Origin of the sequence: Cytophaga aurantiaca DSM 3654 (genome assembly GCF_000379725.1) — a bacterium.
Lineage (GTDB): Bacteria > Bacteroidota > Bacteroidia > Cytophagales > Cytophagaceae > Cytophaga > Cytophaga aurantiaca.
In genome coordinates this window covers 57,672-173,014 of the sequence record NZ_KB903620.1, presented here as the reverse complement: position 1 = coordinate 173,014, position 115,343 = coordinate 57,672, and the positions used below count along the sequence as shown (strand labels likewise).

Sequence of the window (115,343 nt, the reverse complement as noted above, 5' to 3'; positions counted from 1 at the left end):
AGACGTGAAAGATATTCTTTCGAATCCAGCCACTCCTGATATTCCTGTATTAAAGAGGCATCACTGCTGGAAAGAATCTGCTGACGAATTTTCGTACTTGCATTTAACAACAGCGCCTTCGTTGACAACTGGTATGTATATAATTGTCCCGTTAATTCAGGAATAGATTGATAAGCATCTGCAACAAAGGATGCGTAATGATCAAAGTGCGGATGGATCTTATCCCAAAAACGTGCTTTCTCTGCTTCGCTTAATGCAGAAAAATATTCGTTGATCAGGATCATATCCTGATCCAATACTGTCTGAAAGCCCGACGCAGCAGCTGTGTAGTTTTTTGCTTGCCAATCCAACAAAGCAATAGACTCTTTTGTTTGAAGCGCATCCGGATGTTTGTCGCCCAGAGCAAGAACACGAATGGTTAAGGCTTTATTTAAATTTGTATATGCAGGTGTTTGTTGATTTTGAATGCGGTAATAATTTCCAAGATTGTGCAGCACTCCTGCATAGGAAGGGTGATTCGCTCCGAATTTTTTTAAATAAATGTCCGATGATTTTTTTAGCAGCGCTTCTACTTCCGTAGTCTTCTTCATTAACATGTACAGCTCTGCCTGAAGATTCAATAAATGGGCATAGTCCGGATGGCTCGTTCCTAACTTCTTTTCTTTGATGCTAATGGCTTTTTTATAAATCTCGTCGGCTTTGGTGTATTGTCCCATGCCTTCATAAAGCAGGGCCTGATTAATCAGTAAGCGTTGATAGTTCGTAGATTTCTCCGTCATTACTTCCGAAGCAATTTTGATCGCTTCAGAAAGAAGTTGATCGGCTTGCTGAAAACGTCCCATCTCTTCGTAGAGCATAGCCTGATTGTTTAAGGTAATGGCATAGGCTGCAGATTGTTTGCCCGGGCTTACACTATTTAATTTTATGGCTTGATTTAAAAAAGATTCAGCTTCTGTATATCGGCCCATATCTTTATAAAGCACACCAAGGTTGTTGATGGATGCAGCATAAGCTATGCTTCCTTCGCCTGCTTGTTCTTTGCGCAGTGCGATTGCCTGCTTTTCTAATTCTTCTGCTTTTATATAGCGACCGGTTGTGTGATAGAGCAAGCCAAGGTTTGAGATTACTTTGCTGTAACTTGTTTCACTGGTTAGTGCATTCGCTTCGAATTTTAATTTCGAAGCACGGAAAGCGTTTTCGGCAGAGGTATATTTATTTGAGGCATACATCATTTCCCCAACTTCATTTTCCTGTTCGGCCTGCTGAAGCGGTGTTGAACTTGTACCGTCTGTTTTCTTCAATACATCTGAAAATAATTTTTGATTGCGCAGCCACTTTTCTTCGTTTTCATATAATCCAGCATTGTCGCTTAATGAAATAGCATAATTAAAACTGGTTGTGTCGTATTCGGCTTTACTTTTATCTAATTGCGTAATCAGTAAGTCTTTTGTTTTATTAAGAATCTTGGATGTAGAAACACCGCCAATAGATCCCGGAATTTTCGGAATTTGAGAAAATCCTAAAATTGGAAGTAGGAAGCAGAAAAGTAGAAAATGCCTGTTCATCTCTGATAAAATTTAGATTGAATCTAAATTTAACAGGTAATGAGTGGAAAACGCATTAAAAAGCCGTTTTTCAGTCAAAAAAATTACTGAAATTAAAAAGAACATTACATGGAGCCGATTTTCAAACTATTTTAGGTTTCATAAGTTTATTTTTTCGCAAATAATATGTAAATTACAAGTCGATTTCCGCTTTAAACCTACTAAAACAATGTATTCTGGTACTATTCCAAGAATAATTAGGTTGAAGTTTTAGAAAAACCCCGATTCTGAATAAAAACTGAAGATTTTGTAAAAAGGCGATAAGTCAATACAAATGTTGGAAGAACAGAATTTCAAAAAAATTTGTTTAGGGTCTTTAAAGCAATAACAACATAGTATCTGTTCTAATAATAATATAACAATAGCGTAGATGAGAGAGAACAATCAAACCGGCCTGTACGATTCTAGTTTCGAGCATGATTCATGCGGAATTGGTTTCGTAGCCAACCTGAAAGGCAGAAAATCTCATGAAACAGTTGCAAATGCCCTACATATGCTTGAGCGTATGGAACACCGTGGTGCTTGCGGTTGCGAGACTAATACCGGCGATGGTGCTGGTATCCTTCTTCAGGTTCCCCACGAATTTTTCGTGGATGAATGTGTCAAGAGTGGCATTAAGTTGCCAGCCTTTGGCGAGTATGGTGTCGGTATGTTATTCTTACCCAAGGATGAGAAGCTGAAGGAAGAGTGCAAGAAGATCTTGAGCCGTCAGGCAGAAAAGCTTGGCTTAGCGGTTTTAGGCTATAGACTTGTTCCTACAGACGGTTCAATGATGGGCGACAGCGCAATTGCTGTTGAACCTTCCGTTGAGCAATTCTTTGTTAAGCGTCCGGATAGTGTTAAAGATGTAGAAACATTCGAAAGAAAGTTATATGTGCTTCGTAACTATGCTACACGTATTGTTAAAGAAACATTAAATAACGAGGTAGTGAATCAGCGTTTTTATTTCGCTTCATTCTCTTCCAGAACAATCATATATAAAGGTCAGTTGATGACTGCTCAGGTAAAACAGTTTTACCTGGATCTGCAAAGACCTGAAATGGTTTCAGCATTAGCAGTTGTTCACTCACGTTTCTCTACCAATACATTCCCGTCATTTAAGTTGGCGCAGCCTTTCCGTTACATCGCACACAATGGTGAGATCAACACGGTAAAAGGTAACGTAAACTGGATTCGTGCACAGGAAGCATTATTAACTTCTACTGTATTTACAAAAGAAGAAATTGAAATGCTGTTGCCGATCTGTGATCCGGGCAACTCAGATTCAGCACACTTAGATAACGTAATTGAATTACTTGTATTAAGCGGTCGTTATTTACCACACGTAATGATGATGCTTGTACCTGAAGCATGGGACGGCAACGAGTCTATGTCTGAAGTAAAACATGCGTTCTACGAATACCACGCTGCAATGATGGAGCCTTGGGATGGTCCGGCTTCGATCTCATTCACGAATGGTAAAATTGTAGGTGCTACATTGGATCGTAACGGTCTTCGCCCTTCACGTTGGTGCTTATTAGATGATGATACGGTGATCATGGCATCTGAAGTTGGTGTTATCGATGTAGATCCTTCTAAAGTAGTTACAAAAGGTCGTTTACAGCCTGGTAAAATGTTCGTTGCTGATTTAGAGCAAGGACGTATCATCAGTGATGAAGAACTTAAAAATGATATTTGTACACGCAAACCTTACGGTGAGTGGTTAAAAAACAAAATCAAATTAAGTGAGCAGCCTGAACCACAAATCATATACAATCAGCCGGATGCTGCAGCCTTGTTGAAAAAACAACAAGTGTTTGGTTATTCGTCTGAAGATTTACGTGTGATCATCGGTGAAATTGCAACAACAGCCTACGAGCCGCTTGGTTCAATGGGTATAGATGCTCCGCTTGCAATCTTGTCTGATCAGGCGATGCACTTGTCTGCCTACTTCAAACAATTGTTTGCGCAGGTAACAAACCCGCCAATTGATCCGATCCGTGAGCGTATGGTTATGTCGCTTGTATCGTATGTAGGTGGTTCGTTAAACTTATTGGATGAATCTCCATACCACTGTCGTATGGTTGAGTTACACCAGCCGGTTTTAACAAACAACGATTTAGAAAAACTTCGTCAGATCGATGATAAACATTTCCAGACAAAAGCGTTGGAAATAACTTTCAAAGCAGACGAAATGCCGGGCAGCTTAGAAAAAGCATTGACTCGCATCTGTAAGTATGCTTCAGATGCTGTGAATGATGGCTACTCTATTATATTATTAACGGATCGTAAAGTTGATAGCGGTCACACACCAATTCCTTCGTTATTAGCAACTGCTGCTGTACACCATCACTTAATTCGTGAAGGTCAGCGTGGTAAAGTTGGTATCGTGGTAGAGTGCGGAGATGCATGGGAAGTACATCACTTTGCAACATTGATCGGTTACGGTGCTTCTGCAATTAACCCGTACTTAGCATTTGAAACTGTAATTGGAATGAAACGCAGCGGCGAACTTCAAACGGAGTTGGCTGAAGAGAAGTTGATCTACAATTACATCAAAGCTGTTGACAATGGGTTGTTGAAAGTATTCTCTAAAATGGGAATCTCTACACTTCAGTCTTACCAAGGCGCTCAGATCTTCGAAGCATTGGGTATCAGCACAGAAGTTATTGAGAAATACTTTACAAATACCGTTTCAAGAATCGGTGGTTTATCCTTAGATGGCATCGCAAAAGAAGCGTTGATCAAACACGCACAAGCATATCCGAAAGTACCTGTACCGCGTCCGAAATTGGAAGTGGGTGGTATCTACCAATGGAAACGTCGTGGTGAATTCCACTTGTTCAATCCGCAAACGATCCACTTGTTACAACAAGCGTGTCGCAAAGGGGATTATCAGGTATTCAAGAAATATTCAAACCTGATCGATGATCAGAGTGTGAAAGCAATCACATTACGTGGTTTATTGAAATTTAAACAAACAAGAGAATCTATATCGATCGATGAAGTAGAGCCGGCAGCAAACATCTACAAACGTTTTGCTACAGGTGCAATGTCATTCGGTTCTATTTCTCACGAAGCGCACTCTACACTTGCAATTGCGATGAACCGCATCGGTGGTAAATCAAATTCAGGTGAAGGTGGTGAAGATGAAATTCGTTTTGATCGCAAGCCAAACGGCGATTGGGAGCGTTCTGCAATTAAGCAGGTAGCTTCAGGTCGTTTTGGTGTTACAAGTTACTACTTGGCAAATGCCGATGAGTTGCAGATCAAAATGGCACAAGGCGCAAAGCCAGGTGAAGGTGGACAGTTACCAGGCCACAAAGTGGATGACTGGATCGGTCGTGTACGTCACTCTACGCCGGGTGTAGGTTTGATTTCTCCTCCTCCGCATCACGATATTTATTCGATTGAAGATTTAGCACAATTGATTTTCGATTTGAAAAACTCAAATCCGAAAGCACGTGTAAGTGTTAAGTTAGTGTCTGAAGCAGGTGTTGGTACAATTGCAGCAGGTGTTAGTAAAGCACACGCGGATTTAGTATTGATCGCTGGTTACGATGGTGGAACAGGAGCTTCTCCGATCAGTTCTATTCGTCACGCAGGTTTACCTTGGGAACTTGGTTTAGCTGAAGCGCATCAGACATTGGTTAAAAATAAATTAAGAAGTCGTATCACGGTTCAGTCCGATGGACAGATCCGTACCGGTAAAGATTTAGTAGTAGCAGCTTTATTAGGTGCTGAAGAATTTGGTGTTGCAACTGCAGCGCTTGTTTCTGTAGGTTGTATCATGATGCGTAAGTGTCACTTGAATACATGCCCGGTAGGTGTTGCTACACAGAATAAAGAGCTTCGTGCATTATTCAGCGGTGAGCCTGAACACGTAGTGAACATGTTTACGTTCCTTGCAGAAGAAATGAGAGAGATCATGGCTGAGCTTGGTTACAAAACAGTTGACGAAATGGTTGGTCAGGTTCAGAACTTAGAAAAACGTACGGACATCAATCACTGGAAATTCAAAGATCTTGACTTAAGCAAAATCTTATACAAAGAAGAAGCTGGTCCGGAAGTTGGATTATACAAAACGGAAGAACAGGATCACGGCATGGATGCCATCCTTGATATCACGCTTGTACGCGATGCAAAAGCTGCTTTAGAAAATAAAACTCCTGTTAAAGGCGAATATAAAATTGAAAACATTGATCGTTCTGCGGGTACGATGTTGTCTTATGAAGTGTCTACAAGACACAAAGGACAAGGCTTACCGGATGCAACGATTCAATATAAATTCAATGGTTCTGCAGGACAAAGTTTTGGTGGTTTCTTAGCACCAGGTATACAGTTTGAATTAGAAGGTGAAGCGAATGATTATTGGGGTAAAGGTTTATCCGGTGGTCGTTTGATCTTGTATCCTTCGAAACAAGCAAAGTTCAAACCAAGTGAAAACATCATCGTTGGTAACGTAGCATTCTATGGCGCTACAAATGGTGAGTCATACATCCGCGGACAAGCTGGTGAACGTTTCTGTGTACGTAACTCAGGAGCGAAAGCAGTTGTTGAAGGTGTCGGTGATCACGGTTGTGAATACATGACAGGTGGTATGGCTGTGATCTTAGGAGAAACAGGCCGTAACTTCGCAGCAGGTATGAGTGGTGGTGTTGCTTATGTGTATGACAAAGCAAGAACATTCCCGGCACGTTGCAACATGGAGATGATCGAGTTTGATGTGCTGGATGCAGAAGACAACCAGGCGTTGAAAACAATGATCGAAAACCATTTGAAATATACAGGTAGCGATGTAGCGCAGTCTATCCTTAGCAATTGGGATAATGCAGTGAAGGATTTCGTTAAAGTAATGCCTTCAGATTACAAAGCAGTTTTGTTAAAAAGAAAAAGTCAAGGAAATAAGGAGGCCGTAATCAATGGGTAAACCAACCGGGTTCATGGAATTCGCTAGAGAATTGCCAGGAAAAAGAGATCCAAAAGCACGTCTTACAGACTACAAAGAACTCTATTTAGATTTCTCTGCAACGCAAATAAAAAATCAGGCTGCACGCTGCATGAACTGCGGTGTACCGTTCTGTCACAGCGGTTGTCCGCTGGGTAACATCATACCTGAATTCAACGATGCGGTATACAGAAACGATTGGGAAGAAGCTGCAGAGATCTTATTCTCTACAAACAATTTCCCTGAGTTTACAGGAAGAATTTGTCCTGCACCATGTGAAGCATCTTGTGTACTTGGAATCAACAAACCGCCTGTAACGATCGAGAACATCGAGAAGAGCATTGTTGAAACTGCATTTGAAAAAGGTATCTTAAAAGCAAACCCTCCGAAGAAACGTACTGGTAAAACAGTTGCGGTTGTAGGTTCTGGTCCTGCTGGTTTGGCTGCTGCTGCTCAATTGAACAGCGCCGGTCACACAGTAACGGTATTCGAACGTGCTGATCAGGTAGGTGGTTTATTGCGTTACGGTATTCCGGATTTCAAATTGGAGAAATGGGTAATCGACCGTCGTATTAAATTGATGGAAGAAGAAGGAATTATCTTCAAAACAAATGCGAACGTTGGCGTTAATATCAAAGCAAAAGATATCGTTAAAGATTTTGATGCAGTTGTATTAAGCGGTGGTTCAACAGTTGGTCGTGACTTGCCGATCCCGGGAAGACAATTCAAGGGTGTACATTTCGCGATGGAATTTTTGAGTCAGCAAAACAAACGCAACGCCAACATCAAAACTGAAATTGATCATACAGGTGAAGCGTATAAAAACGGCGACTTATTAGCTACTGCTAAAAATGTAGTAGTAATCGGTGGTGGTGATACAGGTTCGGATTGCGTAGGTACTTCAAACCGTCACGGTGCGAAAAGTGTATTGCAATTTGAATTGATGCCAAAACCACCAAGTGATAAAAACGAAACAACACCTTGGCCAAACTGGCCGATGATCTTGCGTACGTCTACTTCGCATGAAGAAGGCTGCGATCGTTTGTGGTCTATTACTACAAAAGAATTCATCGGTGATGCAGAAGGAAACTTAACAGGTTTAAAAATTGCTGAGATGGGCTGGGTAACTGCACCGGACAGCAAGCTTCCGAAGTACCAGGAATTACCGGGTACGGAACGTGTGATTCCATGTGAGTTGACATTGTTAGCGATGGGCTTCTTACATCCACAACATGCAGGCATGCTGAATGAATTGGGTGTAGAATACGACGAGCGCGGCAACATCAAAGCAAATGGCAAGTATCAAACAAACGTAGATAAAGTATTCACAGCAGGTGATATGCGCAGAGGCCAGTCATTGGTAGTTTGGGCAATCTCTGAAGGTCGTGAAGCTGCACGCAACGTAGATCTTTTCTTAATGGGTGCTACAAGCCTTGAAGCGAAAGACCACGGCATGCTGGATACGGTTTATGCGTAAGCAAAAAGTTAAAATTGTATATACTGAAAATGCCCCGAAGAAATTCGGGGCATTTTTTTTGTCAGTCTGGAGTAGGATTTATTCAATTTAAAAAATAAAAATATACAGACAATAGAATGTTTTCTGTACGCCTTTAATGGCGGCAGATTTGTGAGGATGATAAAAACGGATTTTATTCGTTCAATTGAAACAACTAATAAAATAATTTATTAGATTCATTTTTGAAACTTATCGATTAGCTTATGAATAGTAGATTATTTTTATTGACAGCATTTTTATCCATCGGATTTTTTTCATGTAAAAAAGAAAAAATCATTGAAGTAGAAAAACAACACGCCTGGAAAAAAGTTGGCGGATATGATTTTGATGAAAAGATCACTACAAACTCAGCTGTTTCTGGCGACTACCTGTTTATTATGGGTAAAGATTACAGTCAAATAGGGATAGGAGAAACAAGTAATAATTTATTCTCTGGCGTGCAGTCTGATCTGTATCCAGACAGACAATATCCTATAGGGGAAAACTATGCAATGGGCGTTACTGATGAGGGTATGATTTGTTTAAACAACTTAATATATCATTCGTTAGATTACTTTTTATTGCCCAAATATACCGATACTGCTTTTGGAGGATTAAATCATTATAAATATACGAATAGCCCAATGGCATCCGGTGCTATAAATGAAAACGATGATTTATTAACGTTTTATCAAAAGAAAGATCTCAAAACACGGATGTTATTCGTTTCTGTTAAGGAGAGTTTTTCTGGAATGGAAATTGACACTTTTTTTACAAAAAAAATAGATATCCCTTCTCCTTACATTACTTCAAGACCAATCATGTTTGGGTATGATGATTGTTTTTTAATTTCGTATGCGAATGGCATATATAAAATTTTGTCTGATGGATCTTATTCGCAGAAGTATACATTCACATCATTCCCTAGGCAGTTTTTTTCTAAAGGAGATAGTGTGTATGCAGTGTCTGACAATTACATTTATTTTTCTCCCGACAAAGGAGAAACTTGGACACCTAAATTTAACAGTTCATTTGAACGATCAGTTATAAAACCGTACCAAACAAATGGTAAAATTATAGGCAGCTATAATGGACAACTCTTCCATATTCAAATAAAAAATAATGGAATAGATTATGTCGAACTTATTAATGATGGCTTAGAAACATCTGTGATAAATTCTGTTACCTATTTTGATCACAAATATTTTGTAACAACGAATAGCGGTGTGTTTTATAGGGGGGAGAGTGAGTTTTTTAGTTATAAGTAAAATTTTGGCTTTTATTCGAGAATAAGAAATGAAATCTATGTAGTTAATAGTCAAATGAATTTCGGCATTTCGCAGAAATTCCTTGATTTTTTTATTTAAACCAAATATATTGCAACTATAATTCAGTTGCACACGTTTATTTTTTAACAACCAGCTAAGTGAGCAAAATAGAAAAACTTATTGCCCGGTTGAAATCCGATCCAACAGATTTCACCTGGGATGAACTTGTAAAAGTACTGGCATATTATGGATACGAGGAATTAAAGAAAGGAAAAACAGGAGGTTCAAGAAGAAAGTTTTGCAATGCTCAAAACCAAATAATCAGCTTGCATAAACCACATCCTTCAGATATTCTTAAAGCGTATGTGATCAAGCAAATAATAGATCATTTAGGAATTTAAAGTAAATAGCAATGGAAAATGTTTTAACATATAAAGATTATATAGGGACTGTTTCATACAGTAATGAAGATGAAATTTTTTACGGAAAAATTCATGGCATTAATGATTTGGTGACTTTTGAAGGAACAACTGTAAAAAAATTAAAAGCTTCTTTTGAAGAAAGTGTAGATGATTATTTAACTACCTGTGAAGAACTCGGGAAGCAACCGGAGAAGACTTTTAAAGGTAGTTTCAATATTCGTATCACAAGTGATCTGCATCGTAAGGCTTCAATCATTGCAAGTCAAAAAAGCATTTCATTAAATGATTTTATAAAAAAGGCAATTGCTTATGCAGTTAATCATGAAAATGAAATCGATTGTGTGTAGCTAGGAAATAAAAGTAATAATTCAATAATTACTTTTTACTCTTCACTTTTGTAGTGTTGGATTTTTTTGCAGGAAGTACTGCTTTAAGCGTACTAATTTCTTTGGCTAGTGATTGTATCATTTTTGCCATTTCTTCAATATCTTTTTTAGTGGCAAATCCATATTCGTCTTTTGGATCTCCAGCTGTGTTTTCGGGATCTTTGAAAAAATCAACAATATCAACTTCTAATATTTTAGCAATTTCTGCTAGTCGATTAATTGACACATTGGTTTCACCTCTTTCAATCTTAGAATAAGCACTTTTTGTAATGCCTAGCTCATAAGCAAGATTATCTTGAGTAAGGTCTAGGCTTGCTCTTATTCTTCTGATTTTTTGTCCTATTGAACTTTTCACAGAACGAATTTATTCAACTCCAATTTTCAAATGTTTCATTTAATGGTATAAAAGTGTCATTATATGATACTTTAGTATCTTTATAGTATATTTATAAAGCCTTAAAAGCATCTTTTAAGATATTTTGTGTAGTACAAAGTGATTTTAGATGCAGAAGGTCTGAATCAATTTCATATATGTGCTTTAAATAACAAATGCCAACATTACACTGGATAGGGAAAGAAAAGGTAATTAATCATCACATGGATGTGCCATATAAAGTTTTGGAACATTCATATGGATTTAAGGATGCCAAGCAATCAGCAGAAGAAACAAAGAGCGGAAATAAAATCATTCATGGCGATAACCTGGATGCGCTGAAAGCTTTATTGCCCGAATACGAAGGGAGCATAAAATGTATCTATATAGATCCTCCATACAATACAGGAAATGAAAATTGGGTATACAACGATAGTGTTAATGATCCTAAAATAAAAAAGTGGTTAGGTAAGGTTGTTGGTAAAGAAGCAGAAGATTTAACACGTCATGACAAATGGTTGTGTATGATGTATCCTAGATTAAAGTTACTACATAAACTTTTAGCAGATGATGGAGCAATTTTTATTTCTATTGATGATAATGAGCAAGGAAATCTAAAGTTGATATGCGATGAAATTTTTGGTAGTGGAAATTTTATTTCAAATATAATTTGGGAAAAAAATTATTCTCCAAGAAATGATGCTAAGTATTTTTCTGCTTCACATGATTTTATAATTGTCTATTCAAAATCTAAAAATCAATGGCAACGTAATCTATCACCAAGAACTGATAAACAAAATAAATTCTACAAATATAACGACAATGATGGAAGAGGCCTTTGGAGGCCTGACAATGTTTTAGTTAAATCATTTTCTGAAACTGGTGTATTTGGTATAAAAAACCCTAATAATGGTAAAGAGTATTTTCCTCCTAAGGGAAATTGCTACAGATTTAGTGAAGAGAAGTCAATACAGATGCTTTCTGAAAATAGATTTTACTTTGGAAAAGATGGAAATGGTAAACCCCAACTTAAAAGATATTTATTTGAAGTTAATGATGGCGTAGTACCACAGACGATATGGAAATATGATGAGGTATCACATAATCAGGAAGGCAAAAAAGAATTAAATAAAATTATTGAAGGAAATGTTTTTGACAGTCCTAAACCTTATCAATTAATTGAACGGATTTTACAAATTTCTACAAATTCAGGCGATATTATTCTTGATAGTTTTTCAGGCAGTGGAACAACTGCACATGCTGTTTTAAATCTCAATAAAAGAGATGGGGGCAACCGAAAATTTATTCTTGTTGAGATGGAAGAATATGCTGAAACCATTACAGCAGAAAGAGTAAAAAGAGTTATTAATGGATATGCAGGCAATGAAGGAACCGGTGGCAGTTTCGATTTCTATGAATTAGGCCCTTCTCTATTCATAGAAAATGGAATATTGAATGAAGAAGTTGGTGTGGACAAAATACGCAACTATATTTTCTATACTGAAACAACGCAGCCACTTATTGAATCTGCGCACAATGATAATGAGTCCTTTTTAGGCAAGTATAACGAAACTTCTTATTACTTCTATTACAAGCCAGAAGAAATTACAACACTTGATCATACATTCTTATCAAGTATGAAAACAAAAGCAGAGCAGTATGTTATTTATGCCGACAATTGTTTGCTCACAAAAAACTTGATGACGAAATATCATATCATCTTTAAAAAAATACCAAGAGACATAACACGATTTTAATGGAACTTAAGCCATACCAACAACAGGTAATCAATGACCTTTCATTGTTTTTAGAAAACATTCAGGAAACAAAAGATGTGCGTGATGCCTTTTATAATTTTTGGTCGCAGCACCCTAAGACTCCATTGTTCCCATCTTTAGGTAATGCAATTGAACCCTATAAAAATAATGTTCCGCGTGTTCCGCACATTTGTATCAAAGTGCCTACGGCTGGCGGTAAAACATTCATAGCCTGTAATGCAATCAAAACTATTTTCGATGGTTTTAATTATGATAAGCCTAAAGCAGTTGTTTGGCTTGTGCCTTCTATTACTATTTTAGATCAAACAATAAAAAATCTCAAAGATCCTTCCCATCCCTATCGTCAAAAAATTAATGCGCATTTCGGTAATAAGGTAGAGGTTCTAGATAAATCAGCATTGTTGCAAGGCAATGGATTTAATGCTACGTCAGTTAAAGAGCAGCTGACGATAATGGTATTTACTTTCGATAGTTTGCGAGCTAAAAATAAGGAAGACCGGAAAGTATTTCAGGAAAATGGAAATTTACAATCATTTGAAAATTTATTGGGTAGAGATAAAGAAATTACTTTAGGTGGAGTTATAAGTTATTTGAACCCTTTAGTAATAGTAGATGAAAGCCACAATGCAGAGAGTGATTTAAGCGTTGATATGCTTAAAGAAATTAATCCATGCTTCATTCTTGATTTAACAGCAACACCAAGGAAAAACAGTAACATTATCAGTTTCATTGATGCACTTGAATTGAAAAAAGAGAGTATGGTGAAACTACCGGTCATTGTTTACAATCATCAGGATAAAACAGAGGTAATTAATTCTTCTTTGCAATTGCAAAAACGTTTGGAATTACAAGCTATAGAAGAGGAAAAGCAAGGTGGTAAATACATTCGTCCGATTGTATTGTTTCAGGCACAACCCAAGAATGGAAAAGATTTTTCAAATGAAGAAGAAGAAAAATCCAATGTTCAGAAGTTGAAAGAAAAATTAATTGAGTTGAAAATTCCTGCTGAACAGATAAAAATAAAAACAGCTAATATCAATGAACTAAAAGGAATCGACTTATTAAGTAAAGAGTGTGAAGTACGTTATATTATCACTATCAATGCCTTAAAAGAAGGCTGGGATTGCCCCTTCGCATATATACTCGCGTCATTGGCTGATAAAAGTTCAGCTGTAGATGTAGAACAGATTTTAGGTAGAGTATTGCGTCAGCCTTATGTAATGAAGCACAATTTTCCATTACTCAATTTGAGTTATGTATTAACAGCTTCATCAAAATTTCTTGACACATTAGACAATATTGTAAAAGGCTTAAACAAAGCTGGCTTTAGTGACAACGATTATAAAGTTGCAGATATAACAAACGAAGATGGTTTAAAAAAGCACGATCCATTAGAACAGCTCACAGTTTTTAAAACTCTAGATAATGATTTGGAAGATATTGTTTCAGATATTGATATAAGCAGAATAAGCATTCCTTCTGAAGAAACAATTGCTAACAATTCAATCTTAGAAATTGAACAAACGGCAATAGAACAAAATGCTGCATTTGAAAAAGTAGTTTTGGAAATGGAATCAAGTAATTCAGATATTCTACCTCATGCACTCAAACAACTTGTGAAGACACACAGTATCAAAACTATTTTTCAAGAATCAGCTTCAAATTTGCAATTGCCTCAATTTTACTTAAAGATTCCGGCAAATGATTTATTTGGAAAAAAAGAAGAAGATGTTCCGCTCGAAAAAGAAAATTTGTTAGAAGGTTTTGCATTGGGCAAAGCAGACACAAATATTGCATTTGATAGCATTACATCTGAACTTTATAAGGTAGATCTAGATGAAACTAAACAAGGCCATACACCTACGTTTATAAAGCTAGACGGTGATGTAAAAGAAAGTATAATGACTTATATTCTAGATCCATCAAGAAAGGAGAGTAGAATACGAAATTTGACAAAACGATTGATGGATTTAATTGGGAATATGTTTCCAATTCCGGATAAAGAAATTGAAAAATACATCAATCGAATTTTAGAGGACTTTAAAGATGAGCAGTATACTGATTTAGCAAATAATGAATATACTTATAAAGATAAAATCAAAGCAAAAATAACTGCGTTGTCTGAAATTCATGCCGAAAAGCAATTCAAAGAGTTTTTAGATACAGATAAAGTATTCGTTAAATCTTCATTCACATTGCCGCAAAGTATTTCACCTGGAGAAACATCCAAAGATATTACAAAGTCTCTTTATGAGAAAGAAGGTAGTATGAATGGCTTTGAAGAGCGTGTTATTAATGAAATCGCTAACATGCCTAATATTGCTTTTTGGACAAGAAATATTGAACGTAAAGGATTTCGCATAAATGGTTTTGTAAACCATTATCCTGATTTTATTATTCAAGCAAAAAGTGGAAAAACGATTTTATTAGAAACGAAAGGTGATCATTTAGATGCTGAACAAAAAATTAGATTAGGTAGTCTTTGGGTAAATAAAGCTGGGAATAATTATCGTTATTTTATGGTTTATGAAAAACGTAATGTAGATGGCGCATATAAGTTAGATAATTTCTTAAATATGATTAAGGAAATATAAGTATAAGATTAGTTTCTATTCATTGTATGAAAACCGAAAAAAAGAAAACCGATTTTTTACTTGCCTTTTTTAGGGGAGTTGCTATTTTCTTAGTTATCATTGCAATTTCGTTCCCTATGCTTATTTTTAGCGATATCATCCCTTTAAAAATTAATGGCTACAATGAAGTAGGCGATGCATTTGGTGGTATAGTGAATCCACTAATAGCTGCAGTTGGTGTTGCGGTAACATTCCTTGCCTTTTATATTCAGTATCAAGCAAATCAACAGCAGTTAGAGCAAATCAGCCAAAATAAGAAAGAGCAGAATGATTTATTAAAACAGCAAATGTTTTTCAAGTTGATGGATAATCAACAACAGCGAATTTTTAATCTATCAAAAATGAATTACGGAATTAGAGGTGCAAGTCCGGACATAACAGGCACGGCTGCATTAGATTCCATCTTAAAAAATGATAATGAAAATTTTAAAGAAACTGGAAAAGAAATACTTTCTTCAAATGAAAATATTATAGAATATGATATTATAGATAAGATATTTCAATATAATTTTAATGCTGTATTTGATGCGTACATAGATTTCCAACCTCTTATTGAAAAAGTTATTGAAGCTAATACTTATCAAAATAGAGTAAAAGCTATTGAGGATTATATTCCTATTAATAAAGAACAAGTATTGGAAAGTATTTTAAATAGTATTGGTCGATATTATTTTTTCTATACCTCAAATAAAACCAAGCTAGACTTTTTTAAAAGGCGTTATCATTCAATCGCATCAAAAAATCAAACATTTATTGATGGTTATATCAAAGGATTCGAACATATAATCAATTTACTAAAGGACAATGGGCTTAATAAAGATGATACGTTTATAGATTACTTAAAGTATAACCTTACTATAGGTGAGCAAAAAATACTGTTTTTGTATTTTGCATCCGGCAATGGGAAGACTGAAACTAAAACATTTGTTCTTGAGAATGGCTTGTTACTTGATTTATGCAATGATACTTTTTTAAGCAATCATGAAAACCATGATTCTTTAATGAAAGAAGAGATAAGGGCAATCCTTTCAAAATAAATATTATTCAGATCTATCTCTTCCCACCCCAAACACATACCTACTCATTCTCTTATCACCCGACTTCTTTAATAACCCTTCGTCAACGGCAGCCTTCAAATCACGACTGGCGGTGGCTGGAGAGATCTCTTTGAATCTGCGTAGATAGTCCTGGCGGGTAAAAGATGTAGTGTCTATAAAGTCCCGCATGATCTCCATGCGGTCAAGAGCAGTCAATGCGATGTTCTGTGATTGCAACAACACTTCCAGCGCTTCATTAATCACACCAAGCATGTATGCAACAAAGGGCGTTGAGTTACCCAGTTTATCAGACTTAGATAAAGCATTATAATACTCCTTTTGCTTTTCTTTAATGATTGTTTCAATCGGCAGATATTCAAACATGGGATAACTGTCTTTTAAAATAACCGTCTGCCACAAGCGTCCCATACGTCCGTTGCCATCAAGGAAGGGGTGAATGAATTCCAGTTCATAATGAAAGACACAGCTTTTGATTAGTAGCAAATCAGAGTCTTTTTTCAGATATGTAAACAAATCATTCATCAAGGATTTTACCATGTTTCCTGAAGGCGCAATATGCTTCACAACCGAACCGGTTACAATGCCTACATTCTTTGTTCGCAATTTACCTGCGTCTGCTATAAGACCAGTCATTAAAATTTTATGCGCATCGCAAAAAGATTTTAACGAGTATGCATTAAATGAATGCAGCTTATCATATACTGTAATTGCATTTTTTACTTCTAAAATATCTTTCTGTGGTCCAACAACTCTTTTGTTTTCAAGCAGAGCAGTGATCTGCTCAATCGTTAATGTATTGCCTTCAATTTCCAGAGAAGACTGAATCGTTTTAATGCGATTTTTTTTGCGTAGTTCGGGTGGGAGTTTTGTTAAATGCGCTGCATTCACTTCGCCTATTTTCTCAAAAATAGATGCTACAAGCTGTAAAATCTGAGGCGTAATGTTGTATGGCGGTTTCACAAGCGATATTTGATAGTATCATATGATACTATCAAATGTACGAAAATTAGAGTAATTAACTCAACTTTTCTTGTCTTTTAGAAGGATACCCGCTGGAATAAATTGTGTAAAAAAACGGTTTTAAGTGCAATTACTAATACATATACTTGCACTTAAGCGATTAAGTGCAAACAAGAAATTTTATAATTGCACTTGCGCAAGTATGGATGTGGAAATTTTTTTGACCCTATAAAAACTTTCTACTAAATGATTTCAGATAGCCTAAAACGCCAGCCCCACCGAAAATCCATACGGCGCATCAAAATCATTCCCTTTTTCAGATCTATAGAAGATCGGATTGTAGGTCAAAGAGAACATCATGTGATCTTTGTGCTTGGGTTGATAGCGTAGTCCAAAGTTGCCGTTGATGTTGTAATAGAATTGCTTTCCGTAATCGTGCACGACAAAATCAACACCGGATTCTATATAGAAATTTTTTATTCCGAAGAGAAGATATCCGCCATGATATAATGTTAAGTCTGAAGGAACATTTTTTTCAGTTTCACCTGGAATGTATCCTGTACCCACATGCGGATTGATCGTCATGTTTGGATTTAGTCGAAAGGGGCGTTCGTAGTTAATAGAAAGCACACTTTGTTTCAGTAAAGAAAAATACAAAAGATTATTTGCTACAGATGTATCCCTTGTTTGCTGTGCAGAACACATATGTGCAAAAAAGAAGAAACAGCAGAAGAATGAGAGCGTGTGTTTCATTCGATAAAAATATTTAATATTCAATAACATTTCAATAATAAGATCTATTATTCTATTTTCTTGTACGGTTCTTTAAAAGAGTGTAAATTAAGTTCCGTCTAAATTAAAAACTATTTTATAAATAGTACGCCCATGCAACCACAAAAAAACGTCACCAATAAAATTTCTATCCACGCATCACCTGCAGATGTGTGGGATGCATTGGTGAATCCGGCAAAAACGAAAGTATACATGTTCGGTTGTGAAACCGTTTCCGATTGGAAAGTTGGAAGTGACTTATTATGGCGCGGTCAACACGACGGCAAAGAAGTTGTTTTTGTGAAAGGAAAAATTTTAGCCATTGAGCCACCGAACAAGCTTGTTTATACTGTGATTGATCCGTTCGCCTCTTACCCCGACATTCCCACAAATTATTTGAACGTTACATATAAGTTAGAGCAGCAAGGAGACGATATCATCTTAACCGTACGTCAGGATGGTTTTGAAAGTGTTGCAGATGGAGAGAAACGTTATCAGGATGTATCCAACAAAGGAGAAGGCTGGAATCCGATTCTGGTTCAGATCAAAGCGTTGGTCGAAGGCAAGTAATCTGCAGATTACAGCTGATACTAAGTCATGACTTCACTCGGGGTGATATATTTATAGTATATTAGATTCAAACAACATACGCACAATACGAAGGTATTTTATTAGACAAATAATACCTTCGGTATTGTGCGTAAAAAACTATTATGTTATATGTTTGCTATAAATATGCGACCCCGCTGGGGTCGTAATCAGAAATAATTTTCAATGGATCTGATTGTAATAAATGGAACTAGAAAAATAATAATACTTATCAGCGTAGATCTAAAATTAAATTCATGAAGCAACTGTATTTTTTCACAATCGCATTTTTTCTTTCTCTTGCAGGTTTTGCGCAAACAGACAGCATCGAACATAAAGTCAATGCGTTGGTGCAGAAAATGAGTCTGGATGAAAAGGTCGGACAGCTGTGTCTGAAAGGAACTTCAAGCAGAAGCAAAGGCTTGTCGGATGAATTAAAAGATCAGGTGCGCAAAGGATTGGTTGGTGCAATCTTAAACCTCACCGATACAGCACTTGTGTTACAGATACAAAAAATCGCGGTAGAAGAAAGTCCGAATCACATTCCGCTGTTGTTTGGGCGTGATGTGATTCATGGGTACAAAACTATTTTTCCGATCCCGTTGGGCTTAGCTGCAAGCTGGGATACAACGCTGATCGAAAAGACTTCTGAGATTGCTGCAAATGAATCGTATTCGAGATGCATCAACTGGACGTTCGCTCCCATGGTAGATATCTGCCGGGACCCGCGCTGGGGGAGGATTGCAGAGTCCCCGGGTGAAGATCCGTACTTAGCATCTATTTTTGCCAAAGCATACATCAACGGTTTTCAGGGAAACAATCTGGCTGAGCCCGGCCGTATTCTTGCTTGTGCCAAACACTTTGCAGCATACGGAGCAGCTGAAGGTGGCCGTGATTACAATACGGTAAGCATTTCACAGAACACCTTGCGCAACATATATCTCAAACCATTTAAATCTTCTGTAGATGCAGGCGCTGCAACATTCATGACTTCCTTTAATGATCTGAACGGTATACCTGCTTCAGGCAATACGTTTTTATTAAAAGATGTATTGCGTACCGAATGGAAATTTAGAGGTTTTGTTGTAAGCGACTGGAATTCGGTAACCGAAATGATTCCACATGGATATTGCACGGATGAAAAAGATGCTGCTTTGAAAGCCGCTTCTGCAGGTCTGGATATGGAGATGACCAGTCAGGCATACGCCCATCATTTAAAAACATTGATTGCTGAAAATAAAATTACTATAGCGGAATTAGATGAAATGGTTAAAAACATTCTACGTATAAAATTCCGTGCAGGTATTTTTGAAAATCCCTATTTCGAAGGAAGAGAAAAATTTGCTCTGCTTGATCCTGCATCGCTTGCTCTTGCTAAATCTGCCGCCATTAAAAGTTTCGTCTTGTTGAAAAATGAAAAAAATATATTGCCTCTTACAGTTCAGAAAAAAATAGCAGTTATTGGTCCGCTGGCAAATGCACCGAAAGAACAGTTAGGCACATGGATTTTTGATGGAAATAAAAATGATTCGCAAACACCGTTAACTGCCTTACGCAACATGTATGGCACTGAAAACATAAACTATGTTTCAGGTTTAACATACAGTCGCGATGAATCGCAGGCCATATTTGATCAAGCATACAAGGCTGCGAAGAAATCTGAAGTCGTTTTATTTTTTGCAGGGGAAGAAGCCATTCTTTCCGGTGAAGCACATTCCAGAGCAGATATCCGTTTGCCGGGCGCACAGGAAGAATTAATAAAAAGATTATATAAAGCCGGTAAACCAATTGTGTTAATTATCATGGCTGGCCGTCCGATTGTTATAGAACATTTGTTGCCTTATATATCTGCGGTAGTGATGGCCTGGCATCCGGGAACCATGGCCGGTCCGGCGCTTGCTGATGTATTGAGTGGCAAGGAAAACTTTTCAGGCAAACTGCCTGTGACATGGCCAAAGACAGTAGGACAAATTCCAATCTATTACAATCATACCAATACGGGCCGTCCCGCAGATTCTACATCGTTTGTGGGAATTAAAGACATTCCGATTGAAGCGTGGCAGAGTTCACTCGGAAATACTTCACACTATCTGGATGCGGGTTACACACCGCAATATCCATTCGGTTATGGCTTGTCGTATACAAGATTTACGTATGCAAAAACTACGATTGAAAAAAATACACTTACAAAGGTGGATAGTTTAATTGTAACAACAACCGTTACGAATACAGGAAATCGGATCGGAACGGAAACTGTGCAGCTATATGTGCAGGATGTAACGGCAAGTCTGGTAAGGCCGGTTAGAGAGTTGAAAGCATTTGCTCAGGTTGAATTAAAAGCAGGAGAAACAAAGACAGTTCGGTTTGCAATAGCTGTTTCAGAATTGGGCTTTTACAACAATGAAGGCATTTATCTCATTGAGCCCGGAACCTTTAATCTATGGGTTTCAGCAAATGCAGCAGACGGATTCAAACAATCTTTTGAAGTGAAATAACGAAGCTCTCCAAGGGTTTCAAACCCTTGGAGAGCTTTAATTAAGACGAATCAATATAATATAATATGAGCGAGTCAACGAACAACCTCTCCTGGCACGACTTTGAAAAAGTTGATATTCGTGTCGGTACAATTATTCAGGCAGAAGTATTTGCTGAAGCAAAAAAACCTGCCTATAAACTTCACATTGATTTTGGTTCTTTAGGAATTAAAAAAACGTCTGCGCAGATAACGGTGTTATATTCTACAGAAGAGTTGATCGGTAAACAGGTTGTAGCCGTAGTAAATTTTCCATCCAAACAAATTGCAAACATACAAAGCGAATGTCTGATCCTTGGAGCGATTGGAGACAACAAAGCAATCACGTTGTTGTCTATGGATAAAGGTGTAGAGAATGGATTGAGAATCGGATGAATGTAATAAGTAGTAAGTTTTAAGTTCTAAGAATGCAAAGAGTAAGATTCGCTTTTAATTTTTAAAAATATTTATCCATTCATATTTCTAAACAGATAGAATTTATGTACGAGTTCTTAAAACATATTACTTAAAACTTACTACTTATTGTATTTGTTCCTATAATCCACCGGCGACATTCCCGCTACTTTTTTAAATACATCTCTAAAAGCTTTTACATCGGTATAGCCAACATCATACATCACTTCATTCACAGTCTTTCTGCCGGATTCCAGTTGTTTTTTTGCAGCTTCGATTTTTACTCGCTGAATGTATTCGATCACCGTATTCGTTGTAGCCTTTTTAAATCTACGTTCAAAGGTTCTGCGGCCGATGCCGAATTTATCTGCCAATTCATCTACAGTAATTTTTTCTGCATAATGCTTTTCAATAAACTCCTGCGCTTTCACAATCGGAAGATCGTCGTGATCTTTCTGGCCTTTGAACATCACAAACTGAGATTGCGTATTGCGATCCATTTCCAGTAAAAAAAATTTGGACGCCATGATCGCCATTTCTCTATTGGTGTATTTTTCTACCAGATACAACAACAAATTCCAGTAGGAAGTGGCGCCACCACTGGAGTATATGCCGTTCTGGTCGGTGATGATTTTGTCATCGGTAAGAATCACATCCGGAAACATGGTTCTGAATTCATTTGCAAACAGCCAATGTGTTGAGCATGTTTTGCCTTTCAACAAACCTGTAGAAGCAAGCACAAATGCGCCAATACAAAGACTGGCTACTTCCGTACCTTTCTTATAGTGCTCGGTGATCCAGGGCAGATAGGCAGCATTTAGCTTTAATGCTTCCTGAATATTTCCTCCAATGGCAGGTATAATGATCAGATCCGTTTTCTTAATGTCTTTTAAAGAAGCATCCGCATGAATAGTAATCTGACCGTTCTGAAGTTTTACGTCTTTATTAACCGCAACGAGTTTTACATCAAAGGCTGGCTGCAATTCTGCAATCTTCAAAAAATCGTTAATTGCAGTAAACATATACCTTGGATCTACGATGGCAGCAGGCACAGCGGTTTCAAGAACTAAAATGGACACGTGTTTCATGCTGTAAAGTAAAACAAAACATTTGTCGTAATCAACCCGTCAGTTTGTCGTTTTTGCACAACCGGGCATATGGAATTGCATGCTACATTTGTATTGTAAAAACGACAGATACAGATATGGAAGCAACAAACCGACTAGTAAGTCAGAAATTTTCCAACGGCGCTTTTGCTGCTGTATATACCTATTTTTGTGATGACATCGAATGGAACATCATCGGAAATCAGGTTCTGAAAGGTAAGGCGGATATCATCCATTTTTGCGACAAGATGTTAACGGAAATGGAGTCGTCTGAATTAACAAATAATAATATAATAGAAACAAATGAACAGATTGTAATTGAAGGGAAATGTCGTTATTTTGATGCGGAAGGAAAAGATGCTTTCGTGAATTATTGTGACATTTATCTGTTTGAAAATGATAAAATAAAAACAATAACTTCGTATTGCATTTAAATCAAATCATTTCAAAAATACATCATGGAAAATTATTTTTTAGAAAAAGATATTGTTGTATTTTATCTAGTTGCAAATGCTTTTCCGGATGGTGTTTTAGCGGCTCATCAAAAGTTGCATAAATTGATTCCGTATTCGGATAAGCGAAAATATTTTGGAATTTCAAACCCGGATAATACCGGAACTATAATTTACAGAGCGGCAGCAGAAGAATTAACAGATGGTGAAGCAATAAAACTTAAATTAGAAACACTTGTTTTGAAAAAAGGAACGTATACAAGCATTGTAATTGAAAATTATCAGAAAGAAATCTCTGACATAGGAAAAGCATTTGATACGCTCCTTTTAAATAAAAATATTGACCCCCATGGCTATTGTGTTGAATGGTATCTCAATGATACCGATGTGCGATGCATGGTTCGACTAACGAAATAATTCATTTACATATAAATAACGTACAAACATGAAAAATGAAATTACAATTGAAGCTACAGTAAATGCACCCATGGATAAAGTATGGAAATACTGGAATGAACCAGCCCATATTAAACAATGGTGTTCGGCTTCACCGGATTGGCATGTACCTGCAGCGGATAATGATTTAAAAGCAGGTGGAAAATTCACTACAACAATGGCTGCAAAGGACGGCAGTTTCAGCTTTGATTTTGGTGGTGTATACGATCAGGTACAATCAAATGAATTGATCGAATATACTATAGGTGATGGAAGAAAAGTAAAAATTGTTTTTACAACATCCGGTGATGCAGTAAAAATTGTTGAGTCGTTTGAGCCTGAATCACAAAACCCAAGAGACATGCAGCAAGCCGGCTGGCAGGCAATTTTAAATAATTTTAAATCGTATACTGAAAACAATTAATTTTATTAATGTCTGTTGTTCAAAAACTCTCCAAGGGTTTTAAACCCTTGGAGAGTTAAGTAATAAATCTAAAAATTTTAATCGACAAACTAATTCTAACTTAAACATTTTTAAAAAAATGAAAATTCTAAAGAAAATTTTAATCGGACTTGCAGCGTTTATTGCGTTGTTGTTGATTATCGCATTGTTTATTCCTAAAGACTATACTGTCTCTGTATCAACAACGATCAATAAACCACAGAAGGAAGTATATGAATATGTAAAATTGATTAAGAATCAAGAGAACTACAGTGTCTGGGTAATGGAAGATACCAATATTGTTATGACGTATACGGGTATTGATGGAACCGTTGGTTTTTTAGCGCAGTGGAAAAGTGAGCAAATGGGTGAAGGAGAACAGCAAATTACAAAGGTTGATGGCGAGCGTGTAGATGTAGCCTTGAGGTTTAAAGGACATGGAGATGAACAAAAAGCGGCGACAATTGTGAAAGCGATCAATGAAAATCAAACTCAGGTAACAAACGAATTTTACGGACATACCGGTTATCCTTTCAACATTATGTGTTTTGTCGGTAAAATGTTTATTACCGATGCGCAAACTAAAAACATGGCGAATCTGAAGGCCATTCTTGAAAAATAAATTTTGGTATAGATTCTTAAAACTGAGATCATGTTAATAATTTTCTTTATTGTTCTTTTCATAATATCACTTTTGATTTTTGCAGCGACTTCTGCAAAAGTATATTTTATCGAATCAGAAGTGGTTATCGATAAATCAAAAGATGAAGTGTTTAATTATGTTGTTCAGTTAAAAAATCAGATCTACTACAACAAATGGATGATGGCCGATCCGAATATAAAGCTGACTCATACAGGTGTGGATGGTACGGTTGGGTTTGTTACTGCATGGCAAAGTGATCTAAAGGATGTTGGAGTAGGCGAACAGGAAATTAAACGTATTGATGCAGGCGAATTGATCCATACAGAATTGCGTTTTGAAAAACCGTTCAAAGGAGTAAGTCAGGTATATGTCAAAATTGAATCGGTAAAACCGGATCAAACGAAAGTCCTTACGGTTTTTGATACACGTACGGAGTTCCCAATGAATCTGATGATTCCGTTGATCAAAAAAATGTTAAAGAAAGACATGAATCAGAATGCACAGAATTTGAAAGCGGCCCTTGAAAAAAAATAATATGATCGTAGAGGTTTTTAAAACGAATGTTACAGATAATGAGGTCGCTGATAAGATAATCAGCGACCTTTCTCTGATCATGCCGGAATCCAGAATAAATTTCGATCTTACAGATTGTGATAAAATTCTTCGCATCGAAAGCACTACTCATATTCACATTGAAAGCATTTCAGAGCGGATTTCCAATTGGGGTTATGTATGCGAAGTGCTGGAGCCTTAAAATTCTAAAAGAATTAAAACGATTAAATAGTCTAATTCTGTAAAAAATCACTGTTATTTTATAAGAGCTATTGTATTAAAAGACGTATCTTAATACTTGAAAAACACTCGTTTTTGATACGGATACAAATGATGGCATTAATTGACAAAAACACGTTAAAATTATTACGAATACCTTTCTCTCTTTTTTTAATGCCCTTGTTTTTATTGGCATTAAGTCAGTCAGGCGCAGAACTCTTCAGTTTCAATACCCTCGTTTCTTTTTGTATCATGCATTTACTGGTATATCCTTCAAGTAATGGATACAACAGTTATATTGACAAAGACGAAGAAAGTATCGGTGGCTTGGAAAAACCTCCGCTACCTACAAAAAAATTATATTATGTAACATTGGTTATAGACATACTCGCGATTACACTTGGGTTCATTTTTATAAATTCTGTATTTGCAATATGCATCCTCATTTACACACTGGCATCAAGAGCATATAGCTCGAGAGAAATAAGATTAAAAAAATATCCATACATTGGTTTTCTTGTCGTATTTATTTTTCAGGGAGGATTTACCTATTATATGTGTTATGCAGGGATTACAGATCATGGATTGGAACTAAATGGTCCTGTTTTGTATTTATTGTTAGGGAGCTCATTTCAGATAGCAGGCGCATATCCATTGACACAAATTTATCAGCATCAGCAAGACCTCAAAGATGGTGTTGTAACAATAAGCTATAAACTAGGTTATGCGGGCACATTTATATTCACCGGGTTGATGTTTGCTATTACAAATGTTTTGTACTTCTTATATTTTAATGCAAATGACCAAGTAAATCAATTTTATATCATACAGATTTTCTTTGTGCCGATCGTGATGTATTATTTCTATTGGTTTATAAAGGTTGTTAAAAATCAAAATGAAGCAAATTTTAAACATACCATGTTCATGAATATAATTGCATCAACGTGTATGAATAGTTGTTTCTTAGTTTTATACGTTATTAATAATTGAGTAAGTGAGTTATATATCAGCCATAGAAACGAGTGTTCCCGAATATTTTCATTCACAAAATGAATTTGCAGAATTCTATTCCAATTCAACGGATGACGATGAAATTAAAAGAAAAATTAAAATCATCTCATCTAAAACAGGCATAGAAAACAGATATTCGGTATTAAAGGATTATAGTCTTGCGCCAAAAGACTTTGAATTTTATGCTAAAAGTTCTTCGTTAATGCCTGAGCCTGGCCTTACAAAACGGATGGAAATTTTTAAAGAAGAAGCTGTAAAACTTTCTTTAAAAGCAGTAAATAAAATTCCTGAATTTGAAATCGTCAAAAAAACTATCACTCATTTAATCACTGTTACGTGCACGGGATTATTTGCTCCCGGTCTGGATATTGAATTAGTAAATGAATTGCAGCTTTCTCCATCCATAAATAGGAGTAGCATAAATTTTATGGGCTGTAATGCTGCAATACTTGCCTTAAAACAAGCTGATGCTATCTGCAAAAGCAATGGAAATGCAAAAGTGCTTATCGTTTGTACGGAATTATGCACCATTCATTTTCAGAAAAATTATTCGGATGATTATATTATTTCAAATCAATTGTTTGCCGATGGTTGTGCTGCGGTACTTGTAACCGCTGATCCAATAGAATTTTCGCAGAATGCATTAATAAAAATAAATGATTTTCATTCGTTACTGCTTCATAAAGGCTACAACGATATGGCTTGGCAATTGTCTGAAACTGGATTCAAAATGAATTTAACTACATATGTTTCCGATCTGATTAACGGCAATATCAAAAATATGTTAAGTGAAGTAAATGTACACCCCGATACGATTGATTTTTGGGCAGTACATCCGGGAGGGAAAAAAATTATCGATGAATTTTGTAAGGTATTAGATCTGGACAGAAATAAGCTTTCATCGTCGTACGAGATATTAAAAAATTATGGCAATATGTCTTCCCCAACGGTTTTGTTTGTTTTGAAGCATGTATTGAATAACAATCAACATGTTCAAAAAGGAAAATCTATTTTTACAGCTGCATTTGGTCCGGGATTAAGTATTGAAACTGTATCGCTTGTATATGCTTAATTGTAGAAGCGATAAAAATGAACTGCTGGATGGAGATAACATTCCTGCAGCAGATCTATTTCAAAACTTAAGAGAATTAGATACTATTAACACATTGCTGGGTGGCTATAAAATAAGCTTGTCTGCATTAAACACCGTTATTAAAAACAACAAACCGTATACTTTGGTTGATATTGGTTGTGGCGGCGGTGATACCTTAAAATATATTTTTAATTGGAATAAACGTGCGAATAAAAATCTTTCGCTTGTTGGTATTGATATTAAACCGGTATGTATTGAATATGCAAAGACAAATACCTCTGCATTAGCCATACGTTACATTTGCGATGATTACAAATGTTTATATGAGCACGAGCGTAATGTAGATATTATTCATGCAAGTTTATTTTGCCATCATTTAACAGAAGAACAACTTGTAGAATTGGTATCGTTTGCATTAACACATAAAGCTATTTTAATTGTGAATGATCTGGAACGGAATCCGATTGCATATTATTCTATAAAATGGCTGACGCAATTATTCTCTAAATCATATCTGGTTAAAAACGATGCGCCGTTATCTGTCGCGCGGGGATTTAAAAAGAAAGAATGGGAAACTATTTTAGATAAAGCCGGAGCTACACATTTTTCACTTAAAAATAAATGGGCGTTTCGCCATCAGGTAATTGTTTATGGAAATCAATAACAACTCATATCGATGTGCAATTGTTGGCGGCGGCGTTGCAGGATTGAGTCTCGCAATTCAGCTTGCAGATGCAGGCATTGAAGTGATTGTGTTTGAAAAAAATACCTATCCCTTTCATAAAGTGTGTGGCGAATATATTTCTATGGAAAGCTGGAATTTTTTGCTTTCGTTGGGTTTGCCATTGAACGATATGAATTTACCTTCCATCACGCAATTGGGAGTATCTTCTGAAAAAGGATTTATGCTGAACGCACCTTTAGACTTAGGTGGCTTCGGTATCAGCAGATATACATTAGATCAGGAATTATGTTTGTTGGCAAAAGCAAAGGGTGTAGTCATTTTAGAAAACTGCAAAGTGCTGGATGTTGAAAATGAAAACGAACATTCCTCTTTAATCACAACTACATTCGGACTTTACAGGGCCCAGATCGTTTGCGGGAGCTATGGAAAGTACACGCCGGTATTTGCTAAGTCTTCAACTGAATCAAAGAAGAAAAATATAAATTACATTGGTGTTAAATATCACATCAAAACAGATTTTCCGGATAATCGAATTGAATTGCATAATTATGAAGATGGCTACTGCGGCATTTCAAAAGTTGACAAGGAAACATATTGTATGTGTTACTTGTCAACGTCTGATAAACTAAAGCAATCAGAAAATAATATAAAACAATTAGAGGAAACAGTTTTGCATAAGAATCCTTTTTTGAAACGCATATTTTTAGAAGCAGAATTTATTTTCAAAGAACCCATTGTAATAAGTAACATTTCGTTTCATAAAAAAAGCGCCTATGCAAACGGAATATTTTTGGTAGGTGATGCTGCAGGTTCCATTACACCTTTGTGTGGCAATGGCATGAGTATGGGCTTCCGTGCATCATTTGTTTTATCGAGGCTGCTTGTTTCTTTTTTTAGAACAAAGACAAGTAAAACAGCTTTAATAGAAGCTTATCAAGATGCCTGGAACAACGAGTTTAATTTCCGGATTCAAACGGGATATTATTTGCAGAGCTTGTTCGGGAAAAAGACAACAACACATCTTGTTCTAAAAACGTTGGATAAATTTCCAGCGGTAACACAAAAAATAATCGGGCTTACTCACGGAAAGCCATTTTAAATAAATCAAAAAGCCTCATTTCAAATTGCGATAAGAAATTTTTACATTTACAATACTGGCAATTTTACATTTATCACTGAAAGTAAATAAATGTCTAGATTTTCGATATACATACCGACCGAATCCTTAAAACCTTTTATTAAGAGTTTTGCCGTTTCTGAAAATGAATATGAACAGACGTATAAAGTAATTCCGGATACATCTATTGTTTTAGGTTTTCAATACAAAGGCAAGTTGTCGCATTTAACGAATGCAGATGAAACGCTTCTTTCAAAATCCGGTGTGAGCGGATTAAGTGATCACTATAAAGTATTTAAAAATTCTGCAAATATAGGTACCGTATTGGTGTTCTTTACAGAAACAGGCGCTGCACATTTTTTTAAACAACCCTTACACGAACTTTTTAAAGAGAGTATTTCTTTAGACAATTTTATGTTGCAATCGGAGTTGTTGATTTTAGAAGAACAATTGTGCGCAGCACGTACAGATGCAGAACGGATTGTTGTTGTAGAAAATTTTTTGCTTGCCCGCATTCGTCCTGTAGAACAGGATAAGATGGTATTAGCTGCGTTGGCCTTAATTCATAAAAGTAAAGGAACCATTCGCATCACAGAATTGATGCAGCAATTAAATATCAGTCAGAGTCCGTTAGAGAAACGATTCCGGCAGGCCGTAGGAACAAGCCCTAAAAAATTTGCGTCTATTGTAAGGTTAAAACATGCCATTAGACAGCGAACCTATTCAAATTCACTTACAGAATTAAGTTATGAATTGGGCTTTTACGATCAGGCGCATTTTATAAAGGAATTTAAAACGTTTACCGGAGAAACGCCGGAAAATTATTTTTCTTCCGATAAGTCATAAAAACGATTTTTTACAATTGAACTACTAATTTTTTTTAAACTTTTGTATCAGTAAATCATTAAACACGTACAACTATGTTTACACTTGAACAAATTAAAACAGCACACGCAAAAGTAAAAAGCGGTGCAGATTTCCCTTCTTACATTAAAGAACTCATCACATTGGGTCTTACTCAATATACGCAGTTTGTGAGCGATGGACATACGGTATATTGGGGAGCAAATAATTATTCTATCCAATCGGATGCGAAGTATCCTGCTTTTACCATTTCAAATGAAGCAGATAAGGAAAAGTTAAAAATAGATCTAAAGATCCATCAGCAAGGCGGAACAAATTACTTAACGTTCTGTGAACAGGCAGCGGAAGCTGGCGTTGAAACATGGACCGTCAATATGGGGAAAATGACCTGTACCTATTATGATAAAAATGGGAACGAGATGCTTGCAGAAGCGATTCCTGAATAACAGTCTTTTTAGAGATAACTTAGCACGTTTCGGATTTTATTATCGCTGTAAACTGAATACTTTTGTAATGAAAAATCAGCACTATGGACGATAAGGAGCAAAGTAATTATAAGCGTATTGCTGAAGCAATAGAATACATCCGTGCAAATTATCAAGAACAGCCAAGTCTGGACGAAATTGCAGAGAAAGTACATTTAAGTCCGTCTCATTTCCAACGCTTATTTACAGATTGGGCAGGAGTGAGTCCAAAGAAATTTTTGCAATACATCAGTATTCAGCATGCGAAAGCATTGTTGAATAAAGCAGAACCTTCCTTGTTTGATGTAAGCAATAAGATCGGACTTTCAAGTACAAGCAGATTGCATGATCTGTTTATTCAGATCGAAGGTATGACGCCGGGTGAATATAAAAATGGCGGTGCACATCTTTCGATCGAATATAGTTTTTCAGATTCAGCCTTTGGAAAAGTAATCATCGCCTCTACGCCTCATGGGATTTGTCATTTAACGTTTATTGAAAATGAAGCCGATGGATTAACACAACTAAAATCTGTTTTTCCGAATGCAACTTATTTAAAAAAGATTAATGATGCACATAGTAATGCATTGCTTATTTTTTCAATGGATTGGTCAAAGTTAAAACAAGTAAAACTGCATTTGAAAGGAACAGAGTTTCAATTAAAAGTTTGGGAAGCATTATTGAAAATTCCGATGGGTGTATTAACCAGCTACGGCGATATTGCAGCAACCATTCAAAAACCTTCTGCATCAAGAGCTGTAGGCACTGCTATTGGAAGCAATCCAATTGCTTTTTTAATTCCATGTCATCGTGTGATACAAGCTTCAGGAAACTTAGGCGGTTATATGTGGGGAATAACAAGAAAAACTGCAATGATTGGTTGGGAGAGTAGTAAACAGTTGTCAGTGGACAGTGGTCAGTAAGTCTGAACCACTCATTAACCTGATGTATGTGATAAAAAATGAAATTTAAATCTGATCAGTAAAGAATAAAAAATACAAACGACAAAATCAATTCAATCAATTTCATCAGATTAATCTGTGGTTCTGACAAATTTCTTCTGACAACTGAACACTGACTACTAACAAATGAATCTCTTCGCTCCAGACCCTCAATCCAATCTTTTACCTTTCGACGGCATCGTAAATTACTATGGCGCAATAATGAGTCATGAACAAGCCACTTCATATTTGAATGCATTGCTTGAAAATATTGAATGGAAAAATGACGAAGCAATTATTTATGGCAAGCACATCATTACCAAACGCAAAGTTGCCTGGTATGGAGATCAAAATTTTTCATATACATATTCAAATACCACAAAGCAGGCATTAAGCTGGACAAAGGAACTATTAGAATTAAAACAACTTGCGGAAAAATTAACAGGCGATTCATTTAATTCCTGCTTATTGAATTTATATCATAGCGGAGAAGAAGGAATGGCCTGGCACAGCGACGATGAAAAAGCATTGGGCTTAAATACGTGTATCGCATCTATGAGTTTTGGTGCAGAGCGCAAGTTCTCTTTTAAACATAAAGTTTCTAAAGATACGGTCACTCAAACCCTCGAAAACGGTAGTTTATTGGTTATGAAAGGTGCCACACAAACAAATTGGCTGCATTCTCTTCCTAAAACAACAAAAGTGCGTGCGCCAAGGGTAAATCTTACGTTTCGAACAATTGTTCTATAAATCCCATAAATATTTTAATGCTTGATTTAATAGAACAAAATGCTGAAATTATAGATGTTTAAATTTTCAAGTGATTATGGATTACTATAAAATTCTTGGCATTGATAAAAGTGCTACAGAAGCGGATATTAAAAAGGCTTACCGGAAAATGGCGCGCAAATATCACCCGGATGTAAACCCGGATGACAAGGCAGCTGAACAAAAATTTAAGGAAGTAAATGAAGCGAATGAAGTATTAAGCAATGCTGAAAATCGCAAGAAGTACGATGCTTATGGTGATAATTGGAAGCAAGGAAATGCTTATGCCAATGCCGGACAGCAGCGTTACCAGAGACCACCGAACCAAGGTGGCTCAAGAGGAGGAAATTCGTTTGAAAATGATTATTCAGACTTCTTCGAAAATATGTTTGGCGGTGCGGCAGGCGGCGGGCGTGGAGGAAGAGGTGGTGTTAAATTTAAGGGAGCGGATTTATTTGCAGAATTGGATCTGGATCTGAAAGAGGTATACACTACACATAAAAGAGAATTAACGGTTAACGGGAAAAATATTCGTATTACCATACCTGCAGGAATAAAAGACGAACAGGTCATTAAGATTCCCGGTTATGGCGGAGATGGCTTGAATGGAGGACCTAAAGGTGATCTGCAAATTCAGATCAATGTACACAACAACACAAAATTTAAAATAGACAACAACGACTTGCATAACACGGTAGAAATTGATTTGTATAAAGCAATATTAGGGGGAGACCTGATCGTTGATACATTTGATGGAAAAGCCAAATTAAAAGTTGCACCCGAAACACAAAATGGCACCAAGGTAAAACTGAAAGGAAAAGGTTTGCCTGTTTATAAGAAGGAAGGTGAGTTTGGTGACCTGTACATTACATACAACATAGCACTTCCGACCAATCTTACTGAAAAAGAAAAAGAATTATTTACGGAACTCTCTAAACTTCGGAACCCATGAATGTAGAACAGTTTATTCCCGTACACACCATCTGCACCAGCTATCAGATAGAAGTTTCTTTTTTACATGAATTGAATGATATCGGACTGGTGGAAATTAATATCATTGAAGAAATTGCCTATGTTCATCAGGATCAAATACGGGCGATTGAAAAAATGATACGCCTGCACCACGATCTGGATGTAAACATTGAAGGCATTGATGTGGTATTTAATTTATTGAATAAACTTGATGCACTGCAGACAGAATTGGCTGCGGCTAAGCGCCGATTAAGAATATATGAAAATTAAATAAAGAATCGTTCAACAACATAACTTCCTGATGGTGTTAGCGTACAAGAATACGTTCTTGTACATATAGACTATGAATCGATTAGATTACATCATTACGCTTTCAAAAGGAATTTTAGAAGCACCGGAAGAAAATATAGAAGAGCTTCTAAACTATTTCGGAGCTATTTTTGAATTAAAGGAAATACAAAAGCCGGGTGCTGTTTCATTAGCAGCCGGACTGGATGATGGAACGGAAGTCTGTTTTGCTGACTGGGCTAAACAACTCCGGACAGAAAAAATTAAAAAATGTGTTGTACGTTCCGTTGCACAGGAATCAGATAAATTACCCGAACATATTTTAGCAGCTTTTGCAGGTACCCAGGAATATCTCTTTGAAGTACTTACTGAAAAGTCCACACACTGTTATGTGATCAAAACATTTTATTCACCTTCCTATGCCATCACAACAGAACTATTTGGCGAGTTAGTAGATGTACAAACTAATAGCGAAGCTCATTGGGAGTTGGTTGCAAATCTAATAACCGAATCCAATGAATTGAATGGTCGGAAAGCAGTAGCGAAAAGCGAAGCGCGTGCGTATCTGAACAGTAAAGAAGGGAAAGGCGAATTTAATTTTCTGGCAACTAAGTTATCCGAAGAGATGCAGATTGAATGCACGGTTGCAGGTACACCGTTTCTATTGCCGGGACATTTGAAAAATTTATTTTATCAGTCCGACTTTTCATTTTTTGGAGATGACAACAACAGAGAGATCGCATTTCTGTATGCATTAAAAGAATGTTCTGCGGAGCAGTTAATACAACTGGTACATGCGCAGCCATCCGTAGCTGCTGTATGGTCGGCCTGTGAAGCGGATATGCAGGAATGGCCATTACCTGATGTGCCTGTTTCAAAAGCTACAGAGCTTGAAGCATTCATTCAAAAACAAACAACAGAGCAGCTGAGTTTAACCGGATTGGTAAATGTTGTGTGCGGTGCAATACGAAGACTTTCAGAAGAAAATCATGTACGTCCAACAATTCCGGAATCGTTAAAAGATGTTTTTGGTCCTGATAAAACAGAGTATGACAAAGCTCTTGCACGCGGCAATTCCAAAGACAGATGGTATTTAAAATCAAATGAAACTCCATGGGAAGTTTCTTTCTTTGAGCCTTTAACAATTACAACCTTGCTGGAATCAAAAGGAAATGTTGAAGTTGTTAAGAAAGAGTTTTCACAGGCACTTTCAGAAATAGAACAGTTTGCGAAAAAGATTCAGTCTCCGTTTGAAGAGGCGTTTCGATTTGCAAATTATTTTTTGATTGAAACAGTTCCTGAAGGAAATTTTGATGCGGCTCATCTGGAAGTTATTTCTAAAGATCTAACAACAAAAGGATTTTCAGAACGTTCTCTAGAAGTTCTTAAAAATAATTTTCTGTATCTGGAAGAATGGTATAAATTGAACTATGATAGAGAAACTATTTTAGGCTTGTTTGCAGTTAAGAATGCTAATCAGTTTGGCGGCATGGGTTCCTGGAACGATCAGTATGTGGAAGAAGATCCGGAAACGTATGAGAAGGTTTCGGCAGAAACATTTTCTGCAATGAAAAAATATTTTGTTGTATTACTTTCAAAGTAGAAAATTCATTGAATGTTTAAAGAAAAGAATGCTGAATTTACTGTTTTTAATAAATAAAAATAACTTAGCAGTACTATATATTTCATTATATAAAATATGGAAACTCCTGGAATTATAATGTTACTTACAGCTTTGCTGGGTGCATTTTTTGTTGCCTTAAAGATTTATAAAGTATTGGATAAAAAAGGAAATCCTGCCGCAATAATAATTGCTGCAGGTAGTTTTATTGGTACATTTATTTTAATCTACATTGCTGCGGCAATTGTTTGGGTTGTTTTCCGTGACGGATTCAACAGAAGGTAACTTTACTTAATATTTGTTTCATTATACAAATCAGTAAAAATTTATGTCAATTTCTCTTGTACTATTAACCTTATTTGTAATTGCCTTAATTTCTTTTTTTATTTCCTGGAAAGTGTATAAGGCATTAAAATCTAAAAATAACGAGTATGCCTTGATATTTTCAATCGCATCTTTTATTACCAGCATTGTGATTATAATATTTGCCATACTCTTTCTTTGAATTTGATTGGCTGGTCAGTAGAGTATAAGGTAATTTATTTTGAATCGTTAAACTTTAAAAAACATGGATGCAAATAATATAGAAGCAGTCTTAGTATGGGTAGTTATATTTTTTATAATCTTAAGTAGCTTTTTTATTTCCAGAAAAGTATATAAGACGCTTAAAAATAACAACAATCCATATTATATCATATTTACAGCTTTATGTTTTATTACAAGTATTGCGGTAATTACGATTGGAGTGTTTTTTGTCTGGTTCGTTTTATTCGAAGAAGATTTCAGTAGGCGGTGATCCTTTTGGACAGTCAATGTATTCTAAAAATAAAACAGATTCGATTTAATCTTTCAGATATGGAACTAGTACTTTTATTTATAGGACTTATAGTAACGATACTAAGTTCTTTATATATTTCCCGTAAAGTGTACCGAACATTAAGTTATGATGGAAATAAATTTGCAGGATTCTTTTCTATTATATTCTTTCTTTTGAGCCTTTTTGTTATAGGCCTGGGTGTTCTGTATGTATGGGCACAATTAACGGGTGGATTCAGTAGAAGATAACTCTCGATTTTGCTTAACTTAATTTACGTATTATATGCTCATTGTTCTTTTAATAGGATTTCTGGTAGTTCTTTTCAGTTCGTTTGTTATTTCTTCGAAAGTATATAAAGAACTTAGAGGAAAGGGAGATGCAGTTGCTGTAAGTGCAGCAATTCTATGCTTTATTGTAAGTTTTTTATTTATGGGATTTGTTTTATTTCGGGTGTGTATCGGCGAAAGTTTTAGCAGAACATAATCATCCCTTATTTTTCATCCATATATAATATTCAGCAGCAAGTAAGTTGGGCACAAAGCCAAGCCAGGCATTGATCATGTATAAAGAATCCGGATCGATGTCTGTTGTACTTGATAAGATAAGTTTCCATGTACGAAGCGTGATAGCTGAAAATGTAAGCGCGTAACTTCGGATCATATAATTTTCATGACTTTTGAAATTTCTCTTTTTAACTTCAAGAAAAGCCTTTAGTGTAAACCAAAACCAAAGGCAATCCAATATGGTAAATGCAATTTTAGTCGGCAGCAGACCATTGGCATAATAGGCCATGATCAGCGCTGCAGGAAAATTGATTACAAGTATGTTAAACACATATACCTTCCCAATGAATCTGTGTAAGGCGGGATATTCTGTTTGCAGCGATTTTGAAAATTGCGTGAAGCCTGCGATCAGACAAAAAATACTTGTAAAGACATGTATGTAAAAAGCTATTTTCCAGCTTGTGATATGTAAGTATTCCTGTTTGTATTTAAGAAAGGCTGCTTGCTCATTGAAGCTGGTATATTCCAGTATGGTAGTAGATATAAGAAAGGTAGCTACACAAAGGATTGTATAAATGAAAATAGTTTTCAGCGCATCAAAAACAATTGCTTTCATTACACAATTTCCTTTTTTCTATTGATCATATACACTGCAGCAATTCCCAATACACCGCCAATGATGGTATGTATCTGTAATGCTTCACCTAAAAAAAACCACGAAGACACAGCCGCTGAAACAGGAACTAAGAAAATAAAGCTGCTTGCTTTCTCAGGACCTAAGGTTGTTGTTGCATAAAAGTAATAGGTTGTGGCAAGTGAAGTTGCAAACACAGCACTGAAAAAAATGTTCCACCAGAAATAGCCATCTGCAATAACAAGTGTTTCTTTTAAAGAACTGTAATCAACCAGCGGCAGCATAATAAGAGCAGTTGCAAGATACATCCACAAACTAAAGGTCATAGAAGAGCCGTAAGTCGAAGCTTTCGACGTAATCCGGCTCAGTACTGCCCAAACAAATGCAGCCAATAAGAAATACAAATTTCCTGAGGAAAATAATTCATCCGTGCTTCCCCATACCTTTAAGAGCGTTGCGCCTGCAAGTACACCCAATATCAATCCGATTGTTTCATTTCTTGAAGGCTTGTTTCTGTTGATTACTAAACCGATTCCATAAGCCATGATCGGATTCATCGTTGTAACCAACACACCACCTGCCCCGGCAAGTCCGTTCTTCAAGCCATAAAAAAACAAAAACGTATAAATGGACAAAAGCAATCCCGCGCCAATCAATGGAAGCAATCCCTTTTTGTTCATTGTTAAGGGTGCTTTCATAAAAAATACAATTGGAAGCGAACTAAGGAATACAACGGCATAGCGGATCAACACTATTGATATCGGGTCACCATAGGCTGCCGCAACTTTTCCGGAAGGCCAGCTTAAGCCCCACATAAACATGCTGAATACAATACCTATAAAAAGTATTTTTTTTGATATGTTATTTTGAGCATTCAATGGGCTAGGGGTTTGATACGGTTAACTAAAAATACTAATTTATTATGGAATGTAGTTTCATTTGAGTTGAATTTATAAAGATTCCGGAATCAGGCGATATGTCTTATAAGTATATTTGAATTAAGGTAATAAATGCACTTGATCCCGTAGGGATAAAAACTAATAGTTTTTCATCCTTCATGATTAACTGGTCTCAATCCGATAATATTTTTTTGTAAAACAAAAAAGCATCCCGCTGTTTTGCGAGATGCTTTTAATATGTAACGATATCTTAAAACCTATTACCTAAAACCTAATACTTACAGATTGTATTCATCAATCACTCTTAATACTTCCGAAACACCCCAGGCTTGTGCTACACAGCCGCGCGGATGATGAGGAGCATCACCATCAAAAATTTCAGAAACACTGCCGATGCAGCTTTCTTCTAAATGGTATGCAAAATTATAAATTACTTTCTGACTTAAACGGTACGCATGCTCTCCGCCTACACGCATCATAACATCTACATATGGTCCCAATAACCAGCTCCAGACTGTTCCTTGGTGATACGACGCATCACGTCTTCTCCAGTCGCCCTGATAAATGCCATAATAATTCTGATCGTGCGGACTTAAACTGCGCAGGCCAACCGGAGTATATAAATGTTCTTCAACACAATTAAATACGGCTTGCGCTTTTTCACCCTCAAGCAATTGGAACGGAAGGCTGATCGCAAACAACTGATTCGGACGGATAGAATTGTCCGGTTGATTGTTTTCATCAATCAAATCGTATAAATAATTTCCATCCTGATTCCAGAAGCGTGTTGCAAAAGTATCTTTCACTTTTTGAGCGGCTTCTTCCATTGCAGAAGCATCCTGCGATTGATAATTGATATCTAATAAATGCGCGAATATTTTTAAGCTGTTGTACCACAATGCCTGAATCTCAACCGGCTTACCCATTCTTGGAGTCACTACCCAATCACCAACCTTTGCATCCATCCACGTTAGTTGCTGACCAACTTCGCCTGCATACAATAAGCCATCTTCATCAACTTTAATGTTGTATAAGGTGCCTTTAAAATGATGATCAACGATATCTTTTAATACGGGTAAAATTTCATTCAATACAAAATTGCGATCTTGCGTTGTTTGCAGGTATCTATATACCGCTACAAAATACCAAAGCGTACCATCCACATTGTTGTATTCCGGTGCTTCGTCGCCGTCTTTGAAACGGTTTGGAATCATACCATTCTGTACACTTTCTGCAAATGCTTTTAAAATGCGTCGTGCATCATCAAACTTACCAGTTGTTAAACATAAGCCAGGCAATGCAATCATCGTATCTCTTCCCCAGTCTGTGAACCAGTGGTAACCGGCGATAACTGTTTTTAAAGATTCAGAACGCTGAACAACAAATTGATTTGCAGAAAGCGTTAATTGCTGAATGGTTGTATTTGTAGACTTTCCATCAAGCAATTGTACTCTTCTCAAACGTTCCTGTTCGTATAAATAAAATGCATCTCTGCCCGTTGGGTTTGCTGTTGAAAGAATAATGCCAAAAGAATCTCCGGCATTAAGTGTTAACGAGAATGTTCCATGATTGAACAGATCTTCTTCACACTCCAAGCCGCGGTAGCGATCAACTGCATAATCGAACTGATAGAACCAGTTTGGATCTTTGCGAAGGGAAGCGTTTGGTATAGATATGAAAATTTCGGGTGAAGAAGCGTAGGGCTGTGTTGTGAACAAACCATCTTCAAATGTGCATGTTGGATCAAATACATCATTTGCTTTGTGCAGCGAATGATAGTCTCTGCTGCTGATTAAAGGCAATAATTTAAATGTAAAGGAAGACGGGGCCTGCAATACATTGTAGATAATCACAGTTGTATTTTCTCCATGCAACATTGCAATTGTTTTTCTGATCACAACACCGTTTGCCTCAAATGTAAACTCAGGGAAAAGGTCTTTTTTAAATTCGCTCAGGTGCTGATATCCTTGCGGAGACAGGGCTTCACGAAATTTATTTGTGCTCAAATGTGTCCACTCATCATTCAATACTATGATTTCATCCAGCTTATTTACCAATACTGTTCGTTCTGTAGGTGGCTTGGTTGCTGCCACCAGCAAGCCATGATACCTGCGTGTATTGCATCCGCTTAAGGAACTGCCTGCCCAACCGCCAAGACCGTTTGTTTCAATCCATTCCGCACCTTCCCAGAGTTTTCCGGATGAAGAGCCATAAAAGAGTTTATGAACGTCGGTTTGAATCGCAGTATTGTCTAATCGTAGCATAACAATTTTAATATTAATGGAAGGAATCTATGATCCAGCTGTCTTGAATTATAGTATACTAAGGTAAACTATATTTTAGTAATACAGATTATACTTAAAGAAAAAAATACGAAGGAATTATATAATATTCAGTATACAGAATGGATGTTTAACCACGGATAAAATTGCCATACCACAACCCCGATTCTTTGACAACACGTTTTTGTGTATTAAAGTCTGTGTAAATCAGGCCAAAACGCGGGTGATAGCCTTCAGCCCATTCAAAATTATCCGTCCAGGTCCATACAAAATAGCCCTCAACTTTTGAACCTTCTGATCGTGCTTTTAAAACCTGCTCAATGTGATCCTGCAGATAAACCGTTCGCATATGATCGGAGATAATGGTCTCGTGATGTTTGTCTTCAAACGCCGCGCCGTTTTCAGTAATCAGAATTTTTTTCACTCCGGGATAGGTATCGAATTTTTTGATCATGTGGTAGATGGCTTCCGGATATACTTCCCAATTCATCAATGTATGCTGTACTTTGCGGCTAGGGGCGCTTATCAATCGTGCTTTTAGGTATGGAGTAAACCACGAGTGTTTTACAAACTCTCGGGTATAATTCTGAACGCCTATAAAATCGAATTCAAATTGCATTTTGTGCTCGTCGCCCGGAAGGATGTATTTATGAATATCACGTAAAGGTGTTAATACATCTACCGGGTATCCCATGCCCAGCGTGGGTTCGATGAACATTCTGTTTAACAGTGCATCTACTTTGATTGCTGCTAAATGATCTTTTTCTATGTTTCTGTAAGGCTCTATATGCGAACATGAAAATGTAGTACCCACTTCTGCGTTTGGCTGGAGAGCTTTGATTGTTCGCGCTCCTTCACACATGCTCAACACCGCATGATGGATAGCGGGCAGAAAGTTTTTCATTCCTCTTTTCCCGGGAGCATGTATACCTAAAAAATAACCTGCACCAACAAACACCATGGGTTCATTCATCACCATCCAGTTGCTTACGCGATCACCAAAATGTTTCACACAAACAGATACATAATCGGTAAACCAGTGTACGACTTCTCTGTTTGTCCAGCCACCTTTATTTTCTAGCGCTTGCGGCAGATCCCAATGATACAACGTTACCCATGGAGTAATGCCATACTTTAAGCACGTATCAATTAAACGATCATAAAATGCTAAGCCTGCCGGATTTATTTCACCGACACCATTTGGTATGATGCGGGCCCATGAAATTGAAAAACGAAAATGATTGATGCCTAATGCCTGCATTAGTTTTATGTCGTCTTCGTAACGCGAATAAAAATCGCATGCAATGTTCGCATTCTTTTTATCCTTTATTTTATTTTTATTTTCATTGGTAAACGTATCCCAGATAGATGGACCTTTCCCATCTACATTATACGCGCCTTCTGTTTGATAGGCCGAAGAAGAGACACCCCAGACAAATGTTTGATCCAGGTTTTTTTTATATTCAGAAAGAACAGACGTGCCTTTGAAAAGTGATTGTTGTGGTTCTGAAAGTATCATGCATCTAAATCAAGTTCTTTCTCCCATTTTTTTGCAATATCAATAGCTTCTTTGTTTGCGGTGTGTTTAGCAAAAATATGATCTAATATCCGGTCGGTAATATCCGGATAATCAACTTCCACACGTGTATCGCTTTTCAACCATTTTTCGATTGTCGGGAAGTGTTTCTTCTTTAAACTTTTAATTACCGGAACGCCCATTTCTGCAAGTGCTGCAGCATTGCAATGCTGTTCATACTGACCTTTCATCGGCACAACCAATACTTTCTTTTTCATGAACAAAGCCTCTGCCGGTGTTTCAAATCCGGCACCGCAAATTACACCTTCTGCAGTCGCAAGGCTTTTTATGAATAGTTCATTTTGAATTGGCAAAATGCGAACATTTTTTTCAATAATCGGAGTTTTATTATGCTTGGAAAATACCTGCCACTGTACATCTTCAAACCGCAGCAGATTTTTCAATATGCGTTCGTCGTCATAAGCAGGGAGATACACGGTGTAGTGACCAAGGTTCTCCACTTTTGCATTTCGAATCTGCTGACGGATCACAGGAGTAAAAATATTTTTATCGTAACGTTCAAAATGAAAGCCATACTGTTTTGTACTTGGCGCATAATAGCGCAAGATCGTATGGCCAATCAGATCGTAACTGGATGGCTTGGGGGCCTTCGGAGAAAGCACAGCCGACTGGTGACTCAGAGAGATGCATTCTTTGTTCACTGCATAGCAGGCCCAGGCGCTGATGGGTTCAAAATCATTAATCACCAGATCATATTCATGGATCGGCAATTGTTTTATTTCGTTATAAATCCTTTTTGATTTTAGTTTTAAAAACGTGTTGTACATATCTACACCACCTTTTTTTCCGAAGATAAAACTTAGTCCTTTGAATTGATATTTTACAGGAAAAGGCAAATTTAAATCGCCTTGTACGCCACTTACCAGCACATCTACATCGCCCCGTTTTTGTAACAACGGAACAATATCCATAGATCTGCTTAAGTGGCCATTACCAGTGCCCTGGATGGCATAAAGTATTTTCATCAATTATGAATTTCTGAATCTGAACGGTGAATAGAATTCAACCCAGATGCCGATAAGGAAGTTTTCAATCGCTTGCTGCAGGCGATTAAGGATGTTTAAAATCGAGTTCAACATACGCTTTTTTGGTTTAGTTGAATTGAATACAATAAAGGTAGCCTGTAGATGTTTCGTAGAGGTTATGCCGCTGTTATGTTATTGTTACACGGATACGTGATTTGTTAACACAAGCATAATGGATGTGTAATATTCAACTTATGTATAATGTGTTCATTTGTATAGTTTAAATAGAGGCAATGAATTGATATTGCCATAAAGTATTCATAACATGAAGACACATTACAGAACAATCGTGCTTTCGGATATTCACTTGGGAACTTCAGGATCAAAAGCGAAAGAAGTATCTAATTTTTTAAAGAATCATTCGTGCGACACATTGCTTTTAAATGGCGACATTATTGACGGCTGGCAATTACAAAAATATGGTAAATGGAAAAAGTCGCATACGCGATTTTTCAGAAGAGTCATAAAAATGACAGAGCAGCATAAAACAAAAGTATATTATCTGCGCGGCAATCACGACGATTTCTTAGATACCATTATTCCTTTCAGTTTTGGGAACATACACATTGAAAGAGAATACATTCACCAGGGAGCAACAGGTAAGTCATATCTGGTAATACACGGAGACGTCTTCGATGCAATCACTACAAAGCTTAAGTGGATCGCGAAATTGGGAGATGTTGGCTACACGTTTTTGTTGTGGATCAACAAGCATTACAACAATTACCGCGTGAAGAGAGGATTGCCATATTATTCGCTTTCACAAGTAGTGAAGCAAAAAGTAAAATCTGCGGTTTCCTATATTTCGGATTACGAAATGGAATTGGCAGAGCTGGCTCGTTCGCGTAAATGCGATGGTGTAATTTGCGGACACATACATCAGCCGGCAATTAAAGAATACAACGGTGTTGAATATTTGAACTCAGGCGACTGGGTGGAAACGCTTTCGGCACTTGTAGAAACCATACACGGTGATTGGAAGCTGATCTATTACAACGAGGCATTCGACGAAGATAAAGATGCGACAGAAGACGCAGATGATCCTCAGTTTGTATTTGAGAATATAACACGTTTTTCAAAAGATGTAACCATATATAAGCCTAGATACGCATCCTTTACGAAGGTAAATCCATTAGACAATTCACAGCCATCCTTTGAGTAATATGCAGCAGTTCGATATAAAATCTAAATTAGTAGAGATACTAAAAAAGCAGAAAAGCAAAAGACATCACATTGCTTTGGATATACATCTGCACAATGGAAATATATTGTTGAAATCATTTCGCTTGTATGATTTTGATAAGACTACAGATGTTATCAAAGGCATGACAATGCACGAAGAATATGCTTACTTAAGAGAGGGGCGTGATCCTGTATATGCGTATTTTAACATAACAGAAATTAAACAGCTGGATAGTGCAACGTCTAATTATCTGTTTTTAAGCAAGCCAGTGAATGCTCTAGTGTGAGTATAGCCTCTATTCTTAGAGGTAGCGAAGCGCTTGAAGGATAAACAAATGATATAGAGTCTTTGACTCGTTATTTATTTTGAAACGAGTCAAAGACTCTCATCTATTATTATAGATCCGTAGAGCCCTTCGGAACTCTACGGATAGAAAAGTTATTTCTTGGAATTTTACTATGGAGTAAATCTAAAGGTTGTGTCTTTTCGACCAACCACTTGCAATAATCAATACAACGTAAACCGCTCTTCTTTTAATTTTTCATTTAAATAAGAGATCTTCACTCGATACGTACCTTTCGCAAGGCTTGATACATCAATCACTAAATTGTTTGCCCCCTTTTTCAATTCCTCCCACAGAGATAATTTTTTTTCACCCAGAATATTATAAATTTTAATATTCACGAGTTGAATATCATTTGCAAATAGCTGTAGGTCGACAAAATGGCCGGTTGAAGTTATAATAGACATAATAAAAGTTGAATATTTTGATTGCTGCAAATGTATATATACTGTATTACGTCAGAATTATGCCCTTATTAATTGTATATGAATTGTTTACAAAAGTATGTATACAAAAAATAAGCTGCGTAACAATTTGGTAACATTAGAGTGATGCTGAGGTAATAATAGAACTGTTGTTTTGCATCCGAATAGCTCGTATTAAAAATGAAAAAACTTATTGTAACAGTAGCACTGTCACTATCTGGCATGCTATGCGCTTTTGCGCAAACTACTCCCTCTCAAAACTTTGCAGACCACCCAAGGGCCTATACGCAGAGAAAATCATTCTGGTTTGAGGCCAACATCAGCGGATCAATCGATTCATTACAAAGATGGCAATACCAGATTGATTACCAATACCGTAGAATGGCAGATGCCAGTTATATTCAAGGTGGGAATCAAGGTAATATTTTCAAAGATCCATACCAACAAGTAATAAGACCCTGGATCCACTATTGGGTAATTCCCCAAAAACTTCGTTTCTCATTATCACCTCTTGGATACTGGATCACCTGGACTCCTCCGCAAGAAGGAAGTGTGTATAAGGTAGATGGCCAGGATCAAGGACAAGCTGTTTTTCCCGAATTCAGAATTTGTCCTCAGGTAACTGTTAATAGCCAATTAGGCCGTTTGTTATTCTCTAACCGTTACAGATATGAATTCAGATTGATCGGCGACAGAAGTCAATCAACAACATTCATGGATGATTTAGGGGCTGGTTACAGTTTTTATCCAAATCCAAATGGTTCCGGAAACGGCAGCAGCCACCAAGGCAGACTTCGTTGGCAGATACGTGCTCAATTATTATTGAACAGTCCTAAAATGCAAAAAAATACAGTGTATATAAATGCTTGGAATGAATTGTTCATTGGAATGGGTAAACACGTTGATTATCAAAAAATGCTGAATCAAAACAGAACGGTTGCATTGTTCGGCTGGAAATTACCAACCCAATATCCGATTCGTATAGAAGCAGGTATTACATATCAGGTAAATTTCTTGTATAACATTGATCAAGTGCCGACACAACCAACCGTTTCTTATGGAAAAAGAAATGTTGAAGCAAACACAGCATATACGGTGTACATCATATTTGACGAATTCCATACGCTATTTAAGAAAAAAGGAAGAAAACCTCAGGATGAACCTAAATTCCCTCATCCGGAAAAATTATAAGGGTTGACAATTGAAGGGAACATTTCAACTTCAATTAGTTACAAATTATACAGTAGTAACTGATAAGGTTACAATTATTTAATGCGTTAAATAAAAATAAGTACTTAACTTGCAACTCGGTTTTGCATGTTAAGTACTTTCATGTTTTACACCTACTATATATTCCAATGAAAAAAATTGTCTTTATCGTATTCGTATCTGCTTTATTAAGCAGTTGTGGTAGTGGAAGCGAAAAAACTGCTGCAAGTGAAACAAAAGAAACAGCAATCAAATTAGATGGCTCGTCTACTGTTTTCCCAATTTCTGAAGCGGTTGCCGAAGAATTTGAACTTGAAAACAAAAACATTAAAGTTACAGCAAATGCATCCGGAACAGGCGCAGGATTTAAGAAGTTTATCCGTAACGAAATTGATGTTACAGGTGCTTCAAGACCGATCAAAGCTTCTGAAGATAAAGATTGCGCAGCTAACAAAATCCAATACCTTGAGATTCCTATTGCATACGATGGTTTAGCAATTGTTGTAAGCAAAGAAAATACATGGGTAGATTATTTGACTGTAGAAGAGTTGAAGAAAATCTGGGAACCAGCAGCGAAAGGTACAGTTACACACTGGGATCATGTACGTGCAGGCTGGCCACATGAAAAAATTAATTTGTACGGCGCAGGAACTGAATCAGGTACATTTGATTATTTCACTGAAGCGATTGTTGGCGAAGCAAGATCTTGCAGAACAGATTATACAGCAAGTGAAGACGATAACGGTTTGGTAAGTGGTGTTGCAGGTGACAAATATTCACTTGGTTATTTTGGATATGCTTATTTCTTTGAAAATCAAGATAAATTGAAATTGGTAGCAATCGATGATAAAAATGACGCGAACGGAAAGGGTGCTGTTTTAGCTACAAATGAAACAATTGTTAATGGCACATATCAGCCATTATCCCGTCCATTGTTGATCTATATCAATAAAACATCGTCTACAAAACCTGAAGTAGCTCAGTTTGTGAACTATTACATTGATAATGCACCAACATTGGTTCCTGAAACAGGCTATGTAGCATTATCTCCTGAAGCATATAAATTGGTAAAAGCACGCTTTAATGCTGGCACAACTGGTTCTCTTTTCTTAACTTTGAAGACGACTGTTGGAGTGAAGCTGGAAGAAATATTAAAAACAACACAACAATAATATTGTTGCCCCCTTTGAATGAAACGTTCAGAAAAAGTTATAGAATCATTCTTATTTGCCTGCAGCTTGTTAACCGTATTAACAACTGTAGGCATTATTTCTGTTTTAGTATTTGAAACAGCACGATTTTTTCAAGTAGTACCCATCTGGGATTTCCTAACGGATACAGAATGGTCTCCTTCTTTTTCAAAAGACCAACAGCATTTTGGCATCATGCCGCTTCTGGCGGGCACCTTCTTAACTACATTTATTGCCATGAGCGTGGCAGTGCCACTGGGGATTACCATTGCGGTTTACTTAAGTGAATATGCTAGTCCACGTGTTCGAAATATTGTAAAACCTATTTTAGAGATTTTAGCATCTATCCCTACAATTGTATATGGTTATTTTGCCTTAGCATTTGTAACACCAATGATTCAGGAACTTTTTCCAGGTTTAGGCTTAAACAACTTCAATGCATTGGCTCCGGGTATTATCATGGGAATTATGATTTTGCCACTGGTTTCTTCATTAAGTGAAGACGCGTTGCATGCAGTACCTAGAATGCTTCGTGAAGGTTCGTATGCTATGGGTGCAACAAAATTTCAAACAGCTTTTAAAGTAATTATCCCGGCAGCCTTATCAGGTATCGCCGTATCAATCATTCTTGCATTGTCAAGAGCAGTAGGTGAGACGATGATCGTAGCAATTGCTGCAGGAAATAAACCGACCTTAACGTTCAATCCGCTTAACCAGGTACAGACGGCAACTACATACATTGTGCAAACTGTAAATGGGGATGTTGCAAACGATTCAATTGAATACAAAACAATTTATGCCGTAGGTATGAGTTTGTTTGTGATCACATTATTATTGAACAACATCAGTTTCTGGTTGAAGAAGCGTTACCAACAAGTTTATAAGTAATTGTTATGGCCAAGAAATTAGGAAAGAGAATGCGCCAAAAACAAGTGCGCAAAAACAAGTGGTACGAATTTCAGGACAAATCATTTAAATATATAGCATTAGCAGCTACAGGTATTGGTGTACTTGTATTGTGTGTATTATTATACGATGTATTCTTTGACGGCTTTGGAAGATTGGATTGGAAATTTTTCTTAGACTCTTCATCCCGCAAGGCTAAAAATGCCGGTATATACGCAGCCATGGGCGGTACGCTTTGGATCATGGCATTAACAACAATAATTGCATTCCCTATTGGCATTGGTGCAGGTATTTATTTAGAAGAATATAATAAGAAGGGCAGACTTTCTAATATTCTTGAAGTAAACATTTCAAACCTTGCAGGTATTCCTTCTATCATATATGGGTTATTAGGCTTGGAAGTATTCTCAAGAACGTTGATGTTAGGTGATACAGCTATTACAGGAGCATTAACCTTGGCTTTATTAATTCTGCCGATTATTATTGTTTCTACCAGAGAAGCATTAAAAACCGTTCCATACAATTTACGTGAGGCTTCGTTTGCATTAGGTGCATCGCAGTGGCAAACGATCTGGCATCAGATCCTGCCGGCATCTATTCCCGGTATCGTAACCGGTGCGATCTTAGCTATATCGAGAGCAATCGGTGAAACAGCTCCGTTGATTGTAATTGGCGCTGCAACATATATTACCTCTGTTCCAAAATTGCCAAATGAATCGTTCACCGTATTGCCGATACAAATATTCTATTGGATCGGGAAACCTCAACACGACTTCCAGGTAAATGCAGCAGCGGCAATTATTGTATTGTTGGGTATTACATTTGTGATGAATGGTGCAGCAGTATATTTACGTTACCGTTGGCAGAAAAAAGTTAAGTGGTAATACACTTAATATAATAATCAGATCAGAAGAAAAATTGAATATAAAAGTTGAGAGGATGAATTGCTATTACAAACGATGCATTTCTTTTAACTAAAACCTCGAAAGATGAAAATTGAAGCTCAAGATGTACACGTGTATTATGGTCAGGACCATACGCTAAAGGGCGTCTCTCTTACTGTTAAGAAGAATACGGTTACTGCATTAATTGGTCCCTCAGGATGTGGAAAGTCTACGTTTTTACGTTGCATGAACCGCATGAATGACCTGATTGACAATTGTCATGTTAAAGGAAATATTTTAATTGACGGCGTGGATATTAATTCGCCATCGGTTAACATCAACGAATTGCGTAAGGCAGTCGGAATGGTTTTTCAAAAGCCAAACCCGTTCCCTAAATCCATTTTCGAAAACGTTGCATATGGATTGCGTGTGAACGGTGTTTCTAATAAAGAGTATATCAACGATAAAGTTGAATGGTCTTTAAAGCAAGCGGCGTTATGGGATGAAGTAAAAGACAAATTGAAAAAATCTGCTTTAGCTTTGTCCGGTGGACAGCAACAACGTTTGTGTATCGCCAGAGCATTGGCGGTAGAGCCTTCTATTTTGTTGATGGATGAACCTGCTTCTGCATTGGATCCGATTTCAACTTCTAAGATTGAAGAATTGATCTACAACCTGAAGGCTTCGTATACGATCATGATCGTAACGCACAACATGCAGCAGGCTTCACGTACAAGTGATAAAACTGCTTTCTTCTATATGGGTGAACTTGTTGAGTACGATGATACACGTACCTTGTTCACGAACCCTAAAAAGGAACGCACTCAAAATTATATTACCGGCCGTTTCGGTTGATCCATAACGAAACCGGAAAATAAACGTATTGTATTTTTACACAATTTGATTCAATAAAAATATGAATCTATTAGAAACAGAATTAGGAGAACTTAAAAGTGAGCTGATCGACATGACCCATCTTGTCAAAGAACAGATGGAGAAAAGCATCGCTGCATTTTATACATTCGACCACGATTTGGCGAAAGAAGTTTTAAAAAATGAAAAACGTGTAAACGGTATTGAATTAAAGATCGATAGTCGTTGTGAGCATATACTTGCCTTGTTTAACCCGGTTGCTATTGACTTACGATTTGTAGTAGCATCATTGAAAATGGTTTCGGATTTAGAACGTATAGGTGATAATGCAGAAGGTTTATGCAAGTTTTTATTAATGGCTGAAAAACCATTTGATCCGCAGCTTGTAGAAAAAATGCGTTTTAAAGAGATGAACGCAATTATTTTAGACATGCTGAATGTGTTGTGTGAATCGTTTGAAACAGACAATACAAAGCTTGCCCGTACGGTGTTTTCAATGGATGAAGCGTTGGATGAGATTAATTCAAATGCGAACGTTGCGTTGGCAGAATACATACAAGGTAACAACGATAAAGAAAAGATCATGCACGCAATTTATTTATTGTCCATGATTCGCAAAACGGAACGTGTAGGTGATTACATCACAAACATTTCAGAAGAAATTATTTTCTATGTAAAAGCGAAAGTATTGAAACATAAAAAAAATAAAGAATAAATATTTCAAGCTGAATGTTTGGGTTGCTTAGGTTTTTTTTAGCGTTAATTGTTTTATGGCATCACTTAGGTGACAATCCAGGTTCTCCGGCGTATCTCTCGGTATGGGGCTTTTATATGTTAAGCGGATTTTTAATGTGCTTAATCATGAACGAGAAATATGGATTTGATACAACCGGAAAAATAAAATATTTAAAGGATCGGGCGTTCAGAATATTTCCTGCGTATTGGCTTTCTATAATTTTATCCATCCTATTAATAAGTTTCATTCCAATAGATTTTATTAATGCATATCATGTTGCGTTAAAAATTCCGGCAGATATATTAACATGGTTTAAAAATATCTTTATTTTTGGATTGCGCCCGGGAATTTCTACAAGATTAACACCACCTGCCTGGGCATTAAATATTGAATTGATCTATTATATTTTAATAGGTTTCATTACATCAAGATCTTTTAAATTAACAGCGATAGCAACAGGTGTGTTTTTCGTTGTATGTTGCTATGCTTTGTTTAAATCTCAATCCCCTTATTCCAACATCCTTTGCAGCGGCCTGCCATTTATGCTTGGAGGATGCCTGTATTTTGGACTGAGAAAAATTAAATACAGGAATAATAATTATGTTATAGCCAATGCAATTATTTTACTGGCGTTAATACTCAGTTTTATTTTAATCGAGTTTTTTGATGCCATTCAATTCTCTATTTGGTTATTAATATTCCAGGTAGTATTCGCAATGTTTGTTGCCATTTTATTTTTTACGGCATCAGAAAAATTTAAAAGAACTGACAAGATTCTTGGAGACATGTCTTATTATATTTATTTACTGCATTGGCAGATCGGTTTAATAATAACGTATTGTTTCGGACTTAGTAAAGGAGATTATTTGGTTTGGGTAGCTATGCCCGTAGTAATACTACTCAGCGTTGCATTGGTTTTAACATTTGATCCTGTGATCTTAAAAATCAAAAAACGGTTGAGTTGATTCATACAGAGAAGCATCAGTAAATATTTTTTTAAATTGAACACTGCTGAAAAGGTATTTTTGTTTTTGTAGGTCAATGCGTATCTTGTATACATGCAAAAGTACCTGTTGTTTTTATTGATTGTGTGTTTCACATATAAAACTGTAAATGCACAGTCGAGTACAAACCAAGGCAATAATACCGTGCATAAGGAGTATCAGCAAACCTTATTTCAACTCTCGGGCAGGGTGGATGCTGTTATTGATAAACATAATCTTACCTTATACCTGGAAAGTTTATACAATACAAACGGTGTATATGCATCTATTATTGAACAAACCCGCTGGAACATAAAGCCGGGCTTTGATTGGGGCATTTCAGACAAATGGCATGTCGGCGCTTCAGAGCGGATCAATTCAAACAATGGCGGAATTTATAATTACATTACGCGGTTTTATATACAGCACCGAGGTAAGATCGGCTCCACAATTATTTTAACAGAGGCTTTGTACGAGCAGTTTAATTTTGTTGATGGAACATTAAGTAATACTTCTGTAAACGGCACTACGCTAACAAGGAGGCCGGCAGAAGGCAGAGTAAGTCTTGGTTTAGGAGTCGGGAGATTTATTGGTGTAAAGGAACATGATATTGGCATTTTCCTTTCTTATCGTCCTTATCTTCAATTTGATTATGTGCAGGATGGTGTAGCATTTTACAGCAACAGATTTATAGATTATACAAATCTGAGACTGGATGCAGGATTTTTATTTAATAAAACATGTTATACGGGTTTCTATGCGTGCAGAGATACAAACTTTTCATATGTCCCTGCTTCTGATCCGTATAATCGAAATGCGATAACACCATCGTTTGGTTTGGTATTGAATGTGCTTTTGTTTTCAAACAATATGGCCGAAAAAACGACAGACAACTTTAGTTATTTTTATACCAAACAGTAAAAATTATACCCAAACAGGGCTATAACCTAGGCTATTTTGTTAACTTTAACTTAATCTAAAATCATCCGATATGCTAAAGTTATTATTGCAGCTTTTTAATTCTGGAGTCGTTGTAGATACGGTTCAGTCGCTTTTTCAATCTAAGATTGAAAGTGTAAAAACAGATTTTTATAAAAAGCTGTCGAATGTATTGGCAAGTATTATTTTGATCATCATCATTTCATTCGTGGGTTTAATGATGTTGTTATTTTTGGGCTTCGGTTTGAGCTTTTATTTAAATCTGATCCTTGATAGCAGCTATTTAGGGTTCTTGATCGTGGGCGGAATATTTTGCATTGCCGCATGGGTTATGTCCTATACAATTCGCAAAGGGTATTTGCAGAAGAAGTTGTACGAAACAATGTTGAGTGTTCTTGAAAAAAGAAACGACTAAAAATAAATTGATCACATGCTTTCAATATACAATCAGTTAGTAGAAAAATCGGTTAAGGGAATTAAGTCATTTGCTGTATTATTAGATCCAGACAAATTAGATGCAGCTTCCTTAAAAAGAGTTATTGATCTGTCTCATGAAAGCAATGTCGATTATTTTTTTCTTGGAGGAAGTTTGCTTTCCAAATACAATATTCCGGAAATCATCAAAACAATAAAGCAGCACTCTTCTATTCCGGTAGTCTTATTTCCAGGAGGTCATCTTCAGGTGGAAGCTACAGCAGATGCAATTTTATTGTTGTCACTTATTTCAGGCAGAAACGCAGATTTTTTAATTGGTCAACATGTAGTTGCCGCACCGCTTATAAAGCAAAGTAATTTGGAAGTCCTTCCAACAGGTTACCTGTTGGTGGATTGTGGTAAGCAAACCACTGCTTCGTATATCAGCAACACAACACCGTTGCCGTACGACAAGCCAGGTATTGCAGCAGCTACAGCTATGGCTGGGGAAATGTTGGGTCTGAAGCTGATGTATCTGGACGGTGGAAGCGGCGCAATGCAGCCGGTAGATACCAATATGATTAAAGCGGTAAAAAAATCTGTAGCATGTCCGCTTATTGTAGGTGGTGGCATTAATAGCGTAGCGAAAGCAGCAGCAGCATTTTCAGCAGGCGCAGACGTTATTGTTGTAGGAACAGGTATTGAAAGTGATCCTGAGCTTATGGTAACCATTTCAAAACAGGTTGCAAATTCCAATCTTGAAAAAGCCCGTTAAAAAAAGAAGCCACTTATTTCTAAGCGGCTTCCCTAAACTGAACGGTATTTAATTAAACATAAACTTTCTAGATATTCATCAGAGACTCTCTGCGTCTCATTTTTCCTGCCGGTATTCCAAACATCATTTTAAAACGACGACAGAAATACGCAGTGTCTTTGTAACCTACTTCACCACCAATTTCACGGATACTTTTCTTAGATGTTCTAAGTAAGTCAACCGCTTTTTCCATACGTTGGTATTCAATGTAATCCTGAGGATTAATACCTGTCAGCATTTTGAAATATTGACCAACATAATCTTCAGAAACGTTTGCAACACCTGCTAATACTTTGTTTGACAAATCACCACCAAGGTATGTTTTGATGTAAGCAAAAATATCCAACAAGCGTGGATCTTTGAAGTATGTGCTGTTTGTAGCAAGTCTTTCAACAAATAAATTTTTACGAAGAATGAAACGGATGATCTCAACAACGATACGATCTGTATTGATATTGATCACACGGTCTTTGCCGGCTTCATCTGCAAGATCTTCCTCAACAGTGTCAAGAATGTATTGACTTAGTTTTGGAGTATCTGTAATAATGAATGGAGGAATATCAAGTGAGGTAAAGAAGTTAACAGAGTCAAATACTTTTGCTTCAAAAGAAACATAACTGAAAGAGTTTGCATCTGTACCAATCAATGTTGGGTCTGTTACAGAATTAAGAAACTTCTCTCTATTCGTAAGCAACTCTTCATTTGATAATTTAATTGTATTGCCTGAACCGTAAGAAATAGAAACAGATCTTCCGCCCGGTATAAATAACAATTCGCCTTCCTTAACTTTAGTACGCTCTTCTCCAAATGAGATCTCTCCTTTATGAAGAAGCACGATCATATTACTTACGTCATAATAATTATCTACCGTAAGAGATTGAACAATGCGTATGGATTTAGATTTGATGTAACGAACACCTAGTGATTCAATAATTTTATTATAATCTTCCATGACAGTCCACTATATTTGGATAATAACAAGAAAAAAGATTCGACAAAATTCCTTTTGTATTTGTACGAAACTAATACAAAAATTGAGTAAACACAATAAAAATGTAAAAAATATGGCTAACAATTAAACTTTTATAAGTTTTTGGAGTTTTTTAAATTATGGGTTAATGTTATTATTTGAATAATTCGCGTCCAATCACCATTTTTTGTATTTCTGAGGTGCCTTCATAGATCTGCGTAATTTTGGCATCGCGCATCATTCGCTCAACGTGAAATTCCTTTACAAAGCCATAACCTCCATGGATCTGAACCGCTTCAATTGTAACGTCCATAGCTACTTGAGAAGCAAATAGTTTGGCCATTGCAGCCGCTTCTGTATAGTCTTTATGCTGGTCTTTTAAATAAGCTGCTTTTAGTACAAGTAAGCGCGCCGCATCAATTTTTGTAGCCATATCAGCCAATTTGAACTGAATTGCCTGATGGTTAAAGATCTCTGTTCCAAAAGATTTACGCTCTTTAGAATAGTTAAGAGCCAATTCCAATGCTCCTGAAGCAATCCCGAGTGCCTGAGCAGCAATGCCTATTCGGCCGCCATTTAGTGTTTGCATCGCAAATTTGAACCCAAACCCATCTTCTCCGATACGGTTTTCCTTCGGAACCTTTACATCTGTGAACATTAAAGAATGGGTATCGGAAGCACGAATACCCATTTTATTTTCTTTTTTTCCTACCACAAAACCCGGGGTGTCTTTTTCAACGATAAAGACATTTATACCCTTATGTTTTAATTCAGGGTGCGTTTGTGCGATAACCAAATAGATAGATGCTGTACTGCCATTTGTGATCCAGTTTTTTGTTCCGTTTAAAATATAGTGATCACCTGACTCTACAGCAGTAGTACGTTGTGAGGTCGCGTCTGAGCCTGCTTCAGGCTCAGATAAGCAGAATGCGCCTATTAATTCGCCCGATGCAAGCGGCTTTAAATATTTCTGCTTTTGCTCTTGGCTACCATAATGTTCAATTCCCCAACACACCAGTGAGTTGTTAACAGACATACATACGCCTGTAGATGCATCTATTTTACAAATCTCTTCCATAGCCAGAACATATGAAACCGTGTCCATACCTGCACCACCATATTGTTCGGCTGTCATGATACCCATCAAACCCAACTCTCCAAGTTTTTTAACTTGTTCCTTAGGGAATTTTTGTAATTCATCGCGTTCAATCACACCTGGCAATAGTTCGGTTTGAGCAAAATCTCTTGCAGCAATTTGTACCGCTTTTTGTTCTTCTGTTAGTTCAAAGTTCATAGCATCTTCAGAATCTAAATGTATATTAATGTACGGTTAAATAAATCAATTGTTTGAACGAATACATAGAAATTACGTATTAAATCTTTATATTGATTATATACAACCGTTTATCTAAATAATCATTCACTTTTAAACAATACTTTTATGAGCACTTTCGATCAAGACAACAAAACAGGCAAAAACCACACCGGTGTAAATGCCAACTGGCCTGTAAAATTCTTAACGGCAACATCAATTATTGGAGACGATGTTTTAAATGAAAAGGATGAAAAGATTGGCGTTATTAAAGATGTCATGCTTGACATCCGCAGAGGAATTATTGAATATGTGGTTGTTGAAAGCAGTGGCTTCTTAGGCTTCAATGACAGACTATTTGCTCTGCCGTTTGCAGTATTGAAAATAAAGCAAAGCAAAAAGGCTTTCGTTATTGAAAATGGTTCAGAGCTATTGAAAAAAGCTCCTGGTTTCGATAAGGCACATTGGCCTGAAACAAACAGCCATAATTATGCGCAGGCAGAAGGTTTCTGGGACATCAGTTTCATGGGGCCAAATGCGGGATCTTCATTCTAAAATAAATAGCATTTATACAAAATAAAAAACCTTACCAACCCCGATCAGGGTTGGTAAGGTTTTTTATTTACAAGAAAGATAGATTAGTGCGTAGCGTCTTTAACATCTTCTTTCACTTCTTTCGACTTGTCTTTTGCTGCATCTCCTGCATCATCCGTGGCATCTTTAATATCTTCGCCAGCTTCATGTAAATGGTCTTTTGCTTTTTCAGCAGGAGTTTTTTCTTTGCAAGAGACTACGCCAGCGCCTAATATCGCTGCGAATAAAATTACATAAATACGTTTCATAAGGTGGTTGTTTTAGTTTGTATAATAAGATACAAACTTTCTTTGTAAAACAAAAAAGCCTTACCGTTGGATATAACGATAAGGCTCTTCATAAAATGATTGTTCTATTATTAGTCGTCACGACTTAATGAGCATCATCACCATTTTTGGTGGTTTTTTTGGACTCTTCTTTAATAGTTTTATTCACACTATCCGCAGCCTCTTCGATGCGATCTTTGGGTGTTTCAGAAGAAGTTTTGTTTTCACACGAAAACATAGATGCGCTTAATGCCGCAGTAAATAGAATCACATAAATACGTTTCATAGCATAGTTGTTTAGGTTATATAATAAGTTAGAAAGAATCTTTTAAATAAAAAACCCTTATCATTGAGATCAACGATAAGGGTTTTGAAAGAATTTTTCTGCTATGTTTAGTCGTCGCGACTCATACCCAAATACATCATTACATAATAAAGCAACTGAGCAAATGCGCCTATGGCAACAACAACGTATGTTCTGGCAGCCCATTTTAATGCGTCCTTTGCCATATCATGTTCTGCTGCATTTGTAACGCCTCTGCTTTCCATCCATGCCAGTGCTCTGTTGCTGGCATCAAATTCTACTGGTAGAGTTATAAGCGCAAACACCGTTAAGACAAGGTTGCATGCAATGATGATCAATAATACAATCGGTAGAGCTCCTGGACCTGCAAAGAACATACCGCCAAAGATCATAACCATCATAAGTACATTCAAAATAGTAGCACTAACGTTTTGAATGGGAACCAATGTAGAGCGCAATTCAAGCATACTGTATGCCTGTGCATGTTGCAAGGCGTGACCACATTCGTGCGCCGCAACTGCTGCTGATGCAGCACTTCTGCCATTATAGACATCCGTACTTAAGTTAACCGTTTTGTCGCTTGGATTGTAATGGTCCGTCAGTCTGCCTTCAACAGAGATTACTTTCACATCATAAATGCGGTTGTCGCGCAGCATTTGTTCTGCGACTTCTTTGCCCGACATTCCGGATAGCAAGGTAAATTTAGAATATTCTTCAAATTTACTTTTTAACTTATGGCTCACGTACCAGCTTGCCAGCATGGTCGCGATACTTATGACAACAATAACACCGAACATAATTTTATTTGGTTAAACTGTTTTTGATTTTTTCGATGATTCCGGTTGTTGAATAGCCTTCAACTAAGTCTATTGTTTTTACCGAACCTCCATGTTCAATAACAAAATCTGCACCAACAATTGTATCAACCGTATAATCACTTCCTTTTACCAAAACATCGGGCGAAATGGCAGTAATTAACTCCAATGGAGTAGGTTCATCGAACAAAATGACAGCATCTGTACAGGCTAAGGCCGCAAGCATGCGTGCCCGTGCTGTCTCATTGTTCAACGGACGCTCTGGTCCTTTTAAACGTTTTACAGAGGCGTCCGTGTTTAGTCCGACAACAAGCCTCGTTCCTAAATTCCTGGATTTCTCTAAATAATCGATATGCCCAAGATGTAGAATATCAAAACAGCCGTTTGTAAAAACAACTTCGCCTTCCTGCTTCCATTTTGCAATCAATGCTGCACCATCTTTTACCGAAACAATTTTATCTGCGTTTGCCATTTTATTATTCTGCTTTTAAATCTGCGTATTCTGTTTCTTTATTTTTACCAATCAACAATGAAATTACAAAACTAATTCCACCAAATACAACAACGGTCATTGCTTGAGAAGTGTGAAGTAGAAAAGCGTACGATACACCATTTTGTTCTGAAACTCCATAGATGACCAATGCAGAAGAAACCAATAGGTGAAATACTCCAATACCTCCTTGTACAGGCGCCGACATCCCCAATGCACCCACTACCAGCAACACAAGACCAGCACCCATTCCTAAATGAGCAGTAGGTTCAAATGCAAAGAATACAGTATAGGTCATAAAATAATAACAAACCCATATAAGGATAGAATGAAATAAGAACTGCCATTTCTTTTCCAGATCTTTTATTCCGATAACACCTTTCCATACACCGCTTATAAAGGCAGCGATATTTTGATATAAAGTGTTTTGTTTAATCTTATTCCGCAGCATCCAGATCACTGCGGATAGGGTAATCAGTACTACAACAACAATGAGTAACACCAGATACATGTGTTGCAGACTGGAAAAAAGATTGCGGAATTTATTGATAAATATATCGCTCAAAAAACCACTGATAAGCGAAAATTCGAATACGAATGTCAAACCAATCACAATCAATAATCCGATCAGATCAAAAACACGTTCTGCAACAACACTTCCAAAAGTACTGTTAAAAGGGGCTTTTTCCATTTTGTTTAATATCAGACAGCGTGCAACTTCACCTGCCCGTGGCAATAACAGATTTGCAAAATAACCAGACATCAACGCTAAAAATGTTTTATAAACAGGAGGCTTTATATCAAGCGGCTCCAGCAGTAAATTCCAGCGCACAGCTCTTGACCAATAGGCTACAATAGAAACCAAAACCGAAACAGCGATCCAGAAATAATTTGCATGTCTGAAGTCGTCCGCAATTTTATTCGGATCCTGATCTTTTAAAACGTACCAAAATAACAAGCCACCAAGACCGAGCATAAGCACGTACTTGATGGCGTTTTTTAAAATTGAGTTCATAATGTTTTAACTAAGTCGATTATTTTCATCTGGGAAAATAAGCGTTGGCTTCCATTTTTTTGCTTCTTCAAAATCCATTGAAGCATAAGCAATCACAATTACAATATCTCCGACAGCAACTTTACGCGCTGCAGGCCCATTTAAACAGATGGTTCCGCTATGCTTTTGACCTTTGATAACATATGTCTCAAAGCGCTCTCCATTATTGATATTTACGATCTGAACTTTTTCGTTTTCGATAATATTAGAGGCTTCCATTAAAGCTTCATCGATTGTGATGCTTCCAACATAATGCAATTCAGCCTGAGTAACTTTAACGCGATGGATTTTAGATTTTAATATTTCAATATTCATGACAATGATTTAATCGATCAAAATTATAAAATAATAACTAGATTATCGATAAGGCGAACACCTTCGATATGAGCGGCGATGCAAACAGCAACTTTCGAAACCCCTTTAATCTCGGTTATAGATTCAAGGGTATCGCCATTTACAACTTCAAGATACTCTATTTCAATTTCTTTAAATGTATTTAAATAATTTCCCCCTACGGTAACTAAGGTACTTGTAGATCGTTCTCCTTTGCTGATTGACTGCTTAATGAGAGAAAGTGCTGCAAATAAATTTGAAGCGACTGTTTTGCCGGCATTACTTAAACGCATATTGCGGGAAGACATTGCCAGGCCATTCTGTTCTCTTACAATAGGACAAGCAATTATTTCAATCGGAAAGTTCAATTCACGCACCAATTGATTGATCACAGCCACCTGCTGCAAATCTTTTTGTCCGAAATATGCTTTATCGGGCGAAACAACATTGAATAATTTCGAGACCACAATTGCCACACCGCTGAAATGGCCCGGACGATGCGTTCCTTCCAGGATCCGGTCTAATGCACCAATATCGATCGATAGTTTAGGCGGAGAAGGATAGAATTCCTCAACAGAAGGAATAAACAGAACGTCACAGCCTGCTTGCTCCATCAGTTGAATGTCTTTTTCCTGCTGAATGGGATATTTTTTGAAATCTTCTGCGTTGTTGAATTGCAAGGGATTCACAAAAATACTCGCAATACAAAGCGCATTTTCAGCTTTTGCTTGCTTGATAAGTGAAATATGGCCCTCATGCAATGCTCCCATGGTTGGAACAAATCCGATGGCTTTAGATTTACGCTTTTCATCGGCTATATGAAGGCGTAATGCGTTAATGGAACGAATACAAATCATTTGGGTGTAAAACTGCGCATTTTACACCAAAAATCAAGGCATCTACTAGCTTTTGACTTGAAAAAGTCACATATTTTTCGTAGTTTTGACCTGCCGTAATATGTCCGGTTTTATTTTCCATCTAAAAAAGGGTATATGTCTAAATTGAGAATCCTTTACGTTGCCAGTGAAATCAACCCTTTTTTACAGTATTCAGAAGTAGGTAAAATGCTACGCAAACTACCACAAGCCATGCAGGAGCGAGGCTTAGAGGTGCGTATATTGATTCCTCGTTTCGGATTGATTAACGAACGCAAAAACCGTTTACATGAAGTTGTTCGCCTTTCAGGTATCAATATTTCAGTAGGCGAAGAAGAGAAACCTCTTATTATCAAAGTTGCATCCATTCCAAATGCGAAATTACAAGTTTACTTTATCGACAATGAAGACTATTTTCAAAGAAAATACGTTTTCCATGACAAAGCAAATAAGTTTTACGACGACAACGACGAACGAGCAATATTCTTTTGCAAGGGAGTAATGGAAACAGTAAAAAAACTGGGCTGGGCACCGGATATCGTTCATTGCAACGACTGGATGACAAGTTTGATTCCGCTATATCTTAAAACACGTTATAAATTAGATCCTGTATTTAAAGATGCGAAGTCTGTATTTACAGTTCATAACAACCCGATCAAATTCAAATTCGGCAAAGACCTATTAAGCAAAGTTAAGATGCTTGATATTGAAGATAAAATGTTGTCTAATCTGAATACCGGAGATTACGAAGGCTTTATCAAGATCGGATTGGAATATGCAGATGCGGTTATAAAAACAGAATCTGATTATACAGAAAGTATCAGCAAGTTATTTGCAGAAACAGAAAAGAATAAAAAAGTTGAATTATTAGCAGCAACTGATGAAACGTTGGATGAAGAGAAGTATTATAATTTTTACAATGAATTGGTGGGCTAAGTTTTGCTCACCTGCTGTTTCAATAATTTGTTTAATATTAATAATCACCTCCTGTAAAAAGGAAGGTGATTTTAATTTAGGGGGTACCCCTGGTGGAGGATCTAATGTTGGTGTGCAATACACGGATACCATCACACTGACCAATCAGACTTTCCTGCTGAACGACTCACTGATTAGTGCAAGACCTGCGAACCTGTCTTTTGGAGCTTACTCAGATCCGGGTGTTACAGGAGTTACCTATGCTGAAGCATATTCTTCGTTGACGTTGGGCTCAAGCTATGTTGACTACACAGGGGTGACGATTGATTCATCTAACTTGTACTTGTATTATGATTATGCATATGGTGACACATTGAGTGGACAAGATCTTGCGGTGCATCAGGTAACAACTCAGATGGACGTTTCAGTACCTTACCAAACAACTACGGGTTTTGTTACATATGACCCAACAATCGGCGGTTCAAAGTCGGGCATTAAAGCTATCGCAAGTCAAAAAAATACAGTTACTATCCCATTGGCAAATACATTTGCATCAACAATTTTAGGTGCTGCAGATGATAGAAGCAACATCGACTTCAACAGCAATTATTATGGAATTGTTGTAAAATCAAACAACAATTCTACAGGCAGCGTTATTCGTGGTTCCTTTTCAAATACAGCACAAACAATAACAACCAGATTGATTGTTTATTTCAAAAGAGGTTCTGTAGCAGATTCCGCGGCGTTTTATTTAGTACAGAATACTGCTTCATTTAACCGGGTTATCACAGATCGTAGCAGTACACCGATTTCTTCGTTGGTATACAACACGGATAATCTTACAGATGCTGCAACGAATAATAAATGTTATATACAGGCAGGCACAGGCGTTGTTACGAAAGTAACGATCCCTTATCTGAAGAATTTAGCAACGATAGACGGCGCTTCGGTAATTATAAATAAAGCCGTGTTGATCGCGCCGATTGATGAAACAAGTAATCAACAAAGTTATTGGCCGGTCAGAGATTTAGGTCTTTTAGAATTGAATCCGGACAATACATATAAATACAGGAATGGCGTGTTGGCTTACGTGCCCGGCAGTTACCCGAATAATCTGGGTGCATATCCGAGTGTGACAGCGTCAGGAATAGATATTACAACAACGTCATATAGTTTTGATATTACACGATACCTTCAGTTTTTATTAAGTGGAAAGTATCCAAATGACGGGTTTATACTTAACCCTATTTTCAATTCGTATTATACAAACAGAGTTGTATTAAACGGCACAAATGCATCAACAAACAGGATGCGCTTAGAAATATATTATACCAAGGTAAAGTAGGTTTATTATGTGTGGAATTGTTGCATATGTAGGTCATCGTGAAGCATGCCCGATTATTATAAAAGGCCTGAAAAGACTTGAATACAGAGGCTATGACAGTGCCGGTATTGCATTGATGACAGGTGAGTTATCGGTGTATAAGAAAAAAGGTAAGGTTAGCGAATTAGAAGCATTCATTAAAAATTTACCGATCAGCAGTACGATTGGTATTGGTCATACACGTTGGGCAACACACGGCGAGCCGAATGATGTGAATGCCCATCCGCACTACAGCTCAAACAAAGAGTTGGCCATTATTCACAATGGTATTATTGAAAACTACGCTTCCTTAAAAACGGAGTTAGAAGCAAGAGGTCACGTATTTTTAAGTGAAACAGATTCAGAAGTATTTATCCATCTGATCGAAGATGTAAAGCAAAATAACGATTGCTCACTGGACGAAGCAGTGCGTTTGGCTTTGTCAATGGTAGTTGGCGCATATGCGATTGTTGTAATGAGCAACAGCGACAAGGAAATGCTTATTGCTGCACGTAAAGGAAGTCCTCTTGTAATCGGTATTGGCAAAAAAGAATTTTTCTTAGCTTCAGATGCATCGCCGATCATTGAATACACAAACGATGTAGTGTATTTAAATGATTATGAAATAGCGATCATCAACAAAGGTGAGTTAACAATCAAAAATATAAATGCGGTAACGCAGACTCCATACATTCAAACACTGGATCTTGAATTGGATCAGATTGAAAAAGGAGGGTACCCGCACTTCATGCTAAAAGAAATCTTTGAACAACCTAAGTCGATCAAAGATAGTATGCGCGGACGTGTGAATGCCTCATTAGGACATTTACAATTAGGCGGTATTCTTCAGTATGCGAATAAACTTACCAATGCAGAACGTATTATTATCGTAGCATGCGGTACATCCTGGCATGCAGGCCTTGTTGCCGAATATTTATTCGAAGACATTGCACGTATTCCGGTAGAAGTAGAATATGCTTCTGAATTCAGATACAGAAATCCGATCATCAGAGAAGGAGATGTTGTGATTGCAATCTCTCAATCCGGAGAAACAGCAGATACCTTAGCAGCTATTGAATTAGCAAAATCAAAAGGTGCAGTGATCTTTGGTGTGTGTAATGTGGTAGGTTCATCTATTTCAAGAGCATCACACGAAGGTGCTTATTTGCACGCTGGTCCGGAGATTGGTGTAGCAAGTACGAAGGCGTTTACAGCACAGGTTTCCGTATTGGCCATGATGGCTATTATTGTTGGAAATAAAAAAGGAACGATTACTGAAAGTCAATACATCGCATTGCTTACAGAGCTTGAAGCAATACCGCAGAAAGTTGAAAAAGCATTGCAAAGCAACGAACAGATCATTGAAATTGCTGAGAAATTTAAAGACGCTAAAAACTTCCTGTACCTGGGAAGAGGATATAATTTCCCTGTAGCGTTAGAAGGCGCATTAAAATTAAAAGAAATTTCCTACATCCATGCAGAAGGATACCCTGCTGCAGAAATGAAACATGGTCCGATTGCATTAATTGATGCTGAGATGCCGGTATGTGTTATTGCACCAAAAGATAATTCATACGAAAAGATCGTTTCGAATATTCAGGAAGTGCGTGCGCGTAAAGGACGTGTAATTGCTGTAGTTACAGAAGGGGATACGCATATTAAAAATATGGCGGAATATACTATTGAGGTTCCTGCTACACACGAAGCATTGATGCCATTATTGACGGTTATTCCATTGCAGTTATTATCGTACCACATTGCGGTAATGCGCGGCTGTAACGTAGATCAGCCGAGGAATTTAGCGAAGTCGGTAACGGTAGAGTAAGAAAAATATATAATCCATTAAAAGCCACAGATCATATCTGTGGCTTTTTTATTATTAGATTTTTTGGCAAAACAATTATCTTTAATCTATGAAACACACTTTGATAATTTTAATATTTTCGTTTCTGAGTTTTATAGTAACCGGAAAACCAAAAGTAGATTTAAGTACTAATAAGCATATTAAGGAGTTGTCAGACAGCCTTGCAATGTTAAAAAAAATCAATGCTGATCTTAGTATTGTAAAGGATGAGAAATTGGCACTTTTACAACAAAGACTTAATCAAGCGTCAGATACGATAGCCAATCAAAACGCTTTTGTAACGAGTTTTGGAGTGATTTATACTATTCTTACCATAATAATTGCCTTATTAGCTATAGGCATTCCATTAATCTCATATTTTTGGGGAATTAAGCCGTCTCATGATTTCATAAATGAGGTGAATAAAACTATTGATCTTAAGATAGTGGAATCTATCCAGGAAAGTAATGCAAGACAGTTTGAAAAGGCTATAGAGCAACTGAATCATGGAAATTCAGATGAAAAGAATGCTGCTAATAGATATTTTCAAACGAACCATAATATGGAGCTTACTAATCAGCAGGCTTTTGACATAGTTCATATTTTGGATAATGTCAAAAATAACACTTCGACAATATCCTTACTCAATAAAATTATTGGCAATGTAGAAACAGACTACGCAACTAAATATTTTGATAGAAGCCTTAATGATACTAATAAAAGTCAACAGCAAAAACAGGATGCTATTGTTTATTTGATTAAGAGTGGCACAATAAAGAATATTGTCAAATTAAGAAAAGCTGGAAAGGCTATTAAAGGAGGAGTTATAAATACTATTACGTGGACTTCTATTTGGCGTCATGCGGAAGTAATCCCTCTTTTAAATGACAAGGAAATGATGGATTTAGTTGATTCGAATAGTTTAGAGCAAATCAATTTAAACCCTACCCATTTTATGGAGACATGGCAGCTCTCAAAGGAAGATTTTGAAAAAACTTATCTTTATACTAGAGTTTTAACAATTCAATAAAAGCTCGTTAAAACAAAAAGACCTCGTTGATATTTTCCGTGGGCTTTGTTATTAATTAATAGTAGTTTGAAATATTATTTACAAGAAATATATTCCAAACTATCTTCTTTTAATTTCGAGCAACCAATATAGATGGGGCTGAATTCATATTTATATGTCAGTGAAAAAAATTTCTGAATGTTGTTTAGGTGTCTTAATGCTTTTGCTAAATGTTTTTCAGAAGTGAAATGTACTCTGATATCGGCTTTACTTATTGGATCGTCTTTATCACTACATAAATATCTAGACCTTCTTGACAATCCTTGAAGAGCTAAATATGATAAATAAGCTTCTTCGTTGAACATAGATGGATTCACAGCTAGATATGCATTTAATGCTTCACTTACTTTTCCATGGGTTCTATAATGTTGATTAATAGTATGGGCAATATGGGCATTTGCTAAATGCAATGCACTGTAAAAACTTATAGTAACTTGCCAATCCCAACTTTCGGGAATATTAGTATTAACTTTTTCTAAAAAATCAATATTCTTAACAGCTTGGTTAAGGTGTTCACTATGATTAGCCAAGTTGTATCGACTTTAAAATGTTTTGATAATGAGGGGGTGCTTCAATATGGTCAGCGTCTTCTAGAATTGTTGAGCTGATATGAAAACCATACTGATAATTCTTAGCATTAGCTTTAGCTTCAGCTTTGTAAAGTGCCATTTCAGTTTCTTCATCATCTTCTTGGATTTCAGCCCAAACTAAAACTTGAGAATCAGTATGATCTAGGTATAATTTTAATGGGTTAATATTTAAAGTTTTTAATTCTTTAATATAATCCATTACTAAATTACTTATAAAGTATTGTGTACTTTTTTCCCTCATTTCAAAAACAAAATTTGTAGGGTTTCCAAAAATTGCATTATTATAAAACCCTTTTGTTTCTTCAGATGCTATCCCCATTTCTAAAAAATCCCGATCAGTATTAATATGATGTATTAATAACTCAAACCATTGATTTCTTTTTTCATCAATTGATTCCTCTTCAGAAGAAGGCTTAGTTTTTTCGATCATAATTTAATTAGATAGCTTTTGGGAAGCCCTATATTTTTCAGTTAATAAAATACTCATTAATAATTTTAAGATTATATATACTAATGAATATTTGAATTTTTCACAAAGTTACGTTTTATATATAATATACGTATAGAATATGTACTAGTTATGAGAAAAATTTGAATATAGCAACAATTCAAAATTTTATATTTTTAAAGTCAACACAAGTTGAACTAAAATAGTGGCTCCGGCAGGAATCGAACCTGCATCTAACGTTTAGGAAACGTCTATTCTATCCATTGAACTACGATGCCAGTAAAATTATCTAAAACTCCCGCTGTTTATAACAGGTAATTCGGATAAATAGTGCAGTGTACGGTTGTTACTTTTTCAATTAAGATTGCTCGTAATTTATCCAGATTCAGATTCTGAGTAGCTGAAACAAAAACTCTGTTTTCATTATTGGCACCGGTGTACATTTTGTCGATCTCCTGTAATGAAAGGGCATCCGGGTTGTCTTTGATATTTTCCAGATATGCATCTACTTTATTAAACACAAGGATCATGATCTTGTCGCTTGCTTTAATTTCAGTAAGCGTTGTTTGCACCACATGCATGTGTTCTTCATACGATGTATGCGGCAAATCAATCACGTGCAATAAAATATCTGCTTCCCGAACTTCGTCCAGCGTGGATTTAAAACTTTCAATCAAACCATGCGGAAGCTTACGGATAAAGCCAACGGTGTCGGTTAACAGAAAGGGGATTTCATTTAATACAACTTTGCGCACCGTAGAATCAACAGTTGCAAATAATTTATTTTCTGCAAACACATCCGATTTTGATAAGCGTTGCATCAACGTAGATTTACCAACGTTGGTATAACCTACAAGTGCTACACGCACAATACCATCTCTGGATTTACGCTGTGTTTCGCTTTGCTTATTAATTTTTCCTAAGCGACCTTTTAATAAAGAGATCTGATCGCGGATAATACGTCTATCCGTTTCAATTTCTTTTTCACCCGATCCACCTCTTGTTCCTGTGCCGCCACGCTGGCGTTCCAAGTGTGTCCATAGGTTTGTCAACCGTGGAAGTAAATACTGCAAACGTGCCAGTTCTACCTGCGTGCGTGACTGTGCTGTTTGTGCACGTAAGGAGAATATATCCAGAATTAATAAGCTCCGGTCATAGATTTTGCAAACCAGCTCTTTCTCTAAATTTCGCAATTGAGAAGGACTGAGTTCATCATCAAAAATAATTACCGGTATGGAATGTTCCTGAATATATGCTTTTACATCGGCAAGTTTTCCTTTACCGATGTAGGTACGTATGTCTGGCTTGTCGAGCTTTTGCGTAAAACGATACTTCACTTCAAGGCCCGCTGTTCGGGCTAAGAAGTCAAGTTCGTCTAAATATTCTATTGTTTTTTCCTGTGGTTGATTTCTGTGCGACAAGCCGATCAGGATTGCTTTGTCTGCTGCTTTGTGTGTTGAAAAACCGGTTTCTTCCTGCATCATTATTTTCTCAAGCCTTCTGCGTAATCGGCAAGAGCATTCAATTGTTTTTCGTTAAATTCATCTTTAAAAGGAGGCATTATTCCTTTGCCGGACTTGATCATTTCTATAGCTTCAGATTTTGTTAATTTTGAAACAGATAAATCTTTTGCTCCGTTAAGCATCAATTTGCCATCTGCTCCATGGCATAACGCACACTTAGCTGTATAAATAATTTCGCCTTCATCTACAGCAGTCGGACCTTGTGCTGAACTAGAATCTACAATAGCCACAGGTGTTATATAGGCTTCTTTTTTTAATCTTAGGCTGTCCGTTTTAGCTAGTGCAAATACATAAACATAAATCAATAAAGCTGTAATAGCCATCGGCTTATTCGCTTTCTTCATAGCAATAATACCAATAGGTATAGAAGCTAATACTAAAATGATTTTCACAATCAAAAATGTCTCAATCGACGGCATTTTAACAGTCAAAAATACACCAGTGATAATGATCAAGCTTCCTAAGATCATATCTGCAATCTTCGTTTTGCTGCGAAGTTTTTCCAATGCTTCAGACTTGTTTGCAAGAAGTAAATATACTTTTGCAACGTATAAAAGTATGAAGATCGAAACGATGGTAACGTGTAAATGAAGAAATCCCTTTTCCATATAATTATTTGTATTAGAATCTCAAAATTAACGTTTTAACGCCGCAAATGCCAATAAATGGGTTATTATTACGTATATTTAATTTTGATAAAAGAAACTGATTCGTGAAAATAGCACTGGTTGCAAACACCTCCTGGAACATAGTTAATTTTAGACGCAATTTAATTTTAGGTCTTATTGATAAAGGATATGAGGTGATTTGTATTGCACCGGTAGATGAATTTACTGCGGATATCCAAAAGCTCCCGGTTACATTTATACCCATCAACATTCACGCAAAGGGTAATAATCCCTTCATCGATTTTTTGTTGTTGAGGCAATTCACACGAATATATAAAAACCAGAAACCGGATGTAATTTTTCAATACACGATCAAGCCGAACATATACGGAACATTGGCTGCCCGTATCGCTGGAATTCCAACCATTAACACCGTTACAGGCTTAGGTACTGTGTTTTTACATAACAATCTGGTTTCTAAAATTGCGAGAAAGCTGTATGCGTTCAGTTTTCAGTTTGCACGCTTCGTCGTTTTTCAAAACAAGGAAGATCAGTATGTTTTCGTTCAGAATAAAATTGTAGAAGAAAGTAAAACCTGCATTATTCGGGGATCCGGGGTAGATACTTCCATCTTTAAAGCAGCAAGTGTGAGTCCAGACCGTCATATTTTCAGGTTTGTGATGGCTGCCCGGTTAATCTTTGATAAAGGGATTACGGAATATGCAGTGGCTTCCAAATTATTACACCAACGTTTTGGACAAGCGGTTGAATGTGTGTTGATCGGAGCAATTGATTCAGATAAAAACTTAGGAATTCGAAAAGAAGAATTAGACTCCTGGATTGCTGAACATAAACTGATCTACAAACCGTTTTCGAAAGAAATTGTAGCGGAGTACCAACTGGCAACGGCAGTTGTACTTCCTTCTTATAGAGAAGGATTGTCTAAGAGTTTGCTGGAAGCGGCATCCTGCTCAAAGCCCTTGATTGCCACAAATGTTGCTGGCTGCAAAGATGTTGTTTTCGATAACAAAAACGGCTTCTTGTGCGAGGTGAAGAATGCGCAGGATCTGTTTATGAAAATGAGCGACATGGTAAAATTGCCCAAGGCCAGATTGAATGAGATGGGGAACTATAGCCGGCGATTGGTAGAAGAAAATTTTTCTGATAAAATAATATTCAATGATTATTTTTGTTTGGCAAATGAAATTATAACAAAAGACAGCAGATAATGACTTTCAAAGAATTAGAATTAAAAGATCTGATATTAATTACCCCGAATGTGTTTGGTGACGATAGAGGTTTTTTTATGGAAACGTACAACAAAGATGCTTTTTATAAAGCCGGACTGACAATGGAGTTTGTACAGGACAACCATTCTAAATCTGCGGCAGGCGTGGTGAGAGGATTGCATTTTCAAAATGCTCCCTATGCTCAAGGAAAGCTGGTTAGGACTACGAAAGGTTCCATTTGGGATGTGGTTGTTGATTTGCGCAAAAATTCTCCAACCTATAAACAAGTTGCCAAAGTATTGCTGGATGATAAAAACAAGTGCATGCTGTATGTACCTGAAGGCTTTGCACACGGCTTCGTGTCTATTGAAGATTGTGAAGTGCAGTATAAATGTACTAACTTATACCACAAAGCATCCGAGCTTGGAATTAAATGGGACGACAAGGATTTGTCAATAGATTGGACAATTAAGAACCCATTGGTATCAACTAAAGATCAGGAATTACCGTATTTAAGAGATATTGAGTCAATATTAAATTTTTAGAATGAAAAAAATAACCCCTTGGGCACTGGTTTTAGGTTTGCTGAGCTTGCTATCTTCGTGCAGTTCGTATTATCACTATAGAATGTTTAATACTGACTCCAGTATTTTAATCGATTCAATTGAACGATTGAGAAACTCATCTACAAGTGAATACAAAATTGAAATAAACGATGTTATTTCTATGGATGTATTCACCAACAGCGGAGAAAAACTTGTTGATCCGAATAATGCATTGACAGAAGGAGGAAGTGCAAGCGATTCAAAAGTATCAAAGGATCCCATTAAATATACCGTCTATTCAGATGGCTGTGCGCACCTACCCATGGTCGGCAATGTAATGCTGAAAGGATATACGGTCTTTCAGGCAGATAGCATCATCGCTTCAAAATTCAAACCGTATTATACTGATCCGTATGTAAAAGTAACATTGTTAAGTAAACGGGTTATTGTATTTGGTCCCGATGGAGGTAAAATTATACCGCTTGAATATCAGGATATGAATCTTATTGAAGTCATTGCAAGGTATGGTGGTATTAAGCTCGATGGAAAGGCAAATAATATTCGGGTTGTACGCGGAGATTTGAAAAATCCGGATGTACAACTGATTAATTTAAATACCATTGAAGGTTTGCGTGCAGCACAGACAGATATGGTGCCTGGAGATATTGTATATATTGAACCGAAGAGATTTATATTAAAAGAAACAGTTACTACCATTGTGCCGCTTGTGTCATTAACAATAAGCATTGTGTCATTAATCGTAGTATTTAAATAATTAAGGATCTATGGCAGTAAATGAAGAACGCAATAAATCCTTAATTGACAATACGGGACAGTTTGAAGAAGAAGTTCAAAACATACTTGATCCGTATAAACTATTAGTAGTTTTTAAAAGATCTTTTATTGCAATGGCATTGATTTTTTTAATTACAATGTCAGGCGTGTTTTTATTTATACGATATGCAAAACCTGTATACGAATCTAATTCGTTGATCAAATTAGAAAATGGCAACCGTACCAATTCGTTAGGTTTATCTACAAATGGATTTGATGAGGAAAGCTCGAGTCTGGCCGGAGAGCTAGAGATTATAAGGTCTCCTGTAGTACGTGATAAGGTAATTGCAGATTTGAATTTAGGGATCTCGTATTTTGTTTACGGAAATATCTTATTCGAAGAGCGTTTTAAAAATTCACCTTATGAAGTTTCATTTGTTGAAGATTATTCAAAAGTACTTTACGATATACGTCTTGATGTTGAAATTATAGATAATAAAACGTTTAAACTAGAACATGGTGATTATTCTAAGGAATTCACTTTTGACAAATTGTGCGAAACGCCGTTCGGTAATTTTACATTGAAGAAAACGAAGCAATTCGAAAATTTCAATTCCAACCAAAAAACTTTTTTTACATTCAATAGTCAAGGTGCTTTGAATGGTTATTTTCAGCAAAGCTTATTTGCAGATGTTTCAAATAACGAAGCGAGAACACTTACCATTTCATTTAAAGACCACAATGCATTTAAAGCGTACAGTATTGTAAAGTCAATCGATTCGATCTATTTTGAACAAACACTTCAGCTTAAATTAAAAACATTTGATCAGTCGATTGAATTCCTGACAAACTCTATTAAAAAATCAGAAGATAATTTAATAGATGCGGAAAAAAAATTCGAAGCATTCATGCGTAAAAATAAGACGATGGATGTAATGGCAGACTATGCAAAATATTCTGAGTTGGCAGATGAAAATACGGTTGAAAGAAAATCCTTAGCATTCAGAATTGAGTTGCTTAAAAATCTGGAAAGCTTAATTCAAAACAATAAAAACCTAGAAGATTTTATTCCGCTGTTGCCGAATTTAGAAGATGAACAATTGGTGGAGGTGATTAAAAATCTGAATCAACTTAATCTGGATAAAGAAAGTTTATTGATGTCGCAAAGTGAAAGCACACATGCATTTCAAGTAAAGAAAAATGCAGCACTTAAAGCGAAGAACGACGCACTGGACCTTATTGCTCAGAATGAAAAAATAATTAAAAAACAAATTCACGATTTGAATCTTGATCAATTCGAAATCGAGTCATCCATTATGTCTTTTCCTGCAAAAGAAACAGAAATGTCTCGATTAAAAAGACACTACAATCTATACGATAAGTTTTATGGCTTATTGATGGATAAGCTTGTTGAGCAAGGGTTGACAAAGGCTGGGGTGACGGTGGATTTTATTATTCTTTCACAACCTTCCGTTGAAACAGTTCCTATTTATCCTAAAAAGAGCATCATCTTGATGTCGGGTGTCGGGATTGCAATTTTATTATGTTTGTTACTGGTTGTGTCCAGATTCTTAATGTATGAGACCATTACGACATTAGCTGAATTGGAACGTTCATTACCTATACCAATCATAGGTACTGTGCCGGAATACGTTGCTGAAAAAATGTTGTTCTCACAATTGATCGTAGATAAAAAATCAAAATCTGCAATCACTGAATCGCTTCGATCCATACGTACCAACCTTGAATTTATTTCAACGGATAAATCTCAAAAAGTTATAACCGTAACATCAACTGTTGGGGGTGAGGGAAAAACATTTGTTGCAGTAAATTTAGCTGCAGTAATTGCAATGGCAAATCAGCGTGTAGTTGTACTCGATCTGGATATGCGTAAACCTAAGATCCATTTAGCATTTGGAGCAGAAAATACAAACGGTCTAAGTACTGTATTGATTGGTAAGCACACCGTTTCTGATGTTGTGCAGCTTTCCAGAATCCCTAATCTGGACTTTATAACTGCAGGCCCTACACCGCCTAATCCGTCTGAATTAATCTTGCTGCCGACATTAGACAATTTGATCGAGGAACTAAAAGGCTTATACGATGTGATTATTATCGATACGCCTCCGGTAGGTATTGTTACAGATGGGATGTTGTTAATGACGAAGGCAGATATTCCGTTGTATATTGTGCGTATAAATTACTCTAAGTTCTTTGTTGGGCAGGAAATTAAAAGAGCATTGAATAGAGGCGGGTATAATAAACTGCGTGTAATTGCGAATGGAGTCCCTGTAAATAGAGGCTTCAAATATAATTACGGATATTACGAAAACGAAACTGCTACCAAACCAAAAAATTGGCTGCAAAAACTTGTCGAAAAATTATGAGTTTTCTGACTTCATTATTTGGAAAGAAAGAGCAAGCGCAGCATGAAGATTTTATTTTTGTTGACATGCATTCGCATTTGATACCAAAAATAGACGATGGCTCCAAATCGTTGGATGAGTCTGTAGAGTTGATTAAAAAACTTGTAGAATTCGGCTATAAGAAAATAATTACATCGCCCCACATTATGGGTGATTTTTATAAAAATACACCTGAGATTATTTTAGGAGGTTTGTCTGAATTAAAACAACGTTTGAAATCCGAAAATATAGAAATAGAAATAGACGCTGCTGCCGAGTACTATCTGGATGAATGGTTTATTGAGAAATTGAATAAGAATGAACCGTTGCTAACATTCGGTAAAAAATACGTGTTGTTTGAAACGTCGTATATGAATGAACCTGCGCATTTGCATCAGGCAATTTTTTCAATGCGTACATTAGGCTATACTCCTGTATTGGCGCACCCTGAAAGATATTTGTATTTATACAATGATTTTTCTGCGTTCGAAAAGATATATGAAATGGATGTTTTATTTCAAATCAATTTAAATTCGCTGATGGGCTATTATTCAAAACCTGCGAAGCAGTTTGCTGAAAAATTAATTGACAATAAAATGGTTGATTTTGTTGGAACAGATTGCCATGGAATGCGGCACCTGAATGTATTGAAGGATACCAGAGCATCCAAGTACTACAACAAATTGGCCAACTTAAATCTACTTAATAATACATTGCTTTCATGATACTTGTTACAGGTGCGAATGGTTTGGTGGGCAGTTTTCTTTGCAAAGAATTAATTGGCAAAGGATATCGTGTAAGAGCACTGATAAGAAAGAATTCGGATATTTCTCTTTTGAAAGAATTTGAAGACAAACTGGAAATACATATTGGAGATCTGAATGATGCAGGCTCTTTGATCGATGCGATGAACCATGTAGAATGCATTGTGCATACAGCAGCAATGATTTCTTTTTGGTCGAAGCGACGCGATGAAATGTTTCAGACAAATGTGGAAGGCACAAGAAATATTTTGAATGCTGCATTGGAGTTTGGCATTAAAAAATTCATACACATAAGCTCCGTTGCCGCTATTGGTCGTAAGGTTTCAGATACGTTTATAAATGAAACGAATACATGGGAAGAATCTGCATTGAACACACGTTATGCAGTAACAAAACACCAGGCAGAATTAGAAGTTTACAGAGCCGTTGAAGAAGGGTTGAATGCTATACTTGTAAATCCATCTATCATATTAGGTCCTGCACTTAAAGGTACCAGCACTGCACGACTGTTTGAATATGTAGCGCAAAAAAATAAATTTTATACAGAAGGCTACATGAATTATGTAGATGTACGCGATGTTGTTTCCTCAATTTTGTTTTTTATTGAGAACCAAACTCCAAGTGGTGAGCGATATATTTTAAATGCTGGGATTGTTCGCTATAAAGAATTTTTCGAGGCAATAGCTCAGGTACTTAACATAGAACCTCCTAAAATCAGCGCAAGACCTTGGATGCGTGCTCTGGCATGGAGATTTTATGCTGTAAAATCTTTTTTTACAGGCAAAGAACCTCTTATTACCAGAGAAACAGCATCAGTATCTGCTCATAAATTTGAATATCAATCTGATAAGATTAAAAAAACAACCAATATAGTCTTTAATCCCCTTAAAGAAACGGTTGTATGGACCTGCGCAAATCTATTTAAGGACAAACAACTTAAGTAGGTTTATTGCTGATAAATATCATTATGTGCATGTTTATAACTAATCTTTCACGCATAAATGAATTAAATTTTATTTTTTTAGCTTTAGGAGTAATCACAGCGTATAAGTATACTAGAGCATATTAAATTGTGAGACTATGGCCAGACAAAATAAACGACAATCTGATGATCGGGAATTGGCCAGAAAATTCGAGGAACTTCTAAAAGAAGGTACTCCTGGCTTTTTTGACGTTAGCGTGTACGAAAGCATCATCCAATACTATCTTGAGGGAACAAAATTCAGAAAGGCACACAGAACCTGTGATATTGCTATGGAACAGCATCCGTATGCAGTAGAGATCATGCTTCTGAAGGTTCAGGTATTGATGCAGATGACTCAGTTTGAAGATGCATTAGAGTTACTGGATAAAGCACAGCTTTACCAACCCAACGATACAGATATTCAATTGTTGCGGGCCAATATCATGGCTCAGCAGGATGACTTTGAAGGAGCTATCGAGCTGCTTCAGGAAATCTTAGATCTTGCAGAAGAAAAAGATGAGATTCATTACCACATGGGGGTAATTTATCAGGATATGGGCAATTTTGAAGATTCCATTACACATCTGAAACTTGCTATTATCATCAATCCCAAACACGAAGATGCCATTTATGAGCTTTCATATAGCTTAGAGGTATTAGACAGATTGGATGAAAGTATTGATTTCTTTTCGCAATTGATCGAAGAGGATCCTTATTCTCACTATGCGTGGTTCTGCCTTGGTGTTTCGTATTTCAAACAAGGAAAATTGGATGAAGCAATGAATGCCTATGAATTTGTTGTTGCTATTAACGACAAGTATTCATCAGCGTTCTACAACATCGGGGAATGTTACGTTTACAAAAATGAGTATGAAAAGGCGTTAGAATATTTTTTCCAGACGCTGGACATGGAAGACAAAACTGCGGATGTTTTTTACAACATCGGCTTTTGTTACGAGCATCTTGGACAACACCCTAAGGCAATAGAATTTTATAGAAAAGCTTCTAAAGCAGACGCTTATTTTCATGAGGCATTTTATGGAATTGGAAAATGTCTGGAAGCTCAGGATAAATCATACGAATCCATCCATTTCTTTAAAAGAGCATTAAAATTAGACGAAGCCAATGCTGATTATTGGTTAGCTAAAGCCAATGCAGAGTATAAAACAGGCAACATCATTTCTAGCCTTGAAGCATTTGAAGAAGCCTGTGTATTAGAACCTTCCAATCCTGAAGTTTGGAAAAACTGGTCATTTGTGCACTATGAAAGTGGTGATATGGACAAAGCAGTAGATTTGATTAATGCTGGTATTGATGAAATACCGGGCAATGCAGATTTATATTATCGTGCCGTTGCCTACCTGATTACAGCAGGAAAGTACAAAGAAGCATTTAATTATCTAGAAAATGCATTAACTTTGGACTTCGATAAGCATACCGTACTGTTTGAGTTTTTTCCTAAACTGGAAACTCAGAAGGCTTTATTCAGAATTATAGATCAATACAGAAATAAATAAAATGTATCAAAATTTTACCCTTTCAAAGGTTCCGGAGAGAACAGTAAAACCACGTGAGGCTGGATTTACAATGGTGATGGATAAAGGCTTAAGTTGCCGTGAAGTAGAAGACATGCTTTCCGTTTCCAGCGAGTATATTGACATTGTAAAGCTTGGTTGGGCTACCTCTTTCGTCACACCTACATTAAAAGAAAAGCTTGCAATCTATAAATCTGCCGGCATTCCTTGTTATTTGGGCGGCACATTATTTGAAGCATTTATCGTACGTAATCAATTTGACGATTACAGAAAGTTATTAGATAAGTTTGGTCTTGTGCATGCAGAAGTTTCTGACGGATCCATTGAATTGCCGCACGACGAGAAATGTGAATACATTTCTAAGCTTGCAACTCAGGTAACAGTATTGTCTGAAGTAGGTTCAAAAGATGCAGAAAAGATCATCCCACCTTCAAAGTGGATCAAATTAATGAATACTGAATTAGAAGCGGGTTCATGGAAAGTAATCGGCGAAGCACGCGAAGCAGGTAACGTTGGTTTGTTCCGTTCAACAGGCGAAGTTCGTTCAGGATTGGTAGAAGATATTTTAAGTGCCGTACCGGTTGATAAAATCATCTGGGAAGCGCCACAAAAAGAACAACAGGTATTCTTTGTAAAATTGTGCGGTGCAAATGTAAACTTAGGTAACATTGCTCCAAACGAATTGATCCCTCTGGAAACGGTTCGTTTAGGCTTACGCAGCGATACATTCCATCATTTCATAGATAAGCTGTAATACCAGGATGGAAATCATTAAGTTTCTTGTTGACTGGATTCTGCATATAGGCGACAAACTGCCTCTTTTAGTTTCTGAATACGGCACACTTGTTTATATAATCTTGTTTCTTGTAATCTTTGCTGAAACAGGCTTAGTTGTTACACCCTTTTTACCAGGAGATTCATTGTTATTTGTAGCAGGTATGGTCGTTGCCCAAGGCAGTTTGAATCTATGGTTTTTAATAGCGGTACTTATTGTTGCAGCTATTTTAGGAGATACAGTTAATTACCACATAGGAAAATTTATTGGTCCGAAAATCTTCACCGATGAACCAAAAAATTTCTTCATGAAATTATTGAAGAAAGAACACTTAGAAAAGGCCCAGACTTTTTATGAAAAGCATGGAGGGAAAACCATTATTATGGCTCGCTTTGTTCCTATCGTTCGTACGTTCGCACCTTTTGTAGCAGGAATAAGTAAAATGAATTACTCTCGCTTCATTACCTACAATGTTGTAGGAGGGATTGTTTGGGTGGCGGGATTAACGTTGGCTGGATATTTCTTAGGAGAATTTGAAATTGTTAAGAAGAATATTGAAAAGGTAATCATTGGTCTTATATTCATCTCTATACTACCTATAATCATAGAGTACTTTCGAAACAAAAATAAAGCAGCTGCTTAATAACACTACTTCATAATAAGCCCTTTCCCAACGAAAGGGCTTTTTCATTTAGAGAAAGCGCATTGAATAAAATGAAAACATACGGACTTATTGGATATCGCTTGTCGCATTCATTTTCTAAAAAATATTTCAATGAGAAATTTCTGAAAGAAAATATTTCAGATTGTGTGTATGAAAATTTTCCGCTAGATAGCATTAAAGAGTTTACTGAGTTATTGCAAAACACGCCCAACCTGAAAGGCTGCAATGTTACCATTCCATATAAAGAAGAGATCATACCCTATTTAGATGAATTGGATGTGGCAGCAAAAGAAATAGGCGCTGTGAATGTCGTTAAGATCTTACCAAATGGAAAACTGGTCGGATACAATTCAGACTATTACGGATTCAAAACATCGCTTCAAAAATTCATTCCTGCAGATAAATCACACCGTGCATTAATACTTGGTACAGGCGGCGCAGCTAAAGCTGTAGCGGTGGCCTTAAAAGACTTGGAGATACCCTATCAATATGTTTCCAGATCAAAAGGCGCAGGCACTATCAGCTACGATGAAATGGATGTGAACGTATTGAAACAGCATTCAATCATTATAAATACATCACCGCTTGGTATGTATCCGGATGTAGATTCATTTCCTGCGATTCCATATCAATTTTTAACGGATAAACATTATCTGTATGATCTGGTATACAATCCAGAGGTAACAGCGTTTATGCGCAAAGGGAAGCAGCATGGAGCGCATGTTGTAAACGGACTTGAGATGCTGATAGGGCAGGCAGAGAAAGCCTGGGAAATATGGAATCAATAATAAGAGTTTGATTTCGATTATATAAAAAATGTCCCTCTTATTGGCGGGACATTTTTTATATTTAAGCGGGTGTAGACTTTGTATTAGAAAATAAAACCAATACGAACACCAGCAGTTAACGAAGGAGCTAGTGTGTAGACACCACCACCTGATTTAGTTTCAACAGTAGTTGACACGCCACCAACAGTTGTTTCTTCTTTTGTTTTGGTATCTCTCATTGCTGTGAAGCCCCAACCGAATTCAGCACCTAAGTAAACTTTTTCTACAAAATAGTAGTCGGCACCTGCAAAGGCACGTAAGCCAAATCCCGAAGAAGCATTTACGCCTGCATCATTGAAACCTCTTGTTTTTCTGGTGTCACCATCAGAGAATGTAGTACCATCTGCTGTGTTTTCCCATTTAGTGGCAGCAGAAATTCGTTGGTACGAAGCATCAGCACCAACATACGTAGAAAGGCGTCCTGTACCTGAGAAGTGCTTTTCAATACCGGCATTTAAACCAAATAAAGCAGATACATCTTTTGCGAAACCTTTGCCCGAACCACCTGCTTCATAAAATCTGTTTGTACTGACGTTTTGTGAAAGGTTGAATCCAACACGAAGCGCAATTTGGTCCTGTAAGAAATAACGGACTTTTATCTGAGGTGTACCAAATGTGCTGGTAGGTAGATTTACAAAACCTGTAGCACCAAAAAGACCAAGTTCTGCCAGAACATTCCCAGCTACAGGCTTATACATCTTTGCTGTTGGAGCCACCGGCACTGTTGCAACTACTGGTTCTTGAGCGTTTGCAACAAATGTTGCCGCAAGCAGAGATACTGCAATAATAATTTTTTTCATAATAATTGAAATTAGGTTGGTTAGTTAAAAATATATTTGAGTTAGTATATTAAATATAAATAAGTAAACCACATTCCAAAAATAATTGCATGCTTATTTTAGATATAGGGGGCTATTCATTTATTGTAAATGAATTTAAGAAGGCTAAGATCAAAATGATTTATAGAATGCAAACTTTATTTTTTAACTTACTGTTTGTATGTAAAACTGATAAAAGTGGGATTTAACTTAACATCTAAATACGAGCCAACGGGCGATCAGCCGCAAGCAATTAAACAATTGGTTGAAGGGGTTGAACGCAACGATCCTGCTCAAGTGCTGCTTGGTGTTACAGGCTCAGGGAAAACATTTACCATGGCAAATGTGATTCAGCAAACACAAAAGCCTACGCTTGTATTGAGCCACAATAAAACCCTGGCGGCTCAGCTTTACGGCGAGTTCAAGCAGTTTTTTCCAGACAATTTAGTGGAATATTTTATTTCCTATTACGATTACTATCAGCCCGAAGCATTTATGCCTTCGTCTAATATGTACATTGAAAAGGACCTTGCAATAAATCAGGAAATCGAAAAACTACGACTTGCTGCAACATCGTCTTTGATGTCGGGAAGGAGAGATATCATTGTTGTTGCTTCTGTATCGTGCATCTATGGTATCGGTAATCCGGATGAATTCAGGAAGAGCATCGTTGTACTGCATCAGGGACAACAGATCAATCGGAATAAATTATTGTATTCGTTTGTTGAAATTTTATACAACAGAACAACCAGAGATTTTACACGAGGCACATTCCGGGTAACAGGCGATACAGTGGATGTATACCCTGCCTATGCCGATATTGCATATCGCATACAAATGTGGGGAGATGAAATTGAATCCATTCAACTGATAGAACCTGACACAGGCAAAAAAATAAGTGAACAGAAAAGCTTAACCTTATTTCCTGCAAACTTATTTATTACAGGTAAAGATGCATTGAACAATGCTATTCATCAGATCCAGGACGATTTGATGAAACAAGTGCATATGTTTGAAATGGAAAAAAGATATGGGGAAGCCAAGCGTATCCAGGAGCGTACAGAGTTTGATATTGAAATGATGCGTGAACTGGGTTATTGTTCAGGCATCGAAAATTACTCACGCTATTTTGACCAACGTCTTCCTGGACAAAGACCATTCTGTTTAATCGATTATTTCCCGGAAGATTTTTTATTGGTTGTAGATGAAAGCCATGTTACCATACCTCAGATCCGCGCTATGTTTGGCGGAGATAGAGCACGTAAGACCAATCTTGTTGAATATGGATTTAGGTTGCCATCGGCAATGGATAACAGACCATTGACCTTTGATGAATTTGAAGAAATTAATAAACAGTCGATCTATGTTAGTGCAACGCCTGCAGATTACGAACTACAGCGAGCAGAAGGGACCATTGTTGAACAGATCATCCGTCCAACAGGATTGTTAGATCCTGAAATATTTGTTAAGCCCAGCACAAACCAGATCGATGATCTGTTAGAAGAAATTCAGGAGCGTATCGAAATGGGTGATCGGGTATTGGTTACAACATTAACCAAACGCATGGCCGAAGAACTGACAAAATATTTTGAAGGCGTTGGAATTAAGACGCGTTACATACACTCCGAAGTAAAAACATTAGACCGCGTAGAGATCCTGCGGGAGCTGCGTCTGGGAATCTTTGATGTATTAGTAGGTGTAAACTTATTGAGAGAAGGATTGGATCTTCCTGAAGTTTCTTTGGTTGCAATCATGGATGCGGATAAGGAAGGCTTTCTTCGTAATGTACGTTCGCTTGTACAGACAATAGGCAGAGCCGCACGTAATAGTAATGGCAAAGTAATTATGTATGCGGACAGGATCACTGCGTCGATGCAGCAGGCGATGGATGAGACTAGCCGCAGACGTGCCACACAAATAGCATACAATGAGCTCCATGGCATTACACCAATTACAGTTAATAAATCGACATCTGAAATTATGAGTCAGACCAAAGTGGCTGATTCAAATAAGTTTTCTAAGCAATACATCGAACCGGATGGTGAACCATCTCTTGCCGCTGATCCGGTTGTAGCATTATTAAGTAAGCCCGAGCTTACGAAGATGATCGAACGTGCGAAAAAAGATATGGACAAAGCAGCGAAAGATCTAGACTTCGTTGAAGCAGCGCGTTGCAGAGATGAAATGTTTGCTTTACAAAAGATTATCGATTCTAAAGCATAAGAATTTAACCGCAAAAAACTTTGCGACCTTTGCGGTTAACATACAAAACTTAATTCATGAATTTTACCGCACTTGATTTTGAAACAGCAAATACCCACAAAACCAGCATTTGTGCGGTTGGCATGGCTATTGTTGAAAATGGGAAAGTTGTAAAAACCATTTCAAAATTGATCAGGCCAATACCGGACTTCTATAGTTACTGGAATGTACAGATCCATGGCATTACTCCGGAGATGACGCAGGATGCACCGTATTTCATTGACGTTTGGCAAGAGTTGAAGCCATATATCGACGGCACAACGCTTGTTGCACACAATGCAGCATTTGATGTAGGTGCATTAAGAAGTATATTATCTGCGCACGATATTTCATTTCCTAATACAACTTATTTTTGTTCGCATGTTGTCAGCAAAAAAGTTTTCAATGAATTGCCAAGCCACAAACTTTCTACTGTGTGTAAACATCTCAATATCCCTTTAAATCATCATGAGGCAGAGAGTGATGCCATAGGCGCCGCACAGATCATTATTAAAGCGAACGAACGGTTAGATATCACCTCAATAGACGCTCTTTTAGCAACGTTAAAAATGAAATTGAAAGTATTTTAATTTAGATCTATGAAATATTTTCTAATCGTAATCTGCGCACTTGCCATTTCTTCTTCAGCTTTGTCGCAAGACAATTCGAATTGGCTGGTAAAAAAAATAAAAGCAGCAGATACTGTTCTTTTGATCAGTCACAAAGCTACAGCGGGAGAATATTATAAGGATAGTACAGGAAAAATTAGCCCACCTCCTGAATTAATAATTGCGAATAAGCTAAATGGCTCGATCGTTATAGAAAGTAAGGTTCTTGCAGGTGTAGAACGTCAAACACTATCACGTATTCTTACGCAGCCCTTGCAAAGCAAGAATACTGCTATGGCCAACTGTTTCATTCCGCATCATGCAATCCTTTTAATAAAGGATGGAAAGATATCCTATATAGATGTCTGTTTTCGCTGCCATCGATTTAAGGAATCAAAAGATTTAGAAAACATAGAAGACTTTGATAACCACAAATGGAATGAACTCAAAAGTTTTTTTGTGGAGCTTGGTTTTGAATACGAACTTGGTGTAAGTAAATAATAGTATCCCAATTGTCTGAAGCCTATACATAAAAAGGCCTTGTTCCAACTATCGGAACAAGGCCTTTTTATGTATGCTAATCGAAAATCGTTATGATTTCTTAATCGTCCCAAACACGTAATCCCAAAGCTGAGAAGAAACTCCGAAGATCTGTGTATTGTCTTTGTAATGATGAATCGCATGATTCAACCACAAGCCTTTAAAGAAGTTTTTAGGTGGGTTGTACGCATGAACGATGAAGTGAACAGAGATATAAGCACAATAGCCTGTTATAAATCCTGGCAAGAAGCCAAACACTTTTGTGTTCATCAAGCTATAGAAAATCAAGAAGAATACACCTGCCAATAAGAAACTCATAATCGGAGGCATTGCCAAACGGTCTTTGTCCTTTGGATATTCATGGTGTAAACCATGTAGGGCATATTGTACTTTGCGTTTGAACTCGTTTGTTGGCTTCATGTGGAATAAATATCTATGAGCAACATATTCCAATAATGTAAAAGAGAAGAAACCAGTAAAGAACAAACCTACAACATACAAAGGTGTTAATTTTGTATAGTCTGTATATACAAAAGCTACATATAACAAACCTGCAGCAATAGTCATTAAAATAATAATTGGAACAGAAATATGAGTACGTGTTAAACGTTCAAGTATTGGATTTTCAAATACTTTCTTTGTTCCAGTATTTTTCGGTTTTACTTTTTCAGCGTGCTGATCCATGGTTAATTAATTTTATGCAAATTTAGGGGAGTATTAAAACCCATACAAGTATAAGAGACTTTATTTAACAAAAGAATGAGATTTATCAAGAACTTGCTGATAATACTCAATGTATTTTGGTACTATGTTGTTGGAATCGAATTCTTTAGCTCTTTCTAATGCATTTTTTCTAAATGTAGGAAGGTTCGTGTCCGATAGCACAAAAATGGCATTTTTGGCCATATCTGCCACATCTCCAACATTACTTAAGAATCCTGTTTTCCCTTGAATGTTCAATTCCGGCAATCCACCTGTATTGGAAGAGATTACAGGAACTTCACAAGCCATAGCTTCTAATGCAGCAAGACCAAAGCTTTCTTTTTCAGAAGGCATGATAAACAGATCGGCTACAGAAAGTACTTCTTCTACCGCATCGAGTTTTCCTAAGAAACGCACATCACTGCTTATTCCCAAGTCTCTACATTTACTTTCGATGATAGCACGTTCAGGACCGTCACCTACCAATAACAATTTAGAAGGAACTGTCTGACGGACAATATTAAAAATAGCAACGACATCTTCTACGCGTTTTACTTTTCTGAAATTTGACGTGTGTACGATTAATTTTTCATCGTTCGGACAAATGGCTTTTTTGAAGTGATCCTTTTTTTGTTTTCTGAATCTTGAAACATCAATAAAATTGGGGATTGCCACAATTTCTCTGTTGATATCAAAATGCTCGTAGGTGTCTTTTCTTAAATCTTCAGAAACTGCAGTAACACCATCAGACTGGTTGATACAGAAGGCTACAACCGGTGCGAAGGATGGGTCTTTACCAACCAGCGTTATATCTGTACCATGTAGGGTTGTAATGATCGGGATGTAGATGCCTTGTGTTTTCAGAATCTCTCTTGCCATAAAAGCAGCAGAAGCATGTGGTATCGCATAATGCACATGCAGCAAATCAAGCTTCTCATGTTTTACAACATCTACAATTTTGCTGGCAAGAATAACTTCGTAAGGTGCGAATTCAAATAGAGGATAGGACTTAACAGTTACTTCATGATAGAAAATATTTTCATGTAAAAACTCTAAGCGATGTGGTTGAGAATATGTGATGAAATGAACAGGGTTTCCTAGCTCCGCTAATGCTTTGCCTAATTCCGTTGCAACTACTCCACTACCTCCAAATGTTGGGTAACAAACAATTCCTATTTTCATGAATACTTTTTTCTATTCCGAATGATATGTCCTTCCGGAAAATTTCGTACAGGTATGAACACCTAAAATTGGCAAATGATTCCTTGTTTTAAGCGAAATTATGCCATTTTAATGTATTAAATAATCGTTAAATAGATTAAAATGGTATAATGCCATCTGTGTGAATAGGTTAATCCTTAAAATTCAAAATCGATTTATAAATAACGGTTTGAATTTGCGTGCGGATGCCGTCCCGTATTAACCTGTTGTTATTGGCGTCCGGATACACCCGATTCGAAAGGAATATATAAACCAAGCCCTGTTCGGGATCTACCCAGGCCGCAGTTCCCGTAAAGCCTGTATGACCATAGGTAGCTGAAGAAACCAGATACGAACATGGTCCGCCGCTGGATGCTTGAGGCTTGTCCCAGCCTAGGCCACGTCTGTTTCTGGAAGATTGCGTGCGACTGAACATTTTAATAGTCTCTGGTAATAAGAAACGGTAATCTCCATAATATCCCAATTGCAAATTCATTTGCATCAGTGTAGCAAGGTCTGTTGCATTCGCAAAGATTCCTGCATGCCCGCCTACACCTCCTAATAGAGCTGCTCCCGGGTCATGTACGGTACCTCTAACCAGGCATTTTCTGAAATATTTATCCTGTTCGGTGGGCGTTATGCGGTCAATCGAAATATTTTGCTGTAAAGGATTGTAGTAGAAATTTTGGAGACACATCGGATCATAAAAATTCTGTTTTAGAAAATCCTCCAGAGGTTGATCGAGTAAACTTTCTGCCAAACGTTTCATAATGTAAAATCCAAGATCGCTGTATACATAATTGTACGGAAGGACCTTTTTACGAATCTTTGGATGTGCCATCAATGCGGACTCTTTGGTCCATTTCCACAACGAATCTTCCATGCCTGCAATGCTGTATAGATTTTGTGATACCATGTTCGGGAAGCTATCGCTTTGAACAGTACGATAATATTTCGGACTGAATCCAGAACTATCCATTGTTCTGCGCCAGTGCGGAAGGTAGGGCTGCAAACCTGCTTGATGGGTCAATATATCGCTAATCACAAGATCTTCTTTATTGGTGCCGATCAGATCCGGAAGGTAGATGGATATTTTATAATTCAATTTAATTAAACCGCGTTCTTCTAAAAACATAATCGCCTGAAGCGTGCCGGCAACTTTACTGATAGAGGCGATGTCATACAAGGTTGTTTGTGTAACAGGAGTTGTCTTATCGTACGTGTAATAGCCAAAAGATTTATTGTAAATGACGGCGCCGCTTTTAGCAACCAATATCTGACAGCCCGGCATTGCGCCTTCTTTGATTGCAAGGTTAACAATCGTATCAATCTTTGCGAGTGTCTTGCTGTCCATTCGTAAGTTTTCCGGATAATCGTAGCGCAGGCGAAGATTGTTGGTGCTGATATTAATTCCGCTATTTAATTTAAATTCTGTTGTTGCTGTTACCGGAAGTTTTCCGCTGGATTGAACAACTCCAAACAATAATTGCGGCACCAATTTTTGCGTATACACATTGTCTTCGTATCCGCAAATCAGATTGGTAGCTTGACTAAAATATTTCAAGGAATAGGGAACTCCAAAAACAGTTATAATTACTCTTGGGTGTGACGCCTGAATTTTTTCTATAAACGCTTTAGTTGAAGCACTTACTCCATACGTTTTTGTATTGTATGAATTGATCTGATGTACACTTACAACAACCGTTTCATATCGTTGCAGTTTATCGATCAGTTGATTCATTGCAGTGTCAGAAATGGCCTTGTCGATTGAATAGTGATCGAATGGAGCATATGCAGACAAAGTCTTCTGGAAAATATTTTCTGCTCCATTGTATGAAATACTTACGGATGCCAAAGAAGTTGTATCCGGAAATTTAATAGGTATAACATTATTCGCATTCTTAACTACGGTTATTGACTGCTGATATAAATTGTTGAGTAAGGCTTGAGCAGAAGGGTTGTTAAGGTCCTGATATAAAGTTTCAGTCTCAATTTTTTTGCGCTGATTTAGTCCGGCCCAATATTTTGCCATTAATATTTTTTTGACACGCGCCTGAACTTCTTCTCTTGAAATATCTTTATCGTTTATTGCTTTGGTTATTTTTTTAATTGCCAGCGGAACATTTTCTGCATACAACAATACATCGTTGCCTGCTAACAGTGCTCGTACATCCACTTCACCAGGTTTATACTGACTGCTGACACCTTTCATATTCAGCGCATCCGTAAACAACAACCCTCTGAAACCCAATTCGTTTTTCAACAGATCTGTTACAATAGGTTTTGACAGTGTTGAAGGCTTGTTGGTTGCATCGTCTAAGGATGGCACATGTATATGCGCAACCATAATACTTGTAACACCTGAATCGATCATCTGTTTGAATGGATACAATTCCATTTCATTCAGATCTTTTGCACTTTTATTGATGATCGGCAATGCCAGATGAGAATCTGTATCCGTATCTCCATGTCCGGGAAAATGCTTAGCGTTTGCTAGTACATGGACAGACTGCATACCTTTCATATAAGCAATTGCTTTTGCACTCACGTTAAATTTATCTTCGCCAAAAGAACGTACGCCTATCACGGGATTATTTGCATTGCTATTGATATCTACAACGGGAGCGAAATTTATATGAACACCTAAACGATTGCATTGCTTGCCAATCTCAACACCCATTTTATAGATGGAAGTATTATCCTGTATAGCACCCAAGGTCATCTGTTTTGGGAAATTCATTGTGCTATCCAGACGCATACCAAGTCCCCATTCTGCATCCATGGCAATAAACAAGGGTACACGGGATAGTTCCTGATATCTGTTGGTTAACTGTGCCTGGCGAACAGGGCCGCCCTGAAAAAATATTACTCCGCCGATGCCATTGTTTTTTATAAGTGCTTCAATTTCCAAGGCATGCGATTCCGGTTTATTTGAATACGTAGCAACCATGAATAATTGACCAAGCGCTTGTTCCTCACTCATTGTATTGAGCACACTATCAGCCCATGCTTCTGCGCCAAGGATTTTAAAGGGCTCCGGTTTTTCCCAAACTGCCGCACTTGCTACAAAAATCAGCACGAACAACAGCAAACTTAATCTTGTTAAATATTTTTTATTCATTAATACGGGTAAATACTATTCGCGAATAGTTGTGTAATTGTTTGATAGCCTAATTGATAGTAATGTAGAATTAATACAATTTACATCATTCCTGCAAATGTTACCAATTTGGTGGATAACCTGTGGGTAGTCTCATTAAAATGTGAAGTAATTTAGAGGAAACATTATTAATGTAAGACCGTATCAAAGAGCACAACTGCAAGAATAAGGCCATTCTCAACGGAATGGAAATTATTATTCATGCGGAATGTGCGGTTTGTATTTCTCCCCTATGTCAGATATCATACGTTTATTGCCGGATAATATTGCGAATCAAATTGCTGCCGGAGAAGTTGTGCAACGACCTGCTTCTGTTGTTAAAGAATTGCTTGAAAATTCTGTTGATGCCGGAAGTACAAGTGTACAGTTGATTGTAAAAGATGCGGGCAAACAATTGGTACAGGTGATTGATAATGGCAAAGGTATGTCGGATAGCGATGCAAGGCTTTGTTTTGAACGTCATGCTACATCTAAGATTCGTACCGCTGAAGATTTATTTGCGATCAAGACCTTTGGTTTCAGAGGAGAAGCAATGGCTTCTATTGCTTCGGTTGCTCAGGTTGAAATGAAGACCAAACAAGCAGATAGCGAATTGGGAACATTGATTCGTATCGAAGGCTCTTCGATCATTGTTCATGAACAAACGGCAAATCCCATAGGCACTTCTATTTCTGTAAAAAATCTTTTTTACAATATTCCTGCACGCCGCAATTTTTTGAAATCGAATTCGGTAGAAATGCGTCACATCATGGATGAGTTTGTGCGAGTTGCATTGGCGCATCCGGAAGTTGCTTTTTCATTTTATCACAACGATTTGGAATTGTTTAATCTTCCGGAAGAAATACTGAGCAAAAGAGCAGTATCCATATTAGGAGGAAGTTACAGAGAGCAATTAATCCCTTGTAAAGAAGATACAGATTTCGTTTCCATTTCAGGATACATTGGTAAGCCTGAAAGTGCAAGACGTACAAGAGGAGACCAATTCTTTTTTGTAAACAATCGTTTTATTAAAAGTAACTACCTACACCATGCAGTCATGCATGCGTTCGAAGAATTGATACCAACGGATTCGTTTCCATTTTATATTTTATTCATCGAAATAGATCCTGCACACATAGACGTGAACGTGCACCCGACAAAAACGGAGATCAAATTCGATGATGAAAAAACAGTATACGCAATTATTAAAGCCTGTGTAAAAAGATCTTTGGGAACGCATAACATTATGCCTTCGCTGGACTTTGATTACAATGTGAATGTTTCGGGATTCACAGGCCTAGGGCAATCGGATCATTCGGGTAACGAATCGTTTAAAAGTTTTGCAACAAAATCATTTTCTGCACCAAGCAGTATAGAAAGATCAAATCAATCAAATTGGGAACGTATGTATAGTGGGTTGGAAAATAACAGAGAAGAAACATATCAGGAGTCAATCAAAATGGTAAGCGCCATTAATGGATCAGGAGATGCAAAGCAATTGAACAAAGAATTATTGTATACAGAAAATACATCTACGTTTCAATTGCACCAGAAGTATATTGTTACGCAGGTAAAATCCGGCGTTATGCTTGTTGATCAACAAGCAGCGCACGAACGTATATTATTTGAAAAATATATTGGCATGCTGCAGAATAAATTCGGCAGCTCTCAGCAATTTTTATTTCCGCAGACATTGGAATTAAGTGCTGCAGATTTTGCCATGGTTGTTGAAATGGAAGACGATATCCGCAAACTTGGTTTTGTATTCAATGTGTTCAGCAATACAACGATTGTTGTGAATGGTGTTCCATCGGATGTGAAAGGTGGTAGCGAAAAAGATTTGTTCGAAGGGTTGATAGAACAATTCAAACAGAATAGAACGGATCTTAAAATTGACAGACAGGAAAACCTGGCGCGTTCGTTGGCAAAACGTTCGGCAATAAGAGCAGGTAACAAGCTGAGTCTGACAGAAATGAATTCGATCATTGATCAGCTATTTGCATGCAAAACCCCGAACTTTGCACCGGATGGAAATTTAACCGTTGTGATGTTAGACATGGATAAAATCGGAAGATTGTTTATGTAATTTTTTTATCTTGCAACTATGAATCAACGCCTGACACCGTATGTACAAAGACTGTTATTATTAAATATCGGTCTTTTTGTTTTAGCGAATTTTTTGACTTCGTTAGACTTAGACAATAAGCTGGCTTTACATGGCATTTATTCGGATTATTTTGTGCCTTATCAGTTTGTTACCTATATGTTCATGCATGCAGGTTTCATGCATCTTTTCGGCAACATGCTTGGCTTGTATTTCTTCGGGCCTTTACTTGAATATTTTCTTGGAGCTAAAAAGTTTTTGATACTGTATTTTGTGTGTGGTATTGGTTCCGGTCTGTTATCATGGGGAGTGAATGCATATGAAGTACAGAATATTCGGGCAGATGCAGTTGCATATATTCAAAGTCCGGATCCGGATGCATACAATGTATTCATAAATGATCATTTTAAAAGAGGGCATAACATACCGCAAATTGAAAATTCAATCGAAAATTATACAGCCGATCCGGAGAATCAAACGTATATAAGCGAAAGTGTACAGTATGTCCGGGATATTACTGCAGGACAATCAAACTATGCCTTAGTTGGCGCGTCGGGTTCTATCTTCGGAATATTGATGGCGTTTGCCTTGCTCTTCCCGAATACAGAATTAGTTCTATTATTTCCGCCCATTCCGATCAAGGCAAAGTATCTGGTTGGAGCATATGCAGCTTTTGAAATTTATTCGTTATATTCAAATAGACCGGATGATAACGTGGCGCATTTTGCACACCTCACAGGTATGATTTTTGCATTTATCCTGATTCGGTTTTGGAAGACCAAAAGAAATTCTTTTTATTAATATATAGATGAGTTTAGTAAAAGATATACAAGACCAATTTAAAATGCAGGATAATGCATTGGTTAAAATTATCCTGCTGAATGTACTTGTGTATGTATTAGACTGCTTGATATGGATTTTTGCACAGGTTACTTCTCAGGATTTTTTATTCCATATTGTTCAATCGTATCAAGGTGTTTCATCTAATTTTAATGAAATCCTTTACAAACCCTGGACGCTTATTACCTACGCCTTTTCACACGACACGCCATCGCCCTTTCATATTTTCTTTAATATGTTGGGTTTGTACTGGTTTGGCGGACTGATCAGCGAATACTTAGGCGGAAGGCGATTGGTGAGTTTATACTTTATAGGCGCACTCTTTGGTGTAGCATTGTATGTGATCTGTTTTAATTATGTGCCATTTTATGCCGGCACACAAGGACTTTTGGTTGGGGCCAGCGCAAGCGTTCTTGCAGCTGTAGTTGCTTCTGCAACGTTGCTTCCGGAGTACCGCTTTCATCTGGTTTTTATTGGTCCGGTTAAGATCGTTTATATCGCAGCATTTTATATTTTGATTTCATTGATTGGTACCGTTCAAGGAAATGCAGGAGGGAACCTTGCCCATTTAGGTGGCGCGTTTGCAGGCTTTATTTTTATTTTCTCTTTGAAAAGAGGTGTAGACCTGGGGAAACCAATTAACGCTATTTCAGATTTTGTAAGTAGGCTGTTCTCTAAAAAACGTAGAGTACGGATGAGCTTTTTTAATAAATCAATGCCTGCTATTGATAATGGCTACATGCCGGATCAAAAAGAAATTGATACCATTTTAGATAAAATTTCTCGTTCGGGTTATGAAAGTTTGACCAAAGAGGAGAAACAAAAACTTTTTAAAGCAAGTCAATAATATGAGCGAAACGCCAGCTATACTCGATGTACGTAACGAATCCGGAATTTTAATTATTACATTAAACAGACCGGATAAATTAAATGCACTGAACAGAGCGGTGCTTAAGGCATTGGATGAACAAATTGAATTTGCTTACGCATCAGAAACTGTCAAAGGAATTATTATTACAGGTTCAGGTATTAAAGCGTTTGCTGCCGGTGCCGACATCAGTGAATTTTCTTCTTTGCAAGCACATGAAGCACAATTATTGTCACAAGAAGGACAACTCATCTTTCAAAAAATAGATAAGCTTACCAAGCCCGTAATTGCTGCGGTGAATGGCTTTGCCTTAGGCGGCGGATTTGAATTGGCACTTGCTTGTCATATTCGCATAGCTTCTGATAATGCAAAATTCGGTTTGCCTGAATCTACCTTAGGGTTGTTGCCCGGTTACGGCGGAACACAACGTTTGCCATTGATCATTGGCAAAGGTCGTGCAATAGAATTGATGCTTACTGCAGAACAGATTCCTGCAGATAAAGCACTTGCATGGGGCATTGTAAATACAGTCACTACACAAGAAGAATTGCTGCCAACATGCATCGCATTGCTACAAAAGTTTTTTACAAAAGCTCCGACTTCTATTCAGGAAGTATTGAGATGTGCGCATCTGGCAATGGATACATCTGGTACAGCATTTAATGAAGAAGCAAAGTCTTTTGGGCGTTGCGCAGGTACACAGGATTTCAAAGAAGGTGTACAGGCATTTATGGAAAAACGTAAAGCTTCTTTCACAGGGAAATAAGAGATGTCGCTGCTGAAAAAATTAGCCGGACAAACGGCGCTGTATGGTTTAAGCAGTATGATTGGTAGGGCAATCAATTTTTTATTGGTACCTGTTTATACAAGCTTATTACTTCCTGCTGAATATGGTATCGTTACAGAGTTGTATGCGTATGCAGCCTTCTTTAACATTTTGTATTTATTCGGAATGGAGACAACCTACTTCCGTTTTGCAAATAAAAAAGATGCCGATGAAGCACATATTTTCAATCATGTAAATACACAGGTTCTTTTTGGCAGCTTCATCATTTCAGCAGTCATTTTTTTAGTAACACCGTCCATTGCAGGACATCTTAGCCTAGGAAATGCACAAAAAACTGCCGCAGATTTTACGGCTTATATCTATTACATTGTTTTAATTCTTTTTACAGATGCAGCCTTAGCAATTGCATTTGCACGTTTACGGATGCGAAACAAAGCATTTTGGTTTGCTTCTGTAAAGCTTATGAATATTGGAGTTACAGTACTCTTGAATATTATTTTGCTATGGGGTATACCTTTGCTATTGAGTTCAGATTCGATTTCTGAAGAAACAAAACGTTTTATTTTATCCTGGTATGATCCGAATGATTTGGTTTCCTACATTTTCATTTCAAATCTCGTTGCCAATCTGTTGCAACTTCCATTTTTAATAAAAGCATTTGCAGGATTTAAATTTGTTTGGGATACGTATTTATACAAACCCATGCTTGTATATGCGCTGCCGCTAATGGTTATGGGTTTGGCAGGGATGATCAATGAAATGCTGGATAGATTAATTTTGCGTGAATTGCTTCCGGATAATTTTTATCCGGGCAGTACCAAACTACATGCATTAGGTGTATACGGCGCATGTTATAAGCTGTCTATGTTTATGACCTTAGCGATTCAGGCGTTTCGCTATGCGGCAGAGCCTTTCTTTTTCAGCAGAGCCGCAGATAAAAATTCACCGCAACTGTTTGCTGATATTATGAAATGGTTTGTCCTGGTGTGCTTGCTTATTTTCTTAGGTGTTTCGCTAAATATAAATATTGTAAAGCAATTTTTAGGAAATAAAGCGTTTTGGGAAGGCTTAGCAATTGTGCCGATTTTACTGCTCGCAAATTTGTTTTTGGGAGTATATTACAATCTGGCAATCTGGTTTAAATTGACAGACAAAACGTACTGGGGCATTTATATCAGTTTGTTTGGAGCGGCATTAACGGTTGCAGGAAATATCATCCTGATACCGCTTATGGGCTACATGGGCGCGGCGTATGTAACGCTCTTATGTTATGCGTCTATGGCTATCTTCAGCTATCTGCTTGGGCACAAATATTATCCGATTCCTTATCAGACAGTCAAAATGGGAATGTGGATTATTTCAGCCTCTTTTTTGGTTTACCTTTCCAGCTTTGTTCATTTTGAAAATGCCGTTAATAATCTATTGATTAGCAATAGTATTATAGTCGTTTGGCTGGGAATAATCCTTCTCTTAGAAAAACGCTTTAATGGTTTAAAAGCCTAAGATTATTTTGTACATTTGAAATGGTGCATCCATTTTAAAATGAAATGAATACGGTTATTAAAATTGTTAATTCTTCAACCAATCCTTTGCCTGCATACCAAACGGAACAGGCTGCCGGAATGGATCTAAGTGCTTACCTATCGGAACCTGTTATTTTACAACCTCTTCAAAGACAACTGATCCCAACAGGTTTATTTATAGAACTTCCTGAAAATACAGAAGCGCAGATCAGGCCACGCAGCGGGCTGGCATTCAAGCACGGAATTACGGTATTAAATAGTCCAGGCACAATTGACGCTGATTACAGAGGCGAGATCAAAGTGTTGCTGGTGAATCTTTCAAATGAAGATTTTACGATAAAAAACGGAGAACGTATTGCCCAAATGGTGATTGCCAAAGTTGAACAAGCTCATTTTGTTAAAGTTGACTCATTGGCAGATTCTGCAAGAGCAGCAGCAGGTTTTGGCAGTACAGGAAAATAGTAAACCAGGATAACCAAAAATACGTACAGACGTATTCTTCCCAAGAAATTAAATCGAATTAATAACAACACAAACAAAGAAGGCATGAAAATTATTATTCCAATGGCGGGTATGGGTAAAAGAATGCGCCCTCATACACTAACAGTTCCTAAACCTCTTGTGCCTATCGCTGGTAAAGCGATTGTTCACAGACTCGTAGAAGATATTGCAAAAGTTTGTGGTGAAAAAATCGATGAAGTAGCATTTATTATCGGAGATTTTGGAAAAGAAACAGAACAACGTTTAATTAAAATTGCAGAATCTGTTGGTGCTAAAGGTTCGATCTATTATCAGCGCGAAGCATTGGGTACAGCTCATGCAATTTATTGCGCAAAAGAATCGTTAGGTGGTAAAGTCGTAGTAGCATTTGCTGATACTTTGTTCAAGGCAGACTTTACATTGGATACGTCTAATGAAGGAATTATCTGGGTACAGAAAGTAGAAGATCCAAGACCATTTGGTGTTGTTAAGCTGAACGATAAAAATGAGATCACGGATTTCGTTGAAAAACCTGAACACTTTGTTTCAGATTTAGCGATCATCGGTATTTATTATTTCCAGGATGGCGAGAACCTGAAAAAAGAACTTCAATATGTAATTGATAACAACATCAAGGACAAAGGTGAATACCAATTGACTTCTGCATTGGAGAATATGAAGAACAAAGGAATTAAATTCCTTCCGGGAAAAGTAACAGATTGGTTGGACTGTGGCAACAAAGATTCTACGGTAGATACAAATTCAAGATATTTAGAATATATCAAAGATCAGAAGTTGGTAGCATCAACAGTCAAACTTACAAATTCAGTAATCATTCAGCCTTCATACATCGGCGAAAATGTTGAGTTGGTAAACTCTGTTGTTGGTCCGCATGCATCTATCGGCAATGGAACAAAGATCACAAATACCGTAATCAACCGTTCTATCGTTCAGGAAAATGCTGTGATCTCAAATGCTACAATTACAAACTCCATGTTTGGTAATTCTGCTCAATATAAAGGCAAGGCGCTTGATCTGAGCGTTGGTGATTTTAATGTTATAGCATAAATGAGTGTAAAAAAACACGTTTTTAAAAGTATTCTTATTGCGATTCTGATGCCGGTGCTATTTGAACCGGCATTGGCGCAAAAGAGCCCTAAGAAAAAAAGCCCTAAAACCTCTAAGTCAGGTTTTACGCCCAAGGTATTATCTACAGAGGATCGTGTTTATTTTGAAGCATGCTTCATTGAAGGGATGCGCTATTATTTGATCGGGCAAACAAAACTTGCACAGAACTTTTTTGAGAAAGCTTATGTCATTGATGAAACAAACGGAGGCGTTAATTACCAGCTTTCAAAAGTCAATTCTGCTTTATCTAATAATGCAAGGGCACTAGTTACAGCTCAGGCAGCAATTAAGTCTGACCCGAAAAACATTGAATACATTATTCAGCTGGCTAGTGTATATGAGGCGCAAGGCGAATTTGAGAATGCAATTAAAACGTATCAAAAAATCATTTCAGATTTTCCCGGCAATAACGAATATTACTATCAGATTGGAGCTGCACAGATTCAGCTCAACAAATTAGATGATGCCATAAAAACATACGACAAGATCGGAACTATTTACGGAGCAAGTTTTGAACTGACCAGACAGAAGCAACAGATCTATGTTAAACAAAACAAGATTGACCTTGCGATTAAAGAAGGACAAAAATTAATAGATTCAGACCCCTCAAACCTTCAATACAGAGTGGATCAGGCTGAGTTCTATTATTTCATCAATAGATTGCCGGATGCACTATCACTGGTGAATGGAGTATTAAAACAGGATCCGGATCAAATCTCTGCACACCTCTTGCTTGTTGATATATATAAATCAACAAATGATAATGAAAAAGTATTTGCTGAATATAAATATTTATTAGCTCAGCAGAATGTATCTGTTCAGGACAAACAGAAGATCATGCAAGATGTCATGAAAGCTGCAACAACGAACGAGAAGAAAGTTCAGTTACTTGAGCTGAGTACTATTTTTGTAAAGGCGAATCCTTCAAGTAATGTTGCTTTAACAAACCAGGGAGACGCCTTGTTTCTTAATGGAAAGAAAGCTGAGTCACGAAAGTTCTATATCGCTTCGGCAAAAAAGGATGGCAATAATTATAACCTGTGGTTACAGATAGTGATATTGGATTTCGAATTTAAGGAGTATGATTCGCTTGCACTACATGGTACAGAAGCGGTCGATTACTTTCCGAATCAATCGATGCTTTGGTATTATAGAGCATTGGGTTACTATAATTTAAAAAAGTATCCGAATGCGATTGAATCTTTAGAAGAAGCTAAAAACCTTTCTTCAAAGGATATGCAATTTAGGATGCAATGTTTGACATTGCTTGGAGATGCATACAATGAAACAAAAAAATATTCAGAATCAGATGCCGCATTTGACGAGGTGTTAAGGTATGATAAAAACAACGATTATGTATTAAACAACTACAGCTATTATCTTTCATTGCGCAAAGATAAGCTTGAGCTTGCAAAGAGTATGGCCGAACGTGTTGTAAATAGAAATCCAGCAGAGCCCAATTATATTGACACATACGCTTGGGTGTTGTATCAGATGAAGGATTATCAAGGTGCAAAAAAACAATTGGAAATAGCATTACCAAATACGAAGAGTGGGACAATTCTGGAACATTATGGTGATGTGTTGTATCAGTTAGGGGATAAAGTAAACGCTGTTGAATACTGGAAAAAGGCTAAGGCTGCAGGTGATGCATCAGAATTTATAAATAAAAAAGTTGCCGAAGGCAAGTTGTATGAATAGGTTAGTTCTGTTAATAATAGCAATTTCGTTCTTAAATATTGCATGTAAAAAAGTTCCGGTTTCGAGTCAGCTTCCGGCTGTTGTGACAAAATCGGTTATAGATTTTCATCCTGAATATGTTGACTTTGTTTATTTAACAACAAAGACAAAACTGGAATATTCAGACGGAACCAACAACGATCAATACGCCTTGTCGTTACGTGTTAAAAAGGATAGTGTAATTTGGGCATCCATCGGGAAGGCCGGTGTTGAAGGGGTTCGTGGACTTTTACGTCCGGACTCACTGTTCATTTTGGATAAAATGAAAAATGATGCATACAGTTACGATTTGAAATATCTTCAAAATCTTATTCAATCTAATTTATCTTATTACAACATTCAGAATTTACTCATTGGTGATTTGTTATTTCCATATAGTGATACAACTGATGTGGTAACAAAGACCGATACACATTTCATTGTTGTGCAAAAGAAAGACAATCTGAACATTGAAAGTTTTGTCCGTTTAGATAACATGAAAGTAGAAAAGGCAAACATAACCGATGCCGTTGCTTTGTCAAAAACTACTGTAACTTATAGTAATTATATACTGTCCGATTCTATACTAGCGCCTTCTGTATGTACGCTGGATATTGAGTATAAGAAGAACGGCCAGATTTTACGAAACCAATTGGTATTGACACATTCAAAAATAGAATTCACTACCAAGCCACTTAATTTTCCGTTTAACGTTCCTAAGAAATTCAATGAAAAATAACCTTAAATATCTAGCGGTACTTGGTTTGCTATTCATTGTTATTACAACAACGGTAGCACAGAAAAAAAGCCGTAAAGACCTGGAACGCGAGCGCGAGAAGAACTTGAAAAAAATCAAGGAAACCTCGAAAGTTCTTGAAGAAACAAAAGAGCAAAAGAGCGCTACAATAAGCCAATTGAATTTATTGAATGATCAGATAGAGCAACGCGAAATCGTGATCAACTCTATGTCTTCAGAGGTAAGCATTTTGGAGCAGGAAATTGCCGAACAAAAAATGATCGTTGCAGCTTTAGAAGAGGATTTAAAAGGCTTGAAGGAAGAGTACGCTCAATTAATTTATTTAGGATATAAACATTTAAACGGTTACGATAAGCTGATCCATATTTTATCAGCCGATAATATCGGACAAATGTTGCGACGCAATAGTTATTTCAAACAGTATGCACACGCACGTACTTACCAGTTGGAGGAGATTCAAAATGTTGCGCTGGCAATGAAATCGTATGAGCGTATGCTAGCGAATAAGCAGGCTGAGAAAACAGGCTTGCTTCAGGCAAAAACGATTGAAACAGAAAATTTAACGAATACAAAAAATCAACAGAGCAATGTGCTGAAACAGCTTTCTTCAAAGGAAGAAAAGTTGAAAAAGGATTTGGATGAGTCAAAGAAAGCAGAAGAAAAACTTCAGAAGCTGATCAAAGATCTCATTGCTGCCGAAAGAAAAAAGGCAATTGAAAAAGCAAAAGTATCCAGCAACAGCGCGAATAAAGCAACGGCAGAAAAGAACATCTTATTATCTTCCAGTTTTGAAGGAAATATGGGAAAATTGCCATGGCCTGTACAAAATGGTAGAGTTTCCAATCATTTTGGACGTCAGGCACACCCGGTTTTAAAGGGGGTATTTGTCGATAATCTGGGAGTTGACATTTTGACTGTTCAGAATGAGGATGTTAAGGCAGTTTTTGGAGGAAAAGTCATTACCGTTGCAGAGGTGCCGGGCATGCATAAGATCGTTATGATCCAGCATGGAGAATACTTTACGGTGTATGCAAAGCTGCGTGAAGTACATGTGGCTATAGGCGAAGAAATTACTGTAAAGCAAAGCATCGGTTCTGTTTATACAAATAAAGATGGTGAAAGCGAGCTTCAGTTTCAGATCTGGAAAAACGAAACAAAGCTAAATCCGGAAATTTGGCTTCGTAAGCGCTAAACAGCCCTTTTATCTTCCCTTTCTTATTATATTTTCCTATCTTTGTTAGGTATACGAAATTACTCTAACAATCATGATCTTAACTATTTGCAATTTGCTATTTCTTGGCAATATCGGACCAACCGAATGGATTATAATCGCCGTTTTATTAGTGTTTATGTTTGGCGGTAAAAAGATACCTGAACTTGCTCGTGGCTTAGGTCGCGGTATTCGTGAATTTAAAGACGCGAGTAAAGAAGTGAAAAAAGAAATTCAGGACGGTATCAAAGAAGACGACACAAAAAACGCTTAAAAATTGAAACGTTATAATTCGCTGCAAGAAGTTCGGAAAGACCTTTCCGAAGGCATAATCACATGCCGTTCCCTAACTGAATATTATCTTAAAAACATCGAAGCAAAAGCACACTTAAATGCTTATGTGGAAGTGTATGCACAAGAAGCACTTGCTACAGCAGATGCGGTTGATGCTAAAATAAAAGCAGGCACCGCTGGTAAATTAGCCGGTATGGTTGTTGGCTTGAAAGATGTATTGTGTCATAAAGATCACGGTCTGCAGGCATCCAGTAATATTTTAAAAGGTTTTGTATCGCAATTCAATGGCACTGCTGTTGAACGTGTGATCAACGAAGATGCCATCATCATTGGTCGCCAAAGCTGCGACGAATTTGCAATGGGATCATCCAATGAGAATTCAGCATTTGGTCCGGTAAAAAATGATGCCGACAATACACGTGTGCCAGGAGGTTCTTCAGGTGGCTCTGCTGTTGGTGTACAAGCCGATACGTGTTTGGTTTCTCTTGGTTCGGATACAGGTGGCTCGGTAAGACAGCCTGCTGCATTCTGCGACATCATCGGTTTCAAACCCTCTTATTCCAGAATTTCCCGTTACGGACTTATCGCCTATGCTTCGTCATTTGATTCTATCGGGATCATGGCCAGAAGTATTGAAGATACAGCATTGATGCTTGAAGTGATTGCAGGGTACGATGAGTATGACAGTACGGTTTCCTCAAAACCGGTTCCATCATATTCTTCAGAGCTTTCTTTTACAGGCAAAGCAAAGATCTGTTATTTAAAAGAAGCGATTTCATCTGAAGGAGTTGCAAAAGAAATTCGCGAAGCAACACAAAATAAAATTGATCAATTGATTAAAGATGGACACACCGTTGAAGCGGTTGAGTTTCCATTACTTGAATATATTCTTCCAACCTACTACATCCTGACTACAGCAGAGGCAAGCTCAAACCTCTCTCGTTTTGATGGTGTGAAGTATGGATACAGAAGTCCTAACGGAACGGATCTGGAGTCCATGTACAAAAAAACACGTTCAGAAGGTTTTGGCAAAGAAGTTCAAAAACGTATCATGTTAGGCACTTTTGTACTGAGCGCAGGTTTTTATGATGCCTACTATACTAAAGCACAGAAGGTGCGTCGTTTAATAAGAGAGTATACAGAAAAATTATTATCCGAATACGACTTCATGCTATTGCCTACAACAACAACAACGGCATTTAAGATCGGTGATCATCAAAGTGATCCGATTGCAATGTATTTAGCAGATATCTTTACAGTACATGCAAACCTTGCAGGTATACCTGCAATCTCTATTCCGAATGGGAAAGATTCACAAGGCTTATCGATTGGCTTACAGCTAATGGGTCGTGAATTTGAAGAAGCGAAATTATTAGCTTTCTCTAAATACTTATTAAAGTAAGAATGAAAGACAGAATCTATTCAGCACTATCAGGTATTCTTTTAACTGCTTCAATATTGTTTGTTGGAGGGGCTCCTGCATGTGCGCAAATAGATTCCAGCGGCGTAGTAACTTCAAGTGATTCAACGATCATAGAAGCAGAAAAATTTGAAGAAAAAGCGGAACTAACTCCTTCTCCTTCTCAACCTTCTGTTGACGAAGTGATAGCAAAGCGATTAAAAGTATTGCAGAATGAAGTTCCTTTGGTATACAATGCAAAGATCAAAGGATTCATAGATTATTTTTCTGTGCGCAATGCACGATATGCATTGGTAATGGAACGTAGAAAACGTATTTACTTCCCGATGTTCGAAGAGATTTTAAAAGCTCAGAATGTACCGGAAGAAATTAAATACTTAGCTATTGTTGAATCGGGTTTGAATGCAAAGGCTGTTTCACCAGCAGGTGCGGCAGGCTTATGGCAGTTTATGACTTTTACGGGTAAAGAGTTTGGTTTGAAACAAGACGAACTTTTAGATGAACGCTTAGATCCGGAAAAGGCAACCGTTGCTGCCTGTAAATATTTATCTGCACTACATCGTACATTTAATGATTGGGAATTAGCACTGGCTTCTTACAACTGTGGACCGGGCAATGTGCGTAGAGCGATCCGCAGATCCGGATACAAAGAAACATTCTGGCAGATCTATGATTACCTGCCTAAAGAAACAAGAAGTTATGTTCCGCAATTTGTAGCGCTTACTTATATTATGAATCACATGGCCGATCACGGCATTGTAGCTGATTCATTAGAGTACCCAATTGCGTTCGATACCATTACAGTAAATCAGTATTTCGACATGTATACGTTCAGTGAAGTATTGAATATCTGTCCGGACGATATGCGGAAATTAAATCCTGCATTAAAAAAAGGAATTTTAAGTGGTGCATATTCTTATAAAATAAAAGTTCCGGTAGATAAAATGGCTGAATTTTATCTGAACAGAATTGATATTTTAGATGCATGCAGTAAAGAAATATCAAGAGCAGGCGTTGCTACAGGGCCCGTCACGAGTCGAGCCTCCTCAGCCACTTCCAGTAGCAGCAGTACTACAGGAACAACAAAAGTGTACTATACAGTACGGAGTGGAGATGCACTCGGCTCCATTGCAGCAAAATACCATGTATATATTTCAGATATTAAACGTTGGAATAAATTATCATCGAATACGATTCGGGTTGGACAACGTTTGGTGATCTATAAAAAAGGTTCATCTGCTGTTGCTTCATCAAGTTCGTCCATATCAAAATCTAAAACATCATCATCATCGGGTAGTACTTCTAAAGCTACTCCAAATGTATACTACGTTCGTTCAGGCGACAGCTTATGGACGATCTCGCAAAAATTCCCCGGTTTAACAGTTGACAAGATTAAAAAACTAAACGGGTTAACATCCAATAGTATTAAAGTAGGACAAAAACTTATTTTAAATTAGTCAGCTGATTTAACAGATTAAACTTCTTTTTTATCTACACTATAACTTTTATCTAGTATGTCAATAAACAGAGAAGATGCCTTGAACTATCACATGCAAGGCAAACCAGGTAAGATAGAAGTTGTTCCTACAAAAACATTAAGCTCGCAATTAGACCTGGCATTGGCCTATTCTCCTGGAGTTGCAGAGCCATGCAAAGAAATTGCTGCCAACAAAGAAGAGGTATATAAATATACTGCAAAGGGTAACCTGGTTGCAGTAATTTCAAACGGTACGGCTGTATTGGGACTGGGTAATATTGGTCCGGATGCGTCTAAGCCTGTAATGGAGGGCAAAGGTGTTCTATTCAAAAAGTTTGCGGGCATTGACGTTTTTGATTTAGAAATTAATTGCGAAGATCCGGAACAGTTTATTAAAATTGTTGAATCGCTGGAGCCTACATTCGGCGGGATCAATCTGGAAGATATTAAAGCGCCTGAATGTTTTGTGATTGAACAGGAGTTGCGTAAGCGCATGAATATTCCTGTCATGCACGATGATCAGCATGGTACAGCTATCATATCTTCCGCTGCCTTATTGAATGCACTTGAAATCGTTGGTAAAAAAATTGAAGAAGTACAGATTGTTGTAAGTGGCGCCGGTGCTGCTGCAATATCCTGTACTCGTTTGTATAAGCATCTTGGCGTACGCTCTGAGAATATTGTAATGTGCGATATTAAAGGCGTGCTTAGAAAGGATCGTGCAGATCTTGATATCTCACAATTAGAGTTTGCAACAGATAGAGATTTACATACACTGGCAGATGCAATGCCTGGCGCAGATGTATTTGTTGGCTTATCGGCAGGAAATATTTTAAAGCCTGAAGTGTTGGCAACCATGGCTGTAAATCCGATTGTGTTTGCATTAGCCAATCCAACTCCGGAAATAGATTACAATTTAGCAATTGCTACGAGACCTGATGTCATAATGGCTACAGGAAGATCTGATTATCCAAATCAGGTCAACAACGTTCTTGGGTTTCCATATATTTTTAGAGGTGCGCTGGATGTACGTGCAACGGAAATAAATGAAGAAATGAAATTGGCAGCAGTTTATGCAATTGCAAAACTTGCCAAAGAAGTTGTTCCTGAAAGTGTAAATAAATCTTATGGAGATAATAAAATCACTTTCGGAAAATATTATTTAATTCCCAAGCCTTTAGATCCGCGTTTAATCACAACGATTTCACCTGCGGTAGCTAAAGCAGCTATGGAAAGCGGTGTAGCAAAGAAAAATATTGAAGATTGGGCAGCATATGAAGTAGAATTGCTGCAGCGTATCGGTATCGATCAGCGACTGATGTCGCGTATCATTACACAAGCGAAACAAGCTCCGAAGCGTGTAGTATTTGCTGAAGCAGACAATTTGAAAATACTTAAGGCCGCACAAATTTTAGCAGAAGAAGGAATTGCATTCCCGATCTTATTGGGTAATGCAGAAAAGATAGAAGAGTTATTAAAAGAAAATTCATTGTCGATCAAACAATATGAGATTGTTGATCCGTTTGAAGAAAAAGAAAAACGCGCGCACTTTGGATATCTGTTGCACGATAAAAGAAAGCGCAAAGGCGTTACGGCAGAAATAGGAAGAAAGCTAATGCGTAACCGTAATTATTACGGTGCGATGATGGTTGAGACAGGAGAAGCCGATGCATTTATTTCAGGTTTAACTCAGGAGTACGGTGAAACAATCAAACCGGCGCTTCAGGTGATTGGTGTTGAACCAGGAGTGAACAGAGTTGCGGGGATGTATATTCTCAGCAACAGCAAAGGAGTTTATTTCTTTTCTGACACCACAGTAAATATGGATCCTACAGCGGAAGAGCTTGTGGATATTATTGGTGTTACGGCGCGCGGTGTTAAGTTTTTTGATTTTGAACCACGCATCGCAATGCTTTCCTATTCTAATTTTGGTTCGAACGAAGGAGCAGTACCGGCCAAAGTTGCTTTAGCAACAAAACTTGCCAAAGCAAAGTATCCGGATCTTATTATTGATGGAGACATTCAGGCAAACGTTGCAGTGGACACCCTGTTACAGCAAGAGATGTATCCATTCAGTGCCTTAGCAAAAGACGGAGCAAATACATTTATATTTCCGGCACTTACGTCGGGCAATATTGCTTATAAATTATTACAGGAGATTGGTGGCATGGAGGCTATTGGTCCGCTGTTGATGGGAATGGCAAAGCCTGTACATATTTTGCAGTTGGGTTCGTCTGTGCGGGAAATTGTAAATATGGTTGCGATTGCTGTAGTGGATGCTCAATCACATAACAATAAAATTAATTTATGATTGCATACATTGAGGGCAAGCTGACACATAAGGATCCCACTTACATAATTGTGGATGTACAAGGGGTAGGATATCAAATACGAATATCATTGCATACCTATTCTCAGGTTAAAGATTTAGAAAGGACAAAGGTTCATACTTTTTTGCATATTAAAGAAGACGCACATACGCTTTTTGGATTTGCTGAATTGTTAGAGAAAGAAATGTTTTTACATCTGACTTCAATAAGTGGTATTGGTCCGGGCACTGCTTTGGTTATGCTTTCTTCTTTAAATCCAAAAGAGGTGAGGGATGCTATTGTTAGTGAGGATGTTAAGGTAATTCAGGCTGTAAAAGGCATCGGTCTTAAAACAGCTCAGCGGGTAATTTTAGAATTAAAAGATAAGATGAAAAAAGACTACCTTCTTTCTTCATCAGATTCAAAACAGAATTTTTCTATACCACACAATAGTATCCGATCTGAAGCGTTAACAGCCTTGATAACCTTGGGTTTTACCAAAAGTATCGCCGAAAAAAACATCGATTTAATTTTAAAAAACAGTTCTAATCCATTAACGCTAGAAGACCTGATAAAACAGGCCTTAAAAATGTCTTGAGAATCCCCCTGTGAACCTGAGGAAAATTACCATACTGTCTATTTTAGGGGCTTCCCTATTTTTTGTGTTTTGGGCTGCATTGTCTAGTCCACAGTATAGGTCTATATATTCTTTCAAAAAACTTTTAACGCCTGAAGATAGTACAACCCGTACAAAGTCGCGGAGACCAACCTATCAAACAGAAGATCGTGTTGGAGATCAGTACAACAATAAAACAAATAAATCTCCGCTTGAGCTTCAAAACCCCGACAATATTACAGAAGAGGTAGAAATTGATACTGCTACAGGAAATTATATTGTAAGGGAAAAGGTGGGCGATATGGATTACCGTACGCAGACCTACATGACCTTTGAGGAATACTACAATTACAAAAACAAACAAATGCTGCGCAACTATTGGAGAAACAGAGGCGATACAGCAGTTGATGCTCCGAGAGGTGCAGCAAAACCAGGACAACCTTTTGGCTTCACCAAACATATTAAAGGGCTTGAGGGTCCGTTTGGTAGTAACTATGTAGACATTCGTCCGAGTGGTTTAGTTACACTTGATTTTGCAGGACGTTTTCAGCGGGTTAACAATCCATCTTTACCAATTAAACAACAGAAAACAGGCTTGTTCGATTTTGATCAGCAGATCAGTATGAACGTGATTGGTAAAGTTGGTGAAAAATTAAAATTGACAGTTAACTGGGATACCAAAGCAGCCTTTGAATTTCAAAATAGTGTTAAGATCCAATACACAGCGTTTGAAGAAGACATCATTCAGGCAATCGAAGTCGGAAGAGTAAACATGCCTTTGCAATCATCTTTGATGACTGGTCCTCAAAATTTATTTGGTATAAAAACCAAATTGCAATTCGGGAGATTATCTGTTACAGCAGTTGCTGCAAGACAGGATGGTAAACTCGATGAAATTAAAATAGGAGGCGGTGGGCAGGGACGTACCTTTGAAATCAAAGCCGATGGATATGAACCTTACAGACACTTCTTTTTGAGCCAGTTTTTCAGAGCAAATTATGAAAAGTCACTCAAGTCAATCCCAACGATACTTTCAGGCGTACAAATAAAACGTGTGGATGTATACATTACAAACCGTAACAATACAACAGCCAATCTACGAAGTGTTGTAGGGTATTTGGATTTAGGAGAAAGTGACTCACTCTATCGGGACGGGTTAGCAGATCCACCTCCCTTCGGTCCTAAGGTGCCATACAACGGAATAAATAAATTATATACCAGTTCAGATTCTGTTACTAAGTATAGAAATGCACAAACATTGGATCAGGATCTGGCAAATATGTCTATCCAGTGTGGTTGCGATTTTCAAAACGGTACCGATTATACATATTTAAAAAGTGCACGAAAATTATTACCGACTGAATTTACATTCAACGCAGACTTAGGATACATTACGTTAATGTCGCGGTTAAATGAAGATGAAGCGTTGCTGGTGGCCTATCAATATACCTATAACAACGAAAGTTATACAGTCGGTGAATTAACAGATGATTTGACAAAGGTTAATGAGAATGAATTGATCATTGCAAAAATGATCAAGCCCCCGGTTATCAAAACACACTTGCCTACTTGGGATTTGATGATGAAAAACATTTATCAGTTAGGTGTTACTCAAATTCAGCGGGATAATTTTCAATTTAAAATCATCTATAAAGATGATGCTACCGGTTTAGATATTCCAAATTTACAGCAAGGGGCAAAAACAAAGGATGTACCGCTCTTGCAGCTTTGCGGTCTGGATTATTTGAATCCGAATAATGATCCGGCGCCGGATGGTAACTTTGATTATGTAGAAGGCATTACAGTAGATTCAAGAAATGGGCGTATTATATTTCCTGTACTGGAACCCTTTGGGTCAAATTTAGACAGTAAATTTCTGGCAACTGAAACAGATTTAAAGCAAAAGTATGTATTTAATGAACTCTATGATTCGACTGCATCGGATGCTTCTCAGGTAGCCAGTAAAAATAAATATTTCTTCAAGGGCCGCTATACTGCAGGGACAGCGAGTGAAATTATGCTACCCGGCATCAACGTAGCTCAAGGGTCCGTTGTTGTTATAGCAGGAAGTACAACATTGGTTGAAGGGAAGGATTACACAGTTGATTATAGTTTGGGTCGAATAAAAATATTAGATAATAGTATTCTTGCGTCTGGTCAGGAAATTCGGATTCGTTTTGAAAAACAGGATTTATTTAATTTTAGAAGAAAATCATTTTTAGGTACCCGCTTTGATTATAAAGTAAACGATAAAATTTTATTGGGAGCTACCATGTTGCATTCAAATGAAGCTCCAAATATCACACGTGTAAACATTGGTGATGAACCTGCAGCAAATACGATCTGGGGCTTTGATGCAAATATAAAATCAAGCTCAAGGCTATTGACACGTGCAGTAGATTTCTTACCGGTTGTATCAACCAAAGCACCTTCTAACATTAGTTTCCAAGGAGAATTTGCACAGTTTATTCCAGGTTATAATAAGATACTGGACAAAAATGGGAACGACGAAAAGGGGATTGCCTTTATAGATGATTTTGAAGGTGCTAAAACTCCATACGATCTTACACGTTCTCCGATTACATGGACAATGTCTGCAACACCGCAACGCATCGATGAGGCAGACTCTACTGGATTAATTAATGGATATCATAGAGCTCGACTGGCCTGGTATAATATTGATAATATTTTTTACCGTTCCAATAACGGTTTACCGGCGTATCTGGATTATACAAATATTACAAATCACTTTGAGCGAAACATTACTCAGCTTGAGCTGTTTCCTAATCAGGATTTAAATGTTGCTGTAACAAATATCCCAACATTAGACCTGGCCTTTTATCCGGAAGAACGAGGCGCATACAATTTTACGGATGATGTGAGCTCGGATGGAAAATTAAATAATCCAAGAGCCAGCTGGGGCGGTATAACAAAAGCAATTAAAAACAATATTGATTTTGACAATGCAAACATTCAATACATCGAGTTCTGGCTGCTGAGTCCCTTTATTGACGGGGCAAACGGACATACTAAAATTGACGGTGTGCCATTTGATCCAAACAATACAGGATATTTGTATTTCAACCTTGGAAGTATCTCTGAAGATGTTTTGCCCGATAATTTGCAATCGTTTGAAAATGGTTTACCTGTTGATGATTCAAATACGGGAACCACTGAGACAACATGGGGACTTATAACAACGCAGCAGTACATAACAAATGCATTTGATAATAATCCTTCATCGCGCCCATTTCAGGATATAGGTTTAGACGGTTTGAATGACGACAAAGAGAAAACGAAATTCGCTGCCCGCGCAGCAGCAATAAAAGCGAAGGTAACTCCGAGTGTATACGCAGGTATTGAAAACGATTTATGTTCAGATAACTTTCAATATTATCTGGGCTCAGATCAGGATACAAAAGAGTTAACCATATTGCAGCGATATAAACATTTCAACTTAACGCAAAATAACTCGCCTATAAATAACGGTACTACAATTACGCCGTCAAGTTCAAGCTATCCGGACAACGAAGATCTGAATCAGGACAACAACCTGAATACCATTGAAGAGTACTACGAATACAAAATAAAAATTGATTCAAGTGAATTTCAAGTCGGAAAGAATTATATAGTCAGCTCCAGAACACTTACGATCACTGCTTCTGATGGATCGGGTAATGATCAGGTAACCTGGTATCAATTCCGTGTTCCTATCCGTACGCCCGATTCTATTGTAGGAGGCATTCAAGGATACAAATCCATTAAATGGATGCGCACCTATGTTACAGGATTTAAATCTCCTGTTGTTTTGCGTTTGGCTCAATTTCAGTTGGTGGCCAATCAATGGAGACCATACAATTTACCGGATCTGCAGCAAGGACCTAACCTGGCGCCTAGAACAGATGAATCCGTTATAGACCTTTCTGTTGTGAATGTGGAAGAGAACAGTTCATCCAATGGGAATACAACACCTTATGTATTGCCTCCTGATTTTGGTAGAGATTACGATGCAACTTCAGTAACAACAAGAAGAACAAACGAACAGTCCCTTCGATTATGCATTGATGGGTTACAGGATGGATCTATTCGTGCAGCATATAAAAATGTGAACTTAAATCTGATGAATTATACGAAGATTGAAATGTTCATTCATGCTGAAAGTAATGACGATAAAAATACGATTCACGATAGTACAGATGCATATGCGATCCTCCGTTTGGGTACAGATTATACCAACAACTATTATGAGATACAGGTACCCTTGTACTTTACCACACCGATTACTTCAACGGATCCATATGTAGTATGGAGAAGTCAGAATGAAATTTCTGTAAACATAACAGATCTGGTCAATGCAAAAGTAGCACGCAATAGCAGCGGTGCGTCTCTACAATCTGCTTACTCAACCGGTAAGTTACCAAATGGAAATATTATTGTTGTTGTCGGAAACCCCGATCTGTCTGCTGTTGTGACACTCATGCTGGGCGTTAAAAACCCAATCGGTAGCAATGCAAATCCAATGAAATTCTGTATCTGGGCAGATGAATTAAGGGCAACCGGATTTAACAGCCATTCTTCGATTGCTTATGCTGCAACGTTAAGTGCCAATCTTGCCGATCTGGGTACATTAAACGGATCCATACGATACACCTCTGCAGGCTTCGGTTCGCTGGATCAAAAGGTTTCGCAGCGTGAACGTGCGAACACACTTGAATATGGCTTAAATACCAAACTAGAGATGGATAAATTCATTCCGGGGAAGACAGGTATTAAACTGCCTATGTATGTTGGGTTCAACCGGAAAGTTATAAGCCCGGAATACGATCCGTTAAACCCCGATGTGTCTATTAACCAATCCGTCAATAGTCAAGCTGACCCCCAGGAATACCGGAAACTCATTGTAGATCAAACCATGACGAAGGCAATTAATTTTACAGGAATTCAAAAGGTAAAAGTAAAACCTACGTCTAAAAAGCATGTATATGATGTTGAAAATTTAATGCTGTCTGCTGGGTATACCCAAACCAAGCAAACCAGCTACGAGCTTAAAAATATGGAATATGAAAAATATAACGGGACGTTAGCGTACAATTTTTCTAATGCCGCAAAGAGCTATACACCATTAAAATCAATGAAAGCCACCAAAGGTCCATTGGCGCCTTTGATGAAGGATTTCAATTTTGCACTCATGCCGAGCCAAATGAGTTTTAAAGCAGATTTGACGAGAGAACTCCGAACAACACAGTATTATCAATCGAATCCATTAGAGGGACTTGTGCAGGATCCGTTGTATGCAAAATCATTTACATTCAAACGTAATTATTCCTTAATGTGGAATTTTACAAAATCGATCACCGGAACCTACAGGGCAGATGCAGACGCCTTGATTGATGAGCCAAACCGAGCACCTGGTGGCAAGGAATACAGCGATAGTCTTAAGTCGAATTTAATGAAGATGGGACGTCTTAAAGCATTTAATCAAACTTATACGTTAACGTACAGGGTACCATTGGATAAAATAAAAATGCTTAACTGGACAAGCATGGATTATACTTATGGGGCAGGATATACATGGACTGCAGGTGCACTCGGACAAAGAGATACCTTGGGGAATACCATTTCGAACAAGCAGGATAATTCTATAAATGGAAAACTTGATCTGGACAAACTGTACAGTAAGTCCAAGTTTTTGATGGAGATGAAAAAACCGAAACCCCCATTAAAAAAACCGGATCCTAAAGATACCATTCCGCCTCCACCAAACAGAACATTACTCAAAGCGGCATTCAAAACACTGATGATGATCCGCAATGCGAACATTACCTATACTCGAGCACAGTCAACATTCATAGCAGGCTTTATGGAGACACCTAAGTATTTAGGCTTTACCGACAATCAGAACATAGGTACCATGGCACCATTTGTATTCGGTTCTCAGAATGCGAATTTCCGAACGGATGCGGCTGGTAAAGGCTGGATCTCAACTGCCCCTTCGCTAAACACACTTTATATGCAGAAGTCGACGCAAGACATTATTGCCCGTATGAATATAGAACCCATAAAAGATTTCAAGGTCGTGTTGGAAGCAAAATATTCGAAGGGGAATACATATACAGAGCGTTTCAGAAGTTTTGATGGAACGAAGGAGGGCTTTATATCAGAAAAACCATTATTGATTGGTACATATTCCATCTCGACAATTACCATTTTAACGGCATTTGATAAACACATCTCCGGCTCGAAGGATCCTAATTCTTCAAAGAATTTTCAAAATTACACAGAGTATAGAGATATCATGTTGGACCGTTTAGGAGCTACTCCTAGCGATTCATCGTATACAGGAAATTCTCAGGCAGTCTTGCTGCCTTCATTCCTGGCAGCATACTCAGGGAAGGATCCCAATAAAATCAACATAAGCGGTATCCCAAAAATTCCGCTTCCCGGCTGGCAGATTGACTATACAGGCCTCGCAAGATCAAAAGCACTTGCCAGGAAGTTTTCATCGATAACGATCTCACACAAATATTCCAGCCAGTATTTTGTTGGTAGTTTTACGTCACAAAGTATTTACAATGCGAATGTAGTTACGCCAACCAGTAACTTTTATGATACAAACATAATACCTACTGAAAAGAATTCCAGCGGACAGCTTGTGCCTATATATGTAATGACGGGTGTAATGATTACGGAAGCATTTGCTCCGTTTATCGGGATCAATGCGCGCACAAAAAATAAAGTTTCATACAGGGTAACGTATAGCAGAACGCGGATACTGAATATGTCGTTGTCCAATGCTCAATTAACGGAGAGTTACAATAATTCCTGGCAGGTGGGAATTGGCTTTGCCCGTTCGAATCTGCCGATACCTAAGTTTTTGACAGGCGGTGCGAAGAAGTTTTTGAAAAACGAATTGAATATTCAGGTGAACTTCACGATCAATGATATGATTACCTATCAACGTAAGTTCCTTGAAAATGCAACGGTTACATCGGGCAATACCAATATTCAGTTTAAGCCAACGGTGAGTTACAATATGTCGCAGCGTGTTACAATGATGCTGTATTTTGAACGGACGATAAACAGTCCTAAAATATCTTCATCTTACCGAAGAGCGACGACTGCAATAGGGGTGCAAATCAGATTTACACTATCTTAACCGGTGGTAAGATTCCAGTTTTGTTTTCAATATAAAAAGAGTGTACTTTTGAGTATCAAATCTTAATAATTATGAACTTTCCGTCTGAATTAAAGTATAGCAAAGATCACGAGTGGATTCGTGTAGAAGGTAATACAGCTTATGTTGGTATTACAGATTTTGCTCAAAAGGAATTAGGTGACATTGTATATCTTGATGTTACTACTGTTGGACAAACAATCTCAAAAGAAGAGATCTTCGGTACCATTGAAGCAGTAAAAACAGTTTCAGATTTATTTATGCCGGTTGGCGGTGAAATTCTTGAATTCAATTCAGAATTGGAATCTGCACCTGAGTTGATCAACTCTGATCCCTATGGTAAAGCATGGATCGTAAAAATTTCAATACAGGATGCCTCAGATCTGAATGCATTATTAGACGCAACGGCATATACAGCATTAGTAGGTGCTTAATAATAAATACATAAGATTCCTCAAAGTTTATGGTCCGGCCATACTTTGGGGAATATTTATTTTAGTCGCAACCTTGATGCCGGGGAAATCCCTTCCCAGTGTTTCTCTTTTCAGGTTCGACAAAATCATTCATGTTGTAATTTTTGGAGTGTTTGCCTGGCTTGTATTAAGAGCCTATTTCCTTTCCGGCAACAATAGCAATCAAACAAGCGTATATTTAATTGTTGGGGTATCAACTATTTTGTTTGGTATAGCGATAGAAGGTATGCAGCAATACATTCCAGACCGTGGTACGGATCGATACGATGTTATTGCGAATACGTTTGGAATTGTACTCGCACAGTTTATTTTTTATTTTGTTCATCGAAAAAAGGTAACATGAAATTAAAAATCTTCATCATCGTTTTTATACAGCTTTATATTTTTAGTTCTTTTGCGCAAGATTTAGAACGTGTTCAAAAAAACATTTCAATACTTACATCAAAAAAGTTTCATGGCAGAGGTGCTGCGTTAAATGGTGATGCCTTAGCAGCTGAATATCTTGCAGCACAATTCAAGGCAATCGGACTTAAGCCCCTTACTGCAGATTATTACCAGTCGTTTACCTATGGAATAAATACCTTTCCCGGTAAAATGCATTTAGCATCCGACAAAGGGAGCTTTAAACCCGGAGTGGATTACATCGTGCGATCAACCTGCGGTTCGGGTAAAGGCACGTTCCCATTATTGTACATTGACTCATTGATTTTTACAGATAAGAATGTGTATGCAGATTTTCTGAAAAAAGATTTAAGCAAAGTTGTAGTCGTTTATTATAAAAAACATTTTAAAGAATTTACAGAGTCATCCATTGATTTGTTGAAGCAACTTTATTCGGCAGCAGCCATTATTGAATTGCAGGATACAAAGCTCACCATGGGCTTGGCAGATGAATCGTACGACACGCCATTTTTCGAAGTGTTGGCAGCAGCTTTTTCAAAAGATATAAAGACAATTTCTTTTGAAGTTGAAAACGAAGTCGTATCAAAACACCTTGCACGCAATGTGATTGGTTACATTGAAGGAAGTGTTAAGCCTGATTCATTCATTGTGATCACGGCACATTACGATCATTTAGGAACATTAGGAAATAAAACCTATTTCCCTGGCGCCAATGACAATGCTAGCGGTGTTAGTATGTTGCTTGAGCTTGCGCATTACTACAGTGCTTATAAACCCGCATACAGCATGGTGTTTATAGCATTTGCCGGCGAAGAATCCGGATTGATCGGTTCGTCTTATTTTGTGCGGAAGCCAACCATAGAACTAGCTGCAATTCATTTCCTGATCAACCTGGATCTGCTTGGAACAGGCGACGATGGAATTATGGTGGTGAATGGTAGTGTGTTTAAGAAAGAGTACAATGAACTTGTTGCAATAAATGAAAAAGAACAGTTATTGCCTGCAGTAAAAATGCGCGGCGAAGCTGCCAATTCCGATCACTATCCGTTTTATAAAAGAAAAGTTCCGTGTTTTTTTATCTATACCCTAGGCGGTATAGCAGCGTATCACGACGTGCAGGATGTGGCTAAGACCTTACCGTT

At 37.3% G+C, this 115,343-nt stretch carries 108 protein-coding genes and 1 tRNA gene (2 of these 109 cut by a window edge); 80 read left to right on the top strand and 29 right to left on the bottom strand.

Annotation, left to right across the window (positions count from 1 at the left end; genetic code table 11):
* A protein-coding gene (locus A3EE_RS0100840; protein ID WP_018341522.1) for a CHAT domain-containing protein crosses the window boundary here: on the bottom strand, window positions 1–1,565 show its 5' portion. The gene continues 1,249 nt to the left of window position 1, outside the view; the window shows 1,565 of its 2,814 coding nt (coding positions 1–1,565); its start codon is at window positions 1,563–1,565; its stop codon lies off the left edge, out of view.
* Window positions 1,566–1,974: 409 nt separating this feature from the next.
* Here A3EE_RS0100840 and gltB point away from each other — a divergent pair, with 409 nt between their 5' ends.
* From gltB to A3EE_RS0100815, 5 genes are all read left to right on the top strand, one after another.
* Window positions 1,975–6,513, top strand: a complete 4,539-nt coding sequence (gltB, locus tag A3EE_RS0100835; RefSeq protein ID WP_018341521.1) for a glutamate synthase large subunit — start codon at window positions 1,975–1,977, stop codon at window positions 6,511–6,513.
* Window positions 6,506–8,008: a glutamate synthase subunit beta gene (locus A3EE_RS0100830; RefSeq protein WP_018341520.1), complete on the top strand. Its 1,503-nt coding sequence runs from the start codon at window positions 6,506–6,508 to the stop codon at window positions 8,006–8,008. The genes gltB and A3EE_RS0100830 overlap by 8 nt, the downstream gene beginning before the upstream one ends.
* A 242-nt stretch (window positions 8,009–8,250) precedes the next feature.
* Complete coding sequence (locus A3EE_RS0100825) at window positions 8,251–9,294, top strand: hypothetical protein (protein ID WP_018341519.1); 1,044 nt, start codon at window positions 8,251–8,253, stop codon at window positions 9,292–9,294.
* Between the two features lie 158 nt (window positions 9,295–9,452).
* Window positions 9,453–9,695, top strand: a complete 243-nt coding sequence (locus A3EE_RS0100820) for a type II toxin-antitoxin system HicA family toxin (RefSeq protein ID WP_018341518.1) — start codon at window positions 9,453–9,455, stop codon at window positions 9,693–9,695.
* An 11-nt stretch (window positions 9,696–9,706) separates the two neighbouring features.
* On the top strand, window positions 9,707–10,063 hold the full coding sequence (locus A3EE_RS0100815; RefSeq protein WP_018341517.1) for a type II toxin-antitoxin system HicB family antitoxin: 357 nt from the start codon (window positions 9,707–9,709) through the stop codon (window positions 10,061–10,063).
* 28 nt (window positions 10,064–10,091) lie between these two features.
* On the opposite strand, the gene A3EE_RS21090 is transcribed toward A3EE_RS0100815, so the two are convergent.
* Complete coding sequence (locus tag A3EE_RS21090) at window positions 10,092–10,457, bottom strand: helix-turn-helix domain-containing protein (protein ID WP_018341516.1); 366 nt, start codon at window positions 10,455–10,457, stop codon at window positions 10,092–10,094.
* 194 nt (window positions 10,458–10,651) lie between these two features.
* On the opposite strand from A3EE_RS21090, the gene A3EE_RS0100805 reads away from it, so the two are divergent.
* Genes A3EE_RS0100805 through A3EE_RS0100795 form a run of 3 tightly spaced genes read left to right on the top strand, consistent with a single transcriptional unit; the run spans window position 10,652 to window position 15,923 of the window.
* On the top strand, window positions 10,652–12,232 hold the full coding sequence (locus A3EE_RS0100805; RefSeq protein ID WP_018341515.1) for a site-specific DNA-methyltransferase: 1,581 nt from the start codon (window positions 10,652–10,654) through the stop codon (window positions 12,230–12,232).
* Window positions 12,232–14,847, top strand: coding sequence for a DEAD/DEAH box helicase (locus tag A3EE_RS0100800; RefSeq protein ID WP_018341514.1), 2,616 nt, complete (start codon window positions 12,232–12,234; stop codon window positions 14,845–14,847). The genes A3EE_RS0100805 and A3EE_RS0100800 overlap by 1 nt, the downstream gene beginning before the upstream one ends.
* Before the next feature lie 26 nt (window positions 14,848–14,873).
* A complete protein-coding gene (locus A3EE_RS0100795; protein ID WP_018341513.1) occupies window positions 14,874–15,923 on the top strand; it encodes a hypothetical protein in 1,050 nt (349 codons plus the stop codon).
* A 3-nt stretch (window positions 15,924–15,926) separates the two neighbouring features.
* On the opposite strand, the gene A3EE_RS0100790 is transcribed toward A3EE_RS0100795, so the two are convergent.
* Window positions 15,927–16,904, bottom strand: coding sequence for a Fic family protein (locus A3EE_RS0100790; RefSeq protein WP_018341512.1), 978 nt, complete (start codon window positions 16,902–16,904; stop codon window positions 15,927–15,929).
* Window positions 16,905–17,165: 261 nt separating this feature from the next.
* A complete protein-coding gene (locus tag A3EE_RS0100785) occupies window positions 17,166–17,657 on the bottom strand; it encodes a hypothetical protein (protein WP_157446819.1) in 492 nt (163 codons plus the stop codon).
* A gap of 132 nt (window positions 17,658–17,789) precedes the next feature.
* On the opposite strand from A3EE_RS0100785, the gene A3EE_RS0100780 reads away from it, so the two are divergent.
* From A3EE_RS0100780 to A3EE_RS0100770, 3 genes are all read left to right on the top strand, one after another.
* Window positions 17,790–18,245, top strand: a complete 456-nt coding sequence (locus A3EE_RS0100780; protein ID WP_018341510.1) for an SRPBCC domain-containing protein — start codon at window positions 17,790–17,792, stop codon at window positions 18,243–18,245.
* A 275-nt stretch (window positions 18,246–18,520) separates the two neighbouring features.
* Window positions 18,521–20,758 carry a beta-glucosidase BglX gene (gene bglX, locus A3EE_RS0100775; RefSeq protein WP_018341509.1) on the top strand — a complete coding sequence of 746 codons (2,238 nt, stop codon included), beginning with the start codon at window positions 18,521–18,523 and terminating at the stop codon, window positions 20,756–20,758.
* A 65-nt stretch (window positions 20,759–20,823) separates the two neighbouring features.
* Complete coding sequence (locus A3EE_RS0100770) at window positions 20,824–21,171, top strand: tRNA-binding protein (protein WP_018341508.1); 348 nt, start codon at window positions 20,824–20,826, stop codon at window positions 21,169–21,171.
* A 140-nt stretch (window positions 21,172–21,311) separates the two neighbouring features.
* Here A3EE_RS0100770 and A3EE_RS0100765 read toward each other — a convergent pair whose 3' ends face one another.
* Window positions 21,312–22,277: a GlxA family transcriptional regulator gene (locus tag A3EE_RS0100765; RefSeq protein ID WP_018341507.1), complete on the bottom strand. Its 966-nt coding sequence runs from the start codon at window positions 22,275–22,277 to the stop codon at window positions 21,312–21,314.
* Window positions 22,278–22,393: 116 nt separating this feature from the next.
* Here A3EE_RS0100765 and A3EE_RS0100760 point away from each other — a divergent pair, with 116 nt between their 5' ends.
* From A3EE_RS0100760 to A3EE_RS0100655, 20 genes are all read left to right on the top strand, one after another.
* The gene (locus A3EE_RS0100760; RefSeq protein ID WP_018341506.1) at window positions 22,394–22,729 is read left to right on the top strand and encodes a nuclear transport factor 2 family protein; all 336 of its coding nucleotides are present in this window, start codon (window positions 22,394–22,396) and stop codon (window positions 22,727–22,729) included.
* Between the two features lie 24 nt (window positions 22,730–22,753).
* The gene (locus A3EE_RS0100755) at window positions 22,754–23,164 is read left to right on the top strand and encodes a hypothetical protein (protein ID WP_018341505.1); all 411 of its coding nucleotides are present in this window, start codon (window positions 22,754–22,756) and stop codon (window positions 23,162–23,164) included.
* 28 nt (window positions 23,165–23,192) lie between these two features.
* A complete protein-coding gene (locus A3EE_RS0100750; RefSeq protein ID WP_018341504.1) occupies window positions 23,193–23,606 on the top strand; it encodes an SRPBCC family protein in 414 nt (137 codons plus the stop codon).
* Between the two features lie 118 nt (window positions 23,607–23,724).
* On the top strand, window positions 23,725–24,246 hold the full coding sequence (locus A3EE_RS0100745) for an SRPBCC family protein (RefSeq protein ID WP_018341503.1): 522 nt from the start codon (window positions 23,725–23,727) through the stop codon (window positions 24,244–24,246).
* Window positions 24,247–24,276: 30 nt separating this feature from the next.
* Window positions 24,277–24,801, top strand: coding sequence for an SRPBCC family protein (locus A3EE_RS0100740; RefSeq protein WP_018341502.1), 525 nt, complete (start codon window positions 24,277–24,279; stop codon window positions 24,799–24,801).
* A gap of 1 nt (window position 24,802) precedes the next feature.
* The gene (locus tag A3EE_RS0100735) at window positions 24,803–25,021 is read left to right on the top strand and encodes a hypothetical protein (RefSeq protein WP_033417389.1); all 219 of its coding nucleotides are present in this window, start codon (window positions 24,803–24,805) and stop codon (window positions 25,019–25,021) included.
* 128 nt (window positions 25,022–25,149) lie between these two features.
* Window positions 25,150–26,028 (top strand): UbiA family prenyltransferase, encoded by an 879-nt coding sequence (locus tag A3EE_RS22080; RefSeq protein WP_157446818.1) that lies wholly within the window; start codon window positions 25,150–25,152, stop codon window positions 26,026–26,028.
* A 4-nt stretch (window positions 26,029–26,032) separates the two neighbouring features.
* Window positions 26,033–27,121 carry a type III polyketide synthase gene (locus tag A3EE_RS22075; protein WP_018341499.1) on the top strand — a complete coding sequence of 363 codons (1,089 nt, stop codon included), beginning with the start codon at window positions 26,033–26,035 and terminating at the stop codon, window positions 27,119–27,121.
* On the top strand, window positions 27,114–27,806 hold the full coding sequence (locus A3EE_RS0100720) for a methyltransferase domain-containing protein (protein WP_018341498.1): 693 nt from the start codon (window positions 27,114–27,116) through the stop codon (window positions 27,804–27,806). The genes A3EE_RS22075 and A3EE_RS0100720 overlap by 8 nt, the downstream gene beginning before the upstream one ends.
* The gene (locus A3EE_RS0100715; protein ID WP_018341497.1) at window positions 27,793–28,926 is read left to right on the top strand and encodes an NAD(P)/FAD-dependent oxidoreductase; all 1,134 of its coding nucleotides are present in this window, start codon (window positions 27,793–27,795) and stop codon (window positions 28,924–28,926) included. Before A3EE_RS0100720 ends, A3EE_RS0100715 begins: the two co-directional genes overlap by 14 nt.
* 90 nt (window positions 28,927–29,016) lie before the next feature.
* A complete protein-coding gene (locus tag A3EE_RS0100710; protein WP_018341496.1) occupies window positions 29,017–29,790 on the top strand; it encodes a helix-turn-helix domain-containing protein in 774 nt (257 codons plus the stop codon).
* 74 nt (window positions 29,791–29,864) lie between these two features.
* Window positions 29,865–30,254 (top strand): DUF1398 domain-containing protein, encoded by a 390-nt coding sequence (locus A3EE_RS0100705; protein ID WP_018341495.1) that lies wholly within the window; start codon window positions 29,865–29,867, stop codon window positions 30,252–30,254.
* Between the two features lie 83 nt (window positions 30,255–30,337).
* Window positions 30,338–31,195 (top strand): methylated-DNA--[protein]-cysteine S-methyltransferase, encoded by an 858-nt coding sequence (locus A3EE_RS0100700; protein WP_018341494.1) that lies wholly within the window; start codon window positions 30,338–30,340, stop codon window positions 31,193–31,195.
* Window positions 31,196–31,360: 165 nt separating this feature from the next.
* Window positions 31,361–31,963 carry an alpha-ketoglutarate-dependent dioxygenase AlkB family protein gene (locus tag A3EE_RS0100695; RefSeq protein ID WP_026209520.1) on the top strand — a complete coding sequence of 201 codons (603 nt, stop codon included), beginning with the start codon at window positions 31,361–31,363 and terminating at the stop codon, window positions 31,961–31,963.
* A gap of 76 nt (window positions 31,964–32,039) precedes the next feature.
* Entirely contained in the window at window positions 32,040–32,933 is an 894-nt protein-coding gene (locus A3EE_RS0100690; RefSeq protein WP_018341492.1) for a DnaJ C-terminal domain-containing protein, read from the top strand.
* The gene (locus A3EE_RS0100685; RefSeq protein ID WP_018341491.1) at window positions 32,930–33,223 is read left to right on the top strand and encodes a chaperone modulator CbpM; all 294 of its coding nucleotides are present in this window, start codon (window positions 32,930–32,932) and stop codon (window positions 33,221–33,223) included. The genes A3EE_RS0100690 and A3EE_RS0100685 overlap by 4 nt, the downstream gene beginning before the upstream one ends.
* 73 nt (window positions 33,224–33,296) lie before the next feature.
* Window positions 33,297–34,844, top strand: coding sequence for a hypothetical protein (locus A3EE_RS0100680; protein ID WP_018341490.1), 1,548 nt, complete (start codon window positions 33,297–33,299; stop codon window positions 34,842–34,844).
* A gap of 96 nt (window positions 34,845–34,940) precedes the next feature.
* Entirely contained in the window at window positions 34,941–35,147 is a 207-nt protein-coding gene (locus A3EE_RS0100675; protein ID WP_018341489.1) for a hypothetical protein, read from the top strand.
* Window positions 35,148–35,717: 570 nt separating this feature from the next.
* A complete protein-coding gene (locus tag A3EE_RS0100660) occupies window positions 35,718–35,927 on the top strand; it encodes a hypothetical protein (protein ID WP_157446817.1) in 210 nt (69 codons plus the stop codon).
* Window positions 35,928–35,961: 34 nt separating this feature from the next.
* Window positions 35,962–36,162 carry a hypothetical protein gene (locus A3EE_RS0100655; protein WP_018341486.1) on the top strand — a complete coding sequence of 67 codons (201 nt, stop codon included), beginning with the start codon at window positions 35,962–35,964 and terminating at the stop codon, window positions 36,160–36,162.
* Here the strand turns inward: A3EE_RS0100655 and A3EE_RS0100650 are convergent, their stop codons facing one another.
* The 5 genes from A3EE_RS0100650 to A3EE_RS0100630 all read right to left on the bottom strand — a co-directional run bounded on the left by A3EE_RS0100650 (window position 36,163) and on the right by A3EE_RS0100630 (window position 42,559).
* Window positions 36,163–36,798: a DUF2306 domain-containing protein gene (locus tag A3EE_RS0100650; RefSeq protein WP_018341485.1), complete on the bottom strand. Its 636-nt coding sequence runs from the start codon at window positions 36,796–36,798 to the stop codon at window positions 36,163–36,165. It abuts the gene before it with no gap.
* Window positions 36,798–37,694: a DMT family transporter gene (locus A3EE_RS0100645; protein ID WP_083921227.1), complete on the bottom strand. Its 897-nt coding sequence runs from the start codon at window positions 37,692–37,694 to the stop codon at window positions 36,798–36,800. The genes A3EE_RS0100650 and A3EE_RS0100645 overlap by 1 nt, the downstream gene beginning before the upstream one ends.
* A 299-nt stretch (window positions 37,695–37,993) precedes the next feature.
* The gene (locus tag A3EE_RS0100640; RefSeq protein ID WP_018341483.1) at window positions 37,994–39,979 is read right to left on the bottom strand and encodes an amylo-alpha-1,6-glucosidase; all 1,986 of its coding nucleotides are present in this window, start codon (window positions 39,977–39,979) and stop codon (window positions 37,994–37,996) included.
* 148 nt (window positions 39,980–40,127) lie between these two features.
* Window positions 40,128–41,516 carry a GH1 family beta-glucosidase gene (locus tag A3EE_RS0100635; protein ID WP_018341482.1) on the bottom strand — a complete coding sequence of 463 codons (1,389 nt, stop codon included), beginning with the start codon at window positions 41,514–41,516 and terminating at the stop codon, window positions 40,128–40,130.
* Window positions 41,513–42,559: a glycosyltransferase family protein gene (locus A3EE_RS0100630; RefSeq protein ID WP_033417388.1), complete on the bottom strand. Its 1,047-nt coding sequence runs from the start codon at window positions 42,557–42,559 to the stop codon at window positions 41,513–41,515. The genes A3EE_RS0100635 and A3EE_RS0100630 overlap by 4 nt, the downstream gene beginning before the upstream one ends.
* Window positions 42,560–42,884: 325 nt before the next feature.
* Between A3EE_RS0100630 and A3EE_RS0100620 the strand changes: the two genes are divergently transcribed.
* Window positions 42,885–43,781, top strand: coding sequence for a UDP-2,3-diacylglucosamine diphosphatase (locus tag A3EE_RS0100620; RefSeq protein WP_018341479.1), 897 nt, complete (start codon window positions 42,885–42,887; stop codon window positions 43,779–43,781).
* Between the two features lies 1 nt (window position 43,782).
* On the top strand, window positions 43,783–44,088 hold the full coding sequence (locus tag A3EE_RS0100615; RefSeq protein ID WP_018341478.1) for a hypothetical protein: 306 nt from the start codon (window positions 43,783–43,785) through the stop codon (window positions 44,086–44,088).
* A gap of 221 nt (window positions 44,089–44,309) precedes the next feature.
* Here the strand turns inward: A3EE_RS0100615 and A3EE_RS0100610 are convergent, their stop codons facing one another.
* Window positions 44,310–44,552 (bottom strand): T9SS type A sorting domain-containing protein, encoded by a 243-nt coding sequence (locus A3EE_RS0100610; RefSeq protein WP_018341477.1) that lies wholly within the window; start codon window positions 44,550–44,552, stop codon window positions 44,310–44,312.
* Between the two features lie 198 nt (window positions 44,553–44,750).
* On the opposite strand from A3EE_RS0100610, the gene A3EE_RS0100605 reads away from it, so the two are divergent.
* The 10 genes from A3EE_RS0100605 to A3EE_RS0100560 all read left to right on the top strand — a co-directional run bounded on the left by A3EE_RS0100605 (window position 44,751) and on the right by A3EE_RS0100560 (window position 53,479).
* Window positions 44,751–45,761: a DUF2490 domain-containing protein gene (locus A3EE_RS0100605; protein ID WP_018341476.1), complete on the top strand. Its 1,011-nt coding sequence runs from the start codon at window positions 44,751–44,753 to the stop codon at window positions 45,759–45,761.
* A 167-nt stretch (window positions 45,762–45,928) separates the two neighbouring features.
* Window positions 45,929–46,951, top strand: a complete 1,023-nt coding sequence (locus A3EE_RS0100600; protein WP_018341475.1) for a PstS family phosphate ABC transporter substrate-binding protein — start codon at window positions 45,929–45,931, stop codon at window positions 46,949–46,951.
* Window positions 46,952–46,969: 18 nt separating this feature from the next.
* Window positions 46,970–47,857, top strand: coding sequence for a phosphate ABC transporter permease subunit PstC (pstC, locus tag A3EE_RS0100595; protein WP_018341474.1), 888 nt, complete (start codon window positions 46,970–46,972; stop codon window positions 47,855–47,857).
* 5 nt (window positions 47,858–47,862) lie between these two features.
* Window positions 47,863–48,759: a phosphate ABC transporter permease PstA gene (gene pstA, locus A3EE_RS0100590; RefSeq protein ID WP_018341473.1), complete on the top strand. Its 897-nt coding sequence runs from the start codon at window positions 47,863–47,865 to the stop codon at window positions 48,757–48,759.
* A 105-nt stretch (window positions 48,760–48,864) separates the two neighbouring features.
* Entirely contained in the window at window positions 48,865–49,614 is a 750-nt protein-coding gene (pstB, locus tag A3EE_RS0100585) for a phosphate ABC transporter ATP-binding protein PstB (protein WP_018341472.1), read from the top strand.
* Between the two features lie 61 nt (window positions 49,615–49,675).
* Window positions 49,676–50,347 (top strand): phosphate signaling complex protein PhoU, encoded by a 672-nt coding sequence (phoU, locus tag A3EE_RS0100580; RefSeq protein ID WP_018341471.1) that lies wholly within the window; start codon window positions 49,676–49,678, stop codon window positions 50,345–50,347.
* Window positions 50,348–50,361: 14 nt separating this feature from the next.
* Window positions 50,362–51,333: an acyltransferase family protein gene (locus A3EE_RS0100575; protein WP_083921226.1), complete on the top strand. Its 972-nt coding sequence runs from the start codon at window positions 50,362–50,364 to the stop codon at window positions 51,331–51,333.
* Window positions 51,334–51,426: 93 nt separating this feature from the next.
* Window positions 51,427–52,272, top strand: coding sequence for a hypothetical protein (locus tag A3EE_RS0100570; RefSeq protein WP_018341469.1), 846 nt, complete (start codon window positions 51,427–51,429; stop codon window positions 52,270–52,272).
* A 70-nt stretch (window positions 52,273–52,342) separates the two neighbouring features.
* Window positions 52,343–52,705, top strand: coding sequence for a phage holin family protein (locus A3EE_RS0100565; protein WP_018341468.1), 363 nt, complete (start codon window positions 52,343–52,345; stop codon window positions 52,703–52,705).
* 15 nt (window positions 52,706–52,720) lie between these two features.
* A complete protein-coding gene (locus A3EE_RS0100560) occupies window positions 52,721–53,479 on the top strand; it encodes a phosphoglycerol geranylgeranyltransferase (protein ID WP_018341467.1) in 759 nt (252 codons plus the stop codon).
* 67 nt (window positions 53,480–53,546) lie between these two features.
* On the opposite strand, the gene A3EE_RS0100555 is transcribed toward A3EE_RS0100560, so the two are convergent.
* Complete coding sequence (locus A3EE_RS0100555) at window positions 53,547–54,470, bottom strand: helix-turn-helix domain-containing protein (RefSeq protein ID WP_018341466.1); 924 nt, start codon at window positions 54,468–54,470, stop codon at window positions 53,547–53,549.
* Between the two features lie 172 nt (window positions 54,471–54,642).
* Window positions 54,643–55,782 carry an acyl-CoA dehydrogenase gene (locus tag A3EE_RS0100550; RefSeq protein WP_018341465.1) on the bottom strand — a complete coding sequence of 380 codons (1,140 nt, stop codon included), beginning with the start codon at window positions 55,780–55,782 and terminating at the stop codon, window positions 54,643–54,645.
* A 147-nt stretch (window positions 55,783–55,929) separates the two neighbouring features.
* Here A3EE_RS0100550 and A3EE_RS19800 point away from each other — a divergent pair, with 147 nt between their 5' ends.
* Window positions 55,930–56,355 carry a PRC-barrel domain-containing protein gene (locus A3EE_RS19800; protein ID WP_018341464.1) on the top strand — a complete coding sequence of 142 codons (426 nt, stop codon included), beginning with the start codon at window positions 55,930–55,932 and terminating at the stop codon, window positions 56,353–56,355.
* A gap of 83 nt (window positions 56,356–56,438) precedes the next feature.
* On the opposite strand, the gene A3EE_RS0100540 is transcribed toward A3EE_RS19800, so the two are convergent.
* From A3EE_RS0100540 to panC, 7 genes are all read right to left on the bottom strand, one after another.
* The gene (locus A3EE_RS0100540; protein ID WP_018341463.1) at window positions 56,439–56,642 is read right to left on the bottom strand and encodes a hypothetical protein; all 204 of its coding nucleotides are present in this window, start codon (window positions 56,640–56,642) and stop codon (window positions 56,439–56,441) included.
* 124 nt (window positions 56,643–56,766) lie between these two features.
* The gene (locus A3EE_RS0100535; RefSeq protein WP_018341462.1) at window positions 56,767–56,946 is read right to left on the bottom strand and encodes a hypothetical protein; all 180 of its coding nucleotides are present in this window, start codon (window positions 56,944–56,946) and stop codon (window positions 56,767–56,769) included.
* Between the two features lie 107 nt (window positions 56,947–57,053).
* A complete protein-coding gene (locus A3EE_RS0100530; protein WP_018341461.1) occupies window positions 57,054–57,761 on the bottom strand; it encodes a zinc metallopeptidase in 708 nt (235 codons plus the stop codon).
* Window positions 57,762–57,765: 4 nt separating this feature from the next.
* Window positions 57,766–58,251 (bottom strand): D-glycero-beta-D-manno-heptose 1-phosphate adenylyltransferase, encoded by a 486-nt coding sequence (gene rfaE2 / locus A3EE_RS0100525; RefSeq protein WP_018341460.1) that lies wholly within the window; start codon window positions 58,249–58,251, stop codon window positions 57,766–57,768.
* A gap of 4 nt (window positions 58,252–58,255) precedes the next feature.
* Complete coding sequence (locus A3EE_RS0100520; RefSeq protein WP_026209514.1) at window positions 58,256–59,284, bottom strand: lysylphosphatidylglycerol synthase transmembrane domain-containing protein; 1,029 nt, start codon at window positions 59,282–59,284, stop codon at window positions 58,256–58,258.
* A 6-nt stretch (window positions 59,285–59,290) separates the two neighbouring features.
* Window positions 59,291–59,638 carry an aspartate 1-decarboxylase gene (panD, locus tag A3EE_RS0100515; protein ID WP_018341458.1) on the bottom strand — a complete coding sequence of 116 codons (348 nt, stop codon included), beginning with the start codon at window positions 59,636–59,638 and terminating at the stop codon, window positions 59,291–59,293.
* A gap of 23 nt (window positions 59,639–59,661) precedes the next feature.
* On the bottom strand, window positions 59,662–60,513 hold the full coding sequence (gene panC, locus A3EE_RS0100510; protein WP_018341457.1) for a pantoate--beta-alanine ligase: 852 nt from the start codon (window positions 60,511–60,513) through the stop codon (window positions 59,662–59,664).
* A 135-nt stretch (window positions 60,514–60,648) separates the two neighbouring features.
* Between panC and A3EE_RS0100500 the strand changes: the two genes are divergently transcribed.
* From A3EE_RS0100500 to A3EE_RS0100485, 4 genes are all read left to right on the top strand, one after another.
* Window positions 60,649–61,467 (top strand): glycogen/starch synthase, encoded by an 819-nt coding sequence (locus A3EE_RS0100500; RefSeq protein WP_018341455.1) that lies wholly within the window; start codon window positions 60,649–60,651, stop codon window positions 61,465–61,467.
* Complete coding sequence (locus tag A3EE_RS0100495) at window positions 61,451–62,791, top strand: DUF4270 family protein (protein WP_018341454.1); 1,341 nt, start codon at window positions 61,451–61,453, stop codon at window positions 62,789–62,791. The genes A3EE_RS0100500 and A3EE_RS0100495 overlap by 17 nt, the downstream gene beginning before the upstream one ends.
* Window positions 62,792–62,798: 7 nt before the next feature.
* On the top strand, window positions 62,799–64,634 hold the full coding sequence (glmS, locus tag A3EE_RS0100490) for a glutamine--fructose-6-phosphate transaminase (isomerizing) (protein WP_018341453.1): 1,836 nt from the start codon (window positions 62,799–62,801) through the stop codon (window positions 64,632–64,634).
* 88 nt (window positions 64,635–64,722) lie between these two features.
* Window positions 64,723–65,682, top strand: a complete 960-nt coding sequence (locus A3EE_RS0100485; RefSeq protein ID WP_018341452.1) for a hypothetical protein — start codon at window positions 64,723–64,725, stop codon at window positions 65,680–65,682.
* Between the two features lie 74 nt (window positions 65,683–65,756).
* On the opposite strand, the gene A3EE_RS0100480 is transcribed toward A3EE_RS0100485, so the two are convergent.
* From A3EE_RS0100480 to A3EE_RS0100460, 5 genes are all read right to left on the bottom strand, one after another.
* Window positions 65,757–66,251: a hypothetical protein gene (locus A3EE_RS0100480; RefSeq protein WP_018341451.1), complete on the bottom strand. Its 495-nt coding sequence runs from the start codon at window positions 66,249–66,251 to the stop codon at window positions 65,757–65,759.
* Complete coding sequence (locus A3EE_RS0100475) at window positions 66,244–66,741, bottom strand: hypothetical protein (protein ID WP_018341450.1); 498 nt, start codon at window positions 66,739–66,741, stop codon at window positions 66,244–66,246. Before A3EE_RS0100475 ends, A3EE_RS0100480 begins: the two co-directional genes overlap by 8 nt.
* A 224-nt stretch (window positions 66,742–66,965) precedes the next feature.
* Window positions 66,966–67,037 (bottom strand) — tRNA-Arg (locus A3EE_RS0100470).
* Between the two features lie 27 nt (window positions 67,038–67,064).
* Window positions 67,065–68,243 carry a GTPase HflX gene (gene hflX / locus A3EE_RS0100465; protein ID WP_018341449.1) on the bottom strand — a complete coding sequence of 393 codons (1,179 nt, stop codon included), beginning with the start codon at window positions 68,241–68,243 and terminating at the stop codon, window positions 67,065–67,067.
* Window positions 68,243–68,890, bottom strand: a complete 648-nt coding sequence (locus A3EE_RS0100460) for a SirB2 family protein (protein ID WP_018341448.1) — start codon at window positions 68,888–68,890, stop codon at window positions 68,243–68,245. Before A3EE_RS0100460 ends, hflX begins: the two co-directional genes overlap by 1 nt.
* Window positions 68,891–68,994: 104 nt before the next feature.
* Here A3EE_RS0100460 and A3EE_RS0100455 point away from each other — a divergent pair, with 104 nt between their 5' ends.
* The 10 genes from A3EE_RS0100455 (at window position 68,995) to A3EE_RS0100410 (ending at window position 79,333) form a co-directional block, all read left to right on the top strand.
* Window positions 68,995–70,119: a glycosyltransferase family 4 protein gene (locus A3EE_RS0100455; RefSeq protein WP_018341447.1), complete on the top strand. Its 1,125-nt coding sequence runs from the start codon at window positions 68,995–68,997 to the stop codon at window positions 70,117–70,119.
* The gene (rfbC, locus tag A3EE_RS0100450) at window positions 70,119–70,664 is read left to right on the top strand and encodes a dTDP-4-dehydrorhamnose 3,5-epimerase (RefSeq protein WP_018341446.1); all 546 of its coding nucleotides are present in this window, start codon (window positions 70,119–70,121) and stop codon (window positions 70,662–70,664) included. The genes A3EE_RS0100455 and rfbC overlap by 1 nt, the downstream gene beginning before the upstream one ends.
* 1 nt (window position 70,665) lies before the next feature.
* A complete protein-coding gene (locus A3EE_RS0100445) occupies window positions 70,666–71,439 on the top strand; it encodes a polysaccharide biosynthesis/export family protein (protein WP_018341445.1) in 774 nt (257 codons plus the stop codon).
* A gap of 10 nt (window positions 71,440–71,449) precedes the next feature.
* Window positions 71,450–73,825, top strand: coding sequence for a polysaccharide biosynthesis tyrosine autokinase (locus tag A3EE_RS0100440; RefSeq protein ID WP_018341444.1), 2,376 nt, complete (start codon window positions 71,450–71,452; stop codon window positions 73,823–73,825).
* Complete coding sequence (locus A3EE_RS0100435; RefSeq protein ID WP_018341443.1) at window positions 73,822–74,568, top strand: tyrosine-protein phosphatase; 747 nt, start codon at window positions 73,822–73,824, stop codon at window positions 74,566–74,568. Before A3EE_RS0100440 ends, A3EE_RS0100435 begins: the two co-directional genes overlap by 4 nt.
* Window positions 74,565–75,551 (top strand): NAD-dependent epimerase/dehydratase family protein, encoded by a 987-nt coding sequence (locus A3EE_RS0100430; RefSeq protein ID WP_018341442.1) that lies wholly within the window; start codon window positions 74,565–74,567, stop codon window positions 75,549–75,551. Before A3EE_RS0100435 ends, A3EE_RS0100430 begins: the two co-directional genes overlap by 4 nt.
* Before the next feature lie 136 nt (window positions 75,552–75,687).
* The gene (locus tag A3EE_RS0100425; protein WP_018341441.1) at window positions 75,688–77,088 is read left to right on the top strand and encodes a tetratricopeptide repeat protein; all 1,401 of its coding nucleotides are present in this window, start codon (window positions 75,688–75,690) and stop codon (window positions 77,086–77,088) included.
* A 1-nt stretch (window position 77,089) separates the two neighbouring features.
* The gene (locus tag A3EE_RS0100420) at window positions 77,090–77,860 is read left to right on the top strand and encodes a phosphosulfolactate synthase (RefSeq protein ID WP_018341440.1); all 771 of its coding nucleotides are present in this window, start codon (window positions 77,090–77,092) and stop codon (window positions 77,858–77,860) included.
* 7 nt (window positions 77,861–77,867) lie between these two features.
* Window positions 77,868–78,524, top strand: coding sequence for a DedA family protein (locus tag A3EE_RS0100415; RefSeq protein ID WP_018341439.1), 657 nt, complete (start codon window positions 77,868–77,870; stop codon window positions 78,522–78,524).
* Window positions 78,525–78,595: 71 nt separating this feature from the next.
* Window positions 78,596–79,333, top strand: coding sequence for a shikimate dehydrogenase family protein (locus A3EE_RS0100410; protein ID WP_018341438.1), 738 nt, complete (start codon window positions 78,596–78,598; stop codon window positions 79,331–79,333).
* A gap of 83 nt (window positions 79,334–79,416) precedes the next feature.
* Here A3EE_RS0100410 and A3EE_RS0100405 read toward each other — a convergent pair whose 3' ends face one another.
* Window positions 79,417–80,172 carry a hypothetical protein gene (locus tag A3EE_RS0100405; protein ID WP_018341437.1) on the bottom strand — a complete coding sequence of 252 codons (756 nt, stop codon included), beginning with the start codon at window positions 80,170–80,172 and terminating at the stop codon, window positions 79,417–79,419.
* A gap of 216 nt (window positions 80,173–80,388) precedes the next feature.
* Between A3EE_RS0100405 and uvrB the strand changes: the two genes are divergently transcribed.
* From uvrB to A3EE_RS0100390, 3 genes are read left to right on the top strand one after another with little or no spacing between them, the layout of a single operon-like run.
* Complete coding sequence (gene uvrB, locus A3EE_RS0100400) at window positions 80,389–82,413, top strand: excinuclease ABC subunit UvrB (protein WP_026209513.1); 2,025 nt, start codon at window positions 80,389–80,391, stop codon at window positions 82,411–82,413.
* A gap of 56 nt (window positions 82,414–82,469) precedes the next feature.
* Window positions 82,470–83,021, top strand: coding sequence for a 3'-5' exonuclease (locus A3EE_RS0100395; RefSeq protein ID WP_018341435.1), 552 nt, complete (start codon window positions 82,470–82,472; stop codon window positions 83,019–83,021).
* 9 nt (window positions 83,022–83,030) lie between these two features.
* Window positions 83,031–83,540: a hypothetical protein gene (locus A3EE_RS0100390; protein WP_018341434.1), complete on the top strand. Its 510-nt coding sequence runs from the start codon at window positions 83,031–83,033 to the stop codon at window positions 83,538–83,540.
* Between the two features lie 90 nt (window positions 83,541–83,630).
* Here the strand turns inward: A3EE_RS0100390 and A3EE_RS0100385 are convergent, their stop codons facing one another.
* The 3 genes from A3EE_RS0100385 to A3EE_RS0100375 form a co-directional block, all read right to left on the bottom strand.
* Window positions 83,631–84,263, bottom strand: coding sequence for a sterol desaturase family protein (locus A3EE_RS0100385; protein ID WP_018341433.1), 633 nt, complete (start codon window positions 84,261–84,263; stop codon window positions 83,631–83,633).
* 60 nt (window positions 84,264–84,323) lie between these two features.
* Window positions 84,324–85,463 carry an N-acetyl-alpha-D-glucosaminyl L-malate synthase BshA gene (gene bshA / locus A3EE_RS0100380; RefSeq protein ID WP_018341432.1) on the bottom strand — a complete coding sequence of 380 codons (1,140 nt, stop codon included), beginning with the start codon at window positions 85,461–85,463 and terminating at the stop codon, window positions 84,324–84,326.
* A gap of 169 nt (window positions 85,464–85,632) precedes the next feature.
* Window positions 85,633–88,602: a serine hydrolase domain-containing protein gene (locus A3EE_RS0100375; protein WP_018341431.1), complete on the bottom strand. Its 2,970-nt coding sequence runs from the start codon at window positions 88,600–88,602 to the stop codon at window positions 85,633–85,635.
* Window positions 88,603–88,873: 271 nt separating this feature from the next.
* Between A3EE_RS0100375 and mutL the strand changes: the two genes are divergently transcribed.
* From mutL to A3EE_RS0100280, 19 genes are all read left to right on the top strand, one after another.
* The gene (gene mutL / locus A3EE_RS0100370; protein WP_018341430.1) at window positions 88,874–90,706 is read left to right on the top strand and encodes a DNA mismatch repair endonuclease MutL; all 1,833 of its coding nucleotides are present in this window, start codon (window positions 88,874–88,876) and stop codon (window positions 90,704–90,706) included.
* Window positions 90,707–90,724: 18 nt separating this feature from the next.
* Complete coding sequence (locus A3EE_RS0100365) at window positions 90,725–91,525, top strand: rhomboid family intramembrane serine protease (protein ID WP_018341429.1); 801 nt, start codon at window positions 90,725–90,727, stop codon at window positions 91,523–91,525.
* Between the two features lie 7 nt (window positions 91,526–91,532).
* A complete protein-coding gene (locus A3EE_RS0100360; RefSeq protein WP_018341428.1) occupies window positions 91,533–92,411 on the top strand; it encodes a rhomboid family intramembrane serine protease in 879 nt (292 codons plus the stop codon).
* A gap of 1 nt (window position 92,412) precedes the next feature.
* Window positions 92,413–93,198, top strand: a complete 786-nt coding sequence (locus A3EE_RS0100355; protein WP_018341427.1) for an enoyl-CoA hydratase/isomerase family protein — start codon at window positions 92,413–92,415, stop codon at window positions 93,196–93,198.
* Between the two features lie 3 nt (window positions 93,199–93,201).
* On the top strand, window positions 93,202–94,722 hold the full coding sequence (locus tag A3EE_RS0100350) for a lipopolysaccharide biosynthesis protein (protein ID WP_018341426.1): 1,521 nt from the start codon (window positions 93,202–93,204) through the stop codon (window positions 94,720–94,722).
* 44 nt (window positions 94,723–94,766) lie between these two features.
* Entirely contained in the window at window positions 94,767–95,204 is a 438-nt protein-coding gene (gene dut / locus A3EE_RS0100345) for a dUTP diphosphatase (RefSeq protein ID WP_018341425.1), read from the top strand.
* A gap of 84 nt (window positions 95,205–95,288) precedes the next feature.
* Window positions 95,289–96,290 carry a sugar phosphate nucleotidyltransferase gene (locus A3EE_RS0100340; protein ID WP_018341424.1) on the top strand — a complete coding sequence of 334 codons (1,002 nt, stop codon included), beginning with the start codon at window positions 95,289–95,291 and terminating at the stop codon, window positions 96,288–96,290.
* Window positions 96,291–98,051, top strand: a complete 1,761-nt coding sequence (locus A3EE_RS0100335) for a tetratricopeptide repeat protein (RefSeq protein ID WP_018341423.1) — start codon at window positions 96,291–96,293, stop codon at window positions 98,049–98,051. It abuts the gene before it with no gap.
* The gene (gene lolB1, locus A3EE_RS0100330) at window positions 98,044–98,808 is read left to right on the top strand and encodes a lipoprotein insertase outer membrane protein LolB1 (protein ID WP_018341422.1); all 765 of its coding nucleotides are present in this window, start codon (window positions 98,044–98,046) and stop codon (window positions 98,806–98,808) included. The genes A3EE_RS0100335 and lolB1 overlap by 8 nt, the downstream gene beginning before the upstream one ends.
* A complete protein-coding gene (locus A3EE_RS0100325) occupies window positions 98,798–100,018 on the top strand; it encodes a murein hydrolase activator EnvC family protein (RefSeq protein ID WP_018341421.1) in 1,221 nt (406 codons plus the stop codon). The genes lolB1 and A3EE_RS0100325 overlap by 11 nt, the downstream gene beginning before the upstream one ends.
* A 73-nt stretch (window positions 100,019–100,091) precedes the next feature.
* Window positions 100,092–100,310, top strand: a complete 219-nt coding sequence (locus A3EE_RS0100320; RefSeq protein WP_018341420.1) for a Sec-independent protein translocase subunit TatA/TatB — start codon at window positions 100,092–100,094, stop codon at window positions 100,308–100,310.
* A 3-nt stretch (window positions 100,311–100,313) separates the two neighbouring features.
* Window positions 100,314–101,732: an Asp-tRNA(Asn)/Glu-tRNA(Gln) amidotransferase subunit GatA gene (gene gatA, locus A3EE_RS0100315; protein ID WP_018341419.1), complete on the top strand. Its 1,419-nt coding sequence runs from the start codon at window positions 100,314–100,316 to the stop codon at window positions 101,730–101,732.
* 2 nt (window positions 101,733–101,734) lie between these two features.
* Window positions 101,735–103,207: a lytic transglycosylase domain-containing protein gene (locus tag A3EE_RS0100310; protein ID WP_018341418.1), complete on the top strand. Its 1,473-nt coding sequence runs from the start codon at window positions 101,735–101,737 to the stop codon at window positions 103,205–103,207.
* Between the two features lie 57 nt (window positions 103,208–103,264).
* Window positions 103,265–105,538, top strand: coding sequence for an NADP-dependent malic enzyme (locus tag A3EE_RS0100305; RefSeq protein ID WP_018341417.1), 2,274 nt, complete (start codon window positions 103,265–103,267; stop codon window positions 105,536–105,538).
* Window positions 105,535–106,134 (top strand): Holliday junction branch migration protein RuvA, encoded by a 600-nt coding sequence (gene ruvA / locus A3EE_RS0100300; protein ID WP_018341416.1) that lies wholly within the window; start codon window positions 105,535–105,537, stop codon window positions 106,132–106,134. Before A3EE_RS0100305 ends, ruvA begins: the two co-directional genes overlap by 4 nt.
* A 64-nt stretch (window positions 106,135–106,198) precedes the next feature.
* Complete coding sequence (gene sov / locus A3EE_RS0100295; RefSeq protein WP_018341415.1) at window positions 106,199–113,308, top strand: T9SS outer membrane translocon Sov/SprA; 7,110 nt, start codon at window positions 106,199–106,201, stop codon at window positions 113,306–113,308.
* 71 nt (window positions 113,309–113,379) lie between these two features.
* Entirely contained in the window at window positions 113,380–113,760 is a 381-nt protein-coding gene (gcvH, locus tag A3EE_RS0100290; protein ID WP_018341414.1) for a glycine cleavage system protein GcvH, read from the top strand.
* 76 nt (window positions 113,761–113,836) lie between these two features.
* Window positions 113,837–114,142 (top strand): VanZ family protein, encoded by a 306-nt coding sequence (locus A3EE_RS0100285; protein ID WP_018341413.1) that lies wholly within the window; start codon window positions 113,837–113,839, stop codon window positions 114,140–114,142.
* On the top strand, window positions 114,139–115,343 hold the 5' portion of the coding sequence (locus tag A3EE_RS0100280; RefSeq protein ID WP_018341412.1) for a M28 family metallopeptidase. It continues 61 nt past the right edge of the window; 1,205 of the gene's 1,266 nt are visible here — the first part of the coding sequence; it begins with the start codon at window positions 114,139–114,141; its stop codon lies off the right edge, out of view. Before A3EE_RS0100285 ends, A3EE_RS0100280 begins: the two co-directional genes overlap by 4 nt.

Excerpts from the sequence above, each read along its gene's own strand:
- gltB (WP_018341521.1), top strand. The coding sequence starts at position 1,975 with ATGAGAGAGAACAATCAAACCGGCCTGTACGATTCTAGTTTCGAGCAT.
- A3EE_RS0100830 (WP_018341520.1), top strand. The coding sequence starts at position 6,506 with ATGGGTAAACCAACCGGGTTCATGGAATTCGCTAGAGAATTGCCAGGA.
- A3EE_RS0100825 (WP_018341519.1), top strand. The coding sequence starts at position 8,251 with ATGAATAGTAGATTATTTTTATTGACAGCATTTTTATCCATCGGATTT.
- A3EE_RS0100815 (WP_018341517.1), top strand. The coding sequence starts at position 9,707 with ATGGAAAATGTTTTAACATATAAAGATTATATAGGGACTGTTTCATAC.
- A3EE_RS0100805 (WP_018341515.1), top strand. The coding sequence starts at position 10,652 with ATGCCAACATTACACTGGATAGGGAAAGAAAAGGTAATTAATCATCAC.
- A3EE_RS0100800 (WP_018341514.1), top strand. The coding sequence starts at position 12,232 with ATGGAACTTAAGCCATACCAACAACAGGTAATCAATGACCTTTCATTG.
- A3EE_RS0100795 (WP_018341513.1), top strand. The coding sequence starts at position 14,874 with ATGAAAACCGAAAAAAAGAAAACCGATTTTTTACTTGCCTTTTTTAGG.
- A3EE_RS0100785 (WP_157446819.1), bottom strand. The coding sequence starts at position 17,657 with ATGAAACACACGCTCTCATTCTTCTGCTGTTTCTTCTTTTTTGCACAT.
- A3EE_RS0100780 (WP_018341510.1), top strand. The coding sequence starts at position 17,790 with ATGCAACCACAAAAAAACGTCACCAATAAAATTTCTATCCACGCATCA.
- bglX (WP_018341509.1), top strand. The coding sequence starts at position 18,521 with ATGAAGCAACTGTATTTTTTCACAATCGCATTTTTTCTTTCTCTTGCA.
- A3EE_RS0100770 (WP_018341508.1), top strand. The coding sequence starts at position 20,824 with ATGAGCGAGTCAACGAACAACCTCTCCTGGCACGACTTTGAAAAAGTT.
- A3EE_RS0100765 (WP_018341507.1), bottom strand. The coding sequence starts at position 22,277 with ATGAAACACGTGTCCATTTTAGTTCTTGAAACCGCTGTGCCTGCTGCC.
- A3EE_RS0100760 (WP_018341506.1), top strand. The coding sequence starts at position 22,394 with ATGGAAGCAACAAACCGACTAGTAAGTCAGAAATTTTCCAACGGCGCT.
- A3EE_RS0100755 (WP_018341505.1), top strand. The coding sequence starts at position 22,754 with ATGGAAAATTATTTTTTAGAAAAAGATATTGTTGTATTTTATCTAGTT.
- A3EE_RS0100750 (WP_018341504.1), top strand. The coding sequence starts at position 23,193 with ATGAAAAATGAAATTACAATTGAAGCTACAGTAAATGCACCCATGGAT.
- A3EE_RS0100745 (WP_018341503.1), top strand. The coding sequence starts at position 23,725 with ATGAAAATTCTAAAGAAAATTTTAATCGGACTTGCAGCGTTTATTGCG.
- A3EE_RS0100740 (WP_018341502.1), top strand. The coding sequence starts at position 24,277 with ATGTTAATAATTTTCTTTATTGTTCTTTTCATAATATCACTTTTGATT.
- A3EE_RS0100735 (WP_033417389.1), top strand. The coding sequence starts at position 24,803 with ATGATCGTAGAGGTTTTTAAAACGAATGTTACAGATAATGAGGTCGCT.
- A3EE_RS22080 (WP_157446818.1), top strand. The coding sequence starts at position 25,150 with ATGATGGCATTAATTGACAAAAACACGTTAAAATTATTACGAATACCT.
- A3EE_RS0100720 (WP_018341498.1), top strand. The coding sequence starts at position 27,114 with ATGCTTAATTGTAGAAGCGATAAAAATGAACTGCTGGATGGAGATAAC.
- A3EE_RS0100715 (WP_018341497.1), top strand. The coding sequence starts at position 27,793 with ATGGAAATCAATAACAACTCATATCGATGTGCAATTGTTGGCGGCGGC.
- A3EE_RS0100710 (WP_018341496.1), top strand. The coding sequence starts at position 29,017 with ATGTCTAGATTTTCGATATACATACCGACCGAATCCTTAAAACCTTTT.
- A3EE_RS0100705 (WP_018341495.1), top strand. The coding sequence starts at position 29,865 with ATGTTTACACTTGAACAAATTAAAACAGCACACGCAAAAGTAAAAAGC.
- A3EE_RS0100700 (WP_018341494.1), top strand. The coding sequence starts at position 30,338 with ATGGACGATAAGGAGCAAAGTAATTATAAGCGTATTGCTGAAGCAATA.
- A3EE_RS0100695 (WP_026209520.1), top strand. The coding sequence starts at position 31,361 with ATGAATCTCTTCGCTCCAGACCCTCAATCCAATCTTTTACCTTTCGAC.
- A3EE_RS0100690 (WP_018341492.1), top strand. The coding sequence starts at position 32,040 with ATGGATTACTATAAAATTCTTGGCATTGATAAAAGTGCTACAGAAGCG.
- A3EE_RS0100685 (WP_018341491.1), top strand. The coding sequence starts at position 32,930 with ATGAATGTAGAACAGTTTATTCCCGTACACACCATCTGCACCAGCTAT.
- A3EE_RS0100680 (WP_018341490.1), top strand. The coding sequence starts at position 33,297 with ATGAATCGATTAGATTACATCATTACGCTTTCAAAAGGAATTTTAGAA.
- A3EE_RS0100675 (WP_018341489.1), top strand. The coding sequence starts at position 34,941 with ATGGAAACTCCTGGAATTATAATGTTACTTACAGCTTTGCTGGGTGCA.
- A3EE_RS0100660 (WP_157446817.1), top strand. The coding sequence starts at position 35,718 with ATGGAACTAGTACTTTTATTTATAGGACTTATAGTAACGATACTAAGT.
- A3EE_RS0100655 (WP_018341486.1), top strand. The coding sequence starts at position 35,962 with ATGCTCATTGTTCTTTTAATAGGATTTCTGGTAGTTCTTTTCAGTTCG.
- A3EE_RS0100650 (WP_018341485.1), bottom strand. The coding sequence starts at position 36,798 with ATGAAAGCAATTGTTTTTGATGCGCTGAAAACTATTTTCATTTATACA.
- A3EE_RS0100640 (WP_018341483.1), bottom strand. The coding sequence starts at position 39,979 with ATGCTACGATTAGACAATACTGCGATTCAAACCGACGTTCATAAACTC.
- A3EE_RS0100635 (WP_018341482.1), bottom strand. The coding sequence starts at position 41,516 with ATGATACTTTCAGAACCACAACAATCACTTTTCAAAGGCACGTCTGTT.
- A3EE_RS0100630 (WP_033417388.1), bottom strand. The coding sequence starts at position 42,559 with ATGAAAATACTTTATGCCATCCAGGGCACTGGTAATGGCCACTTAAGC.
- A3EE_RS0100620 (WP_018341479.1), top strand. The coding sequence starts at position 42,885 with ATGAAGACACATTACAGAACAATCGTGCTTTCGGATATTCACTTGGGA.
- A3EE_RS0100615 (WP_018341478.1), top strand. The coding sequence starts at position 43,783 with ATGCAGCAGTTCGATATAAAATCTAAATTAGTAGAGATACTAAAAAAG.
- A3EE_RS0100610 (WP_018341477.1), bottom strand. The coding sequence starts at position 44,552 with ATGTCTATTATAACTTCAACCGGCCATTTTGTCGACCTACAGCTATTT.
- A3EE_RS0100605 (WP_018341476.1), top strand. The coding sequence starts at position 44,751 with ATGAAAAAACTTATTGTAACAGTAGCACTGTCACTATCTGGCATGCTA.
- A3EE_RS0100600 (WP_018341475.1), top strand. The coding sequence starts at position 45,929 with ATGAAAAAAATTGTCTTTATCGTATTCGTATCTGCTTTATTAAGCAGT.
- pstC (WP_018341474.1), top strand. The coding sequence starts at position 46,970 with ATGAAACGTTCAGAAAAAGTTATAGAATCATTCTTATTTGCCTGCAGC.
- pstA (WP_018341473.1), top strand. The coding sequence starts at position 47,863 with ATGGCCAAGAAATTAGGAAAGAGAATGCGCCAAAAACAAGTGCGCAAA.
- pstB (WP_018341472.1), top strand. The coding sequence starts at position 48,865 with ATGAAAATTGAAGCTCAAGATGTACACGTGTATTATGGTCAGGACCAT.
- phoU (WP_018341471.1), top strand. The coding sequence starts at position 49,676 with ATGAATCTATTAGAAACAGAATTAGGAGAACTTAAAAGTGAGCTGATC.
- A3EE_RS0100575 (WP_083921226.1), top strand. The coding sequence starts at position 50,362 with ATGTTTGGGTTGCTTAGGTTTTTTTTAGCGTTAATTGTTTTATGGCAT.
- A3EE_RS0100570 (WP_018341469.1), top strand. The coding sequence starts at position 51,427 with ATGCAAAAGTACCTGTTGTTTTTATTGATTGTGTGTTTCACATATAAA.
- A3EE_RS0100565 (WP_018341468.1), top strand. The coding sequence starts at position 52,343 with ATGCTAAAGTTATTATTGCAGCTTTTTAATTCTGGAGTCGTTGTAGAT.
- A3EE_RS0100560 (WP_018341467.1), top strand. The coding sequence starts at position 52,721 with ATGCTTTCAATATACAATCAGTTAGTAGAAAAATCGGTTAAGGGAATT.
- A3EE_RS0100555 (WP_018341466.1), bottom strand. The coding sequence starts at position 54,470 with ATGGAAGATTATAATAAAATTATTGAATCACTAGGTGTTCGTTACATC.
- A3EE_RS0100550 (WP_018341465.1), bottom strand. The coding sequence starts at position 55,782 with ATGAACTTTGAACTAACAGAAGAACAAAAAGCGGTACAAATTGCTGCA.
- A3EE_RS19800 (WP_018341464.1), top strand. The coding sequence starts at position 55,930 with ATGAGCACTTTCGATCAAGACAACAAAACAGGCAAAAACCACACCGGT.
- A3EE_RS0100540 (WP_018341463.1), bottom strand. The coding sequence starts at position 56,642 with ATGAAACGTATTTATGTAATTTTATTCGCAGCGATATTAGGCGCTGGC.
- A3EE_RS0100535 (WP_018341462.1), bottom strand. The coding sequence starts at position 56,946 with ATGAAACGTATTTATGTGATTCTATTTACTGCGGCATTAAGCGCATCT.
- A3EE_RS0100530 (WP_018341461.1), bottom strand. The coding sequence starts at position 57,761 with ATGTTCGGTGTTATTGTTGTCATAAGTATCGCGACCATGCTGGCAAGC.
- rfaE2 (WP_018341460.1), bottom strand. The coding sequence starts at position 58,251 with ATGGCAAACGCAGATAAAATTGTTTCGGTAAAAGATGGTGCAGCATTG.
- A3EE_RS0100520 (WP_026209514.1), bottom strand. The coding sequence starts at position 59,284 with ATGAACTCAATTTTAAAAAACGCCATCAAGTACGTGCTTATGCTCGGT.
- panD (WP_018341458.1), bottom strand. The coding sequence starts at position 59,638 with ATGAATATTGAAATATTAAAATCTAAAATCCATCGCGTTAAAGTTACT.
- panC (WP_018341457.1), bottom strand. The coding sequence starts at position 60,513 with ATGATTTGTATTCGTTCCATTAACGCATTACGCCTTCATATAGCCGAT.
- A3EE_RS0100500 (WP_018341455.1), top strand. The coding sequence starts at position 60,649 with ATGTCTAAATTGAGAATCCTTTACGTTGCCAGTGAAATCAACCCTTTT.
- A3EE_RS0100495 (WP_018341454.1), top strand. The coding sequence starts at position 61,451 with ATGAATTGGTGGGCTAAGTTTTGCTCACCTGCTGTTTCAATAATTTGT.
- glmS (WP_018341453.1), top strand. The coding sequence starts at position 62,799 with ATGTGTGGAATTGTTGCATATGTAGGTCATCGTGAAGCATGCCCGATT.
- A3EE_RS0100485 (WP_018341452.1), top strand. The coding sequence starts at position 64,723 with ATGAAACACACTTTGATAATTTTAATATTTTCGTTTCTGAGTTTTATA.
- A3EE_RS0100475 (WP_018341450.1), bottom strand. The coding sequence starts at position 66,741 with ATGATCGAAAAAACTAAGCCTTCTTCTGAAGAGGAATCAATTGATGAA.
- hflX (WP_018341449.1), bottom strand. The coding sequence starts at position 68,243 with ATGATGCAGGAAGAAACCGGTTTTTCAACACACAAAGCAGCAGACAAA.
- A3EE_RS0100460 (WP_018341448.1), bottom strand. The coding sequence starts at position 68,890 with ATGGAAAAGGGATTTCTTCATTTACACGTTACCATCGTTTCGATCTTC.
- rfbC (WP_018341446.1), top strand. The coding sequence starts at position 70,119 with ATGACTTTCAAAGAATTAGAATTAAAAGATCTGATATTAATTACCCCG.
- A3EE_RS0100445 (WP_018341445.1), top strand. The coding sequence starts at position 70,666 with ATGAAAAAAATAACCCCTTGGGCACTGGTTTTAGGTTTGCTGAGCTTG.
- A3EE_RS0100440 (WP_018341444.1), top strand. The coding sequence starts at position 71,450 with ATGGCAGTAAATGAAGAACGCAATAAATCCTTAATTGACAATACGGGA.
- A3EE_RS0100435 (WP_018341443.1), top strand. The coding sequence starts at position 73,822 with ATGAGTTTTCTGACTTCATTATTTGGAAAGAAAGAGCAAGCGCAGCAT.
- A3EE_RS0100430 (WP_018341442.1), top strand. The coding sequence starts at position 74,565 with ATGATACTTGTTACAGGTGCGAATGGTTTGGTGGGCAGTTTTCTTTGC.
- A3EE_RS0100425 (WP_018341441.1), top strand. The coding sequence starts at position 75,688 with ATGGCCAGACAAAATAAACGACAATCTGATGATCGGGAATTGGCCAGA.
- A3EE_RS0100420 (WP_018341440.1), top strand. The coding sequence starts at position 77,090 with ATGTATCAAAATTTTACCCTTTCAAAGGTTCCGGAGAGAACAGTAAAA.
- A3EE_RS0100415 (WP_018341439.1), top strand. The coding sequence starts at position 77,868 with ATGGAAATCATTAAGTTTCTTGTTGACTGGATTCTGCATATAGGCGAC.
- A3EE_RS0100410 (WP_018341438.1), top strand. The coding sequence starts at position 78,596 with ATGAAAACATACGGACTTATTGGATATCGCTTGTCGCATTCATTTTCT.
- A3EE_RS0100405 (WP_018341437.1), bottom strand. The coding sequence starts at position 80,172 with ATGAAAAAAATTATTATTGCAGTATCTCTGCTTGCGGCAACATTTGTT.
- A3EE_RS0100395 (WP_018341435.1), top strand. The coding sequence starts at position 82,470 with ATGAATTTTACCGCACTTGATTTTGAAACAGCAAATACCCACAAAACC.
- A3EE_RS0100390 (WP_018341434.1), top strand. The coding sequence starts at position 83,031 with ATGAAATATTTTCTAATCGTAATCTGCGCACTTGCCATTTCTTCTTCA.
- A3EE_RS0100385 (WP_018341433.1), bottom strand. The coding sequence starts at position 84,263 with ATGGATCAGCACGCTGAAAAAGTAAAACCGAAAAATACTGGAACAAAG.
- bshA (WP_018341432.1), bottom strand. The coding sequence starts at position 85,463 with ATGAAAATAGGAATTGTTTGTTACCCAACATTTGGAGGTAGTGGAGTA.
- A3EE_RS0100375 (WP_018341431.1), bottom strand. The coding sequence starts at position 88,602 with ATGAATAAAAAATATTTAACAAGATTAAGTTTGCTGTTGTTCGTGCTG.
- mutL (WP_018341430.1), top strand. The coding sequence starts at position 88,874 with ATGTCAGATATCATACGTTTATTGCCGGATAATATTGCGAATCAAATT.
- A3EE_RS0100365 (WP_018341429.1), top strand. The coding sequence starts at position 90,725 with ATGAATCAACGCCTGACACCGTATGTACAAAGACTGTTATTATTAAAT.
- A3EE_RS0100360 (WP_018341428.1), top strand. The coding sequence starts at position 91,533 with ATGAGTTTAGTAAAAGATATACAAGACCAATTTAAAATGCAGGATAAT.
- A3EE_RS0100355 (WP_018341427.1), top strand. The coding sequence starts at position 92,413 with ATGAGCGAAACGCCAGCTATACTCGATGTACGTAACGAATCCGGAATT.
- A3EE_RS0100350 (WP_018341426.1), top strand. The coding sequence starts at position 93,202 with ATGTCGCTGCTGAAAAAATTAGCCGGACAAACGGCGCTGTATGGTTTA.
- dut (WP_018341425.1), top strand. The coding sequence starts at position 94,767 with ATGAATACGGTTATTAAAATTGTTAATTCTTCAACCAATCCTTTGCCT.
- A3EE_RS0100340 (WP_018341424.1), top strand. The coding sequence starts at position 95,289 with ATGAAAATTATTATTCCAATGGCGGGTATGGGTAAAAGAATGCGCCCT.
- A3EE_RS0100335 (WP_018341423.1), top strand. The coding sequence starts at position 96,291 with ATGAGTGTAAAAAAACACGTTTTTAAAAGTATTCTTATTGCGATTCTG.
- lolB1 (WP_018341422.1), top strand. The coding sequence starts at position 98,044 with ATGAATAGGTTAGTTCTGTTAATAATAGCAATTTCGTTCTTAAATATT.
- A3EE_RS0100325 (WP_018341421.1), top strand. The coding sequence starts at position 98,798 with ATGAAAAATAACCTTAAATATCTAGCGGTACTTGGTTTGCTATTCATT.
- A3EE_RS0100320 (WP_018341420.1), top strand. The coding sequence starts at position 100,092 with ATGATCTTAACTATTTGCAATTTGCTATTTCTTGGCAATATCGGACCA.
- A3EE_RS0100310 (WP_018341418.1), top strand. The coding sequence starts at position 101,735 with ATGAAAGACAGAATCTATTCAGCACTATCAGGTATTCTTTTAACTGCT.
- A3EE_RS0100305 (WP_018341417.1), top strand. The coding sequence starts at position 103,265 with ATGTCAATAAACAGAGAAGATGCCTTGAACTATCACATGCAAGGCAAA.
- ruvA (WP_018341416.1), top strand. The coding sequence starts at position 105,535 with ATGATTGCATACATTGAGGGCAAGCTGACACATAAGGATCCCACTTAC.
- gcvH (WP_018341414.1), top strand. The coding sequence starts at position 113,380 with ATGAACTTTCCGTCTGAATTAAAGTATAGCAAAGATCACGAGTGGATT.
- A3EE_RS0100285 (WP_018341413.1), top strand. The coding sequence starts at position 113,837 with ATGCCGGGGAAATCCCTTCCCAGTGTTTCTCTTTTCAGGTTCGACAAA.